At 71.1% G+C, this 83,674-nt stretch carries 83 protein-coding genes, 1 tRNA gene and 1 pseudogene; 17 read left to right on the forward strand and 68 right to left on the reverse strand.

Going from position 1 to position 83,674, the window contains the following annotated elements; all coding sequences use genetic code 11:
- The 3 genes and pseudogenes from IE247_RS07390 to IE247_RS07400 all read left to right on the forward strand — a co-directional run.
- Window positions 1-520, forward strand: a pseudogene (locus tag IE247_RS07390) (cupin); the annotation flags it as partial.
- Between the two features lie 104 nt (window positions 521-624).
- Entirely contained in the window at window positions 625-1,509 is an 885-nt protein-coding gene (locus tag IE247_RS07395; protein ID WP_190122136.1) for a radical SAM/SPASM domain-containing protein, read from the forward strand.
- Between the two features lie 2 nt (window positions 1,510-1,511).
- The gene (locus tag IE247_RS07400; protein ID WP_190122529.1) at window positions 1,512-2,657 is read left to right on the forward strand and encodes a methyltransferase domain-containing protein; all 1,146 of its coding nucleotides are present in this window, start codon (window positions 1,512-1,514) and stop codon (window positions 2,655-2,657) included.
- Between the two features lie 18 nt (window positions 2,658-2,675).
- Here IE247_RS07400 and IE247_RS07405 read toward each other — a convergent pair whose 3' ends face one another.
- From IE247_RS07405 to hutU, 4 genes are all read right to left on the reverse strand, one after another.
- Window positions 2,676-2,996, reverse strand: coding sequence for a hypothetical protein (locus tag IE247_RS07405; protein WP_229868820.1), 321 nt, complete (start codon window positions 2,994-2,996; stop codon window positions 2,676-2,678).
- 340 nt (window positions 2,997-3,336) lie between these two features.
- The gene (locus IE247_RS07410; RefSeq protein WP_190122137.1) at window positions 3,337-4,689 is read right to left on the reverse strand and encodes a formimidoylglutamate deiminase; all 1,353 of its coding nucleotides are present in this window, start codon (window positions 4,687-4,689) and stop codon (window positions 3,337-3,339) included.
- Window positions 4,680-5,870: an allantoate amidohydrolase gene (locus tag IE247_RS07415; RefSeq protein WP_190122531.1), complete on the reverse strand. Its 1,191-nt coding sequence runs from the start codon at window positions 5,868-5,870 to the stop codon at window positions 4,680-4,682. The genes IE247_RS07410 and IE247_RS07415 overlap by 10 nt, the downstream gene beginning before the upstream one ends.
- Before the next feature lie 35 nt (window positions 5,871-5,905).
- Window positions 5,906-7,564 (reverse strand): urocanate hydratase, encoded by a 1,659-nt coding sequence (gene hutU, locus IE247_RS07420; RefSeq protein ID WP_190122138.1) that lies wholly within the window; start codon window positions 7,562-7,564, stop codon window positions 5,906-5,908.
- Between the two features lie 122 nt (window positions 7,565-7,686).
- Here hutU and IE247_RS07425 point away from each other — a divergent pair, with 122 nt between their 5' ends.
- The 3 genes from IE247_RS07425 to IE247_RS07435 all read left to right on the forward strand — a co-directional run bounded on the left by IE247_RS07425 (window position 7,687) and on the right by IE247_RS07435 (window position 11,109).
- Window positions 7,687-8,997, forward strand: a complete 1,311-nt coding sequence (locus IE247_RS07425; protein WP_190122139.1) for a type III PLP-dependent enzyme domain-containing protein — start codon at window positions 7,687-7,689, stop codon at window positions 8,995-8,997.
- Between the two features lie 97 nt (window positions 8,998-9,094).
- A complete protein-coding gene (locus IE247_RS07430) occupies window positions 9,095-9,568 on the forward strand; it encodes an SRPBCC family protein (RefSeq protein WP_190122140.1) in 474 nt (157 codons plus the stop codon).
- 170 nt (window positions 9,569-9,738) lie between these two features.
- Complete coding sequence (locus IE247_RS07435; RefSeq protein WP_190122141.1) at window positions 9,739-11,109, forward strand: APC family permease; 1,371 nt, start codon at window positions 9,739-9,741, stop codon at window positions 11,107-11,109.
- A gap of 19 nt (window positions 11,110-11,128) precedes the next feature.
- Here IE247_RS07435 and IE247_RS07440 read toward each other — a convergent pair whose 3' ends face one another.
- The 3 genes from IE247_RS07440 to IE247_RS07450 form a co-directional block, all read right to left on the reverse strand.
- Window positions 11,129-11,689, reverse strand: coding sequence for a hypothetical protein (locus IE247_RS07440; protein WP_190122142.1), 561 nt, complete (start codon window positions 11,687-11,689; stop codon window positions 11,129-11,131).
- A gap of 84 nt (window positions 11,690-11,773) precedes the next feature.
- Entirely contained in the window at window positions 11,774-13,828 is a 2,055-nt protein-coding gene (locus IE247_RS07445; protein ID WP_190122143.1) for a sigma-70 family RNA polymerase sigma factor, read from the reverse strand.
- The gene (locus tag IE247_RS07450) at window positions 13,825-14,154 is read right to left on the reverse strand and encodes a YciI family protein (RefSeq protein ID WP_190122144.1); all 330 of its coding nucleotides are present in this window, start codon (window positions 14,152-14,154) and stop codon (window positions 13,825-13,827) included. The genes IE247_RS07445 and IE247_RS07450 overlap by 4 nt, the downstream gene beginning before the upstream one ends.
- 169 nt (window positions 14,155-14,323) lie before the next feature.
- Between IE247_RS07450 and IE247_RS07455 the strand changes: the two genes are divergently transcribed.
- A complete protein-coding gene (locus IE247_RS07455) occupies window positions 14,324-14,995 on the forward strand; it encodes a DUF998 domain-containing protein (RefSeq protein ID WP_190122145.1) in 672 nt (223 codons plus the stop codon).
- A gap of 53 nt (window positions 14,996-15,048) precedes the next feature.
- Here IE247_RS07455 and IE247_RS07460 read toward each other — a convergent pair whose 3' ends face one another.
- Window positions 15,049-15,885, reverse strand: coding sequence for a MurR/RpiR family transcriptional regulator (locus tag IE247_RS07460; RefSeq protein ID WP_190122146.1), 837 nt, complete (start codon window positions 15,883-15,885; stop codon window positions 15,049-15,051).
- A gap of 105 nt (window positions 15,886-15,990) precedes the next feature.
- Between IE247_RS07460 and IE247_RS07465 the strand changes: the two genes are divergently transcribed.
- Window positions 15,991-16,425, forward strand: a complete 435-nt coding sequence (locus IE247_RS07465) for a hypothetical protein (protein ID WP_190122147.1) — start codon at window positions 15,991-15,993, stop codon at window positions 16,423-16,425.
- Between the two features lie 324 nt (window positions 16,426-16,749).
- Here IE247_RS07465 and IE247_RS07470 read toward each other — a convergent pair whose 3' ends face one another.
- Complete coding sequence (locus IE247_RS07470) at window positions 16,750-18,138, reverse strand: cystathionine beta-synthase (protein ID WP_190122148.1); 1,389 nt, start codon at window positions 18,136-18,138, stop codon at window positions 16,750-16,752.
- 142 nt (window positions 18,139-18,280) lie between these two features.
- Between IE247_RS07470 and IE247_RS07475 the strand changes: the two genes are divergently transcribed.
- The 3 genes from IE247_RS07475 to IE247_RS07485 all read left to right on the forward strand — a co-directional run bounded on the left by IE247_RS07475 (window position 18,281) and on the right by IE247_RS07485 (window position 21,909).
- A complete protein-coding gene (locus tag IE247_RS07475) occupies window positions 18,281-19,294 on the forward strand; it encodes an SGNH/GDSL hydrolase family protein (RefSeq protein ID WP_190122532.1) in 1,014 nt (337 codons plus the stop codon).
- A 109-nt stretch (window positions 19,295-19,403) separates the two neighbouring features.
- On the forward strand, window positions 19,404-20,624 hold the full coding sequence (locus IE247_RS07480; protein WP_190122149.1) for an acetyl-CoA C-acetyltransferase: 1,221 nt from the start codon (window positions 19,404-19,406) through the stop codon (window positions 20,622-20,624).
- A gap of 421 nt (window positions 20,625-21,045) precedes the next feature.
- On the forward strand, window positions 21,046-21,909 hold the full coding sequence (locus IE247_RS07485) for a hypothetical protein (protein ID WP_190122150.1): 864 nt from the start codon (window positions 21,046-21,048) through the stop codon (window positions 21,907-21,909).
- Window positions 21,910-21,950: 41 nt separating this feature from the next.
- On the opposite strand, the gene IE247_RS07490 is transcribed toward IE247_RS07485, so the two are convergent.
- Complete coding sequence (locus tag IE247_RS07490) at window positions 21,951-22,277, reverse strand: hypothetical protein (protein WP_190122151.1); 327 nt, start codon at window positions 22,275-22,277, stop codon at window positions 21,951-21,953.
- A 99-nt stretch (window positions 22,278-22,376) separates the two neighbouring features.
- Between IE247_RS07490 and IE247_RS07495 the strand changes: the two genes are divergently transcribed.
- Window positions 22,377-22,607, forward strand: coding sequence for a DUF4287 domain-containing protein (locus IE247_RS07495; protein ID WP_190122152.1), 231 nt, complete (start codon window positions 22,377-22,379; stop codon window positions 22,605-22,607).
- A 97-nt stretch (window positions 22,608-22,704) separates the two neighbouring features.
- Here IE247_RS07495 and IE247_RS07500 read toward each other — a convergent pair whose 3' ends face one another.
- From IE247_RS07500 to IE247_RS07515, 4 genes are all read right to left on the reverse strand, one after another.
- Window positions 22,705-23,586 (reverse strand): Bax inhibitor-1/YccA family protein, encoded by an 882-nt coding sequence (locus tag IE247_RS07500; RefSeq protein WP_190122153.1) that lies wholly within the window; start codon window positions 23,584-23,586, stop codon window positions 22,705-22,707.
- Window positions 23,587-24,212: 626 nt separating this feature from the next.
- Window positions 24,213-24,398, reverse strand: coding sequence for a hypothetical protein (locus IE247_RS07505; protein WP_190122154.1), 186 nt, complete (start codon window positions 24,396-24,398; stop codon window positions 24,213-24,215).
- Window positions 24,399-24,470: 72 nt separating this feature from the next.
- The gene (locus IE247_RS07510) at window positions 24,471-24,908 is read right to left on the reverse strand and encodes an ATP-binding protein (protein WP_190122155.1); all 438 of its coding nucleotides are present in this window, start codon (window positions 24,906-24,908) and stop codon (window positions 24,471-24,473) included.
- 91 nt (window positions 24,909-24,999) lie between these two features.
- A complete protein-coding gene (locus tag IE247_RS07515) occupies window positions 25,000-25,482 on the reverse strand; it encodes a hypothetical protein (RefSeq protein WP_190122156.1) in 483 nt (160 codons plus the stop codon).
- A gap of 283 nt (window positions 25,483-25,765) precedes the next feature.
- Between IE247_RS07515 and IE247_RS07520 the strand changes: the two genes are divergently transcribed.
- Together IE247_RS07520 and IE247_RS07525 are read left to right on the forward strand one after the other, a co-directional pair.
- Window positions 25,766-27,073 (forward strand): NsdA family TPR-like regulatory protein, encoded by a 1,308-nt coding sequence (locus IE247_RS07520; protein WP_190122157.1) that lies wholly within the window; start codon window positions 25,766-25,768, stop codon window positions 27,071-27,073.
- Window positions 27,073-27,642: a GNAT family N-acetyltransferase gene (locus tag IE247_RS07525; RefSeq protein ID WP_190122158.1), complete on the forward strand. Its 570-nt coding sequence runs from the start codon at window positions 27,073-27,075 to the stop codon at window positions 27,640-27,642. Before IE247_RS07520 ends, IE247_RS07525 begins: the two co-directional genes overlap by 1 nt.
- Before the next feature lie 554 nt (window positions 27,643-28,196).
- Here the strand turns inward: IE247_RS07525 and IE247_RS07530 are convergent.
- The 31 genes from IE247_RS07530 to IE247_RS07675 all read right to left on the reverse strand — a co-directional run bounded on the left by IE247_RS07530 (window position 28,197) and on the right by IE247_RS07675 (window position 62,109).
- Entirely contained in the window at window positions 28,197-28,469 is a 273-nt protein-coding gene (locus IE247_RS07530; protein ID WP_190122159.1) for a hypothetical protein, read from the reverse strand.
- On the reverse strand, window positions 28,469-28,756 hold the full coding sequence (locus IE247_RS07535) for a hypothetical protein (RefSeq protein ID WP_190122160.1): 288 nt from the start codon (window positions 28,754-28,756) through the stop codon (window positions 28,469-28,471). Before IE247_RS07535 ends, IE247_RS07530 begins: the two co-directional genes overlap by 1 nt.
- A 14-nt stretch (window positions 28,757-28,770) precedes the next feature.
- Window positions 28,771-29,748 (reverse strand): hypothetical protein, encoded by a 978-nt coding sequence (locus IE247_RS07540; protein WP_190122161.1) that lies wholly within the window; start codon window positions 29,746-29,748, stop codon window positions 28,771-28,773.
- A gap of 242 nt (window positions 29,749-29,990) precedes the next feature.
- Complete coding sequence (locus IE247_RS07545) at window positions 29,991-30,710, reverse strand: glycine-rich domain-containing protein (RefSeq protein ID WP_190122162.1); 720 nt, start codon at window positions 30,708-30,710, stop codon at window positions 29,991-29,993.
- Between the two features lie 72 nt (window positions 30,711-30,782).
- Window positions 30,783-31,052, reverse strand: a complete 270-nt coding sequence (locus IE247_RS07550; protein WP_190122163.1) for a hypothetical protein — start codon at window positions 31,050-31,052, stop codon at window positions 30,783-30,785.
- 185 nt (window positions 31,053-31,237) lie between these two features.
- On the reverse strand, window positions 31,238-32,278 hold the full coding sequence (locus tag IE247_RS07555; RefSeq protein WP_229868827.1) for a hypothetical protein: 1,041 nt from the start codon (window positions 32,276-32,278) through the stop codon (window positions 31,238-31,240).
- Window positions 32,279-32,339: 61 nt separating this feature from the next.
- Window positions 32,340-33,770, reverse strand: a complete 1,431-nt coding sequence (locus tag IE247_RS07560) for a hypothetical protein (protein ID WP_190122165.1) — start codon at window positions 33,768-33,770, stop codon at window positions 32,340-32,342.
- Window positions 33,771-33,869: 99 nt separating this feature from the next.
- Window positions 33,870-38,123, reverse strand: a complete 4,254-nt coding sequence (locus tag IE247_RS07565; protein ID WP_190122166.1) for a phage tail protein — start codon at window positions 38,121-38,123, stop codon at window positions 33,870-33,872.
- Between the two features lie 57 nt (window positions 38,124-38,180).
- Complete coding sequence (locus IE247_RS07570; RefSeq protein ID WP_190122167.1) at window positions 38,181-38,396, reverse strand: hypothetical protein; 216 nt, start codon at window positions 38,394-38,396, stop codon at window positions 38,181-38,183.
- Between the two features lie 26 nt (window positions 38,397-38,422).
- Complete coding sequence (locus IE247_RS07575) at window positions 38,423-38,947, reverse strand: hypothetical protein (protein ID WP_190122168.1); 525 nt, start codon at window positions 38,945-38,947, stop codon at window positions 38,423-38,425.
- Window positions 38,948-39,170: 223 nt separating this feature from the next.
- Complete coding sequence (locus IE247_RS34730) at window positions 39,171-39,305, reverse strand: hypothetical protein (RefSeq protein WP_268247186.1); 135 nt, start codon at window positions 39,303-39,305, stop codon at window positions 39,171-39,173.
- A gap of 37 nt (window positions 39,306-39,342) precedes the next feature.
- Entirely contained in the window at window positions 39,343-39,795 is a 453-nt protein-coding gene (locus tag IE247_RS07580) for a hypothetical protein (RefSeq protein ID WP_190122169.1), read from the reverse strand.
- A 107-nt stretch (window positions 39,796-39,902) separates the two neighbouring features.
- Window positions 39,903-40,280, reverse strand: coding sequence for a hypothetical protein (locus IE247_RS07585; RefSeq protein ID WP_190122170.1), 378 nt, complete (start codon window positions 40,278-40,280; stop codon window positions 39,903-39,905).
- Between the two features lie 202 nt (window positions 40,281-40,482).
- A complete protein-coding gene (locus IE247_RS07590; protein ID WP_190122171.1) occupies window positions 40,483-41,076 on the reverse strand; it encodes a hypothetical protein in 594 nt (197 codons plus the stop codon).
- Entirely contained in the window at window positions 41,067-41,870 is an 804-nt protein-coding gene (locus IE247_RS07595; protein ID WP_190122172.1) for a hypothetical protein, read from the reverse strand. Before IE247_RS07595 ends, IE247_RS07590 begins: the two co-directional genes overlap by 10 nt.
- A gap of 2 nt (window positions 41,871-41,872) precedes the next feature.
- A complete protein-coding gene (locus IE247_RS07600) occupies window positions 41,873-42,571 on the reverse strand; it encodes a hypothetical protein (protein WP_190122173.1) in 699 nt (232 codons plus the stop codon).
- Between the two features lie 8 nt (window positions 42,572-42,579).
- The gene (locus tag IE247_RS07605; RefSeq protein ID WP_229868830.1) at window positions 42,580-43,281 is read right to left on the reverse strand and encodes a hypothetical protein; all 702 of its coding nucleotides are present in this window, start codon (window positions 43,279-43,281) and stop codon (window positions 42,580-42,582) included.
- A 69-nt stretch (window positions 43,282-43,350) separates the two neighbouring features.
- Window positions 43,351-45,351, reverse strand: a complete 2,001-nt coding sequence (locus tag IE247_RS07610) for a glycosyltransferase (protein ID WP_190122174.1) — start codon at window positions 45,349-45,351, stop codon at window positions 43,351-43,353.
- Window positions 45,339-45,860 carry a class I SAM-dependent methyltransferase gene (locus IE247_RS07615; protein WP_190122175.1) on the reverse strand — a complete coding sequence of 174 codons (522 nt, stop codon included), beginning with the start codon at window positions 45,858-45,860 and terminating at the stop codon, window positions 45,339-45,341. Before IE247_RS07615 ends, IE247_RS07610 begins: the two co-directional genes overlap by 13 nt.
- Window positions 45,860-46,396 (reverse strand): hypothetical protein, encoded by a 537-nt coding sequence (locus tag IE247_RS07620; RefSeq protein WP_190122176.1) that lies wholly within the window; start codon window positions 46,394-46,396, stop codon window positions 45,860-45,862. The genes IE247_RS07615 and IE247_RS07620 overlap by 1 nt, the downstream gene beginning before the upstream one ends.
- Window positions 46,397-46,408: 12 nt before the next feature.
- A complete protein-coding gene (locus IE247_RS07625) occupies window positions 46,409-47,953 on the reverse strand; it encodes a hypothetical protein (RefSeq protein ID WP_190122177.1) in 1,545 nt (514 codons plus the stop codon).
- Window positions 47,953-52,224, reverse strand: coding sequence for a hypothetical protein (locus IE247_RS07630; RefSeq protein WP_190122178.1), 4,272 nt, complete (start codon window positions 52,222-52,224; stop codon window positions 47,953-47,955). Before IE247_RS07630 ends, IE247_RS07625 begins: the two co-directional genes overlap by 1 nt.
- A 3-nt stretch (window positions 52,225-52,227) precedes the next feature.
- Window positions 52,228-52,635, reverse strand: coding sequence for a hypothetical protein (locus IE247_RS07635; protein ID WP_190122179.1), 408 nt, complete (start codon window positions 52,633-52,635; stop codon window positions 52,228-52,230).
- Window positions 52,636-52,646: 11 nt separating this feature from the next.
- Complete coding sequence (locus IE247_RS07640; protein ID WP_190122180.1) at window positions 52,647-53,480, reverse strand: cupin; 834 nt, start codon at window positions 53,478-53,480, stop codon at window positions 52,647-52,649.
- A gap of 79 nt (window positions 53,481-53,559) precedes the next feature.
- Window positions 53,560-55,206 carry a major capsid protein gene (locus IE247_RS07645; RefSeq protein ID WP_190122181.1) on the reverse strand — a complete coding sequence of 549 codons (1,647 nt, stop codon included), beginning with the start codon at window positions 55,204-55,206 and terminating at the stop codon, window positions 53,560-53,562.
- A gap of 306 nt (window positions 55,207-55,512) precedes the next feature.
- Complete coding sequence (locus IE247_RS07650) at window positions 55,513-59,232, reverse strand: phage minor head protein (RefSeq protein ID WP_190122182.1); 3,720 nt, start codon at window positions 59,230-59,232, stop codon at window positions 55,513-55,515.
- Between the two features lie 23 nt (window positions 59,233-59,255).
- Complete coding sequence (locus tag IE247_RS07655) at window positions 59,256-59,507, reverse strand: hypothetical protein (protein ID WP_190122183.1); 252 nt, start codon at window positions 59,505-59,507, stop codon at window positions 59,256-59,258.
- Window positions 59,476-59,718: a hypothetical protein gene (locus IE247_RS07660; protein ID WP_190122184.1), complete on the reverse strand. Its 243-nt coding sequence runs from the start codon at window positions 59,716-59,718 to the stop codon at window positions 59,476-59,478. The genes IE247_RS07655 and IE247_RS07660 overlap by 32 nt, the downstream gene beginning before the upstream one ends.
- On the reverse strand, window positions 59,715-61,421 hold the full coding sequence (locus tag IE247_RS07665) for a hypothetical protein (RefSeq protein WP_190122185.1): 1,707 nt from the start codon (window positions 61,419-61,421) through the stop codon (window positions 59,715-59,717). Before IE247_RS07665 ends, IE247_RS07660 begins: the two co-directional genes overlap by 4 nt.
- Window positions 61,421-61,744, reverse strand: a complete 324-nt coding sequence (locus IE247_RS07670) for a hypothetical protein (RefSeq protein WP_190122186.1) — start codon at window positions 61,742-61,744, stop codon at window positions 61,421-61,423. The genes IE247_RS07665 and IE247_RS07670 overlap by 1 nt, the downstream gene beginning before the upstream one ends.
- A 104-nt stretch (window positions 61,745-61,848) precedes the next feature.
- The gene (locus IE247_RS07675; protein WP_190122187.1) at window positions 61,849-62,109 is read right to left on the reverse strand and encodes a hypothetical protein; all 261 of its coding nucleotides are present in this window, start codon (window positions 62,107-62,109) and stop codon (window positions 61,849-61,851) included.
- 155 nt (window positions 62,110-62,264) lie between these two features.
- Here IE247_RS07675 and IE247_RS07680 point away from each other — a divergent pair, with 155 nt between their 5' ends.
- The gene (locus IE247_RS07680; RefSeq protein ID WP_190122188.1) at window positions 62,265-62,447 is read left to right on the forward strand and encodes a hypothetical protein; all 183 of its coding nucleotides are present in this window, start codon (window positions 62,265-62,267) and stop codon (window positions 62,445-62,447) included.
- Between the two features lie 153 nt (window positions 62,448-62,600).
- Here the strand turns inward: IE247_RS07680 and IE247_RS07685 are convergent, their stop codons facing one another.
- The 6 genes from IE247_RS07685 to IE247_RS07710 form a co-directional block, all read right to left on the reverse strand.
- On the reverse strand, window positions 62,601-62,849 hold the full coding sequence (locus tag IE247_RS07685) for a hypothetical protein (protein WP_190122189.1): 249 nt from the start codon (window positions 62,847-62,849) through the stop codon (window positions 62,601-62,603).
- 512 nt (window positions 62,850-63,361) lie between these two features.
- On the reverse strand, window positions 63,362-63,664 hold the full coding sequence (locus IE247_RS07690; protein WP_190122190.1) for a hypothetical protein: 303 nt from the start codon (window positions 63,662-63,664) through the stop codon (window positions 63,362-63,364).
- Between the two features lie 163 nt (window positions 63,665-63,827).
- Window positions 63,828-65,402 (reverse strand): hypothetical protein, encoded by a 1,575-nt coding sequence (locus IE247_RS07695; protein ID WP_190122191.1) that lies wholly within the window; start codon window positions 65,400-65,402, stop codon window positions 63,828-63,830.
- On the reverse strand, window positions 65,399-66,019 hold the full coding sequence (locus tag IE247_RS07700; protein WP_190122192.1) for a hypothetical protein: 621 nt from the start codon (window positions 66,017-66,019) through the stop codon (window positions 65,399-65,401). Before IE247_RS07700 ends, IE247_RS07695 begins: the two co-directional genes overlap by 4 nt.
- A 6-nt stretch (window positions 66,020-66,025) precedes the next feature.
- Complete coding sequence (locus IE247_RS07705; RefSeq protein ID WP_190122193.1) at window positions 66,026-66,922, reverse strand: hypothetical protein; 897 nt, start codon at window positions 66,920-66,922, stop codon at window positions 66,026-66,028.
- Entirely contained in the window at window positions 66,919-67,497 is a 579-nt protein-coding gene (locus tag IE247_RS07710) for an HNH endonuclease (RefSeq protein ID WP_229868935.1), read from the reverse strand. Before IE247_RS07710 ends, IE247_RS07705 begins: the two co-directional genes overlap by 4 nt.
- Window positions 67,498-67,563: 66 nt before the next feature.
- Here IE247_RS07710 and IE247_RS07715 point away from each other — a divergent pair, with 66 nt between their 5' ends.
- Window positions 67,564-67,752: a type II toxin-antitoxin system Phd/YefM family antitoxin gene (locus IE247_RS07715; protein ID WP_190122195.1), complete on the forward strand. Its 189-nt coding sequence runs from the start codon at window positions 67,564-67,566 to the stop codon at window positions 67,750-67,752.
- Window positions 67,753-67,757: 5 nt separating this feature from the next.
- Here the strand turns inward: IE247_RS07715 and IE247_RS07720 are convergent, their stop codons facing one another.
- The 17 genes from IE247_RS07720 to IE247_RS07805 form a co-directional block, all read right to left on the reverse strand.
- Window positions 67,758-69,173 (reverse strand): putative antirestriction adenine methyltransferase, encoded by a 1,416-nt coding sequence (locus tag IE247_RS07720; protein WP_190122196.1) that lies wholly within the window; start codon window positions 69,171-69,173, stop codon window positions 67,758-67,760.
- A gap of 128 nt (window positions 69,174-69,301) precedes the next feature.
- Window positions 69,302-69,375, reverse strand: a tRNA-Gly gene (locus tag IE247_RS07725).
- A gap of 47 nt (window positions 69,376-69,422) precedes the next feature.
- Complete coding sequence (locus tag IE247_RS07730) at window positions 69,423-70,361, reverse strand: phosphoadenosine phosphosulfate reductase domain-containing protein (RefSeq protein WP_190122197.1); 939 nt, start codon at window positions 70,359-70,361, stop codon at window positions 69,423-69,425.
- 177 nt (window positions 70,362-70,538) lie between these two features.
- Window positions 70,539-71,195 carry a hypothetical protein gene (locus IE247_RS07735; protein WP_190122198.1) on the reverse strand — a complete coding sequence of 219 codons (657 nt, stop codon included), beginning with the start codon at window positions 71,193-71,195 and terminating at the stop codon, window positions 70,539-70,541.
- A gap of 94 nt (window positions 71,196-71,289) precedes the next feature.
- Window positions 71,290-72,201 carry a hypothetical protein gene (locus IE247_RS07740; RefSeq protein WP_190122199.1) on the reverse strand — a complete coding sequence of 304 codons (912 nt, stop codon included), beginning with the start codon at window positions 72,199-72,201 and terminating at the stop codon, window positions 71,290-71,292.
- Between the two features lie 132 nt (window positions 72,202-72,333).
- Entirely contained in the window at window positions 72,334-72,585 is a 252-nt protein-coding gene (locus tag IE247_RS07745; protein WP_190122200.1) for a hypothetical protein, read from the reverse strand.
- A gap of 92 nt (window positions 72,586-72,677) precedes the next feature.
- Entirely contained in the window at window positions 72,678-74,435 is a 1,758-nt protein-coding gene (locus tag IE247_RS07750; protein ID WP_229868833.1) for a DNA cytosine methyltransferase, read from the reverse strand.
- A gap of 181 nt (window positions 74,436-74,616) precedes the next feature.
- Window positions 74,617-75,036: a hypothetical protein gene (locus tag IE247_RS07755; protein WP_190122201.1), complete on the reverse strand. Its 420-nt coding sequence runs from the start codon at window positions 75,034-75,036 to the stop codon at window positions 74,617-74,619.
- A gap of 94 nt (window positions 75,037-75,130) precedes the next feature.
- Window positions 75,131-75,592 (reverse strand): hypothetical protein, encoded by a 462-nt coding sequence (locus IE247_RS07760; RefSeq protein WP_190122202.1) that lies wholly within the window; start codon window positions 75,590-75,592, stop codon window positions 75,131-75,133.
- 82 nt (window positions 75,593-75,674) lie between these two features.
- On the reverse strand, window positions 75,675-76,610 hold the full coding sequence (locus IE247_RS07765) for a hypothetical protein (protein WP_190122203.1): 936 nt from the start codon (window positions 76,608-76,610) through the stop codon (window positions 75,675-75,677).
- An 85-nt stretch (window positions 76,611-76,695) separates the two neighbouring features.
- The gene (locus IE247_RS07770; RefSeq protein ID WP_190122204.1) at window positions 76,696-77,127 is read right to left on the reverse strand and encodes a hypothetical protein; all 432 of its coding nucleotides are present in this window, start codon (window positions 77,125-77,127) and stop codon (window positions 76,696-76,698) included.
- 70 nt (window positions 77,128-77,197) lie between these two features.
- Window positions 77,198-77,455: a hypothetical protein gene (locus IE247_RS07775; RefSeq protein WP_190122205.1), complete on the reverse strand. Its 258-nt coding sequence runs from the start codon at window positions 77,453-77,455 to the stop codon at window positions 77,198-77,200.
- Window positions 77,456-77,572: 117 nt separating this feature from the next.
- The gene (locus IE247_RS07780) at window positions 77,573-78,403 is read right to left on the reverse strand and encodes a methyltransferase (RefSeq protein WP_190122206.1); all 831 of its coding nucleotides are present in this window, start codon (window positions 78,401-78,403) and stop codon (window positions 77,573-77,575) included.
- Window positions 78,404-78,601: 198 nt separating this feature from the next.
- A complete protein-coding gene (locus IE247_RS34185) occupies window positions 78,602-81,559 on the reverse strand; it encodes a ParB/RepB/Spo0J family partition protein (protein ID WP_229868835.1) in 2,958 nt (985 codons plus the stop codon).
- A 67-nt stretch (window positions 81,560-81,626) separates the two neighbouring features.
- Window positions 81,627-81,935 carry a hypothetical protein gene (locus tag IE247_RS07795; RefSeq protein ID WP_190122207.1) on the reverse strand — a complete coding sequence of 103 codons (309 nt, stop codon included), beginning with the start codon at window positions 81,933-81,935 and terminating at the stop codon, window positions 81,627-81,629.
- Between the two features lie 106 nt (window positions 81,936-82,041).
- Complete coding sequence (locus IE247_RS07800) at window positions 82,042-82,362, reverse strand: hypothetical protein (protein ID WP_190122208.1); 321 nt, start codon at window positions 82,360-82,362, stop codon at window positions 82,042-82,044.
- A gap of 61 nt (window positions 82,363-82,423) precedes the next feature.
- Window positions 82,424-83,098, reverse strand: coding sequence for a hypothetical protein (locus IE247_RS07805; protein WP_190122209.1), 675 nt, complete (start codon window positions 83,096-83,098; stop codon window positions 82,424-82,426).
- 181 nt (window positions 83,099-83,279) lie between these two features.
- Between IE247_RS07805 and IE247_RS07810 the strand changes: the two genes are divergently transcribed.
- On the forward strand, window positions 83,280-83,567 hold the full coding sequence (locus IE247_RS07810; RefSeq protein WP_190122210.1) for a sigma-70 family RNA polymerase sigma factor: 288 nt from the start codon (window positions 83,280-83,282) through the stop codon (window positions 83,565-83,567).
- Window positions 83,568-83,674 lie beyond the last annotated feature (107 nt).

Raw genomic sequence — 83,674 nt, forward strand, 5'->3', positions numbered from 1 at the left:
CGCCATCACCCCCACCACCGGCACCGACCTCATCACCTGGATCACCGAAACCCTCCTCTCCGAAGAGCTGCTCCGCAAAGACCTCCCCCGCTTCGGACCCGCCGAAGAGAAACAGCGAACCGTCGACGGACTCCGCGAACTCCTCACCAGGGAGATGGCGGACGGGACTCTGATCGACCGCCACCTCCAGCACCAGGACGCCCACGCACCCGCACGCCCCCACCCCAGCCACCCCTACACGACCAGAATCCCGGCCACCGACCCCAACCTCCACGCACGACTCCTCACCACCCGCCACACCCTCACCACCAGCGAGGACGGCAAAGCCCAACTCACCGCCACCGGCCGAACCTGGACCTTCGCCCCCGCCGTACTCCCCCTCCTCCAACTCCTCACCGACCGCACCGAACACCGCATCAAAGACCTCGCCCACACCACCGGCCTCACCCGAAGCCAAGTGGCCAAGGTCATCGAAGAACTCATGACCGGGGGAATCGTCGCGGTCCGGGGGCGGGCGTGAGGGATACGAAGTCGCCCCCGTCCGGCTGTTCCCGTGAGCAGCCGGACGGGTTCGGCAACACCACTACTCGGCAGGCGATCCACCTCATGAGAAAGGGAAGTCCGATGACGTCAGTCGCTGAACCCCCGGTCACCCCGTTCGCCGGGATCACCACACTTGAGCTGGAGATCACCGGGAAGTGCCAGCTCTCGTGCTCGCACTGCCTGTCAATGTCCAGCCCGCAGGCCACACACGGCACCATGACCCCCGCCGACTGGCGGCAGGTGATCGCCGACGCCGCCGATCTCGGCATCCCCCGTATCCAGCTCATCGGGGGCGAGCCGACCGTTCACCCCCAGTGGCGCGGCTTCGCCGAACTCGCTCTCTCGCTCGGACTCGGGGTGCAGATTTACTCGAATCTGTTCAACGTCGCCTGGTCCTGGTGGGAGACGTTCGAGCGGGACGGGGTGACACTCGCGACCAGCTACTACAGCGACACCCCCGCCGAGCACGACAAAATCACCGGCAGGCCGGGAAGCTACCGTCGGACCCGCGCCAACATTGAGGAGGCGCTCCGGCGCGGGATCCCTTTGTACGTCGGCATTGTGGACGTCCTCGACGGTCAACGGGTCGCCGAAGCGCGCGCCGAGCTGAGCGCCATGGGGGTGCGGCAGATCAACACGGACCGGGTGCGTGCTGTGGGCCGGGCCAGGCTGCCCGGAACGAAACCGACGCTGGACGAGATGTGCGGCCGGTGCACCCGGGGGCGCGGTGCCGTTCTTCCGGACGGGAGTCTCACCGGCTGCGTGCTGTCCCGCGACTTCCCTGCCGGCAATGTGCGGACGACGCGGCTCCGTGATCTGTTCGGCGGCGAGGAGTGGGCGGACCTCTCGGCGAGGATTCCGGCACCCCGTGCCGCTTGCCCGCCGGACGACTCGGGGGATTGCGACCCCGCCAATACGGAAGCGTGCATGCCGAGCTTCCCTGACGATGACGACGAGGTGTCGTGAGCGTGGAGTGGGAACACCATGCGCAACGGCTCGCACGACAGGTGACCGACCCCGATTCCCGCTGGCTCGGGGCCGTGGCAGGAGTACCCCGCCATGAGCTGGTCCCCAGGTGGTGGGAGAGGGACGGCGACGGAGGGTGGCGGCTCAGGAACGGGGCCGACGACCCCGGCGGATGGATGGAGGCGGCCTACACGGACCGGTCGTTGATCACCCGGGTCGGGACGCTCCACGCCGACCACGCCGAAGCGGGAGACCGCCCGGAGGGGCTGCCCACATCGTCCGCCACCCTGCCGAGCCTGGTCGTTCGCATGCTCCGCCACGGGCGGCTCGGGGACGGGCTGGATCTGCTCGATCTCGGCACCGGAGCCGGGGGCCTCACCGCCTACGCGGCGCGCCGGCTCGGTGCTCGACATGTGACCAGCCTGGATGTGGACCCGTACTTGACCAGTGCGGCGGCCGACCGGCTCGCGCCCATGGGGCTCCGGCCACGGTTCCTCGCCCTGGACGCGACCGAGGAGATCCCGGGGACGTACGACCGGATCATCGCCACGGTCGGAATGCCGCCCGGTCCCGGGCTCCGTCCCATGCTCGGCGCACTTCGCGAGGGCGGACGCCTGGTCACCACGATCGCCCGGACCACCATGATTCTCACCGGGTGGAGACAGCCGGACGGAGCCGTGGTCGGGCGGATCGAACGCGACTGGGCCGGGTTCATGCTCACCCGCTCCGGGAACGACTACCCGCCCGCACTCGCCGGGCTGTTCGCCCTCGCCCGAGAGGCGGACGGGGAGCGGACCGGCACCGGCCGCTATCCCGTCGTGAACGTGGACGACGCGTGGGAAGTCAGGTCCATGCTGGAAGTGACGACCCCGGGCATCGAAACCGACTACGAGAACAGCGGACGGACGCGCACCGCCTACCTGGTCCACCCCGACGGGTCATGGGCCAGAGCCTCCGCCGAACGGACCCGTCCGCCCACCGTCCACCAGAGCGGGCCTCAGCGACTGTGGGACACCGTGGAACGTATCCGTACATGGCTGCTCTCCGAGGGCGGACTGCCCCTGTACGGCGCGGACGCCCGCGTCACCCCGGACGGAGTCATCCGCCTGACCCGTGGCCGCTGGGCGGACACCATGGGCGCACCATAGCTCCGGGGCCGGGGAGTCTCAGGGCGCGTCGGCAAGCGGGGGCGGCGCGGGGAGGACGGCCGGGGTCGCCATGTCGTTGTCCTCCAACTGCATCTCGTCCAGTTCGACACTGCGGACGAGCACCCCGGGCAGGTCCACGAATCGGCTCAGCGCGTCCGCGATGGCCTGAGTCAGTGTCTCGGCCTCGAAGGAGCAGCTGAACCGGGAATCGCCCGGCCCCTCCTGCAGGTGGATGCGCCCGTCGTGGAAGCTGGCCAGCTCCGTCAGGGCGTCGTCCTGCTCTTCGGTGAGAGCGTCCTGAAGGACCAGGCTGAAGTACCAGTTACGCACAGTTCGCATGCCTCCGAGTGAATCGATCGATGTCCCGAGCCTCTTCGCTCGGATTCTGGGGAGTGCAGGCCACCGGGTACCTGCGGTTGCAGGGACAGCAGATAACGCAGCCCCAGCGGTGCCCCTTGCCTGTATGGATCACCTTGAGCCCCGCCGCCTCCGCCCTCCTCAGCGCCGCTTCAACATCCTTCTTCTGATGCCGATCACCGATTCCCATGACCGTATGTACTACTCGTCACCCCGCGAGGAAGGTACGGAGAACGAAAGCAGACCGCCCGATCGAGCTACTGCACGGCACAGGGGTGACCAGCACAGTCGCCGGGCACGGCAGGGCCCAACCGCGAGGCCCCTACCCCCGCAGCGCGGCGATCGACGCCGCCAGTTCGCCCGGGACGTCGGGGATGAGGGTGTGGACGCCGGAGGTGACGATGCGGCGGCCGGCGACGACGACTTCGCGGATGTCGGGGGCGGAGGCGGCGAAGACGGCGGTTTCGGCGGCGAGGCGGGGGAGGGGGCCGGAGGTGCGGACGGAGGTGAGGGTGAGGGTGGTGAAGTCGGCGGGGGCGCCGGGTTCGAGGCGGCCGGTCTCGGGCCAGCCGAGGGCGGTGTGGCCGGTGGAGGTGGCGGTGCGGAGGAGGGAGGCGGCGGTCCAGTGGCCGCGGGTGCGAGAGCGGAGGCGTTCGTCGAGTTCGAGGGCGCGGGCCTCTTCGAGGAGGTCGATGACGGCGTGGCTGTCGCTGCCGAGGCAGAGCGGGGAGCCGGCGCGCTGGAGCGCGACCGCGGGGCCGATGCCGTCGGCGAGGTCGCGTTCGGTGGTGGGGCACATGCAGACGCCGGTGCCGGAGGAGCCCAGTGCCCGGATGTCGTCGTCGGTGAGGTGGGTGGCGTGGACGGCGGTGACGGTCGGCTTCCAGAATCCGGCGCGTGCGAGGAGTTGGGCGGGCGTGGTGCCGTACACGGCCCGGCAGGCCTCGTTCTCGGCGGGCTGTTCGGAGAGGTGGACATGGACCGGCAGTCCGTCGGTGCGCTCGGCGAACCGCTCGTACCCGTCGGCCTCGGCGAAGGCGCGTACGGAGTGGATCGCGGCCCCGATCCGGGCGTGCGGGCGGGGTGTGAGCCGGGAGAAGCGCTCGTACCAGCGGTCGGCGGTGCCGTCGCCGAAGCGGAGCTGGGGGCCTTCGAGGGGCTGGTGGCCGTCGCGGGTGAGGCCGCCGCGGAGGTAGGCGGTGTCGAGGAGGGTGATCCGGATGCCGGCGTCGGCGGCGGCGGCGATCAGGGCCTCGCCCATGGCGTTGGGGTCGTCGTAGGGCACTCCCCGGGGCCCGTGGTGCAGATAGTGGAACTCGCCCACGACCGTGATCCCGGCGAGGGCCATCTCCGCGTACACGGCGCGGGCGAGGCGGTGGTACGAGTCGGGGGTGAGCCGGGACGCGAACTGGTACATGAATTCGCGCCAGGTCCAGAAGGTCCCGGTGCCGACCTGGACGGTTCCGCGCAGGGCCCGGTGAAAGGCGTGCGAGTGGGCGTTGGCGAGGCCGGGGATGGTCAGGCCGCGCAGGATCTCCGCGCCGGGCGGGGGTGTGTCGGTCCCGGTGCGGACGGCCGTGATCAGGCCGTCGCGCACCTCCAGCAGCACCCCGGGCTCGACATGGGTCTCCAGCCAGGCGTGTTCGGCCCAGTACGAGGTCGTCGTCAGCGGCATGCGAGGCCCTCCAGTACGTCGGCGAGCGCGATCACCCCGGCGAGGCAGTCGTCCTCGGCCGCGGACTCGGCCGGGGAGTGCGAGACGCCGGTGGGGTTGCGTACGAACAGCATGGCGGTGGGGACGGCGGCGGAGAGGATTCCGGCGTCGTGTCCCGCGCCGGTGCCCAGGATCGGGATCCGGCCGCCGAGGAGCCGGTTCAGCTCGTCGCGCAGGGCGTGCTCGAACTCGACGACAGGGGTGAAGGACTCGCGTACGACGGTGAGGTCGACGCCGTCGCGGGCGGCGCGGTCCCGGGCGGCGCGCTCGACGGCGGCGACGACGGTGTCGAGGGTGGCCTGGTCGGCGGCGCGGGAGTCCAGCCAGCCGCGGACCAGGGAGGGGATCGCGTTGACCCCGTTGGGTTCGACGGAGACCTTGCCGAAGGTGGCGAGCGCGCCGAGGAGTTCGGCCTCGCGGCGGGCGGCGAGGACGGTCTCGGCGTAGGTGGGCATGGGGTCGCGGCGGTCGGCGAGCCGGGTGGTGCCCGCGTGGTTGGCCTCGCCCGCGAAGTCGAACCGCCAGCGGCCGTGGGGCCAGATCGCGGAGGCGAGGCCGACGGCGTCGCCGGAGAGGTCGAGGGCGCGGCCCTGTTCGACATGGAGTTCGACGAACGCGCCGATGCGGGCGAGGCGCTCGGGGTCGGGGCCGATGGCGTCGGGGTCCTGTCCGGCGGCCTCCATCGCCTGCGGGAGGAGGATCCCGTCGGCGTCGCGGAGCGCGTGCGCCTGTTCCCGGGTGAGGCGGCCCGCCGTGAGCCGGGAGCCGACGCAGGCGACGCCGAAGCGGGCTCCCTCCTCGTCGCCGAAGTTGGAGACCGCGAGGGGCCGGGTGGGGCTCGCGCCGCGCCGCCGGAGTTCGTCGAGCGCGGCGAAGGCGGAGACGACTCCGAGGGGTCCGTCGAACGCGCCCCCGTCGGGGACGGAGTCCAGATGGGATCCGGTGACGACGGCGTCGCCCTGGGCCGGGTCGCCGAGCCAGGCCCACTGGTTGCCGTTGCGGTCGGTCTCGTACGAGAGCCCCCGGGCCAGCGCCTGGTCCTTGAACCAGGCCCGGCAGTCGGCGTCCGGCCCCGACCAGGCGTAGCGGCGGTAGCCGCCGGTGGTGGCGTCGCGGCCGACGGGGGCGAGTTCTCGCCACATCTGGTGGAAGGAGGCCCCGGGGAGGCTCTTGGTGTTCACGCGCCCTCCCGCATCGGGATGCGGACGCCGCGCTCGGCGGCCACGGTCTCGGCGGACTCGTATCCGGCGTCGACGTGCCGGATGACGCCCATGCCGGGGTCGTTCGTCAGGACGCGGCGGATCTTCTCCCCGGCCAGTGGGGTGCCGTCGGCGACGGTGACCTGGCCGGCGTGGATGGAGCGGCCCATTCCGACGCCGCCGCCGTGGTGGATGGAGACCCAGGACGCGCCGGAGGCGACATTGACCATGGCGTTGAGGAGGGGCCAGTCGGCGATCGCGTCGGAGCCGTCGAGCATGGCCTCGGTCTCGCGGTACGGGGAGGCCACCGAGCCGCAGTCGAGGTGGTCGCGGCCGATGGCGAGGGGGGCGGCCAGCTCGCCGGAGGCGACCATGTCGTTGAAGCGCTCGCCCGCGCGGTCGCGTTCGCCGTGGCCGAGCCAGCAGATGCGGGCGGGCAGCCCCTGGAAGCGGACCCGCTCCCCGGCGAGGGTGATCCAGCGGCGCAGCGACTCGTTCCCGGGGAACAGCTCCAGCAGGGCGCGGTCGGTCTTGGCGATGTCGGAGGCCTCGCCGGAGAGCGCGGCCCAGCGGAAGGGGCCCTTCCCCTCGCAGAACAGGGGGCGGATGTACGCGGGGACGAAGCCGGGGAAGGCGAACGCCCGCTCGTACCCGGCGAGCCGGGCCTCGCCCCGGATGGAGTTCCCGTAGTCGAAGACCTCGGCCCCGGCGTCCTGGAAGCCGACCATGGCCTCCACATGGCGGGCCATCGACTCACGCGCCCGCAGGGTGAAATCGGCGGGCTTCTCGGCGGCGAAGGAGGCCATCTCGTCGAAGGCGATGCCCGCGGGGAGGTAGGAGAGCGGGTCGTGGGCGGAGGTCTGGTCGGTGACGATGTCGACGGGCGCACCCATCTCCAGAAGCCTGGGGAGCAGTTCGGCCGCGTTGCCGAGGACGCCGATCGAGAGCGGGCGGCGGGCGTCGCGGGCCTCGACGGCGAGGGTCAGGGCGTGGTCGGGGGAGTCGGCGCGGACGTCGAGATAGCCGTGCTCGATGCGCCGCTCGATCGCGCGGGGGTCGCAGTCGACGCAGATGGCGACGCCGTCGTTCATGGTGACGGCGAGGGGCTGCGCGCCGCCCATGCCGCCGAGGCCGGCGGTGAGGGTGATGGTGCCGGCCAGGGTGCCGCCGAACTTCTTGGCGGCGACGGCGGCGAAGGTCTCGTAGGTGCCCTGGAGGATCCCCTGGGTGCCGATGTAGATCCAGGAACCGGCGGTCATCTGCCCGTACATCGTCAGTCCGAGGGACTCCAGCCGCCGGAACTCCTCCCAGTTGGCCCAGTCGCCGACCAGGTTGGAGTTGGCGATGAGCACGCGCGGGGCCCACTCGTGGGTCTGCATCACGCCGACCGGGCGGCCGGACTGGACGAGCATCGTCTCGTCCTGCTTCAGGGTCCGCAGGGTGCGCACCATCGCGTCGAAGGAGCGCCAGTCGCGGGCCGCCTTGCCGGTGCCGCCGTAGACGACCAGCTGGTCGGGGTGTTCGGCGACCTCGGGGTCCAGATTGTTCTGGAGCATGCGCAGGGCGGCCTCCTGCTGCCATCCCAGGGCGCTCAGTTCGCTGCCGCGCGGGGACCGTACGGGGCGGGGTCCGGACATGGGGCGATGCCTCCTCGCGGCGGCGCGCCGCCGGTGTTGGGTCAGCTATTCACATCCTGATCTCATGAATACTCCTAGTCAACAGATGCGCCGGGCGCGCCCCGGATGGTTGGCTGAGGCATATGACTGTCGAACGTCGGAATCAAGCCGTACGAGCCGCTGTCGAACAGGGGCTTCTCGCCGGGGAACAGCCGGTCACCGCCCTTCTGGACGTGGCCGGAATCCGAGAGTCCGCCGCCGCGCTGCGGGCGGCCTTCGCCGCCGTCACCGACGCCCCCGTGCTGCACGCCTTCGCCGTGAAGGCGACCCCGCTGGTGCCCGTGCTCGCCCTGCTGAACACCGAGGGCATCGGCGTGGAGGTGGCGAGCCCCGGCGAACTGGCGCTGGCGCGCGCCGCTGGCGTACGCCCCGAGCACACCGTCCTCGACTCCCCCGCCAAGACCCCGGCCGAGCTGCGCGAGGCGCTCGCCCTCGGCATCGCCGTCAACGCCGACAACCCGCAGGAGCTGGCCCGTATCGACGCCCTGGCGGCGGCCGGGACCGCGTCCCCGATCGGGGTGCGGGTCAATCCGCAGATCGGCGCGGGGGCGATCGGCGCGCTGTCGACGGCGACCGCCACCTCCAAGTTCGGCTTCGCCCTGCGGGACGAGGGCGCGCGCGAGTCAGTCGTACGGATGTTCCTGGAGCGGCCCTGGCTGACCCGGCTGCACACCCACTCCGGCTCCCAGGGCATACCCCTGGCGCGGATGGCCGAGGGCGTCGCCGCGGTGTACGCGCTGGCCGAGGAGATCAACGCTGCGGCCGGGCGGCAGCAGATCGAGACCGTCGACATCGGCGGCGGGCTCCCGGTGAACTTCGCGTCCGAGGAGACCACCCCCACCTTCGAGGAGTACGCCCGGCTGCTGAAGCGGGAGGTCCCGGGGCTGCTGGACGGGCGGTACGGACTGGTCACCGAGTTCGGGCGGTCGCTGCTCGCCAAGCACGGCACGGTCCTGGCCCGGGTGGAGTACGCGAAGGTGTCCGGCTCCCGGCCGATCGCGGTCACCCACGCGGGCGTCCAGGTCGCCACCCGTACCGTCTACGACCCCGTCTCCTGGCCGCTGCGGATCGCCGCGTACGACGCGAAGGGGCGGCCGAAGACGGGGGCCGAGACGGTGCAGGACATCGCGGGGCCCGCCTGCTTCGCGGGCGATCTGCTGGCCGAGGGGCGGTCGCTGCCGCTGCTGGAACAGGGCGACGTGGTGGCGGCCCTGGACACCGGCGCGTACTACTTCACCGCCCACTACGGCTACAACAGCCTGCCGAGGCCGGCGGTGCACGGCTTCGCGGTGAGCGCGGACACGGTTGACTTCTCGCTGGTGAGAGCCGCGCAGAGCGCCGAGGAGATCGTGGCCGAGGCGGGCGGGGACCGGGCGGGCGCGCTGCTGGGGTGAGCGCCGGGGGCGCCGGGTCGGGCTCCGGGCGGGGCTCGGGAGGGGCTCGGTGCGGGCTCCGGGGGCGATTGTCCGACCCGGCTGCTTTCCTGGAGTCATGGCGAACAGAAGCGTGGTCGTCGAGCGGAGGATCGCGGCCCCGGCCGAGCGGGTCTGGAGCGCGCTGACGGATCTGGAGCGGGCCCCGGAGGTGCTGAGCGGCGTGGAGTCGGTCGAGCTGCTCTCGCCCGGGCCCTTCGGCGTCGGCACCCGCTGGCGCGAGACCCGGCGGATGCTGGGCACGTCGGCCACCGAGGAGATGTGGGTGACGGCGAGCGAGCCGCCGCTCGGCTATGTGGTCGAGGCCGAGTCGCGGGGCGCGCACTATGTCTCGGACTTCGCCCTGCGCCCGGCCGGTCCGGAGGCGACGGACGTCCGGATGACCTTCACGGCCCGGCCGCCGGGCGGCGCGGCCGGGCTGCTCGCGAAGGTCTTCGGCGCGCTGGGCGCGCGGGCGGTGGCGAAGGCGATCGCCCGGGATCTGGCGGATGTGGCGGCGGCCGTCGAGGGGCGGTCCCCGCCGGCCCGATGAGGCCGGGCGGGCCGGACTCCCGGGCTGGACTCCCGGGGCGGTCTCCCGGGCCGGATGTGTACAGAACGGCCGCATTACCCGCACATCCTGCCGGGCATCACCCCGGGCCGTCCGGGCAGTCTCCTCCTCCTGTACCGCGGTATGCGCCGCAGCCGACCAGGGAGAGCCTTTTGACCGCCACCACCACCGCCGACCGCACCTCGGACGAGCCCGAGGGGGACGGGCCGCTCAGCCGGGCCATCGGGCCCAAGCTGCTGATCCTCTTCGTCATCGGCGACATCCTGGGCACCGGCATCTACGCCACCACCGGCAAGGTCGCGGGCAAGGTGGGCGGCGCGCTGTGGCTGCCGTTCGTCATCGGGTTCCTGGTGGCGATCCTGACCGCCGCCTCCTATGTGGAGCTGGTCGGCAAGTACCCCAAGGCCGCCGGGGCCGCGCTCTACACCCAGAAGGCGTTCAAGGTCCCCTTTCTGACCTTCATCGTCGCGTTCATGGTGATGTGCTCGGGGCTGGCGTCCGCGAGCGCCGCCGCCCGCGCCTTCAGCGGGGACTACTTCCTGGAGTTCACCGACGCCGTCCCGTCGACCCTGATCGCGGTCCTCTTCATCGTCGTCCTCGCCGCGCTCAATCTGCGCGGGGTCTCGGAGTCGGTGAAGACCAATGTGGTGCTCACGATCGTCGAGCTGACCGGACTCGCGATCATTCTGTCGATCGGCGCGTGGGCGGTGCTCTCCGGCGGCGGCGACACCTCCCGGCTCACCCAGTTCGAGGCCGAGGGCACCGGATACGCGCTCTTCACCAGCGTGCTGGGCGCCACCGCGCTGGGGTTCTTCGCCTTCGTCGGCTTCGAGGACTCGGTGAACATGGCCGAGGAGACCAAGGATCCGGTGCGCACCTTCCCCCGGGCGATCTTCATCGGTGTCGCCGTCACCGGGACGATCTACGTGCTGGTCGCCCTGGTGTCGTCGCTGCTGGTCGACCACCGGACGCTGGAGAGTTCCAGCGGACCGCTCCTGGAGGTCGTCAAGGCGGGCGGCGTCGGCTTCCCGCCCCAGCTCTTCGCGCTGATCGCGCTGTTCGCGGTCACCAACTCCGCGCTGATCAACATCATGATGGCCTCCCGGCTCTGCTACGGCATGGCCAATGAGCGCATCCTGCCCAAAGCCATGGGCCGGGTGCTGCCCAAGCGGTGCACCCCGGTCGTCGGGATCGTCTTCGTCTCGGTGCTCGCCATCGGGCTGGTGCTGACCGGCGAGATCGAGGGACTCGGCGACACCACGGCGTTCCTGCTGCTCTGTGTGTTCGCGGTGGTCAACATCGCCGTGCTGGTGCTGCGCCGGGACCCGGTGGCGCACCGTCACTTCCGTACGCCCACCGCCCTGCCCGTCCTCGGCGCGATCACGGCGCTGGTGCTGGCCAGCCCGCTCGCCGAGCGGGACGCCGAGGTCTACATCCGGGCGGGGGTGCTGATCGCCATCGGCGTCGGGCTGTGGGCGGTCAACAGGGCGGTGATGAAGGCGCGCGGAGAGGACACCGCCTGACGCGCGGTGTCCACGAGGCTCAGCGGCGGCGGGCCCCGCCGGGTGCGGCGTCGCCCGCCGCGATGCCGGTGGTGACGAAGGTCTCGACCGCCGGGCCGGCCGGGCCCGCGGCGAGACGGTCGGCGCTCACCCAGAGGAGCTTCTCCGTGTCCCGCTCCCGGTGGCCGAGCAGGACCGCCTTGGCCCAGAGTCCGGCCCCGGCCCCGGCGAGCAGCATCCCGCCGGCGGCGGGCAGCGCGAAGGAGGAGGCCACGGCGGCCAGGAAGGCGATCAGGTAGTGCCATCGGCGGGCCCGCCGCCGGGTGTTCAGGGTGACCTTGCGGTCCTGGAGGAAGTCGCCGCGCCCGGCGCGGGCGGCCCCCTCGGCGAGCCGGGTGTAGCGGCCGCGCCGGGCGAGCGCCGTGACGACGGCCGTCACCAGCAGCAGCGCCGCGCCGGTCAGCACGCCGATCCGGCGGCCGGTGAGCCCGGGCAGCAGCGCCCCGACCCCGGCGGCCACCACTCCGAGCCACCACAGGGGTGCGGCCCCGGCTCGTACCACCACCGCCACCCGCGCCAGCGAACGCGCACCGCGAACCATGTGCGTACTCCCTCTCCGTACTCCGGCTCCACGACCGGACTCCGTGACCGGACTCCGTACCGGTCTGCCCTTTCGCGGGCGAGGTTAGCCGCGCTTTCTGAGTGCCGTCTGAGTCCGATGGGGCCCGGCGCCGAGCCGGCGGAGGGTCCAGCCCTCTCCGGCCGGGTCGAGTGGACCGGTGGTGTGTTTGAAGAGGTATTCGGCGCGCTCGTAGGAGAGACGGCCGCGGCCGGTGTCCGGGCAGAGGTCGCGGTCGCCCCGGCGGCGGGCCGGGCCGGGGCGGCGGTCGGTGAGGAAGAGCGGGCCCCGGGTGCGGTCCGCGATCAGCCGCGGCAGCAGAAGGGCCGTGGCCGCGCGCCAGTTCACCCATCCGGACGCCGTACGGGCCCGGCGGTCGGCGAGGTCCAGATCCCCGATGTCGAGGGCGAGGACCGTGGTGATCGGCGCGCCCGAGTCATGGAGCAGCCGCCACAGGGTGTGCTCCCGCAGCGGGAGTCCGGGCCGGGACCAGAGGCTTTCGAGCAGCTCGGAGGGGATCGGGCGGGCCCGGGACGGGGTCTCGGCGCGGCGCTCCAGGCCCGCCGCGAGATCGCCGAGGCGGGCCTCGGCGGCGAAGGAGCGGACGGCCGAGCGATGGCGGTTCCAGGTGGTGGCCGCCGCGCCGCCCCAGGCCAGGGCGAAGACACCGGCGATGTCGTCGGCGGTGATGCCGCAGACGGGACGCCCGTCGCCGAGCGCGGTACGGAGCCTGCGCAGCGTCTGCCCGTAGGAGCGGGCCGTGGCCGGGTCCATCGTGTCCTGGGCGAGGAAGGCGGTCGCCGCCTCGGCGAGGGTGGGGCCCTGTGGGGCGGCCGGCTCCAGGGCCGCCGCGCGGCCGAGCAGGAAGGCGCGTTCGGCGGTGTTGTGGGTGAGGGCGGCGGCGCGCTCGAATTCGGGGCGGGCCTCGGCGTACCGGCCCAGCTTCATGAGCAGGTCGCCCCGGGCGGCGGGGAGGAGGTGGTAGTCGCGCAGCGCCGGGTCGGTGGTGAGGGTGTCCATGAGCGCGAGACCGGCCTCGGGGTCCTGGGCCATGGAGAGGGCGACGGCGCGGTTGAGGCGTACGACGGCGGTGGGGAGCAGTGCCTCCAGCGTCTCGTACAGGGCGGCGATCCGCTGCCAGTCGGTGTCCTGGGCGGTGGCGGCGCTCGCGTGGGTGACGGCGATGGCGGCCTGGAGGAGGTACGGGCCCGGCGGGCGGCCCCGCTGGGTGTCGCGGGCGCGGAGCATCGCGGCGAAGCCCCGGCGGATCAGGAGCGGGTCCCAGCGGCCCCTGTTCTGTTCATGGAGCCGGACCGGTTCGCCGAAGGGGCCGGTGCGGGCCGCCGAGCGGGACTCCTGGATCTCCAGCAGGGCGACCAGGGCATGGGCTTCGGGCTCCTCGGGGGCGAGTGCTGCGAGGAGGCGGCCCAGGCGCAGGGCCTCCAGGGTGAGGCCGGGGCGCAGCAGGTCGTCGCCGGAGGTGGCCGAGTACCCCTCGTTGAAGATCAGGTAGATGACTTTGAGGACGGAGGAGAGGCGTTCGGTCAGTTCCGCGCCGTCCTCGGGGAGTTCGAAGGGGACGCGGGCCTCGGCGAGGGTGCGTTTGGCGTCGGCGATGCGGCGGGTGATCGCGGTCTCGGGGAGGAGGAAGGCGCGGGCGATCTCACCGGCGGTCAGACCGCCGACGAGCCGGAGGGTGAGGGCTGCCCGGGCCGCGGTGGGCAGCACCGGGTGGCAGGAGAGGAACATCAGCCGCAGGGCGTCGTCCTGTTCCGGTTCCAGCCGGTCGGGCTCCGGCTGCTCCGGGGGGTGCCGGTGCTGTTCCTGGGCGAGTTGGTGCTGTTTCTCGTCCAGGCGGCGGGCTCGGCGGATGTGGTCGACGGCGCGGCGTTTGGCGACGGCGGTCAGCCAGGCGCCCGGGTTCTCCGGGACGCCTGAGCCGGGCCACTGTTCGAGGGCGGTGACGAGTGCGTCCTGTGCCAGTTCTTCGGCGAGGCCGACGTCGTGGACCATCCGGGTGAGCGCGCCGATGATCGTGGCGGACTCCTGTTTCCAGACGGCGTCGACGGTGCGGTGCGGATCGCTCCGGCGGGGCCCGTTGGACGTACTCGCGGCGGTCACGGGCCGAAGACCTGCTGGATCACGCTCTCGCCGTCGCCGACGATCCGGCGGAAGCGGCGGGCCAGTTCGACGGCCTCCTCCTCCGAGCGGACCTCGACCAGGGCGAACCCGGCGACCGCTTCCTTGGCCTCGGTGAAGGGGCCGTCGGTGACGGTGATCTCGCCGCCGGAGGAGGTCAGGCGGACTCCGAAGGGGGCGAGTCCGCCGGTGGCGAGCAGTACGCCGGAGGCGGTGAGCTCCTCGACGAACGCGCCCATCTCGGCGAAGAGCTTCTCGTCGGGGGCGGCGGCGTTGTCGGTGGCCTTGGTCGTCATCAGGTAGCGCATGGGGTTCTCCGTCTGCTCGGTGGGTGATTGCCTGCTCTGCCCACACGTCGAACAGCCTATGTGACAGGGAATGGCGGCGTTCCCTGTCACATCTCCCGTTCGATGTGAGGGCGAGAAGCGCATTGCCGGACCGCAGAGATTCCGCCGAGCCGAAGAGGGACCGACCGACATGACCACCGCCGCACACGCCGCCACCGCCACCGCCCCTGCCGCTCGTGTCTCGACCCGCACACTGCTGGGGCTCTCCGCCGCCGCCGGGCCCCTGTGGGCCGTGGTCTCCCTCACCCAGGCCGCGGCCCGGGAGGGGTTCGACATCACCCGCCATCCGCTGAGCGCCCTGAGCAACGGCCCGCTCGGCTGGCTCCAGATCGGGAACTTCCTGCTGGCCGGGGTGTTGACCGTCCTCGGGTCGATCGGTCTCCGCCGGGTGCTGCGGGGCTCCCCCGGAGGGATCTGGGCGCCGCGGCTGGTCCTGCTCGCCGGCATCGGCCTGATGGCGGCCGGGGCCTTTGTGATGGACCCGGCGGACGGTTTCCCGGCCGGTGCGCCGGAGGGGATGCCGACCGCGATGACCTGGCCGAGCTATGCGCACATGGCCGCCGGGACGATCACCTTCGCCTCGCTGATCGCCGCCAACTACGTCCTCGGCCGGCACTTCTCCCGGGCCGGGGAGCGGGGACGGGCGATCGCCTCACGGGTCGCCGGGACCGCGCTGCTCCTCGGCAACGGGTGGGCGATGAGCGGAGGGGCGGCCGGGACGCTGACGCTGGCGATCGGCGCGATCACCGCGATGGTGTGGGTGTCGGCGGTGGCCGCGCGCTACCGGTCGCGGGAGGTCTGAACCGTACGTACCAACCCCTGGCGGCACAGAACACAGCGGCCCGGGACCTCTCGTCAGTCGGCGAAGAGGCCCCGGGCCGCCGCCGCCGCGTCGAACTCCTCCAGCCGGGCCTGGGCGTCCGGCAGTTCGTCGCACATGGCCTCCAGCAGCACCCGCCCCAGCAGCATCGGCGCGCACACCGTGTCGAAGGAGAGCCCGGTGCCGACGGCCGCCGGGATCAGCAGATCGCTCTCGCCCGCGACCGGGGCGAACGCCGAGTCCGCGACCGTCACGACGGTCAGCCCGGCGGTACGGGCGTACGCCAGCGCCTCCACGACCTCCTTGGGGTGCCGGGGCAGCGCGAAGCAGAGCAGCGCGCTCGCGCCCGCGCGCCGGGCGGCGTCGATCCGGTCGGCGAGCAGGGTGCCGCCCTCGTCCAGCAGACGTACGTCCGGGTGGACCTTGGCCGCGAAGTAGGCGAACCCCCGGGCCTGGGCGGCGGCCGCGCGCAGCCCGAGGACCGGCAGCGGGCGGGAGGCGGCGAGGAGGCGTCCGGCGCGTTCGACCGGGGCGGGGTCGGCGAGCAGCTCGGCGAGCCGCCGCAGATTCTCGATCTCGGCGCGCACCGCCTGCTGGTACTCGTTGGGGATGTGCTCGGCGGGCTCGGCGGCGGCGGGGGCGATCTCGCGGAGATGGCGGCGCAGGGCCGGGTAGCCGTCGAAGCCGAGCGCGACGGCGAAGCGGGTGACGGAGGGCTGGCTGACCCCGGCGACCTCGGCGAGTTCGACGCTGGAGAGGAAGGGGACGTCGGCCGCCCGGCGCACCATGCTGTGGGCGATCCGGCGCTGGGTGGGGGTCAGCCGATGCCCCTCGAACAACTGTTGCAGTCGTGCGGCAGGGCTGTCGCTCACGCCGTCCACCTCGTCCTTCTCCTCTCCCGGAGGGTGGGGCCAGCCGCCCCGGACCGGGGGGCTACCCCTACTGACGCCCGCGCCGGGCGGACGTAGCGTACCCGTATGGAAGCCCGTGACCAGGAGCTGAAGAAGGAATTGGACGCCACCCTCCACGCCCGGCGCGAACTGGGCGAAGAGTATGAGTCGGCTCTCGTGGAGTCCTTTCTGAGCAAGGTGGAGCAGCGTATCGACGGCGTGGTGGACCGGCGGACCCGCCGGCAGCTCGCCGAGCGGCAGATGGCGGTGGCCCGGGGGACGGGCTCATCCCGGCAGCCCGCCGACGCCGGCCCCGGCTTCGGCGAACGTTTCGGCTTCGGTGTGGTCTCGCTGATCCTGGCCGTGCCGCTCTCGGCGATCGGTGTGGTGAACGCCGGGCTGCCGGGGCTGATCGTGACCTGGGCGGGGATCGTGGGGGTGAACGCGGTGCACTCCTCGGGAGGGCTGTCCCGGCTGCTCCGCAAGGAGGAGCGGAGGGAATCCGACTCCTGGATGGACTGAGCCGCTCCAGCCACAGTGGTCGCTGCGGTCGCGGAGGGGTGACGCGGGGACCGCCGCACCCCCGGCCGATGGCCGAAGGGCGGGACGACGGCGGTCCCCGCGTGGGACGCGCTCCCGGGTCAGGACCGGTCGCCACGTCCGGGACGCCCATGGCACCGGGAGCCGCTCCGGAGATCCAGGACGCCGTTCAGGGCGTCGGGCGAGGGCCCCCGCCAGGGCCCCCAACCGACACCCATCACTCTGCCGACCTCGTGTTAAGCCCGTGCTGCGCCCGCATGACATGCGCGTACCGATCGCGCGAAGCCCGTCCGGAGCGGGCGGTGACTACTTGCCGCTGTTGGCGAGGAACGCCAGCAGGTCCTGGCGGCTCACCACACCCTTGGGCTTCCCCTCCACCAGCACGATCGCCGCGTCGGCGGTGCCGAGGACGTTCATCAGATCGCCGACCGGCTCGCCGGAGCCGACCTGCGGCAGCGGGGCGCACATGTGCTTCTCCAGCGGGTCGCCGAGCGAGGCGCGCTGGGTGTAGAGGGCGTCCAGCAGCTCCCGTTCGACGACCGAGCCGATGACCTCGGCGGCCATCACATCGGGGTGTCCCGCGCCCGGCTTGACGATCGGCATCTGGGAGACGCCGTACTCGCGCAGCACCGCGATCGCGTCGCCGACGGTCTCCTCCGGGTGCATGTGCACCAGGCTGGGGATCGCGCCGCCCTCCTTGTGGCTCAGGACGTCGCCGACGGAGGCGGACGGTCCGGAGTCGGAGAGGAAGCCGTAGTCCGCCATCCACTCGTCGTTGAAGATTTTCGAAAGGTATCCGCGCCCGCTGTCCGGGAGCAGGACGACGACGACATCGTCGGGCCCGAGCGGCTCGGCCGCCCGCAGCGCGGCGACCACGGCCATCCCGCAGGAGCCGCCGACGAGCAGGCCCTCCTCCTTGGCGAGCCGGCGGGTCATCTGGAAGGAGTCCTTGTCGGAGACGGCGATGATCTCGTCCGTCACCGTCCGGTCGTACGCCGTCGGCCAGAAGTCCTCGCCGACGCCCTCGACCAGATACGGGCGGCCGGAGCCCCCGCTGTAGACGGAGCCCTCGGGGTCCGCGCCGATCACCTTCACCGCGCCGTCGCTGACCTCCTTGAGGTAGCGCCCGGTCCCGGAGATGGTGCCGCCGGTGCCCACGCCCGCGACGAAATGGGTGATCTTTCCCTCGGTCTGGTCCCACAGCTCGGGACCGGTGGTCTCGTAGTGCGAGCGGGGGTTGTTCGGGTTGGAGTACTGGTCCGGCTTCCAGGCCCCGGGGATCTCACGGACCAGCCGGTCGGAGACGTTGTAGTACGAGTCGGGGTGCTCGGGGTCGACCGCCGTGGGGCAGACGACGACCTCGGCGCCATAGGCCCGCAGCACATTGATCTTGTCGGTGGAGACCTTGTCGGGGCAGACGAAGACGCACTTGTACCCCTTCTGCTGGGCCACGATCGCCAGGCCCACACCCGTATTGCCGCTGGTCGGCTCCACGATCGTGCCGCCGGGCAGAAGTGCTCCGCTCTCCTCGGCCGCCTCGATCATGCGCAGGGCGATGCGGTCCTTGACCGAGCCGCCGGGGTTGAAGTACTCGACCTTGGCCAGAACGGTGGCCTGGATACCGGCGGTGACGCTGTTGAGTTTCAGCAGCGGGGTGTTGCCGACCAGACTGATCATCGAGTGATGAATGCGCACAATGTCTCCGGGGTCTCCGTAGTGAATGCGGTCAGAGTATGCGGAGCCGGGCGGGATTGGGCGACCGTCGTAGCGGGGCAGTTAGCTGGGAGACCGGCTTGGTCGGCGAGGAGAGGAGGTCCGGACGGTGTCGAGGGCGAGAGTGGCGCGGCGCATCGCCGCCGGCGCGGCCTACGGCGGCGGAAGCATCGGCCTGCTCGGGGCGGCGACCGTGGGGGTCGTGATCGCGGAGGTCCAGTTGGCGAAGCGCTCGGTGGGCGGCGGCGTCGCGCCCCTGCCGCCGCGCGCGGACGGGCTGTACGGACTGGCGTTCGGACGGAGCGATCCGCTGCTGCTGGGGATGCTCGGCGACTCCACGGCGGCCGGGCAGGGGGTGCGGCGGGCCGGTCAGACGCCCGGGGCGCTGCTGGCCTCGGGGCTGGCTGCGGTGGCGGAGCGGCCGGTGGAGATGAGCAATGTGGCGCTGCCGGGGGCGCAGTCGGACGATCTGGCGCGGCAGGTGACACTGCTGCTCTCGGACGTCTCCCGGCGGCCGGACATCTGCGTGATCATGGTCGGTGCCAACGATGTCACCCATCGGATGCCGCCCACGCGATCGGTGCGCCATCTGGCCTCGGCGGTGCGCAGACTGCGTACGGCGGGGGCCGAGGTGGTGGTGGGCACCTGCCCCGATCTGGGCACGATCGAGCCGGTCTACCAGCCGCTGCGCTGGCTCGCCCGGCGGGTGTCGCGGCAGCTCGCGGCGGCGCAGACGATCGTGGCGGTGGAGCAGGGGGGCCGGACGGTCTCCCTGGGGGATCTGCTGGGGCCCGAGTTCGCGGCGAACCCGAGGGAGATGTTCGGGGCGGACAACTACCACCCCTCCGCCGAGGGGTACGCCACGGCGGCGATGGCGCTGCTGCCGACGGTGTGCGCGGCGCTGGGAGTGTGGCCGGAGTCGGACCGGCCGGAGGCGGCGCGGGACGAGGGGATGCTGCCGGTGGCGCAGGCCGCCGTGACGGCCGCGCGGGAGGCGGGCACCGAGGTGACGGGGGCGCGCGCGCCCTGGGCGCTGCTGAAGCACCGCCGCCGCCGTCGGCTGTCCGACTCCGCCGACGCCCCTCCCACCCCGCCGACCCCTCCAGCCCCTCCGACCACCGAGATCACGCCAAAGTGAGCGCTCGCTTAGAATTGAGGCCCGTGTCACACCGTACGGCTGGTGACCCCGCCCCTACCTACCGGTAGCTTCCCATCGAGTCCTCCGTCCTCACCCTCCTGGAGCCGTGATGCCCGAAGCCGTCATCGTTTCCGCCGCCCGCTCCCCCATCGGCAGGGCCTTCAAGGGCTCCCTCAAGGAGCTGCGCGCCGACGATCTGACCGCGTTCATCGTGCGGACCGCCCTCGACAAGCTCCCCGGACTCGACCCGCGGGACATCGACGACCTGATGCTCGGCTGCGGGCTCCCGGGCGGGGAGCAGGGCTTCAACCTCGGGCGGATCGTCGCCGTACAGCTGGGGATGGACCATCTCCCCGGCTGCACGATCACCCGTTACTGTTCCTCCTCGCTCCAGACCTCCCGGATGGCCATGCACGCCATCAAGGCCGGTGAGGGCGATGTCTTCATCTCGGCCGGGGTGGAGATGGTCTCCCGGTTCGCCAAGGGGTCCTCCGACAGCCTGCCCGACACCCAGAACCCGCTCTTCGCCGAGGCCCGGGCCCGTACCGAGAAGGCCGCCGAGGGCGGGTCGGACTCCTGGCGCGACCCGCGTGAGGAGGGGCTGCTGCCGGACGCGTACATCGCCATGGGGCAGACGGCGGAGAACCTCGCCCGGCTGAAGGGCGTGAGCCGCCGCGAGATGGACGAGTTCGGCGTACGGTCGCAGAACCTCGCCGAGCAGGCCATCGCCAACGGCTTCTGGGAGCGGGAGATCACCCCGGTCACCACGCCCGACGGCACCGTCGTCACGGCGGACGACGGACCGCGCGCGAGCGTGACCCTGGAGGGCGTGGAGGGGCTGAAGCCCGTCTTCCGGCCGGACGGCCTGGTGACGGCGGGGAACTGCTGCCCCCTCAACGACGGCGCGGCCGCCCTGGTGATCATGAGCGACACCAAGGCCCGTGAGCTGGGGCTGACCCCGCTCGCCCGGATCGTCTCCACCGGGGTCTCCGCCCTCTCCCCCGAGATCATGGGGTACGGGCCGGTCGAGGCCTCCCGCCAGGCCCTGACCCGTGCCGGGCTGACCATCGGCGACATCGACCTGGTGGAGATCAACGAGGCCTTCGCCGCCCAGGTCATCCCCTCCTACCGGGATCTCGGCGTCGACCTCGACAAGCTCAACGTCAACGGCGGCGCGATCGCGGTCGGCCACCCGTACGGCATGACCGGCGCCCGGATCACCGGCACCCTGATCAACAGCCTCCAGTTCCACGACAAGCAGTTCGGCCTGGAGACGATGTGCGTGGGGGGCGGGCAGGGGATGGCGATGGTGATCGAGCGGCTGAGCTGAGACGCGGCTGGGGTTGGGGGTGCCCTGAGGAACGAAGGGCGCACCCGGCCACAGCGGTGTCGAAACTCAGCGCGACCACCAGCACGAGCGGCTGAGCTGAGACGCGGCTGGGGTTGGGGGTGCCCTGAGGAACGAGGGGCGCACCCGGCCGCAGCGGTGTCGAAGCTCAGCGCGACCACCAGCACGAGCGGCTGAGCTGAGACGCGGCTGGGGCCTGAAAACCAACTCGTGACCGAAACTCCCCCAGGATGTGATCTCTCTCCTGGGGGAGCGTCATTTCCCCAGGTCAAACCCATGCCCCGGTAAACACCAGGCCAAAAGTCCTGTCCATTTCATGACGTAATGCACTGCCGGGAGGAGTCGGCTCCCCGCAAGCTGATGTAGGAAGTCGGAGGTGTCGAATGAAACCGGGAGTACGTCAGTGAGCGCCATGTCTCTTGCCCTGCTGCTGACCACCGCCGCGGCCACGGTGGTGGGAGCCGCCGCCCTGCACGCCGCGTACGGACTCCGCAAGCAGGTCACGGCCCTCCGCACCGAGCTGTCCGCGGCGACCGCGGCCGGGGTCCGCCCGGCCGTCGTCGCCGTGCCGCAGGCCCGTCCCACCCCCGCCGGGGAGATACGCGCGGCCGTCGCCGAGGCTCTCGCCGAGGAGCGGGAGCGCGAGCTGGCGGAGGCGCGCGCCTTCTGGGCCGCGCAGGAGACCCGTGACGCCGCCGACGCCTCCGCCCGGCCGGGCGGGGAGGCCCCGCTGCCGCTGTTGGGCGGCGGCGCCGGTGCTCCTGGTGACGAGCCGCCGTTCTATGTGCCGAGGCAGAGTGACTTCCTGGGGCTGGAGGCGATGGACCTGGACGCGATCGAGGCGCTGGACGAGCCGGCCGATCTCCCGGAGATGACCGAGTTCGCGGAGGAATCCGCCGAGCTGGCCGCTGCCCGCCGCCGGCATCCCTCGCACCCGGACTTCGTCCCCGTACAGACCTCGGTCGTCACCGACCACGAGCGCACGGTCCGCAGGCTGGAGGAGCTGGCCCTCGCCCACACCGAGCTGACCGATGTGCGGCCGGGCCCGCTGGGCACGCTCGACGTCTATGTCTTCGCGGACGGGACCACGCTCTGTCTGACCCCGGGCCACCGGGAGACCGCCGAGCGGCTCGCCGAGTCGCTGCGCTCCGGTGACGCCCCGGTGCTGCTGGGCGGTTCCAGCGTCTCCGGCGCGTACGCCCTGACCTTCGTCTGCGGCGACGAGGCCGTCTACATCCTCGCGGACCGGGTCATCGCCTCGTTCTGACGCCGCTCCGGGCGCACTCCGGCGCGTCGCGAGCGCGGCGGCTACAGCCCCGCGCGCTCCGCCGCCGTACGTACGAGAAGCGCGGCCTCGTCCACCTCTGTCTGCCGGGGGGCCGGGGCCGTTCTCAGTGCTTCGGCCAGATCCGCGGCCGCCACGGTCAGCTGGTCGGCGACGGCGAACACTCCCGCGTCGGGCATGGTCCTGGGCGGCCGGTCCGGGGTCTCGACCCGCTGGGCGCGCAGCGCCAATTCCCTGGCCAGCGCCAGCGCCTCGGCTGCCGCGCCCCGCTGGAGGCGGCTCTGCGGGGCGGCCCGCAGCCGGTCGGCGAAGCGTTCCACTGCCGCGGTGAGATCGGTCGTATCAAGCACACCGCGACCCTATGCGCACCCCGGGGAGTGTTGCCAACGGGCGAACGCTCGGGCACGGTGGCGTGAAGGAGCACACGCGCGAAGCGTCCGGAGGCGCCGATGTCCCCAGTCTTCTCCGAAGAGACCCACCGAAATCTGCTCTCCCGAATCCCCCAGTGCACCGGTCGTGAGATCTCCGACTGGCTCCGCGCCGTCGAGGACGGCCCGTCCCTTCTCCGCCTTGAGGAGAAGATCAGCTGGCTCCGGAGCGAGTACAGCCTGTCGTACGGCCACGCCAAGGCGATCGTCCACGAGTACGACCTGCGGCGGGCCGCGCGCAAACTGCTGTAGGTCCGCGCCCCCGGGACCCGGGAACGCCGAAGGGCCCGCGGGCGGTGCGCCCGCGGGCCCTTCGTCACTTCAGCCGGTCGACCCGGGTCGGGTCTTCCTAGTCGTTGCCGGTGATCAGCGAGACCAGTCGCAGCATCTCCAGGTAGATCCAGACGAGGGTCATGGTGAGGCCGAAGGCGGCCATCCAGGACTCCTCGCGCGGAGCGCCGTAGGCCAGCCCGTCCTCGACCTGCTTGAAGTCGAGGGCGAGGAAGCAGGCGCCCAGGATGACGCCGATGACGCCGAAGAGGATGCCGAGACCGCCGCTGCGGAAGCCGAGGCCGTCGCCGCCGCCGATGACGGCGAAGAGCAGATTGACCGCCATCAGCAGCACGAAGCCGAGGCCGGCCGCCATCACGAAGCCGTAGAAGCGGCGGTTGACGCGGATCCAGCGCATCTTGTAGGCGATGAGCACACCGGCGAAGACCGCCATGGTGCCCAGGACCGCCTGCGGGACCGCGCCCGCGCTGACGTAGGTGGTGACAGCGCTGGAGATGACCCCGAGGAAGACGCCCTCGAAGGCCGCGTACGCCAGGATCAGCGCCGGGACGGGCTTGCTCTTGAAGGCCTGGACCAGCGACAGGACGATGGCGATCAGCGCGGCGCCGATCGCGATGCCGTACGACTTGCCGATGTTCGCGCTGTCGACGGGCAGCAGGACCCACGAGAGCACAGCGGTGAGGACGACGGTGCCGAGCGTCATCGCGGTACGCGACACGACATCGTCGATCGTCATCGCATTGGCGCGCACAGGGGCCTCGGGGCCCGTGCCGAGCTGGGCCTCGGGCGCGTAAGGGTTGGTCGCGTACGGGTTCGCGGCGCCCTGGGCATAGGGGTTTCCTGCGACGGGTCCCCCGGCCTGCGGCTGCGCGTTGAAGCCCGCGGAACCGTTGTCGCGGCTGAACCCCCGTCGCGAGAAGACCGGGTTGCTGCTCCTCATCTCACTCCTCCATGGCCACCTTGCGCGGCCTTGCGTCAAGAGTAATGCGGGAGCAAAGCAAGCACCCTAGTGCCTGGGGAGGATCTTTCCGGATTGTGACCTGGGATCACGGTTTCGGGTGAAGCCCGTGTGAGGGACCCGACGCCCCGCACCACCCTCATGGGCGACGGGAGGGTCCGGGGGTCCGCCCCGGAGGGCCGCCGGCCCGGCCCCGGCGAGGAGAGTGCCGTGGTCACCGGTTCGTTCCCGCGGGTGACGCTGCGTATCGATGGTCGTGCCCGGAGCCGGACTCGAACCGGAGGGCCCGGTCGCATCACCGCAGGTCAACGCCCTGACCTGCGGCGCGGCCACCGAAACAGACCCATCCAGGCCCTTCCAGACCGGATCAGAGGCAACCAGCCGGTACCCCGTGCGCCAATTGGCGCACCGAATGGCGCGCACACGGTAAAGGGCCCGGCAGATAGCCTGCCGGGCCCCTTCCCGACCCTCACGCTGCGGAGCACGAGGCCGGGGGATCACCATTCAACCGTCTCTCCGGGATCATGGCCGGAAGACGCCACGCCACCCGAAAGGACGCCATCGATCCCGGTGGACGACCCGCCCCGGCAAGGAGCGGGAGCCCCGGCTCAGGCCCACTGATCGACCTGACGGTTGTACGCGTACACCAGCGCCTCAAGGCGCTCAAGGCACGCCTCGCACACGAAAAACGGGCCGGTCCCGTACATCTCGGTCTGGACCGGGCCCAGCCACGTCACCGGCACCTCGTCAGTCTCGCAGCGCCAGCACCAGCCGACCACCCACGTAATGATCACCGGGCCGGACCAAAGACGCCGATGCTGAGCGCGGTCAGAATCGACAGCACCGCGACCACGTACATGACCTGTTCAGTGCGACTGCTCACCATGACTCCTCGTCCTCGGGAGTTCCAGATCGGCCCACACCGTCTTTCCCCAGCCCAGCAGGTCCACGCCCCAGCGGCCGTCGGTCAGCTCTTCGACGATCGCCAGCCCTCTCCCGGACACATCCTGATCGCCGGCCTCGCGGGTCTGCGGAAGAACGCGCGAGAAGTCCGTCACGGCCAGCCTCACCCCGGTGCGGCTCTCCCGCGTCACGGTGATCTTCACGAGATCCCGCCGGGCATGCGCGACCGCGTTCGACACCAGCTCGGTGATGACGAGTCGCCCCGCGAACTCGGCCTCTCCCAGATCCCACCGGCAGAGCACCAAGGAGACAAGGGCACGCGCGTCTCGTGCGGACTCGGCCGCCCTCGGCAGGGTCGTGCTGTAGGAGGGCTTCCCGTGCATCTTCGACTTGATCGGCATGCGCCCGGTGCTCCTGATCGGCATGCGGGCACCCCTGCCCGCGCCCTCGGGCTCAGTCGGCCTCGCCTTGCTCCTGAGGCTGTGGCCGGGCTCAGGCATCACCATCACCGGCCGTGCGGATGGCGTCGCGGCCCAGTCTGATGAGGGCCGCCAGCCGGTCGGGCGAGCACAGCCGATCAGGGCCGTCCAACGGCACCACCCACCACGGATCCCTCTCCTGAGGTTCAATCACCCCCGGTGCCGGGACCAGGAGCAGCCCGCGGTGCGAATGCGCCACCGTCCCGGGCATCCCCCAATCCTGTCCGGCGGACACAGGGACCAGCGCCGTGTACGAGCCCTGCCGGGCGAAGTCGTCGTAGCTGTAGAACATCGGCCCGCCCAGAACCTCGGCGAGCGGCGGCGCGCACGCGGCCGGATCATCCAGACCCAGCGCCGCATGGATGAGGCCGGCCGGGATGATGACCGCGCCGAACAGGGCACCCGGCCGCAGCCAGGCAGACCCATGCTCCTCCCAGTCCTTGCTGGCCTTCGGGATCGACCGTGCCGCCGAGAGAAGCCAGCGCCCGGCGGCCATGTGCCACTCACGCCGGGCCTCCAGAGAGGCAGTCGGTAGTACGGGGGCGAGGGCAGCAGAGCCCTCTTCGTCGTCTCGTGCGTGTGCGTCCGGCATTGCACTCCCAGGCGGCTCGTCGCGATGGAAACCGTGCGTTGACCCCTTCACATATGAGCCAACTCCCGCTAAACCGGCCTCGCCGGACCTTCAGGCGGACTTTCAGGCGGACTTTTCACCGAAGCGGCCTTTTCGACCCTCCGGAGTCGCTACCGTCAGGTGGATTCAGATCACCGGAGGTGACGGGATGCCAGAGCTGACGCCCTTCGAGCAGGCCTGCCTCCTGCAAGGCTGGGACAGACCGGCGGACTTCTTGCGCGCCTTCCAGGCCACAGCCGATGTTCTGGGCGAGGCAGTCACGCTGACCGACCGCCAGGCCCGGCGATGGCGTCAACCCGACCCTCCCGCACCCCGGGCGCGCGCCTGGAGGGTTCTGCACGCCATGTTCGGGATCTGCCCGAGCCGCCTAGGGTTCCCTGGGCCTCCGCCAGGTGCCACCGTGGGGAACGTACCGCTCCCCACACAGAGAGGCAGCACCTCCGTGGACCGACGAGCCTTCCTGACCGATACCGTTGGCGCAGCAGCCGGCCTTGGTCTCCCTGCCCACGAGCGACCGCTCAGCCTGCTCGGAGACACAGGCGCTGTCGGGACCACCCACCTCATCGAACTGCGCTCCGGACTCCAAGCCCTCTTCCAGCTCGACGACGCATACGGGGGCGGCGACGTCCGCTCGCTGGCCGTCCGGCACCTGCGTCGAGTCCGCCGCGTCATCAACTCCGGGCACTACCCCGACACGATCGGACGTCAGCTCCAGCTCCTCTCGGGGGAGATCGCCGAGCACTGCGGATGGCTGTACTACGACGCGGAGGACCAGCCCAGCGCCCGCCGGTACTGGGGAGAGGCCCTGACCACGGCGACCATGATCCAGGACACCAATCTGGAGATCCTGGTCTTCTCCTCCATGGCCTTGCAGGCATGCCATGAAGGGCGCGTCCGTGACGGCCTGGATCTGGCCCGCGCGGCCCAGGAGCGCGCGGCCCGGCTCGGATCCCCCCTGCTCCAGTCCGTCATCGCCGTCCGGGAAGCGCGGGCGCTGTCGCTGCTCGCCGACGGCAAGGGGGCCAGTCGGCGACTGGCCGACGCCATGCGGTTCGTCGAGAAGGACGGCCGTGGCCGCCCTTCTCCCGAGTGGACCTCCTTCCACGGGCCGGCCGAGCTGGAGTACGCGCAGGGCCTCCTCAATACGGAGATGGGCCACCACGGGGCCGCGACGCACTTCCTCCGGGCAGCTCTCGCCCATCAGGAGGCCAACTACGGCCGAAACAGGGCCTTGTACAAGTTCACCTTCGCCCGCGCTCTGATCGACGCCGGCGAGGTCGACGAAGGAGCCGCTCACGCCGTGGCGAATCTGGAGAACCTGGAAGAGGTCGAGTCCGGGCGCGTCATGCGGCGACTGCACGAGGTAGCCGGGGCGCTCCATGCAGTCGACAGCCCCGCCGCGCAGGAAGCGGCCGAGCATCTGACCGAGTACGCAGACATGAAAGGAGCGGCGTAATGCCCGACCGGATGACGTACGAGCGATTCCACGACCAGGAGGCCTGGCCCCAGCTCGACGCGTTCCTTCCCGCGTACGAGGAGATCTACGCCGAGCCTCCGTACAACGAAGGCCCGAGCGACGTCGCCGGGTTCGTCGGCAGCTACACCGTCCACGCGGCGCAGCAGGGTATCCGTCTGGTCCTCGCTCGCGACGGCGACGACGTCGTGGGCTTCGCCTACGGCTATCCCCTGCCGTCCATCACCGGGTGGTGGAGGAATGTCGACAGGCCGCTGTCGGACGACTTCATGCGCGAGGACGGCATCCGTACATGGGCCATCCTGGAGCTGGCCGTCCGTGCGCCGTGGCGCAGACGAGGCATCGCGCGCGCTCTCCATACGTACCTTCTGAATGGCCTGGACGCAGAGCGGGTGACGCTCACGGTCCGGCCCGAGCCGGAGGCATCCCCGGCGCAGTCCGCATACGCCGCGTGGGGCTACCGGAGTGTCGGGGTGGCGCGCCCGTGGGAGGACGCGCCGCTCTACACCGCGATGGTCCTCGACCTGGCCGGTCGGCGCGCCGACGCCTGACCCGCACGCGAAGACGCCCCGCTCGGAATCCGGGCGGGGCGTCTTCGTCGGGCCACGTAGCGATGAGCAGCGTCAGCGTTGACTGTTGACGCGATTGACAATACGCGCCGAGCGGGCGCTCGCCAGACCGACACGCGAAGGAGGGCGTCCCGCCCCCGGAGCCTTGGGGAGCGGGACGCCCTCGTCTTAGTCCGCCCCGAGGGACGGCGATGGCGGGCAGTCAGATTCCGGCTGGTCCGGACACAGCCGCCGAAGCCGGCTGTTCATCTGGTCGACCGCATCGCGGAGGCTTCCCCCCTCGTTGGGGTGCAGCTCATGCTCCACTCTGCTCAGCCGGTCCTCGATCCCTCCGACTCGCTCCATCACTCCGGGCCGGGCCGGAACACCAGGGCGCTCAGGCTCCCCGCACCAGTCGTCCATGAACCGGTCGACCATCTGTCCGGTCCGAGTCATGGCACGGCCCCCCCGCCACAACATGCCACCGAGGCCGGCCAGGATGGTGGCCGCTCCACCCCAGACCAGAACGGCATCCAGCCACGGAATGCCCGTCGAGGTCACCGCCACTCCGGCCAGTGCCAGGTCCCGCCCAGACCGGCACCGCACCCGGCCTCGTCGAGCACGCAACCGCCGTCCGACAGCGGGTGGTAGAACTTGCCGGTCGGGTTCTCGATCGCGAGACCGACGCGGCCGGGGTCGTTCGAGTCGACCTCGGTGACCATCGCCCCCCGACAGGCCGAACGAAACGCCTGGCTGCCGTCGCTACGGAGCGGGGTGCCGTGGGAGACGTAGTGCACGATGCGGCCCACGCTGGGTGTCTGACTGGTCATCACGCATCCGCCAGGGTGTGTCCGGACAGCCGGCTCGCGGTCGCTGCCGGGATCCCGGCAGCGAGCAGCGCATCGTAGTCCTCGCTGCGCTGCCGCGCCTCACCGAGCCGCCGCACGGCCACCAGCTCGGCGTTCGCCGCCTCGATCTTCGCGAGAGCCTTGTCGAACACGCTCTTCGTGATCGCGACCGCTCCCGGCCGGGCGGCCACCTCCGTGGCTGCCCGCGTGGTGATCTGGCTCGACACGGACCCGTCCTCGTGCCGGTAGTAGAGAGTCGATTCACCCACCGGTACCTCCCTCCTCACAGGTTGAAGATGAACGCCCTGGTCGCGGTCTGGATCCTGGTGTAGGCCGCGCCGCCCGATCCCCGCCCCATCCGCACCTCAATGGGCGAAGCCAGCACACCGCCGGCGGGAACCGTTCGCAGGAAAACCTTGCAAACCTGCACGTGGACAGCATCCTGGGTGCTGGAGCCGGTGTTCTCCATGTAGATGATGTCGTCGGTGAACATCGACGCGGCTGCCCCGGCGCCTGCTGGCAGGGTGAAGTCGACGTCGAGTTCGCACTCGAAGACCACGAAGGCGTCGCGGCAGGGGTCGGGGTTCGTGATGTCGAAGGGGCGCGTCTCGATCAGCACGTCGGTGCCGGCCGGGACCGCGAGCGACGGGTAGGACTGCTCGATGACGCTCTGGTCGAACGTCGCCTGGCCGCGCGGTTCCCCGCGCAGGACCCCGGCGCTGTCGCAGTAAGTCTGCCCGGCATGGTCGTCCAGGTCGCAGGGGTAGGCCCAGGTGCCGACCTGCGCCCGGACCGGCGTAGCGACCGCTCCGTTTCCGGTGAGCCCACAGCCTGTGGTGACGGTGGCCGCCCCTGTCGGGACGAACAGCCCGCCGTCGCCGCCGATCGCGAGGTTGTTCCCGGCGTCGGTCGACGGGCGCGCGGAGATCACCCCGGTCGCCGGGTTGTAGTCGATGCCGTCGCCCTCGGAGAGGCACTGCCGCACTGTCGGGCAGTGCGTTGCCGCGTACAGCCCCCCGTCGCCGCCGAACTGGATGGTGTTGCCCGCGTCGGTGGACGGCCGGGCCGCGACGACGCCGGTCCCGGAGTTGTACGTCGCTCCCTGCCCGGCGGAGATGCAGGGCCGGACCACTGCGCAGTCGAGAGCGGTAGCGGAGATGACGAAGGGATTCGCTGGGGTGCCGGAGCCGCTGACGGTCACTCCCGAGCCGGCGTCGATGGAGCAGTTACAGGCCCCGCCTCCGCAGCCGCAGCGCGCCAAGATTCCTCCCGTGTCAGGGGGTTCCTCGGCCCGGCCCAGAACCAGCGGCGTCGGGCCGAGTCTACGCGCCACCCCGCACACCGGTCCGGACACCGGTCCGGACACCAGTCCGGACAGTGCCCGGGGACATGTCCGGACACGACGGAGGGATGTCCGGACACTCAGGCGGTCATCCCGCTGACCTGCGCGGACAGCTGTCCGGACACGATGCCGGACAGGTGTCCGGGAGGGGGTGTCGGGGCTCAGCCGTACAACTCCACGATCACCAGCCCAATCCCGCCGGTTCCCCCCGAGAAGCTACCGCCGTACGAGAGCGCGCCTCCGGCACCGCCGCCGACGCCGCGCGGCGCGGTACCCGCTCCCTCCGTGGCGCGGGGGAATCCGCCTGTCCCGAGGTGGGAGTCCCCGCCTTTCCCGGACAGGCCGTTGGTGGCGTTCAGCCGGATCGCTCCGTCGCTCGCGCCGCCGCCGAGGTTCAGGTCGCCGATGCCGGCCAGCGGCCCGCTGATGCCGGACGTGGCGTCGAGGACCGTGCCGGACGTCTGCGAGGCGGTCCCGCCGGAGCCGCCCGGCGCGGTGGCGAAGCCGCCGAAGGAGGAGTTGCCGCCAGCGCCGCCGGCGTCGTTCGGGTCTCCGGGATCGCCGCCCGCCCCCACGACGATCGTCTCCATCGCCCCGAGGGACGCGGCCTCGACCAGGGACTCCGAGTAGCCGCCGCCGGTGCCGCCGGGCCGGACGATGCACTCCCCCGCAGCGGCGTTCGCCCCGGCCGAGCCCCCGCCGGCACCCTGCACCCGGACCATCACCCGGGCCAGCCACGGGTAGTCCGCCTTCTGGAACTGGAAGGTCCCCGGGTTGTCGAAGATCAGGGTCTCCCGCAGGCCCTGGCGGCCGGGGATCAGGCAGAGCTGACCATCATCGTCGACCGTGAAGTAGTCCGTGCACACGCACACGCTGGCCATCAGGGCTCATCCCTCCAGAAGCACCCGCGCCCGGCCCACAACCAGCAGCGGACACAGGGTAACGGCACGGCCTCAGCCGGAGACCGGACGGGCCGTTACATGGACCCGCACCCCGGGCCCTGCCGGTTCCGCCACACCGGAGCCGGGCTGCGGCCGTACCCACCAGACCCGGAGCACCGCGTGAGTGGCCGCGACCTCCTCCAGCACAGCAACGACGGGCTGCTCGCCACCCGGATCCGGATCAACCGCCACGGCGGAGAGGACCGGCAGCCCGGTGAACGGGAGCATGAAGGTCCAGCGCGCCCGCCCGTCGACGTCGGTCTCCAGGACCGAGGCGTCCACTCTCTCCGCCGACCGGGCCGGACCTACGGGCCCCTGCGGGCCTGGCGGTCCTGCCGGTCCGCGCGGCCCCGTCCGCCCCTTCCCCCCGCGGTTCGTCGTGGACCGGGCCCGCCGGTCCAGGTCCCGCAGGATCCCGCCCAGCGGATTCCCCTGGAACCGGTACGCGGGGCCTCCTCGCGTCGCCATCAGGACCCCTCCGCCCCGGTCACCGCGACCTGGACCTGAATGCGCTCCGCGCCCGGGTCGTCGTCGGTACCGCCGTCCTCCTCGACCCGCACGCCCGTGATCTTCAACCGCTGGGTGACCGTCCGGCACGTCAGCGCGCTGGTGATGTCCAGACACCAGCCCGGCACCAACGTGGCCACGTCCACGGCGGCCTGGGGGCTAATGGTGACCTCCTGGGAGTCCACGAACACCGGCACCGGGAGACTCGCCCTCAGCTTCGCGCGGGCGGCCTGCTCGGCCGACGCGTCGTCCGTGATCGCCGTCTGTTCGAGGTACTGCTCCAGCAGCCCGTAGTAGGCGTGGCTGCCGCCGGCCGTCCCGAGGACGTCGCCCTCGTCGTCGCCCGCGACGATCCACCGGGTGGCGAGGGACGCACCGTCCTCCGCGACGACCAGGCCCTCGGGGAAGTCCGCATCCGACAGACGGCCGACGCTGGCCTGGTGGTCCTCGGGGAGCAGCAGGATGTTCGCGCCCACGACGGTGTAGTCGATGCCGGTCTCCGCCAGGTCGCGCAGATGGTCACCGCTCTGGCCGACCTCCTTGATGTAACTCCGGGAGCCATGGACCCGGGCCAGGCCGACGACCGTGACCGTGTGGCCCGGGTCGTCCGGGGCGAAGGCGTCGGTGATGAGCCACTCGGCGATCCTCGTCAGATCCACGTCGGTGAACGTCATCGAGTCGTGCGGGACTCGCCGGTCGAGCCACACGCTGATGTCCGACGCGAACACCTCGACCCGGCCGAGGCCCCATTCGACTCTGACGATCGGCCCCGTCCACACCAGCATCCCCTCGCGGTAGATCGCCAGGGTGTGCCGCCAGGCGCGCACCCGGCCGAGCTGCTCGCAGCAGTCGCCCTCCGGCTGCACCAGGATCCGCGCGGTGCTGGTGTCGTCGAGCAGCCGGGACCACTCGACCTCGACCAGGATGTCCGCCTGGGACACCGTGCCGCCATCGCGGTCGATGATCCTGGCGGTATGGCTGCCGCATCCAGCTACGGTCACGGAGGGAACTCCCCGCATGGGTAGGAGGCCCGGCCCACAACCAGCGGCGCACCCAGGGTAGCTAGAAGCCCCGGCCGCTGACGCTCATGCGGACGACGGCGTCCGCTGCCGGCGGGTTCTCCACGTCGGACTCCAGGCAGAGGATGTAGCTGGAGCAGGCCATCACAGGGAAGGTCAGCGGGCCTCCGTCCCGCCCGTAGACATCGCTGCTGGTCTCACACACCCCGGCGCACTCCACAGTCGCCCGGCCGGTCTGCCCGTCGATCGTCACCGCCCCGTCCGCCGGCACATGCGCGACGTGGTAGACCGCGAGGGGGCTACAACGGTCCGCGTCGGCGATCTCCTCGCAGGTCATCGTCCCGTGGGCCGGTGTCCGCTCGAACAGCCTGATGGTCAGATTCCGCAGCTCGTGCGAGCCCGCCCGGACCGTGATGACCGGAGTGTCCACCGACCAAGCCGGGCACTCCGACAGATCCAGCTCGCAGCACTGCCGCTCGACGGCCAGCGGGAGGCAGTAGCAGGTCTTCAGCTCCGCGACCGACGGCGGCGTGGGCGCCTGGCACAGCGGGTCCGAGCAGGCCGCAGTGGGGTCCTCGCAGACCGCGTGGCGGCAGGGCGCATCACACGGCACGGACTCGTCGCGCACCGGCCACGCCAGCGCGCACGCACCCGTACCGGCAGGCACCGACAGCGATCCCGAAGGGCAGGTCTCGACCAGGTCCAGGCAGTCCGTCGGCCCGCCCGGCCCTTCCGGGAAACACCAGGTCACACACGTGTCGCTGTCGTCGGCGGGCGGCGCGAGTTCGAAGATCGGCACCTGGTCCGTCCACAGCCAGGGCACCCCGGCGACGAGCGTGAACTCCACCGTGATCACGTCCGCCCCCGCGCTGCACTCCCCGGCCGAGCAGCCGCTCCCCGCCCGCCCGATGACCCTCGGCCCGTCGACCAGGGCGACCCGCCGCAGCGTGCGCCGGTGCCCGTCGTTGAAGCACTCCTGATCCAGCTCCTCGTCCGGGCAGCACGTGAAGACCGTCATGCAGTCGCCCTCGCAGGCGTTGCCCGCGCAGCCCTGCAACGCCTCCGACAGCCAGTGGCGGCCGTACTCCACCCCGCAGCAGGTGCGTCCCAGGAGTACGGCGGTCACGACGATCGTGAGGGGTCCGGCGCGCGCCGGTCCCAGGACACCCCCGCCGGCGATCGAATTCGTCACCGCCCGCCTCACGGGGTGATCGTCCAGGCCATCCATCGACAGCACGAGCAGTCCGGCGAAGTCCTCGCTGGCAGGGACGGCCGAGTCGTACCAGGGCGCTTCATCTGTCGCCGGGTCCACGTAGGGCAGATCACCCAGCATCTCGGCGGTGAGCGTCGGGCACACGCACGGGAAGAAGCTGTCCAGCGACGTCCCGACCGACTCCGACTCGGCATAGGCAGCCAGCCGGACGTGGTTGGCGATCTCGACACCGCCCAGGGAGAAATAGTCAAGGAGCGCCACGGGCTACCCATCTGCTCGGATGGTGACAGCCCGGCCCACAACCAGCGGCGCGCCCGACAGTGTACGGGCGGCCCGGCCCGCCCCTCCTGGAGGAGAGGGCTACAGGCCCCCGCCTCCCGCGAGGGCGAGGCGGGTGACGACCCGGTGGGCCGTGGCTCGCGCGGACCCGACCTCGGTGATGCTGATGTTGATCACCTGCCCGGCGGCGGCTGCCCGCCCGCCGCCGCCCTCCTGCGTCCGCTGCCGGGAGCGCTGCTCCCGGGTGAGCGGGACGACGTCCCCGGCCGGCACACTCAGCGGCAGAGGCCCCATGCGCGAGAACTCGCCGCCGACCGTGGAGACGACGCCCCGGGCAGCCGTCCGGGCAGCGTCCTGGAGCGCGCTGATGCTGGTGATCAGCCCGGCACGGAGCCCGGCACCCGTCAGCTCGCCGATGGCACGGAAGACGCCGGAGGGGGACTTGATGTCCAGGGCTGCCCTGATGGCGCGCTGCATCCCCGTGGCGATGTCGAGCATCAGCTTCTCGATCGCCTTGCGCTCCGCCTTGATGCCGGCGAGGAAGCCCTTGCCCGCCGACTTGCCCGCGTCGTACAGCGCGTCAGCGCCGGTCCGGCCCAGCTTCCCCGACGCCGACACCAGGTCGCTCTGGAGGCTGTTGATCCTCTTCAGCGTGGCCTTGTCCGTCTCGGACAGGGCCTGGGCGAGCTGGGCCCCTTGCTCCGGCCCGAGGCCGATGAGCTGTTGCAGCAGGTTCTTGTGCAGGCCGCGCTTGGCCAGGGCATCGATCTGCCGGGTGAAGTTCGTCACCTGGTTCAGCCCCGCCTTGAGGCCGCGGATGATCGTGTCGCTGTTCACCTCGGTCTGGCCCTGGGTGATGTTCTGCAAGGAGAACGTCGACAGGGCGGCGGCCGTCGTATCGGCCGCCAGCTTCTGGGCGTCTGCGATGCGCTTGGCGAGCGCCTCGCGCTGCTTGGCCAGGGACTGGAGCTTGGTGTTGGCTGCGCGGAGACCGGCGACGAGGCGGTCGTCGACGGTGGACGACCGGCCCTTGAATGCGGCCGTGATCGCCTTCACCATCCGCTCGATGGTGTCCTTGATCTGCGCGGCCGTGCCGGTGAGGCCCTTGATGAAGCCGAGTCCGGTGTCCTTGCCGATCTCTGCGAAGACCTTCGAAGGGGAGGAGATCCCCAGCGCGGACTTCGCTCCGGCGACCGCAGAACCTACGACGTCTTTGGCCACCGACACGAGCCGGTCCGCCGCCGCCTTGATCCCGCTGATCATGCCAAGGATCAGGTCCGTACCGGCACTTACCAGGGCAGACTTAGCACCGGACAGTGCTGAGCGGGCCTTTCCGGGCAGCTCTCGAAGGAAGGTGACAGCCCGTCCGATGAAGTTACTGATGGCCGAGAGCGCCGAGGTCGTCGTCGACCGAACCACGCCGACCACGGTCGACGTGAGACTGCTGATCGCGCTCCGGGCACGCCCCGGCAGGGCGGCGAAGAACGCCACCGCCCTCGTGATGAAACTGCTGATGGCTGAATTCGCCGTGGTGAACGCCGACGTCAACGCCGACAACAGCCGCACCCCGAGCGCTGTAGCGAACGCGCCAATACGTTCTGGCAGGGCTGCGAAGAACGCCACCGCGCCCGTGATGAAGCTGCCGATGGCTGACTTTGCCGTGGTGAACGCCGACGTCAAGACGTTGAACAGCGCCACGCCGAGGCCGGCCAGCGCGTCGGCGATTTTCGTCGGCAGCTCGAAGAAGAGGAAGATCAGCGCTCTGATCGCCGAGCCGACGACGAACCCTAGCCCGAACATGGCGTCGAGGAAGAGCTGATACAGCAGGCCCGGCAGCGCCACCAGGGCGGCACCGATCCGGCCCGGCAACGCGGTGAAGAACCCGACGACCGCCTCGAACCCGATCGACAGGGCGGCACCGATCTGACCGGGGAGCGCGGTGAAGAACCCGACGACCACCTGGAACCCGGTCGACAGGGCGGCACCGACCGTGGCGAACAGCGACGAGAAGAACGAGGAGATCGCCGCGCCCATGGACGAAAGAGCGCTGCTGATCTTGCCCGGCAGCTCGACCAGGAACGTGATCGTCGCGGTGATCCCGTTCACCAGGCCGACAAGGACGGCCACGATCCCCTCAACGATCGGGACGATGATGTTCAGAGTGCTCCACGTCGCGAACGCGGCCACGACCTGGAGGACAGGTGCGGCGAGGGAGAGAAAGCCGCTGAGCAGCGGGGCGAGGGCTGTGGCGAGCCCGGCGACGGCCGGAACGATTGGCATGAGCGCCTGGAAGAGCGCGAGGACCGCGTTCACCACCACCGGGAGAACCGGGAGGAGCGCCGCGGTCAGCTGCTGGATCAGCGGCGCGAACGCGGACACGATCTGCGCCAGAGCGCCGGACAGCGTCGTGAAGACCGGCGCGAGGCCGGTCAGGAGCTGGGCCAGGGCCTGGCCGATGCCCGTAGCCAGCGGGGCGATCGCGCTGACCAGCTGCACGAACGCAGCCGCGATCACCGGCAAGACCGGCATCAGCGCGCCGACGAGGGCAGTGATCACCGGAGCCAGCGCGGCTGACAGCGTTGTCAGGACAGGGGCGAGGGCGGTCGCCAGCGAAGCGACGAGCTGCCCGACGAGCGGCAGCAGCGGCGCCAGCGCGGTGATGACGCTGCCGATCGCCGTGCCGAGCGGAGCGAGCGCCGGGCCGATGACCGCGAAGGCCCCGGCGAGGCCCTGGGCGACGGCCTGCAAGCTGGGGGCGATCGCGGCGAGCGCCGGCCCGAGCGCATTGATCAGCCCGGTGATGGCCGGGCCAAGCGCGGCGAAAACGGGTGCCAACGCGGGGGCGATGGCCCCGATCTGCGTGACCAGCGCCGAAAAGATCGGACCCAACTGGGCGGCGACCGTCGCCAGCGTGGAGAAGATCGCCCCGATGGCCTCCTGCCCCTGGGCGGAGTTGACGAACTCGGCGAAGCTTCGGGTGATCTGCTGGAGGTTCGCCAGGAACCCGCCGCCGGAAGCGGTCGCGGCACTGAAAATGCCGGAGATGATCTGGCCGACATTGCCGAGGACGTCGCCGATCTGCGCGAGCGTGGTCAGCGCATTATCGACCAGCTCGACCGCGCGCCCGGACTCCGCGAGGCGGGTCAGGAACTCGCCGATCCGGGTCGTGACGCCGGCGATGCCCGACCCCAGCTCAGCGCCGAACGCCTTGCTGACCGCAGCCGCGACGTCCAGGAGCCCCTTGACCAGGGGGCCGATTCCGACGACGAGGCCGCCGACAGCATCCCTGGTGCCATCGACGATCGACCCCAGCGATCCGAGCGACCGCTGCGTCGAGAGGACCTTCAGGCCCTCGGAGGCCACCGCCCCGAAGGACGCGGCGAGGTTCTGGAGGTTGGCCTTGAGGGGGAGAAGGTTCTTCGCGGCCGTGGTGATCTGGCCGGAGAACTGGCTGAAGAACGCGTCCTGGACAGCTTGCTGGACGGCCTTCAGCGCCGGGGCGAGGGCCCGGACCTCCCGCGCCGCCGCCTGCGCGGCGGGGGAGAGCTTCTCCAGGCTCTTCTGGAACTCCTCGGCGGTCCCGAACGCGGCGCTGAACGCGTCACTGACCCCGACGAGCGCAAGGTCCAGCGTCGCCGCAGCGACCTTGACCCCGATGAACAGGGCCGGGAGCGCCGCGATGATCCCGGCCGCCGGGGCAAGGGCCGCCAGGAGGCCAACGACTCCTTGTGCCGCACCGGCAGCCGCAATGCCGATCGCCCCGAACCGGAGCAGCCCGCCGAGCGCGCCCGCCACCCGGCCGGCGATGCCGCCAAGGCCGGACAGGGCCCGGGAGAGAGAACTGGTGTCCCCGTCGACGCCGACGGTGATGTCGGGCGGGGAGTGCGCGCGGATCCGCGCGTCCAGGCCGTCCAGGTCGGGGACCACCCGGATCCGGATCTCCTCGTCCTGTAGAGCGGCTTGGAGCCGCTCGACGAAGAGGCCGACATCCGGGAGGACCGGGATGTTGATCCCGTCCAGGTGGCGCAGGCCGCCGAGGAGCGCGGCGTCGAACCGACGGAGGTCGGGGGTGACCTGGACCTGGGCGGTGAGGGACCGCAGGCCGCGAGCGAGCGCGGCGTCGAACCGGCTGAGGTCGGGGGTGACCTGGACGGTGAGGGCGGCGGTGCGTAGCCCGCGTTGGATGTCGCGGCGGATCTGCGCGCCGATAGTGCGCGTGCTGCGCTCCAGGGCCCGCGCGATCCGCTGGCCAAGGTCGCGGGCCTCGGCAACCGCGTCCGTATCGTCCAGGACGATCCGGATGCGGCCGACGCCATATTCTTCCTCGTCGGCCACCGGGGCACCTCACGCGAACGTGGTGGTACCCGGCCCAGAACCAGCAGCGCCCTCAGGTTAACTGCTGCGCATGCCCGTGACCCGTGCGTCCTCGGCGGCAAGCTGCTGCATGAGCGCCTGCGCCTGCGCGGTGGTCATCGCGCCCGGACGCGACCGCCGGCCGCCAGGGGCCAGCCAGCCCTTCGGCGGGGCATACAGCTTGGCCCGGTTCCGGGCCCGCTCCTTGTCGTCCTCGGCGGACTGATCGATCTGCGCCTCCGCTGCGGCGAGCATCGTCCGCAGCGTCCATGACCGGACATCTACACCTTGGAGCGCGAGCGCGCCCTCCCAGGAGTCCCAGCCCTCAACGATGCTGGCACAGAGCCGCCAGACGACGTAGGAGGGCGGTCCGATCCCCCCGAGCCGTACAGCTCCACGGTCCACTGCATCAGATCCACGAGGATCCGGTCCGGGAGCCGCATCGAACAGTCCACGACCCGCGCCCCCTCGATCTCCCGGGCTGCGTCCTCGGCCTCCTCCGGATCCCCGTACGCCGCAACCACATCGCCGTCGGCATGGACCTCCCAACGGGCGAACACGCGGGCCGACTCCGGCAGCATCAGCGCGGCGAGGAAGACGCGCAGCTTCTGGGTGATCTTCCGCAGCACCTTCGGATCCTCGCCGCTCAGATCGTCCCCATCAGCGCCGACCTGCTGCCTCGTCTCCGCCAGGCGTCCGTAGGCGTCGAGGAACTCATCCCCCATCACCTCGGGCTTGAAGAGCAGCTCCACGTCGCCGACCTCGGCGACGTGGGGCTTGGTGTTGAGGGCAAACGATCTCTTCACGGGGCAACTCCATGTCTCATGCCTCCGCCCGGCCCACAACCAGCGACGTACGGGGAAGAGTAGAGCACCCGCACGGCGACCAAAACGGCTTTGAAGCTGACAGATCGGGGCACAGCCATCCCATGAGAGTCTTCCGCAGGCGCGAGCAGCGCCCTCGTCCCGCCACGTCCTCGGCTCCGGCCGGTCCCGCCAATCAGCCGGTGCGCCGCGACGACAGCACCGCCTACATCGATTCGGGATCGACCGGCTGGTCCTCCGCCAACCCATCGCCCTCCAGCGGCGGCAGTTCGTCGAGCTGCGACACCTCCAGCTCCAGCAGCAGTTCGGGAGGATCGGACTGCGGCGGCTGATCGGGCACCGGACCGCCTGCCGGCGTCTGTGATCCAGCCGGGGTATCAGTTCCTGGCGAAGGCGACGAGGTCGTCCGCGACGATCGGCCGCCGCTCCCCGCGGGTGATCTTGTCGCGGAGATCTTCCAGATATCCCGATCCCTCTCCGCCGAGGACGTAGCCATAGGCAAGGAGTGCCGCTTCACGGGTCGCGTACGAGCCCGGCAACCACCCATACCCGGAGGCCGCCAAGAGCCTGGCATCCGAACCCCTCTGATCCACCAGAGGGTAGATCCGTGCCAGACCGACCTGCTCACAGCCTTCGGGCACCGGCCTGGTGAGCAACTCCTCGACCCTGGCCGGGCCCCAGTCGCTGTGCGCGAGCCGCTCGATCCGGTCGGGAGTGAGCGGGCCTTCCAACTCGGCGGTTCTCACGGCAGCAGCAATATCGGCCGAGCCTCCGAGGCCGATACCCCGGACGATGATCTCTGCGTCGCTGAGGAGAGTGCCGTTCGTCATGAGGTCTCCTGGAAGGGGGCTCGCGGTGACCTCATGGTATCGACGCCGGCTGCCGCCGTCCGCGATCACTGCACCCGCCCCGGAGGGGCATATTCGGCGTCCTCGGCTCAGCGTCCCAGGCGGAGCGCCCGCAGGAGGAAGTTGTTCGCGCGGGTGCCCGGGTGGCGCACCAGCGCCGCGAACACGACACGGCCGCCTACCTCGAAACGCAGGGCGCGCTTGCGGCGCGGGCGAATCAGATGCGGCCGGGTGCCGTCGAGGACGAACCGGGTCGCATAGTGGGTGCTCGTGATGACCCCCTGAAGACCATCGGGTCCATCCTCGACGGTCGAGGTGATCAGGGAGCCCATGCTGCCGGGGGCCTCCTGCTCGGCGAACCGTGCTGTCCGCTCCGTGCGGGCGGCGAGCCGCCGCGCGGGGATACCGCTCCTCAGCCGTAGCGCCCGCGCGATGGCCCCCTGGTCGATCGTCACAGAAACGGGCACGAGTCCTCCCTCCTGGACAGGACGCACGGATGGCACACCGCTGGGTCGTGGGCGCGCCGGATCGCGGCCTGGACCTCGGCCGCGAGGTCCCGCTTCTGCGGGCCGAAGGGCACCCCCCGGTACGCCAGCGAAGGTGAGGCGAGCCACCCCCGGTGGTGGGCCAGTGTCCGCAGCCACCCCGGCCCCGCCCGCCCCCGGCCCATCACGAAGTCCCCTCGTCCGGCCGGCAGATGCATCCGCCGAGCGCGACCGTGGCCCGCTGCTCCAGCCCGACGCAACCGCCGTCCGGACCGACCGTGCGCGAGGCTCCCAGGGAGAACCGCCGGCCCCGGCGCAGGGACGGCGCGGTCCCGGGCAGACAGCACAGCAGCGCGTTCGTCACGGTGACCATGTCGACGTGCAGCCGCCGGGCCGCGAGCGCGAGATCGTCGCAGGACGGCGGGCATCCCCGCTCGTCGAAGCCGGGGGTGCAGCGCAGCAGGGTGACCGCGATCTCCACGGCGGTGAACGGGGGCGGCACACAGCCGCGGACCCCGAATACCGTTCGGGCCTCGGCGGGAAAGCCGTCGAGGGTGGCGGCATAGGCCCGGATCACGGACACCGACAACTGCCCCGCCCCGTCCCCGGCGCACGGATCCTCGCAGGAGTCCCAGGCGACCGTGCCGGGGACGACGCACGCCCTGCACGGGCATCCCGGCTGACCCTCCACGGTCTCGGCCGCCGACGCGAGGGCCGCGCACACGCACGCCAGAACATCCTCGGTGAGATCGTGGATCTCCAGCGCGCTCAGGGCCATGTCTGCACCCGGGGCGGCCGGTAGTCGGGGCTGTAGACCCGGCTCGGGCTCGTCAGCCCGTCCGGGTTGACGGTGGTCAGCCACAGATCCACCAGCGGGAGGCCGGTAAGTCCCTCTGCGAGGAGGGCGGTCGGGTCCGGGAGCTCCATGTCCACTCCCTGCCGGCTGATCCGCGTCAGGGAGCGGTTGATCTTGCAGCCGCATCCTCCCGGCGCGCAGCCGCGCAGAAGGTGACAGGTCAGCTCGCTGACGGCCGCAACAGCCGCCTCGGTCAACGGGAGACCCCACCGGTAGGTGACCGCGAACGTCCCCTCCTCGCCCGCCGGAGCCGCCATGTCCTGGCACTCCGGCCAGCACTCGCCGTCGGTGCGGACGAGCCGGCCGGGGGCGTCGACACGGTACGCCTCCGGGACCAGGACCACGCCGTCAACGGTGACCGACTGGACGTCGTACACCGGGCCCGGGAGGTAGACCTCGCACAGCTCTGTGCACGAGCAGTCCGTACGGCAGCCGCACACGGAGGCGTTGCGCCACAGTCCGTCCGTTCCGATGTACGGGACCCACGGGCCGACTGTGCCCCAGGACACCCGCCAGGACGGCACGGTGTCGAAGCAGGTCTTCCGGCAGGGCCGTACGGTGACCGGGCATGGCCCCCAGCGGCGTCCGGACAGCGCCCACAGCAACTGGGAGGCCACCATCGTCCACCGGTCGACGTCGGCTTGCTCCAGCCCGTCAGGGATGTCGCAGCACAAATTCACCGGCCACGGGTCGCAGGGCCCTACCTGGATCGCCACCGTTACCGCCCTCCGCGCTCATACCGGCAGCGCTGCGGGAACGCCTCTCGGATGTGCCGGCCCACCGCCCCGTTGGTGAAGCTGTCCGGCATCGTGGACAGGAACCGGTCCCCCGCACCGTATCCGCGCGGGGCGCGGTGGAGGATCTTCACGTCAGCGATCTCCTCGCCGCCGAGCCCGGCGAGGTTCCCGTACAGGGTGCGCTTGTGGAGCACCGGGAGGTGGCCGCCGAGGTCCAGGGCGTCGAGCATTCCGTCCCGGTCGACCGGGAGGGGGACGTGCAGCTCGTACGACAGCGGCTCCGGGTGACCGAGGTCGGTCAGCAGCTCCCGGGTCTGTCGCATCCCCTCCAGATACTCCCCCGGCCGGGCCGCGTAGGCCGCTTCAACCGTACGGACGGGGCCGCGGTGGAGCACCGGCATCCCGCCCGGCAGCGGGTGCATGACGAAGAAGTCGTCATTGCACAGCAGGAAGGTCTGGGACACCTCCGGGTGGAGGCAGGCCGCCCGCACCGCCGCCGTGGTGTTCCGGTACTTGCTGCCGTCCTGCACGGTCGGGATATGGCCTGCGTCGGTGAGCCACGGCGGCCGGTGGCCAACCACCCACACCCGCCGGTGCGGGAGGTTGGCCGCCCAGGACCGCAGCGCGTACCGCAGCTGCTCGGCCCTGGGCACCGCCCGCACCGGCACCACAATGTCCATGTCATCCACTAGGACGCCAGGCACACGCCACCCGTGACCGGCACGTAGTCACAGATCGGCTCAGGCGGCTCGATGCTCGTGCGGAAGGTGCGCCGGTGGCAGGACTGGCCGACCGGGGTGAGCAGCGGGCCGGCCGTCCCGCCCGCGTTGATCGGCATCACGTCGTATGGGCCGACGCCCCAGCCGCCGCCCGTACGGGTAGCGCCGGACAGGGTGAGCGAGACCGCCTCCGACCCGGGCGCGAGGTCTCCCAGGTAGCCGTTGGTGACCCATGGCAGAAGGAAGTAGATCCACTGCCCGCCTGTGCCGTCGGCCTCACACAGGTCTTCCCCGATGACCTCCGCCCAGAGCTCCAGGGCGAATCCCGTGTGGCACTGGATGGTGCAGTCGTCATAACCGATGGGCTGCCCGTCGAACCCGAACACGACCGGGTTGCCCGTGGTGATCTCGATGAACTCCGGCGAGACGGCGTGGAACGTCAACTCCAGGTCATAGCCTCGGAATGACGGGCAGCCACGCTTGAAGGCACACAGCCGACCGTTGGCCGCCTTGTACTCGACGTCCTCGCCGTCCTCGACGTTGACGTTCATGGCCAGCTCGGCGAAGCAGTCGAAAACGAATCCATTGTCGACGCCACAGATCGGGCGCCCGCAGGAGTCCAGCCGTGTGACCCGGATCGTGTCCGCGTTCGCGATGAACTGACACGTCATGCCGCACCTCCCTCAATCAGGAGGCCCGGCCCACAACCAGCAGCGCTACCAGAAGCATAGCCGCGGAGGTCAGCGCAAGCCGGGGCGCTGGCCCGACATCAGGCCGGTGACCACATCCACCCACAGGGCCATCTCCCGGCCGGTCTGGGCATCCAAGTACGCGCTGCGGTCCCGCGCCCGCGCCGACGCCTCCGCGCGCTGCGACCCGGAGTAGAGACGGCGGACAGCATAGGCCCAGGCCGAGACGTCCTCCCGGTCGACGAACGTCCCCGCGTCACCCAGGGACTCACGGAGCCCCGGCGTCGGGTGCGCGATGACCGGGAGCCCACTCGCCAGCGCTTCGACCGCGGCCATGCCGTACGACTCGTAGACGGACGGGACCAGGAGGACCCGGGTCCGGGCCCACACGGCTCCGCGCATGTCCGTCGTCTGCGGGATCACCCGCATGTTCCCGTGCCTCGGGTGCGGGAGCTGTCGGCCGTGCGCCCCGGTGACGCCGAGGAACGGCAGCCGGGGAAGGAGCCGCGCCGTGGCCCGCCAGGTCTCGACGCCCTTGTCCCGGTTGAGGTTCACCAGGGTGACGCTCTGCCCGGTCCAGGCGGCCCGATGCTCCCCCGGGATCACCGGCGGGTGGACCACCACCCCGGGGACGTCCCCGAGCCACGGGTACCGCTCGGCCAGCTCCGGGATGATCCAGTGCGTGTTGTAGACGCACAGGTCCGGCCGGGCGTCCAGGGCCGGCTGCTCGTGGTCGTTGTGGAGGATCAGCACCGACCGGGCGCTGATCTCCCGGGCGAGGGTGACGGCGCGGTACCCGTAGTGGTGGTGGGACACGATGACCCGCGGGCGCATGGCCCGGAGCTGCGCCTCGGCGGCGTCCGCCGGGAGGCTGACGTACGGGACGCCACCGACGTGCCAGGAGGGCGCCGCCTTCGGCATGTCGGAGCACACCAGGAGGACGCTGCGCCCCGCCTCGTGCAGGGACCGCATCATCGTGTGGAGCATCGTCTCCGAGCCGGCCTGACGGTACGGCACCCCGTAGTGGATCCAGGCGACGACGTCCGGTGCGCGCGGCACCGCGACGGCTGGCGGCGCCGCTGCGGGCGCGGCCGGGCGCACCGGGGCCGGCCGGGACGCCAGGGACCGGCATGCATTCTCGAAGGCGGCGAGGCTCATCGCGGGGTCAAGGCCGGCCGTCCGGTCCAGGGCCCGCCGGGAGGCGGCTGTGTACGCCTGCGGCTCGCTGACCTCCTCGACGGCCCGCACCCAGCCCGCGGCGTCGTCCCGGTCGACGTACACCGCGGCGTCGCCCAGGGCCTCCCAGATGCCCGGCAGCGGCGCAGCGATCACCGGGATGCCGGACACCATCGCCTCGACCCCGACTCGCCCGTACGACTCCACCGCGGACGGCATCAGCAGGAGCCGGGTCCGGGCGTAGACGTCCCGTGGGTCGGTCCGGTCGACGAGCTTCACGTTCGCGGGCAGGAGGAGCGGGTCACGGCCGGGCGTGCGGACCATGAGGAACCGCTCCCCGGGCAGGGCCTCGGCGACCGCGGCGAGGACGTCGGCACCCTTCGGGCCCGTCGACCCGTTCAACGTGATCAGGTCACCGGGGGTCGTCCGGTACCGGGCCGGGGCGACCGGCGGCGGCAGGACCAGCGACGGCCCGCCGTACGGGTAGTGGGCGCGGCACGCCTGCGACGGGAACCAGGCCATGGCCGGCCCGCCGAGGTCCAGGTCCCGCGCCATCCCGTGGACCATCAGCAGGTGCGGCACGCCCCCGGTGGCCGCGACCAGCCGCACGGCCCGGCGGTCGGCATGGTGCGAGACGACCAGCTGCGGTCTCACCGCCTGGAGGGCCCGCTGCCAGTGCGTCACCGGCCACACCTTCACCCCGTCCACCAGCCGCGGTGTCCCGGCCGCCAGCCGGGTGGTGACGACCTCGGCCTGGTGCCCGGCCGCGACCAGGCCGGCCACGTACTCGGCCGAGGTGATCGCGGCCCCGGTCGGCAGGTCCGGGCGGCCGTAGACCGGCAGGAAGAGCAGGACGCGCAGGCTCACCGGCTCCACCAGAAGCAGGCGAGGACGTCCCCGACCAGCTCCGCGCAGAGCGTCCCGGACCGGCCAAGCTCGGCCCGCATCTGCTCGGCGCTCCAGTGGGCGACGTGCTCCTCGAAGGGGTTGCCGTACACCGCGCCCTGGTCGAGGTGCAGGACGGGCACCGACACGATCAGGTGCGCAGCCTGCACCCGGACCTCGTCCAGGAGCCCGACCGCGTCGGCGCGCGGCATGTGCTCCAGGACGTCACCGGCGACGACCAGGTCCACCCGGAAGAACGGATCGACCATCTCCCGGGCGTCGGCCACCACCACATCGTCGTAGAGGGCGTGGAGCCCGAACCGTTCGACGTAGGGCTCCCACGCCTCGACGGCGGTCCACCGGCCCTTCCACTCGCTGCGGGCGCGCACCGCCTGAGCGTAGGTCCCGCAGCCCGCGCCGATGTCGATGACCGTGTGCGGCCGGATCTGCCCGTACCAGGCGAGGGCCGCGTCCTTCCCCTCGGTGTCGCTGTAGGGCATCAAACGCCCTGCCCGGCCTCGGTGGCCAGGCAGTGCACCGTCACCCCGGCCGCCGGGATAGGCACCTGGAGCAGGCTGATCCCGAGGACCGTCGCGGACGGGGACCGGCGGACGTTGAACGTCGCCGAGCCGACGGCCACGGCGGTGAGGCGGCACTCCGTGACGTCCGTGATCGCGGTCTCCACGGCCTGGGTGATCACCGGCACCGTGGGGAACGCTGGCGTGAACGTGAAGGTGACGTTCCCGCTCGCGTCCGTGACGCCCTTCCCGGCGAACACCCGGCGCGCCGTGCCGAGCGGGAGGACGATCCAGCGGGCGCCGTCGGACTGGACGCGCTTCGACTGGCCCCGGCCGACGCTGATCGAGGCGACGTTGGCCCCGCCCTCGGTGAAGCCGACGCCTCCGGACCACACGGCTGTGACGGTGCCGGTGTTCGTCAGGTCGTGCGTCCGGCCCGGGACGGTGGCCGGGGCCGGCAGGGACTCGGCCGCCGTGTCCGTCTCGATGATCAGTGCGTCGGTATCGTGCAGTGCCACGCCGTCCCACCCCTAGATCGTGTCGTCGAAGCCCTTGTTGCACAGGCGGTTCGTGTTGGAGGCGGTCAGGCCCTTGTTGAACGCGCCCTCGATCACGAGGCTCGTGTGGGAGAACGACCCGAGGGCGACGGTGCAGCCGGCGGAGAACCGGCAGTTGATGACGGCGCCGGTGCCGGTGCCGGTGACCGTCGCCCCGGAGTTGATCTCGGTCCGCTGGAGGATCGTCGCCCCGGCCGGGTCGGTCAGGCTGACCGTGTGACCGGAGGAGAGGTTGCACCGGTCCATGATCAGCTGGTTCATGCCGGGGTCCACCGTGCCGGCCAGGACCAGCGCGACGGCTCCGCCCTCGGTGCGGGTGTTCTGGATCGTGTCCGTGCCCGTGCCCGCGCTGGCCGAGCGGTTCTGGCTGATCTGGCCGACGCCGATGGTGCTGGCGACGATCGCCAGAGTCCGGGCGGTGCCGATGCTGTTGGCGATGTTCGCGCCGACCAGGGAGTTCGAGATCGAGATCCCGCCCGGCCCGTTCTGCGTGATCGCCGTGTTGGTGGCGTAGAGGTGCGATCCGCTGATGCCCACGCTGCCGCCGGTCGCCGTACTCGGCTGGTTGATGACGCACCCGATGATCGAGTTGGTGATCGACAGGGTCGCGAGGGTCGCCGGGCCGCCCTGCTGGACACGGCCACCTTGGAAGATCGCCCCCGTGAACGTCACCGCCGCCCCGCTGGAGAACCCGAGGCCGGAGAAGCCGGAGTTGTTGGCGGACTGGATGATCGAGCGGATGATCGTCCGGGCGCCCGGCCCGGAGTTGGCCAGGCTGGTGCCGACCGCGGCACCGTGGAACCGGTTCCCGTCGAAGACGATCGCGCCCGAGGTCGTCGCCTGGATGTCGATGAAGAACCCGTCAACGATCTCGTTGTCCGTGATCGTGCGGGTGCCCGTGCCACCAGCGTTGTCCCGGTACCCGGCCCCGTCCCGCACCGTGTTCCCGGTGAAGGACCGCGCCCCGGAGCCGCCCGCAAGGGTCACCGTCGGCCCGGCGGACGCCGCAGCCGCCGCCTGGATGACGTTCCCGGAGAACTCCGTCCAGGCGCCCGACAGATCGACGGCCGCGCGGTCGATCAGGTTGTTGTTCACGGTGCCGGTCATCGCCGGCCAGCCGGTGAGGGCGGAGTCCGTGATCCGGTTGTTGGTGAAGTTCGCTGCTCCCCAGGGGAAGGCGCCGACGCTCACCCCGTCGCCGGCGTCCCTCACGACGTTGCCCAGGTTGTCCCGCAGCTCCTGCATCGTGCCGACGGCGCCCTGGTCGATGTCGTACTGGCCCACCCACGCGACCTGGTCGCTCGGGGTGGTGACCTTCGCCTCCATGCTGAGCCGGTTCCCGGCGACCGCGTGGAGCTCGACGAGGTTCGGGCCGGGCAGGGTCGTGCCCTGCGTCCAGTCGGAGACGACGTACGTGCACTCCTCCCGGAGGAGGCCGGCGTCCCGGAGCGCCACCACGGCGGCATGGGTCATCGGCTGGTCGGGGCACGGGTTGGAGAACCCTCCGGAGGTGGCCATCAGACTGCCACCGTCCAGTGCACCAGAACCCGGCTCCCGACGTCAGCCGTGACCGACTGGGGCGGCGACAACGTCCCCTCCTCGTTGTTCTCCCAGGACACCGTCAGGCCCGTCGGCAGGGCGCTCACCGCCGTGCCGTTCTGGTCCGTGACCGTCGCCGTCCCGGCCAGCACGGTGTACGTCAGCGCGGTGACCGTGCCGCCCGCGTCGGCCGGCGTCCAGGAGGTGCCCGCGGTGACGTCCTTGTGCTGCGCCGTCACCGCCACGGCGGCGCACGGGCCGGGCGTCCACGCGGCGGGGGTGATGACGTTCCCGCCCGCGGTGGTGAACACCTCGGCGGTCACGGTCCCGTCCGCGTCCACCGTCTCCCGGCGGATCGCCGGGGCGCCGTCCGCACACACCAGCTCCGCCGTGGTGGTCGGGCAGCACGGGCAGTCGAAGACGCTGATCGTGGCCTCGTTGAGGACCGTGCCGGTGCGCAGGTCGGTGAGGCTGTACGTGCCGTCGCAGTTGTGGACCCGGGCCGCCCGCGCGGAGTCGCCGCCGGGCAGGATCTCCGTGAAGGTGATGTTCGACTGGACGCTCAGGCCCGCGCCGGTGGGGGCGTAGTCCCAGGCGATCGTCTGGACGGGGCCGATGAACGTCAGGTCGATGATCCCGTCAGCGGCCGGCCCGCCGTCGACTCCGGTGTTCCCGAGGACCGCCGTGCCGTTCCCGGTGAGGGTGTCGAACGCCGGGGAGATGTTCCGCAGCCGCTCCCCGGAGGCCGCCCCGAAGAACTCCAGGCGGACGACCACGTTCGAGCGCAGCGCCCCGAGGTTGATGGACGTGTGCTGCGTGGCCGGCGAGGTCGCCGTGTTGCGGACGCCGTTGGCCGTGAGCGCCGCCCCGGTGTCGGGGGTGACGGTCTCGGTGACCGTGATCCCCACGCCGGCGAAGTTCGGGTTCGTCCACACCCGGGAGCCGGGCGGGGTGGTGCTGGTCGAGCCGGCCCAGTTGTCCGACAGGCGCGCGCCGGGGAGCGGCGGGGAGTAGCAGACCTCCCCGAGGACGGTCGGGCAGTCGTCGCAGCGCTTCACCGTGCCGACCGGCACATAGGGGGCGCCGGCGAGGGTGAGGTTCACGACGGCCGTGACCGCGCCCGCCGCGGTCTGGATCAGCTTCCGGACGAACGGCCCGGCGTTGTCGCAGAGGATGAACTCGCCGACGACGGCCGGGTCCTTGGGCTGGCAGACGCCGACCGTCCCCGTCGGGGCGTACGGCGTCGTCCCGTCGAGGGCGGTGTCAGCGGTCGAGAGGACGGCCCCGGTCTCGTCGGTCAGGACGTGCCGCAGGAACGGCGTCATGGCCCCGCCGGCGGCGGTGTCGCACAGGACGACGACCGCCCGGTCCACGTCCGGTGTCGGGCAGACGCCGACGGTGCCGACCGTGGTGTAGACCGCTCCGGTCAGGTCGGTGTCGTAGACCTCGGCGACGGCGCCCTGCTCGGTGTAGCGGGTGTGCCGCAGGAACGGGCCGTTGTCGTCGCAGAGGATCGTCTCCTCCGCGTCGGTGCGTCCGCAGTCCCGGGCCTCGCCCTGGACGAGGTACGGGGCACCGCCGAGGTCGGTGTCCGTCGTGCCGGTCGGGTTGCCGTTGCAGTCGTACGTGGTGCAGCGGCGGAACGGCGTCACGGACGCGGCGCACGGGATGACGTCCTGGAACTCCAGGGTAATCGTGAACTGGTCCGCGTCCCACGCCTTGACGGTCTGCTGCGCCCCGGGCGCCGTGTCGGTCTGCGCGGACTCCAGGCCGAGGTAGGCGCTGATGTTCCCGGCGACCAGGTCGGCGACGGGGACGGTGGCCGTCAGGGTCAGCGTCGCCAGGTAGCCCGGCGGCGTGTTGCTCGGCGGCCCGGCGAACGCGACCGAGGCCGCCCCGTTGTAGAGCGTCATCCCGCCGGTGCCGCCGAACCCGGCATTGGGGCCGAGCTGGTGGAGGCGGAACGAGATGTCGACCTGGACGGTCCCGGCCGGGTCGACGCACGGCGGCACCGGCGCGGTGATCAGGCCCTCGATCGCCTGCGCGGTCTGGGTGCCGGGCGGCTGGGGGCTGCCCACGGGGAAGTGCGTCGTGCCGCCGGACCAGAAAGCGGCACCGCCTCCCGGCACCTGCGGGATGCCGGGGACGTTGTGCGTCGGGGCCCGGTCGGTCGTCGTGGGCTGGCCGGCGATGGGCGGCGTCGGCGGGTTCGCCGAGCCCTCCACCACGTCACACAGCAGCTCGCACTCGGTGTCACCGCACTTGCACAGGCCGACGGTGCCGACCGGACTGTACGGCAGGCCGGCGAGGTCGCTGTCCCGGACCACGGTCAGGACGCCGTTCACGTCCGTGAGGAACGTCCGTAGGAACGGCCCGTTGTCGTCGCACAAGGTGATGGTCTCGGCGTCGGTACCCGGGTCAACGAGGGTGCGGGTGTCGCTGCCTGACGGCTCGGTGCACTGGCTGACGTCGCCGGTGACGACGTAGGGCGTGACGCCGTCGAGCTCGGTGTCTGTGGTGGCCGTCACGGTGCCCGTGCAGTCGCGGGTGAGGGTGCGCAAGAACTCGGTCCGGGAGCACGTGCCGTCGAGGTTGACGGTCGCGCCGTGGAAGTTCGCTTCGAAGGAGTTGGAGTGCAGCCCCTGCAAGGCGTAGTTGGACCAGGTGACGACCCACACGACGAGGACGAGGTTCGGGAACGCGGAGGCGGGGACGTTGCTCGCCGTCAACGACTTGAGGACGGCCGGGCCGCCCACGGGGAACTCGCTCGCCTGGAAGTACGTCCCCGCGAGCTTCGCGCCGGTCGCCTTGTTGAGGAGTGCGATCTCGGCGATGTCGTAGTCCGGGCCGGCGCTGCCCGGGTTGTCCAGCGAGGTGTTCCGCAGGTCCACCGTGAACGTGACGTCACCGGTCGCGTAGCCGCAGTCCGTGGTGAAGTCGAGGTCGGCACCGATGCTGGAGCGGAACACCGGCGTGTTGGGGCTGGCCGCCCCGGACCCCGCCGGGAACGTCAGGGCCGCCGCCGAGTCCCAGAACGCCTGCTCCTGGGCCGCCGTGGTCGGGCTCTGCGCCCACCCGCCGTTGGCCTTGAACGCGCTGAAGAACGACGTCGTGGGGATGACGGTCTGGTTCTCGGTGAGGTTGAACGTGGCCGGCGTCGAGCCGGGCAGGACCGCGGTGTCGCACAGCACCAGGTGCTCGGTGTCCCCGCAGGGCACCGGGAGGCACGGCCCGGGGGTGTAGCCGGTCGGCGTCGCCACGGGGGCGCCGCCGGTGCCGTAGAACACCTCCGTCGTGGCGTTGCCCGCGCTGTCGAAGACGCGGACGCGGTCCAGGGTGACGCCCTGGTCGCAGACCTTGTCGACCTCGACGTCCGGGCCGGCCGGCGTGCTCGCCGAGGATCCGGAGGAGCCGCAGGTGTCGCAGGACTGGGGGGTGCCGGTGAGGACGTGCGGCGTCGTCGCGTCCATGGTGAAGTCGGCGGTTGACTCGACGGTCCCGGAGCAGGTGGACACGATGCGGCGCAGGAACGGGGCGCAGGTGTCGGTGACGGCCGCGAAGGTGGTGTTCACGCCGAGCTGTGCGTGGCCGGTGACGGTGTTCCGCAGGTCCATCTCGATGGTGTTCGCGCCAGCCGCCAGCGTGACGCGCTGTGTGCCGTTGGACGGTGTCAGCGGGGAGCCGTTGACGCGGACCCCGGACCAGACGTCATCTACGGCGGTGGCGTTGAACGCAAGGTCGTAGGGGCCGGCCGTCGGGGCGTTGAACGTCTTTGTCCAGGTGTAGACGCCGGCGAAGTTCCCGACGTGGCCGGGCTGGATGTTGAACGAGAACGTCCCGGACCCGTCTGCCTCGACGATCGGCGGCGAGGGGGGTACTCCGTTGGCCGGAGCCGGGTCGGCGGAGGCGGTGAGCAGCCAGCCCTGATCCGTGTTCTGTGTGGTGTCCCAGATCGCCTGTGCCGGGCCGACGTCCTCGACCACGTCGCAGAGGACCAGCCACTCCGATGCCTTGCAGTCCGCCGGGCACGGCTGGAGGGTGCCCTGCACGACGTAGAGGGCGCCGGTGGCCGGGTTGACCAGGCGGGTGCCGGTGCGCACCCCGGTCTCGGCGTCGTAGACCGCCTCGACCAGGGCGACCGCGATCAGGTCGCCGTTCGCGTCGATGTCGCAGAGCAAGGAGCCTTCGACATCGAATCCCGGATCGCCGGCGCTGGGGTCGGGGCCGCAGGGCAGGGGCTGGACGGGCATCGGTCAGCTCTCTTCGGGGTGGACATGGCGGCGGTGCGCGGCCACGGCCCGTGGGCTTTTGAAGGTCCGGCCGCAGCAGTCCAGACCGTCATCGGGGGGCGGGTCGAGCGGGACCGAGTCGGGCGGATAGGCACTGGCGGGGACGTCGGGCAGTGGTTCGCCCGGCACGGCTTTCAGAGCTTCCGCGAGCTCCGGGAAGTCCTCGAAGTCTTCGAGGGTCGGGGTGATGTAGGGGTGGCCGTCGACTTGGGCACCGGTGAGGATGGCCTCCGGGGCGATGGCGAAGAGGTGCGCCGGTACGGCGAAGGTCGTCGGGTCGACGGTACGGATCTTCGGTGTCTGCCTCACGGCCCAGCGGGCGAATGCCTGCCGCTGCTCGGGGGCGGGCTGGACGCGGATGATGTCGGTCACCATGGGTCTCCTCAGTCGGTGCACAGCTTCACCCGCACGGCGGCGGCCCGGCAGCAGGCGATCTCCACGACGAACGTCCGCTCCGCGAGGACGCGCCGGTCATTCGTCCGGATGTTGACGCTCTGCCGGTCCTCGTCGGGCACCGGCACCACTTGCTCACGGCGGATCCGGATCGGGCTGGTGGCGTACAGCCACGCCTCCCCCGGGTCGGCGGGGGTGCAATCCGGCGGGCCGAGGTTGACCGCGTAGCCGGCTCCGAGGATCACGCAGTTCCCGAGCAAGGTGCGGGGGGTGCCGTCGATCAGGCGGACGGCGTTGCAGCAGCCGAGGAGCGCGGCGGCACCGGCGGGGACGTGGAGGACGCCGGTGCCGCCGTACTCGGTGCCCAGCCAGCCCTCCAGAGCGCCAATGCCCTGGACGACCGAGATCGCGCCGGCGGCCGGGGTCTGGTCCTCGGCGATCGTGCACAGGACTTCGCGCAGGAGCCACTCCTCCAGGGCGCGCTGCTCCCCCATCCGCAGAGTCTCGGCGGCGTGGGCGCGCGCCTCGGCGAAGGACAGGCCCATGGTGGAGCACTCGGCCCCCGCGTAGATGGTGACGGGCGCGGCGGTACAGAACCCGGGCCGGAAGAAGTCCTTCGGCGGGACGACACCGGGGGACTCGTCGTCATCGGGGCACCATGTGGTGTCATGCGCCTCCGCGCAGGACAGGGGACGCCACTCGGTGCCCAGCAGCTCGTGCGGATCCGTGGCGTCGATGATCGTCGTGCAGCCGGACAGGATGCCGTGCGGCAACGGCTCGCCCGGCACGGCCTCGACGTACCGGCGCAGACCGGCTGAGGGCATGACGCCTCCTGGGCATGGGGGTTGGGGCGCGGCGGGGCCAGGGGTGGGTCACCGGCCGCGCCGCGCGGTCAGGGGGCGGTCAGGCAGCGGGGCAGGTCAGCAGGGTCTGCGCGCCGGTCTCACCGGACGGGCAGACGGGGACGGTGACGACGCGGGTGTCGATCGACCGGTCCACCAGGGCCACGCACTCCTCGCTGAAGAGCGCGGTGTAGTCGTTGGTCACAAACTTGGTGGAGTCGTGGACGACGCCGAGGTTGACCTCTTCGCCGCGGCCGATCTGGAGCTGGCCGGCCGGGTACATGAGGAACTGCACCGAGGTGGGCCAGTCGACAGCCGGGGTGGGGCCACCGATCTCTGCCGGGACTGCGGGCGGGAGGGCGCGGGCCCACTGGATCCGGGTGTTGATGGCGGTGTACGGCTCCTGGACCATGGCCGCAGTGACCTCGTCGGGCTTGATGCCGTTGCGGCGCGCGAGGTCCGTGAAGAACAGATTCCTCGTCCACCAAGGGAAGACGACCTCAATCGCGGTTCCCTCACAGAGGCTGTGGCGCTCGATCAGGTCGGCGGTCTGGAGCGCGACGGCTCCGTACACGGCCGCCATGGCACCCCAGGTGGCGGCGATGGTGACCGGGGTGGCAGTGGCGACCGCAGCGGCGAACAGCTCCTGGCGGAGCCGGATCTCGTGTGCGGTGATCGCGTTGCGGGTGTACCAGTCGACCAGCTCCGGGAAATGCCTTTGCGTCAGGATGCCTGCTTCGAGGCAGACGCCGACCGCCTCACAGCGGACCTCAGTGGGCTCCGGGCACGGGATCTTGAAGCAGGGCTTGGTTGAGCCCGCGATGTCGTCGGCCTCGGTGTGCACCCAGGTCATGGCGGCGACATCGAGGCTCAGCGGCTTGAAGTACCGCAGCCCGCCGCGCGCGAGCTGGATTTCCGGGGCGTCCCACAGCATGTCCGGGCACGCGGTGTCGATCAGGTCGTACACAGTCTCGGACGGGGCGCACCAGCCGCCGGAGGCCACGAGGTCCTTCTGCGGAAGGCGTCGCTGGTCGGCCGCGCGCATCGCGACCGTGGTGCCCTCCGGTGCGGAGGAGGAGTCGGTGACGATCAGCTCCGGCGGGTACGGATGCCGGTAGCTGATCACCTGGCCGACGCCGCCGCCGGCCGTCTTGAGGGCGTTGGCGCGGGCGATGATGCCGGAGGTGACCGCGCCGAAGTCGATCCGCTGGCCGGGGGTGAAACCCGGGACATCGACGGCGGCGGTGATCTCCGTGGTCGGCGCGGGCGGCGGCGGCAGGACGCTGGGCTGCCGGCGGCGGATGCCGGACAGGTCCAGGGCCGGGCGCTGCACCACCGCCGCAGCAGTCGCCGCAGCGGGCATCGGCTCCGGAGCGGGAGCCTGCGCGGGAACGGTGGGAGGCTCTTCGTCGGCCGCCGCCGTGGTCTCTTCCGGCGCGGGGTCAGGCTCGGGGTCTGCGCCTCGGATCTGGGCGGCGAGGGCGTCGATCTCAGCGGCGGCGGCCTCCGCAGCCTGGTGGCGGGCGGCCTGCTCGGTACGGATGTCATCGACGCAAGTCGCCAGGGCCCGCAGGGACTCCAGGTCCCCGGGGGTGACCGTGGTGGACTGGGAGGTCGCGTCGAACGCGCTGACTGCGCCGGCGAGCGCGTCGTTGAGGCTGTCGTCGCTGAGGGCCTTGATGTCTTCTGGGATCTCGAATGCGGCCATGGCCGGGCACTCTCCAGTGATGGATTGAGTGCCCGGCCCACAACCAGCGGCTCGCAGGGTCGCGCTCCAAGGAGTGATTCCCCGCGTTCAGCATAGCCCGACAAGATGCCGTATATCCGGCTCGTGTCAAGCGTCACGACTTGGAGTGATTGATCTCTTTTGTTCCCGATTCGCGGACCGTGCTTCCGGGGTACCGCTTCGACACCGCATTCGCTGTGCCCTCCGATGAGGAGGTGAACAGCACCTTCCCGGTCCCTTCGGCGACCACCTCGAACCGGTTCCGCTTCTTGCCGCAGGAGCAGGGCATCACACACCACCTCTCGTCGGGGTACCGCTGGCCGCGAGGGCAAGCCGGGCCGGGCCGATCGACCATGCAGTCAGGCGCTCCAGCTCGGCGCGCGCCTCGGCCTCGTGCTGGTCCTGGCGGCGGCTCAGCGCGGCCAGGAGGGTATCGAGGGACTGATCGCTCATCACCTCGCCCATGCCGGACAGTGTCCGGACACCGGTGTCCGGGCTGTCCGGACGATGTCCGGGCAGGTCAGCACCAAAGCGCGGTACCGGAGCGGACAATGTGTCCGGGGTGTCCAGGGCCACGGCGGCTGACGCCGCGAGCGCGAGGTTGGAGCGCTCGGTCACCGTGCTGGCGAGCAGTGGAGAGGAGTGCGCCGGCACCGGGACGGAGAGCACCGCGCGCAGCTCGTACCGGCCGCCTCTCTTCCTCATGTGGTAGCTCGGCTGGCAGTCCTGGAATACCCTGCGGTCCCACTCGGAGAGCCAGGGGGCGGCAGCACCGGAGAACCACATGCCGCCCGAGTTGATCCCGACGGTGACGATTCCGGCAACCGTGCGGGTGTCGTCGAACTGGCAGGCACTCGTTTCACATTCCGCGCCGTCGCGGTGATGGCCCACATTCATGGTGAACGCGCCTGTCCTGACGGTGCGGCCGTCATCCAGCTCGAACCGGGTCCGCAGGAAGTGAGAGAGGTCGATCCGGCCCAAAGATTCGAGGGTGACCTTGCCCGGCATTCCGGCGTGCGGTTCGCCCTTGCGCGCCACCCATCCGTAGATCCGGCCTGCCGCGTAATGCACGCCTCCGGACCCGGGCGGCAGCTCGGCCGCGGTGGGCTCGCGGAACCATGCCGCGGGCATCGGCGGCAGGTCGCGCATCGCGGTCCAGGCCGACGCCGTCATCTCATCGTCCGCATCCTCGTCGTCCCACGGGGGCCGGATCGAGGGGTCGTCGTACGCCTCCGCGAGCCGTTCGTACAGCTCTTCCACTCGGTCGTGGATCTCCTCGCGGTCCTCCGGCGGCAGGTCGACGCCGCCCATCGCACCGTCGAGGACGCCCGCGATCGCGTACACCGCGTGGGCGACGATGTGCAGCTCGCCGTCGAAGACGTCGGCGAACCCGAGCTTGTACGCGGCGAGGGTCGCCGGGTCGGCCTCCGGATCCCTGTAGAGGAAGGCCGCACCGAGCTTGGCCGCGTCCACCACGTCATCGTCGCCGGTGGCCCAGGCGAGGACCTTGCTCTTCGCCGCGTCGCCGTCCCACGGAGTGTCAGGGTCGTCGTGGACGGGGAGGTCGAGGTCGCCGGACATCGCAGCGGCGAGGACGCCCTCGGGGAGCGTCGACCCGGCTCCGACGTAGAGGCCGGGGGCGAGGCGGATGATCCGGCCGGCGCGGGCGGCGCGGGTGAGGTGCCCGCGCACGGTCTCCATGCGCATGCCGAGCGCACGGGCGATCTCGCGGGCACCGACCGCGACCGGGGCGGACTGGACGTAGCGGACGACGTGCATGTGGGCGTCGCTCGGCCCGGCGGCGGAAGCGGTCTGCTCTTCACCGGGATCGTCGAGGACGATGCGGGCCTTGTCGTAGGCGGGCATCGCCACGAGGGTGGCACCGCGCAGGCGAGCCCGGGTGACCCTCAGCAGCAGGTCGCCGGAGTTCTCGCGGTGAACGACGGTGCCCCGGCTCGTGTCGTCGGGGTCGCCGGCGGCGGCAGTGAGCGCGCCGGTCCCGGCGAACGCGGCGTGCACAGCAGCGGCCGGGAGGCTGCCGTCCGGGCCGGTAATGAGCTGGACGGTCGTCGCCGCGCGGGAGAGCGCCACGCCGGACGCGGTCCAGTCCCCGGCCGTCGTAGCGGTGAGCGCCCACGCGCCGTCGTTCAGGCGCATGAGCGACGCGGAGGAGAGCGAGGCGACGGCCTGGACGTCGTCGAGTTCGCCGTCGTCGGGGTCGGCTCTGTTGACGAACTCCACCGAGACGTCGTCCAGGTCCACGCTGACGCCGAGCGGCGCGCCCTCCTCCAGCAGCATCAGCGCGTCCGCCCCGGCCGGCCTGTTGGTGTAGAGGACGCCGGTGCCGGGGATGCGGTCGCCGTCCCGGCCGACGGTCTGAATCGCCCCGGCGAGTTCAGCGCCCTGGTGGCCGCTCAGCATCTCGTCGGCGTACTGAAGCGGCCACGGCCCGCTGTCCCAGTAGAGCGCGCCCGGGGCGAAGACCCTGCCGTCGCCGGTCTCCGTGTTCTCGAACGCGAGGGCGGCGTCGCCGGGGGTGGACCAGGCGCGTGCCGTCATCTCGGGGGCCCGGACCGGATGGTCGTCCTCTACTGGAGGGAGGCCGAGCGGGATGTCGGTGTAGTCGCCCGCGAACCCGACTCTCAGCCGGTCGAACCGGATCGGTCCCAGGCGGTCGTTGAGAGCCGTGAGGAGGGTCTCGTCGCGGGAGTAGGCGGCGCAGACGTGCGGCTGCCACGGCGTGTGCTGGGCAGGAAGAGCCGGCTGATCGTGCATGTCCTCCAGGGCATGGACAGCCGTCCAGTGGGCGCTGCTGAGGGTGGGGGCGTCCGGCGGCCGGTCGGGGTCATCGCCTACGGACCACACCCAGCACGGCTCGTCGCGGTCGGCGTTCCACTGGTTCGCGCCGAACGCCCGGCCGTAGATCGGATCATCCCCGAGACCGTGACCTTCGCCCTGATCGAGGAGGCAGTCGATCAGGCCGGAGCGCTGCTCTGCGCTCCAGTCGGCTGCCTCGCCGAGGTAGAAGAGCGTGAGGTGCAGCTCGTCGGCGGGGGTCGCACCGGGGGCGGCGAGGGCCAGGCGCTCGATGTCCTCCGGGCAGGGGACGAGCGCGATCATCGCGCCCGTGTGACCGTCGCCGGCGGCGGTCACGGTGTCGGCTGTCTCCACACTGCTCTCCTCTGATTCGAAGACGTGTCCCCGGACAGGATCCTTCGGTTCGTAGGCAGATGCTCGGTTTTCAGGTGCAACTGTAAGGCGGCAGCGGCAGTTGATGACTAGCTCTGGCGGCGCGGTCGGATCGCCGGGGGCCTGCATCGGCACGCCGCCGACAACGAACGGGTCGGCCAGGAGCTGAAGCTGCCCGTCGACCTGGTCATGGGCGCTCCGGACCCGGTCGTCGTGCCGGGTCACCCACTGCTTCACCAGCGGCCGGTCGGGACCGGACAGGGCCTGCGCGGCGGCCAGAGTCGCTGTGTTCCATGCCCGGGTGGATTCCGTCATCCCGATCCGCTCCTCGCGGCCGGGGCCAAGCTGCGCTCCCTCCCGGCTGAACGCGTCCCGCAGCCGCGCGCGGAGCTGGTCGACATCCTCACCGGCGTCGACACCGGCCGCGAGTTCCCGGCGCGCGGCCTCCGCGAGACGGTCCCCGACCGCGCGCAGCAAGTGCTCCGTGGTCTCCACGTATCGGCCGATCCCGTCCGGGAGAGGCCGGCCGTCGTCGTAGCGGCCGGGGAGGTTGTCCCAGCCCTCCGGGAGTTCGGTGTCGAGGTCTTCGGCGGTGACCTCGGCCGCGGTCTCCGCGACGCCGAGGAAGCGGCGGACGAGGCCAGAGATCCGGGCACCCCACATGCGGCCGATCCGCCCGACGGAGAACCTCGCCGCCACCAGCTCGGTCGCGTCCCTGACCGCGTCGGCGAACTCGTCCGCCGTGGCAGTGAGGGCCTCCGCGACCGCTGCGGCGACGGTTTCCTCGGCCTGGGTGATCTGGCTGTCACGATCCGGCACGGCGCACCTCCTTTCGCAGGACGTCAGCCACGGGCGGTCGCCTCCTCGCGGACCGCGAGCAGCGTGGCCTCAGCCCGCTGGAACCCGGCGCGGTCGACGTCGTCGGTGAACTCGAAGGGCTCGCCCGGCGCAGCTTGCAGGAGCTGCCAGCCGTGGACGTGTCCGTGCTCGTCGAGGTCCAGGGCGAGGGCGAGGCCGCGGGGGTGGAAGACGCTGCGGTTGATCAGCCACAGCAGGCCGGATTCAGGCAGCTCGGTCAGCGGGCGCGAGGACACGGGGGATTCTCCTTGCCGGGAGTGGGCTGTCGGGGTCGTTGCAGATCTCGCACCACGTCCACGTTCCGGCGGCCGTCACGCCGTCCGGGGTGAGGAGCAGCAGGCCGGCTGTGCAGCGGGTCTGCGCCTTGCAGGACGGGCACCAGTCGGTGCGGACGGCTCCCGGGTGGAGCACGACGTCGACGGGATAGCGGGTGCCGGGCCGGCTCATGCCGCCTCACCGAGGCAGGAGCTGAGGATGGTGGGCATCAGGCCGTAGTCGTGGGGGATGCCCGCGACGATCAGGCTGCGGGTGTAGGAGTCGAGCGCTGCTGTCAGGCAGGCCGGGTCAAGGCCGTACCGGTTGGCAATCTCCGGCGTGCGGGACCAGGCACCGTCGAGGAGCCGCCACTGGTCCACTCCCTCCGCAGCTACGGGCAGGAGGGTATGAACGCTGGCCGCCTCGACGTCGCGGAAACTGGCGCGCTCGGAGCGGGGGCAGGCCGGGGTGCGGCGGAGCGTCTGGCCGGCCACGGTGAGGGCGCTCCAGATCATGCCGTCGGCGGCGGCGAGGAGCCCGTCTCGAACTGCGGCCGAGGCGGGGAGCGTGGCGGGTTCCGTCTCGGACTCGTCGACGGGGAGATCCGGGGCTGGGGTGTCGGGGGTCATGTCCTGGGGCTCCTCGGTTTCGTGGGGGTCAGGGGCATCCGATTCGTCAAACCCGGTTTCCCGGCGCAGGGCCGCCGCCGAGATGGCGTGCCGGTCGTAGACCTGGAGGGCGGTCTCGCTGCGGTTGGTGCGCACCCGCAGCGGGGCGGTGTCGTACCAGACGAGCCAGCGGTGCCAGTCCGGGTCGCCTTCGGCTTCGAGGATCGGGCGCAGCCACTGCTGCGTCAGCGCGTACGACACGGTGCCGAGCTTGGGCTCGATGCCGAGACGGATCGCCTCCGCCGTGAGCCCCCACAGTCCCCAGTGGTTCACGTCGCCGAGGCCGAGGAGGATTTCGGCGGGGATCTCCAGGCCGGTCGCGAACCTGCGGATGGCCTCTTCGCGGAGCTTCAGGGCGAGTTCGTCGAAGTCGGACTCGAAGCGGATCAGTTTGAAGTCGCCGATCGTGTCGGCCGGGACTTCGAGGATGATCGGCACCGTGGCTGCGGCGCTCTCAGGGTCACGGATCGCCGTCTCGGCGATCGCCATGAACACCTCGATCAGATCGTCCTCGCCTCCGTTCTGGGTTCCGGTTACGGGGAACCGGGTGCCCTTGGGGACGAGGAGCACGCCACGGCCCGTGATGCGGGACCTGGCGATGGCCTTCACGGCCGCGTTCAGCAGGAGGAGTTCCTCCAGCAGCTCCAGCGACGAGCGCACCGGCGAGTCGGCTTCGATCGACCGCTCCGGGTCGGGCTCCCACACACGGATCGCCACCGGCCCGTCGGGGTCCATGGCGTCCGGGTCGCCCTCGGGGACCGGAATGTCCTCGCCGTCGATCTCCGCGACCAGCTTCCCGGACTGCTGCCGCACCTCCTGCACGGACAGGACGCGCCAGTCGTGCCCGTCCTCCGGCGCGTACGGGGACAGGACTTCGCTGTTGGGGCGGACGACGATCCAGCCCTCTCCGGGGATCGTCAGGTGCTTCCCGAATGCGCCGAGGAGCTTCGACTGGCCGTCGGGGCCTCCGGCGATCTGGGCGACGATCTCAGCCGCGCGGTGGTTGTCGGGGGCGGGTTCGATCGTGCCGTCGTCGGCTCGCCGACCGGCGTAGAGCCGGGCGCCGGCCATCGCGTTCCCGATCCACGAGGCCGCGAACCGCACCTCGGGGACGGCGTGGTACATGTCGTAGGCGCGGAGCTGCCACGACTGGTCCCCCACGCCGCGACCCCGGATCTTCCGGGAGGTGTAGCGGGATGCTGAGGCGCTGAGGTCCTGGGCGGTCATCAGCCACCGTGCCGCGAGTCGTCCCAGCGGCTGAGGAGGACGGCCGCCCCGGCTGTGGCGAACCACTCGACGCCGTGGAGCACGAGCGGGACGCCGTGCCACTGGCCGGTGCCCAGCAGCCACACGGCCAGGAACGCCCCGGACACCCACCAGCCGACGCAGTAGACGCACGACATCAGCGTCACCACAGCAGTACGGGCGCGGCCCCCTTGCCAGGCGATGATGCGGTCCCGGGCCCCGTCCAGGAGTGAGTCATGGACGATGAGCTGGGTGCCGCGATACCCGGCGAAGGCGAGAAGGGCGAGTTCTGCGGGGCTAATCATCGTTCGTCCCCTGATGTGGAGATCATCCGGCTGAGGTCAGCGGTGCATGATAGGCCATCCGCGCAGCTCGGTCCGGCGATGTTCCCGCAGGTCAAACCCTGTTTTCAGATCACGAAGAGGAGCGATTCCTCCTCGGCGGTGTCCTCGCTGGCCGGGTCGGGCCCGCCGGTCGGGATCTCCATCTGCCCGTACGGCAGGTCGACGATCTCCAGCGACCCGCCGCAGGACACCAGCAGCGCGCCGGGCTCGCGCCGCTCGATGATCGGGTCATGCCGCCACGGGCGGCCCTTGGACAGACGGCCGGCGACCGGCCCGGCGGCGATCGGCCGCCCGCACTTCCTACACAGGACACGCGGCAGTTTCATCCGACCAGTGTGGCCGGGCCGGCCGTGCGCCTGCCAACGGTTCAGGCAAGCCCGGTCTACGCCATCCGTTGCCATTTGGGCGACGGCGACTTCTTTACCGGCTGACGGGGCTTTTTCCGGCCCTGCTGCCGGCGGCCTCCCAGTACCCTCCGCGCATGGGCAAAAACGCTGAGGACTTCATCTCTGAACTGAGCGCTTCACTGCGCGAGTCGGGAACGATGACGACGACAGATCGCGTCACCGCCGCGGGGGATCTGGAGATCACCTTCCACTCGACGGACCCGCGCGCATGCGGCGGCGGGACGATGCTCATCCCGAAGGCTTACCTCAACGAGTAGCGTCGCGGCCACGGTCGGCCGCGACGCGTCAACTACCCAGCGAGGCGAGTCCGCTCCGGCACTCTCCCGGCGATGGGTCATGAACCCCTGGCCGGGCCCGTCGAAACGGGTAGGCCCGGAGCGCACCCCGGGCCCTTTTCTCCCGGCGGCAGGTCAGCTGCCGACGACCTTGTGCAACTTCCCCACGGCAGCCCCGAAGATCAGGAGGCCAGCGAACACGGCTCCGGCGAGGCTCCCCGTTTCCACGTAGGTCAGGGTGCCGATGAGGCCCCCGCCGGCCGCCGCCGCTGTACCGATGGTCACGGTGCGCTGGGACAGCAGCGGTCCTGGGGGCTCTTCGTGCGAGCCCCCGCCGGACGGTGAGGCGGAAGAGGGGGTAGTGTCATTCTTGGAACCGGTCACGACGAAACTCCTTTGGCTGGATAGTTCGAAATTGATCGCATTCCTGGTGAGCCCCCTGCCGCACCACACCTTCGAAAGTTCGGTACGGCAGCGGGGCTCGCGGCATTTCACTGAGCAAGGACAACCCTACGCCTCCGTCGAGGGCCTCCGAAGCGCGGTAAAACCGCAGGTCAGTTGCAACTGCACGCCAGAAACCCCGGGGTGGCGCACCAACGGGAGGCCGGAGCAAAAGGGGCAAATCGACCCACGGGTATCAGTGAGCAGCAGCGATATCCATTGCAACTTTCCGCCATAAATTGACGGACGATCCCCCCTCGCCAGCACCTCTGCTGCATTCACGAGTCCCGAGACCCCACAGTCTTTTCACCAATTCGTTACGGTGAGCCCACGGGGTCAGCAATGATCATGGTTCGGGCATGCCACGGCTCCTTCAGGCACACCTTGGCGATCCCCGGATCGGCGCTCATCCGTCACCCCTCCCCGGACCGGGCGCGGCCGACTGCTGCCCGGGGCTAGAACTTCAGGGCCGCGTAGGCGGCTCCCGTCACCTTGATGTCCCGCATGGCGCGGTCTCGCTCAACCATCCGGGCGTTCGCCTCGTCGGTGCCGAGGCAGTCGGAGGCGACCCGGCCGGCGACCCGCTGCCGAACCTCCGGTGACAGGCCCTCAGCGGTCAGCGCCGAGTCGACGTGCGTGAGCATCAGCAGCAGCCGGTTCACGGTCGCGGCGCACTCGGGGTCGGTGAGCGCCGCGCGGTTCGTCTCCGGATTGTCGGCCAGGTGCTGCCGGATCGCCGTCTCGGTAATCGTGTTCATGCACGGCAGCATGCCAGGGACCAGGGGTATCCTTCCGGGCGCCGGGGTCGGTGGTCTTGCTCGACGCCAGTGCCCTAGGGGAGCGCCGAGAGTGATCCACACTCGGCGGCCACCGCCCCGGCCCGAGGACGGCAATCCCGCCCTGCGGCAGTGCCCCACCTGATCACTTTCCGATCCGGCGTGCGTACGCGCTGGCCGCCTGCACCGGGGTCGTCGGCCTCGGGGCGGTCGGCAACGGGGCATGGACAATGGCTCCCTTGTTCGCCTCCGGGATCAGGCCGTAGACGAGGACGCACGAGGCGTCGATCCGGCCCGGCGAGTCCGGATCGGTGGGCTGCCAGGTCGCCCATTCGTTCTCCAGGTCGGTGAACGCGCCCCGGAGCCGTACCCGGTCCTGAACCATCTGCTGCGCCACCGGCTCCGCGCGCAACAACTTGCCTTGCTTGGCGCGCACGGGGTCGATCAGCGGCATCAGGACCGTCTCCGGGATCATGCCCTCGCGCTGCAACATCTCCCACGACGTGCGGATCGCCAGCTCGCACATGTCCCGGCCGAAGTTCCACTCCACAAAGATCACGCTGGCGTTGGTCTCGTGGGCCAGCATGCACGCGACCGAGGACCACTCGGCCGACGACATCGGCCCGGACAGGTCGTGCGTGACCCACACGCGGGAGTCGTCGCCGAGGAAACCGCCGATGATGCCTGCGGTGTCCCGGCCGCCGCCGGAGGGGTCGATCGACACGGCGATCTTCTGCGGCTCGACCGTGGTGCCGGGGTCGCGGATCATCCGCAGCAGATCCCGGGACACGAGCGCGCCCTCTGCGGGCTGCGGGTCGCCCTGAGCCATGGCGTGCCAGTCGCGCACCGTGGACGTCTTCTTGACGTCGTCCCACCAGGCGATGAGCTTCCTGCGCTGCCGGGTGGGGATCTTCGGGTGCGGCAGCGGCTCCCCGTCCTCGCGGCCGAGCGGGTCCGGGCCGAACTTCGACGGGTTGGCGATCGCGGGCAAGTGGATGACCTTCCACCGGCCGCCGTCCTCCAGGCGGCCTTCCTCCTCCAGCCGGCGGCCGGAGAAGTCGTCCGGGTGCCAGCGGGTCTGGACCACCGCCACGGCGTTCCGGTCCGGCTGAAGGCGTTTCAGCGCGGCCGAGGACCACCAGTCGTGGACGTGCTCCCGCGCCCGTGGTGACTCTGCGTCGGCCCGGTCCTTGTGCGGGTCATCCACCACCAGGAGGTTCACGTCGAAGCCGGTGAGACCGGACCCGATGCTGACGGAGCGGACGCCGCCGCCCTTCGTGGTGTCGTAGTCCTGCGCGGCGGCCGACCCGGCGAGGAGCGCCAGGTCGTACTCGTGGCCGTGCTCGGCGATGTACCGCCGGATCGCCTTGCCCCGGCGCATCGCCAGGTCATCCGAGTACGAGGTGACGGCAACGCGGTCCTCTCCGTGGTGGCACAGCCACCAGAACGGAAACCACTCCGCCACGGTGGTGCTCTTGCCGACCTGGGACGGGGTGAAGACCATCAGCCGGTCGTAGTCGCCGTTCCTCAGACCGACCAGGGCGTCACTGATCACCTTCAGGTGCGGGCGCATCCGGTACGTCGGGTCAAGGGCGCGGGCGAGGGTGGCCGGGTCGCGGAGGATCTCCAGGCTCATCGCCTTCTGGGCAGCCTGGAGCCGCTGGTACACCTCCGCGTCTTCCAGGTGCTCCAGCTCGTCGGTTACCGGCCGCGCCCTCACTCGTCGTCGCTGTCGTCTTCGCCGTCGACGCTGTCGTCGTCGCCGCCCTCGACCGCGTCCAGCCGGCGGCTCACCGACGCCGCGAGCTGGGCGAGGCGGACGTGCCGCTGCTCCGCAGGCATCTGCGCGAACTCGGCGAGCTGCACCGCGAGCGGGTTCCCGCCCACGCCGGTGACCGCGATCGTCGCCCCGGGGTCGCCGAACAGCGTCCGCCGGTGCCGCATGGCGACGTCGAGCAGACGGATGAAGTCCCCGACCGACATCGACCCGGCGTCGAGCGTGCCGAGACGCTGCGCCAGCTTGCCGACCGCCGCACCCAAGATCCTCGCGTCGGCCTCGGCCGCCTTCCGCCGCTCCTCGACCCACCCGGCCTCGTACAGCCGGTCCAGATGCCGGTCCCACGCCTCCACGCGGTCCCGCCACCGGTACCTCGCCGCCGCCTTCCGGACCGTCACCGCGTGGAGCTGTAGCCCTTCCGCAGCCTTCTGTAGCGTCCGGGTCCGCCCGAGGTCGCGGTACGTGACGAACTGGCCGTGCTTGCGGGGCGTCTCGTCGGGTTGCTGCTCCCAGGGGTCGAGGGTCGTACTGAGCGTGATCGGAGGGGCGTTGGTACTCATGAGGGCCTAGGCGGGGGTGTCGAGGTACTGGCGTGCCCACAGTTCGAGCGCCTTGTGCCTGTGCTCGGCGGGGACGTCGCCACGGGCTACAGCCTGCTGGAGGGCCTTCTCCACGATCGCGGCGGACTTAGTGGGCATCGCGTCGGTGTGGAACAGGGTGAGGAGCGGGGCCATGCCGTGGTGCTTGGGCTCTCCTGTGTCACGGTCGAACCAGGCATCGACCAGCTCGGCAGCGTGGTCCTTGAAGCTCTCCAGGATGAGGCCGAAGGCCGTGGCCACGTTGGTGACGTCGGCGCTCTTGGAGGCGAGGTCAAGGGCGGCCATAGTCTGGTCGTACTGGCGGAGGGCGGCGACCCAGACGGCGTCGGAGGACGCGGCGAGGCCGAGGGCTTCGCGGATGACGGCCTGGGCGTCCTTGAGGTCGTCGGGGAGGAACACGATCGCCAGGGTCTGGAAGGAGAGGTTCGCTTCGCCGAGGGAGGGGCTGTCGAGGTCGGCGAGGAGTTCCAGCGTGGCGTCGTCGAGGCCGGCGTACTGGCGGAGGTCGAGGTCGTCGATCCGCTCGTACAGCGACTTCAGGATCGCCAGGTCATCCTCTCCCGCGATGCTGTTGTGCGAGAGCTGGATGGCGAGGCGCTGCGACTCGGTGAGCGCGTCGGAGGTCTCCAGCCAGGTGATCTCGTCGATCCCGGCCTCGATCGACGCCTTGGTGCGGTGGTTCCCCGACAAGACGATCCGGTCACCGGTCTCGACGTCGTGCCAGACGAACGGCGTGCTCGTGAGGGCTTCGTCGCGGCGGACGTTGGCGACGAGCTGCTGGTACTGCTCGTGCCGCATGAATCGGGCGTTCAAGTCGAGGAGCCTCAGCGAGCGGGGGTCTCCGGTGCGGATCTCGGTCTTCATGAGGGTGTCCCCTTCAGCTCTGGGCGGTAGTCGATGTGCTTGTCGCTCTTGGTCAGGTTGCAGGGGCCGCACAGCGGCTGGATGTTGTCGATGGCGTTGCTGGCTCCGGGCCAGGACAGCGGGACGACGTGATCCGGCTGGAGCCGGACGCCGGTGGTCAGGCAGGCGAGGCAGCGGTGGCCGTAGAGGTCGAGGAGGGCCGCCCACTCCTCGGGCGTCCAGTCCGGGGAGAACCGGCCGCGCGCACGCTGTCGGGCGTTCGCGGCGGCCATCTTCTCCGGGTTCCTGCGCCGCCACTCGCGGTTGAACGCGGTCTCGCGCTTCCGGTACGCCGGGTCCTGGCGAGCGACTGCCTTCTGTTCGCGGGCTCGCCGGCGGGCCGACTGCTGATTCGCCTCGACCTGCCGGTAGGCGAGCATCTGCGCCGCCTCCTTCTCGCGGTTCGCCTCGTAGCGGGCGCGACGCTCGGTCTTCCGGCACGTCTTGCACTCGGGGCGCCGCCTGGTGACGGTCGTCTTGCAGGCGTGGAACTCAGTCTCGGGCTTCTCGGCCTTGCACTTCGTGCACGTAAGCATGATCACGGTACAAACCGTACTGTCCGTACTGTCAGTACCGTTCGCACCGTGTGTACTCTTCGCCGCATGGAGCGAATCGGAGTCATGGACCTGCGCAAGCAGCTCGGGCAGCGGGTCGACGCGGCCCACTTCGCCGGCGAGGCGACGGTGGTGGAGAGGCACGGGACGCCGCGCGCAGTGCTGGTGTCGTACGAGTGGTGGGTCCAGCACGGGGGCGAGGAGACCGAGCCGACCGAGCCGACCGAGGCGGGCTGACTGGCTCACCGCTTCTTCACGTCCTTGGCGTAGCGCTTCTTCCACTCGACCAGGACCTCGGCGAGCGGCTTGCCGGAGAAGGGGGCTCCGTACTGGAGCTGGTACTGCTGGGCGTAGTACGAGTCGTTCGGGTCGATGCCCTTCGCCCAGTCCTCTTTCAGCACGTCTTTCTGATCACGCTTGAGGAGGCGGAGCACGCCGCGGTACTTCATCGACACCGGGCGCTTCGTGAACGCCGTGGTAGCGAGGGACTGGTACCGGCGGTGGCCGTGCCGCCAGGTGAGCAACTGCGCCTCGCGGCTGATCGCGGCCATGACGATCAGCTTCGACAGCTTCGCGTACCGGCTGGTCGAGACCGGGAAGTCGGACAGCATGTAGACGGTGGGCTGCTGGGGCAGGTGGGCGCCCCAGTTCCCCAGCGTCGGGGCCCACGAGTAGGCGAAGACGCCGACGAGCTTCTTGTCGACCAGGACGGCGACGCCGAGCGATTCGCTGCCGGGCCGGATGTTGGCGTTCATGTACGCCGAGCGGAGGGCGGCGAACTGCCCGCCGGACAGCACGGCGAGGCTGATGCTGTCGCCGAGTTCTTCGTCTGCGAGGTGCGGGCCGGGCCACGCCTCGGTCTTCTGCCTCGGCTCGACCAGGCGCATCGGGCCGCTGTTGGCGTAGACGTAGATCGGGATGCCGCGGTTCGTCGTGCGGGTCCGGCCGCGCAGGAACGGCGCCATCTCCGGCACCTCTTCGTTGGTGCCGAGGAGCCAGTGGTCCCGGTCGGTGATCCTCCCGATCAGGTACTCCAGCTCCGGGTCTTCCATGATCGTGAACGGTGGCGGCTCCCACTCGAACATCTCCTCCAGCTTGGCGAAGTCGCGGACGAACGCGGCCCCGGCGCCGTGGAACGGCGGGTACGACACGACGCCGGCCCCGGGCGGGATCTTGTCGACCCACGTCAGGGCGTCCTCGGCGCTGTAGGAGGCGAGCTTGAGGACGTCGGCCGCCGCGGTGACCTTGGCGACGGTCTTGGCGTGGAGGTCCGGCCACTGCTGCTCGTACGCCCGGCGGACCTTCGCCCAGTACGCGTGGGTCTCCTTCTTGCCCATGAGCGGGGCGAGGCGGGTGCACAGCAGCATCGTGGCGAGCTGGTCGGCCGGGGTCTCGTGGTGCTCCAGCACCCACGGGAACTCGCCGGCGGCCTGCTCGGTGAGGACGAGCGGCATCGGGTCGCCGGCGAGGTACCGGCCGATGGCGGTCGAGTACATCAGCACGTCGCAGGAGTGGAGCTGCTTCCCGAGCGAGGCGATCGTCTTCTCCACGGTGAAGTTCCCGCAGCAGACGTTGTAGACGTCGGTGACGTCGGTCCACAGCGAGACGTGTTCTCGGACGATGCGGCACATGTCGGAGGGGATCGAGCCGTGGAACATCGGCGCTCCGGGGGTTCGGCGTGTCGGGCGGGCCGGGATGGTAGCCGACTCGGGATCACGTCGTCGCAGGCCAGAGCGGGGGCGGGAACGGTCGAAGCCCCCCGGGTGCCATCCGGGGGGCTTTGATGTGGAGCGCCGACCAGGATTTGCACCTGGACCTCCCGACCGGAAGTCGGGCGTGCTGCTGTTGCACTACCAGCGCCGGGACCAGCCACGAGGGCCGGTCGCGCGTGGCGATCCTACACGCGGTCAGCCTTCCCAGCAGGCGACCGCCGCGACCGCGGGGGTGGCTTCGGCCTCGGCGATGATCTCGGCCATGGAGACGTCGAGGCGGAACCGGTGCCCGATCTTCGCTTCCACCGCGGCGTAGCGGGCTGCCTTCTTCGGCTGGAGCTGGGCGGCGCGGACGAGCGCCGACCGCGAGGCGAGGACACAGAATACGCAGGACAGGCGGGGCATCCCGGCCTGGTAGGCGTCGTGGACGCGGAGCCCGGATTCCCGCACGGTGCGCCAGACGTCGTCGGTCGACCAGGAGTGCACCGGCAGCCAGGTGTCGACGTGCCGGAGGCTGTTCGACGCGCCGTGGCCGGTGCGGGCGTGCTTCGGCACCGGCAGCTTCTTCGCCTTGTACGGCTCGGCGATCGCGCGTCGCCGGCGGCACTCCCGGCAGGGGCACGTCCACGCGCCGTCGTGGGTGAAGGCGATCAGCTTGCGGCGGGCCGGGGACTCGTCGGCTCGCAGTCCCATGACGTTGAGGATGCGGACCTGGCCGGTGTGCCCGGCCGCCTCCAGCTCGCGGACCAGGGCGGTGAACAGCCGCCGCACGGGGCCACGCTTGAAATCGGATGTGCACCAACGGTTCTCGGCGTCGGGGAACATGCCGCGCTCCTCGATCCGCTCGATCAGGCCCGAGCCTGTGCGGGCGACGACCTCGAAGCGGAGGCCGTACGCAGCGGCGTGCTCGGCGGCCAGGTCGCGGGTGCCTTCCCACTCGGCGTCGCCGAGGTCGGCGTGGACGACGACGATCCGGTCCGTGACGCCGGCGGCCTCCGCGTGCGCCAGCAGCTCGACGAGCATGGCGATGCTGTCCTTGCCTCCGGAGAGGTTCGCCACGATCCGGTGATATGAGGCGAGGTCGGGCACCTCGGGGCCGAAGCCCGGGAGGTCGAGGGCGAGCTGACCGGCCATTTCGGGGCCTTCCTGGTCGGGTGGGGGGCGGGGATGTCCGCCCGGGTGGCGTCTTGGGTGGGGTTGTGGCCGCCTCGTTTCCGCCCGGTGGGGGGTGGTGAGGCTCGGCCGGTTCAGGACTTAGGACCCCTTGTGGGGCCGTGACCGGTGGTCGCGGCCCCACAAGGTGGGCGGGGTTCAGTCGTTGAGGCCGCTGCACGGCCAGCACATGCTGAGCGCGTGCCTCGCGTACACCTCGGCGTCGATCTGGTTCTCGAACCGGTAGGCGTCCTCGGGGTCGTGGCCGCACCGGTCGTGGAACACGCCGACCTGCGTGGTCCGCAGGGTGACCGAGTCGTCCGCGCGGATGTCGTAGGGCTCGCCGCCGTCGACGTCGTTCACGGCGTACCGGGCCGGTCCGGTCTCGCTCGGCTGGATCTGGCGGAGGATGCCGATCGCCTGCGGGGAGAGGACCAGGGTCACCGCGCCGGTGACCTCGACCGCGAACGGGGGGACGGGCTCCAGACCGAGGACCTTCACGCGCTTCTCGGCGATGTCCGCCGCGCGCTCGCGGCGCTTGCGGGCGATCTCTAGCAGGGCCAAGCCGACCGCGGCCCGCCGGGTGGGGCCAGTGCCCCAGACGCGCCGGTTGCCGTTGACGTCCCGCACTTCCCACTCGCCGTACGAGCGGTACGTGGCCATCTCCCAGTCGGTGACGTTGGTGTGGGCCGGGGTGTCCGCCGGGAAGCTCCCGGGGACGGTGAACAGGTGGCCAACCCGGCCGAAGGGCAGGTGCGCGGCGAAACGGTCCGGGCCATACGGGCGGAACTGGACGAAGGGGAGTTCGTGGGTCATGGTGGGGTCCTTCCTTCGCGTTTCGGGTGGTGGAGGAGGTGCGCCGGGCGGGTTGCTATGCGGGTGTCCGCCCGGCGCGGCCGTGCTCGGGGTGCTACGGGCGCGGCAGGGTGATCTCGCTGGTGTCGTCGTGGCCGGGGATGCGCTCCATACCGGCCGGGTCGAGGAGCAGGTTCGCCAGGCGCTCGACCTCGCTGATCGCGGGGTCCGGCAGGCCGATCGGGCTCGCGGGGGCGTACCAGATCGTCCGCCGGTTCTCGTCGAGGACAGCCCGCAGGGTGCCGTCCGCCGCGTCCAGCGTCAGGAACGCCGCGTCGGGCAGGTGCGGGCGGACCTTGGCGGCGATGCTGTCGAGGGTCTGGGGGGCGAGGGGCAGCGGCGTCTCGTGGTGGTCGGCGTGGACGGCGGTGAACACCGCGTTCACGACCGCGTTGGTGTCGGCCGCCAGGTCGGTGTCCTCCGAGACGTACAGGTCGGTTCGGACGCTGCTGTCGCTGCCGGTCGAGTAGAACTCGGCCTTCCAGCCTTTGTGCTCGTCGGCCAGGCCGCCGATCCGGGTGGTGATCCGGTCGGTGATCCAGATCTCCGCGCCGCAGGGCAGGTCGACGATCGCCCAGGTGTCGGCCACTTCGCCGTCGACATCGGTGTCGATCCCGGCGGCCTTCAGTGCGCGCCGCAGGGCCTCGCCGGCGGTGGCGGGCGTGGGCTCCTCCGGGCCCAGGTTCTCCGTCTGGCTGTCGGCCGTCAGGTCGTAGTCGTCCAGGCCGGACTGGTCGCGCATCGCGGCCAGCAGCCGGTTCACGGCCGCGCGGGGCGTGGCCGCCCATTCGGTGTGGACCGAGCCGAAGGCGTCCATGGCGTCGACGCCCAGCTCTTCGAGGACCGCCGCCCGACGGCCGGGGTTGGTCGGGGCGGGGGCGATGTCCCACAGGGTGTAGCCGGTGCCCTGGTCCTGGCCGACGATGATGAACTCGACGCTCTCGGTGGTGGTGGTCTGGATGCTCACGCGTTCCTCCTGTGATCTGAAAGGGGGGGTACGGTGGGCCTCACGCCTGGTCGGGCTGTGAGGCCCCTCGGTTGGGCGTTTGCGGCCAGCGGGATTCCCAGTGCTTACGCGCCCCCGCTGGCCGCGCCCGCGTCAGTTGCGGGTGGTCACGATGGACTGCGGGGTGCGCCCGGGGACCTGCGCCCAGACGGTCTCGGCGTTCTTGATGACGCTGGCGGCCGGGATGCTCTCGGTCCAGCGCAGGATGGTCTTCCGGTTGCCGCGCTCGGTGATCTCGGAGCTGACGACCTCGGCGAGGTGGAAGGTGCCGATGGTGGCGACCTCGGTGCCGACGGCCAGGGCGGTGAGGACCGGGGTGGTGGTGGCGGGCATGGTGGCCTCCATGGGGAGCGACTGTAGTGGTTAGTCACTATGTCTAACGCTGGTCTCCCCAGGGGGCACCGGGGAGACCCGAGGAAATCGCAGGAAATCGCAGGTCAGGCGGCCATGGTCAGGGAGAGCGGACCTCGCCCCTCCGCGAACCGGGGCAGTTCCTCGCCCGTGATCGCCTCGTACAGCGCGCAGTACAGGTTCTCGGCGACCCCGGGGGTGACCGCATTGCCGAGCTGGCGCACCTGGTGCCGCTTCGATCCCATGACCTTGTAGCCCGCCCGGAAAGCCATCGCCCTCTTGATCTCGTGCGGCTGGAGCATCCGGAACAGGACCTCGTCGATGCTGAACTCGCGGGCGCCCGCGACCAGGGCGTACCGGTCGCGGGTCGGGAGGGCACCGATCGGATGGCTGACCGGCCGGGCCTGGCCGTTGCCGTAGTACGGGACGAGCAGGTGATCCGGGGCGGTCACCAGGCCGTGATGGTTCCCGCCGGCCGACACGGTGTGGAGCGGGGAGCTGATGTGCCGCGCCTTCTCCTTGTCGCCGCCGCCCCGCATCGGGATCACGAAGGGCGGCAGGTATGCGAGGGCAGTCTCCAGGCGGGCCGTCTGGGTGCGCAGCGGGTCGTCCACGCTCATCGGCTTCTTGCCGTCGCGGCCTTCACAGGGGACGAGGATGGGCGGGATCACGATGCCGTCGGTCTCGACCGTCGTGCGGGTCGACATCGGCCGGTCGAGGGTGACGGCCTTGTCCCTCCACGTCCCGCCGGTCGGGACGAGGAGCGGCCCGGCCTGGGTGAACTGCGGGGTGTCGTCGAGTCCGCCGAACAGCGAGCCCTGGTCGTCGTCCGCCGCCTCCGCTCCCCAGCCCCAGTACTGGGCGAACCCTGCGCGGGTCCGGGCGATCGTGGCCGGGGCCAGGCCCTCGGGGCAGTCGTCGGTCTTCGGGCGGTCGCCGATCGGCGTTCCGGGGAGCGACCAGTCGATCGCGGCAGCTGCGGGGAGCACCATGGGCTCGACGATCGCGCGGCAGCTCTTGCGGGGGCACCGGTAGTCGTAGCTCTGGCGGTACCGGCCCATGTCCTTGCCGGGCTTGCGGAAGACCTGGATGGCCTCGACCTTCTCGTCGCAGTTGAAGCAGAACGCTTCGGGGCGCAGGATCCACTTGTCCCACTGGGGCGTGCGGCCGAGGCTCCTGTGCCAGTAGGCGACGTACAGCCGGTCGCGGCTCTGCGGGATGTGGTCGAGGCTGCGCGGGTCGACGTGCATGCTGTTGATCGCGCAGACCTTGGTCTCGTAGCCCATCTTGTCGAACTCGGCCATCCACCGGTCCCAGTCGTCCCAGTCGCGGCAGTCGATGACATTCTCGACGACGCCCGCCTTGACCAGGCCGCCCCTGGCGATCACGCCGCGCAGGTACATGGGGACTTCTTCCATCAGGGCGCGCGAGCGCTCCTCGGCCGCCCGCCGCTCCTTGTCGGTCTTGAACTCGGGCTCGTCGAAGTCGATCTGACCCTGGAGCGTCTTGTCGAAGTCGCGCTTCACGCCCCGGGCCGCCGACCACTTCGGGCACTCCGGGGAGGCCCAGAAGATGTCGCAGACCGGCCACTTCTCGACCGGGGCCCGGCGAATGTCGCCCTTCCAGACCTCGCACAGCGGGTTGTTCCAGGCGTGCGTGGCGAGGGCCACGTCCCAGTGGTTCGCGGCCCGGGTGACCCTCACGTTGGGGACCGCGTCCGCGCCCTGCGTGTCGCCGCCCGCGCCGCAGAACCAGCTCATGACGGTCAGCTCGGAGCCGTCGTGCTTGTACGTGGACGCGGAGCCGGCCGCCCAGGCGATGGTGGTGGAGTCGATGTAGGGCAAGGGGGGGCTCCTCGTGAGGCTGTCAGTTGCGGCCGGGTGGGCGGGATTCCCGCCCTCGCCCATCCGGCCGGGGGGCACGTGTTTGGGTGGTTGGTTGATCTACAACCATCATACCCAAGTGTGCTTAGGGTAATCGTGTTGTGATTCCTTTTTCACCAAAGGAACCGCAAAGAACCGCAGGTCAGTACCGCTGCCTCGGGAACCGGAGCAGCGGCTGCCGCTTCATCTGCGGCGGGATCACCGGGTTCAGGCGCTCGTCGAGCAGATACCAGCACCAGTCGAACCCGCCGATCGCGTACCGGCCGGCGGCGTTGGGCTGGCAGACCTCGACGGCCTCCTGACGCTTCTCGCCGCCCAGGAACATCCAGCAGATGTTCAGCACGACCGCGCAGCCCGCGCCGTCGAGCTGGCCGGCGAGGACGTGCACGGTGTCCACCGAGCCGTGTCCGTGCTCGGCGGCCTCGGCCTGGGTGTCGTCCGCGATGCGCTGGACGGTGTCGAGGTCGAACCAGGGCCGCACGTACCCGTCCTGGGTGTCGGCGGGGTCGATCCAGGCCGGGTAGCGGTCGCGGTCGTTCGCGCAGACCATGACTTCGATCATCGGTTCCTCCGTGAGGTCTTCTCGGTCGGGCAGGGGGCGGCCCCGGGGCGGGCGGGATTCCCGCCCTCGCCCGTCCCGGGGCCGTGAGGGGTGGTCAGTCGATGGGGAGGGCCGCCGCCTTGGCGAGGTCGAGGCGGTAGGCGGGGCAGCCGTCGCGGTCGAGCGCTTCGGTGCACAGCGGGTGCCAGACATCCCGGTTGCTGTCGTCGAGGTACGACGTCCACTCGTTCATCCCAGACACCGACCAGCTGGCCTCGCGCTCGCCGATGGCCTCGGCGAAGGTGTGCTGTTCGCCGGCGGCCGTCCAGTACCAGCCCGTGGCTTGCAGCGAGCCGTCGGCCGTCTCCGTCAGCTCGACGCCCGCCGCGTCGAACGCGGCTTCGTGGTCGTGGCCGGTGAGGATGTCCCGTACGGCCGCCGCGGCGACCACGGCCATCACCCGGCCGAGGCGGTAAGCCGCCTGGTGGCTGGCGTTCAGCGCGGTCTGGGCGGCGACGGACAGGGTGCCGCTGTCGGGGAGCGGGTAGGCGGGCCGGGTGGGGGGCTGGGTGGTCATGTGACGTCCTCGTTTCTTCCGGTCGGGGTGGAGGGGGGCGGCCGGGACGGGCGCTGGTGCGCCTCGTCCCGGCCGCCGGGGGTCAGGAGGGGAAGACGATCCGGTACACGGTGCTGAAGGCCTCGTCCTCGACCCGGTGCCATCCGGCCTCGGTCAGCTCGCCGGGGCCGCTCGCGGTGTCCACGGCCTGGCGCAGGATCTCGTCGGCCGCGCCGAGCGTCTCGGTGTCGAGCGGGCCGGTGTCGTCGGCCGTGTCGATCTCGGCCTCGCCGGCGAACACGGAGCAGATGTAGGGCTGGCCGGTGCCGGTCTCAATGAGCACCGATGTCGCTTCGGGGGCCAGGCGGTGAAGGGTCTCGGCAACTCGGCTGGCCGCGATCCGCATCGGGGCCGAGACCGGGGGCTGGTCGTCGCGCGAGCGGTCGCAGTCCTCGCAGGCCGGCTCGTGCCAGTCCGAGGCCGAGCCGCACACGCACCACCAGGACGCGAAGTGCCACGCCCGTTCCCAGCCGCCGATGCTGTACCGGCCGTCGCGGAGCGGAACGACGTTGGCGGCCGTGTCACTCTCATCGGCGTACATCCAGCAGATCTGGATGACGACCTGGCGGCGGGCTCCCCGGCCGCCGGGCGTCCGCTTGCGGGACGCCTTGCGGGTCCTGGCGTTGGCCCGGGTGATCTCGGTCGCCCCGGACTCGCCGCGGTTCAGTGCGCGCCAGTTGATCCGGACCGCGACCGCCAGGGGCGCGGTGTCGCCCTCGTCGTTGATCTCGTAGGTCAGGCCGCTGTCGATGATGTGGACGGTCTCCGCGCTGTCCGCGCGGCCGTCGATGACGTGGATGGTGTCGACGCTGTCGTACCCGTACTTGTCGGCCATCCGGAGGGTCTGCGCGGAGAGCTGCCGGGTGGCGTCGAGGGTGAAGGCGGGGGACAGCCAGCCGTTCCACCGGTTGTCGGGGGCGAGCTGGCAGTCGAGCGGGCCGAACATGTCGTCGATCACGCGGGTGTCGATGATGCCCATCAGGGCTCCTTCGGTTGTGAGGCCGGTTCGGTTGGCGACCCGGACGGGCGGGGATTCCCGCCTCCGCCCGTCCGGGACGGGGTTGCTAGAAGTCGAAGAGGGTGGGGTTGGGCCGCGCCGGCTGGGCTCCCAGCTCGGGGACCAGGTCGCCGGTGTGCTCGGTCCACCAGGCGGCGAGCATCGTTCGGTGGCACCACTGGCCGGGCTTGTTGAGCCGGTCGAAGCACAGGAGGACGGCCGGGGCGTCGAGGTCGAAGGCGCCCGCGATGGCGGTCAGCTCGTCGCGGATCGCGTCGACTCCGGCGGCCGTGAGCTGGCGCCGGTACTGGAACTCGTACGCGTCCGCCGCGAGGTTCGCACGGACGAGGTTCCAGGACGGGGTGACCAGCCGGGCGTGCCCGCCGAGCTGGTACGAGAGCGAGAAGCGCGGGTGGCCGGCCGTCGTGCGGACTGGGGTGCCCATGTGCGGGGCGAACTCCTGGAACGTGCACGTGGCGAGTCGCAGAGCGTCGCTCATGCTGCTGTGTCCCTTCTGGGTGGGGTGGTCCGGCCGGGCCCTGGTGGCCCGGCCGGAGGGGGTGCGGAGGCTAGCCCCGGCAGACGCAGGTCTCCTGGTTCCCGGGCTCGGTGCCGTAGGTCTGGCTGGCCTGGCGCAGGATCGCGGTGAGGGCCTGGCAGAGGTCCGAGTTGTCGTCGTGCCTGGCCTGGGCCGTGAGCTGGGCCCTCATCCACGGGATCAGGTAGCCCATGTCCCGCCCGGAGACCTCCATGGGCTCGTCGGAGACGAACTCCGGCGGGAACGGGTTGTAGACGTAGTCGTCCTCGGGGGTGGGCTGGGTGGTCATGTGGATCTCCCTTGGGTGCCGAGTGGTGTAGTGGGTAGTCACTATTACCAACGCGTGAGGGGCCGCTGTGGTTCCGGGGAAACCCCCAGGTTTTCGGAGAAAGTGCAGGTCAGCGACCTAGGCCGCGAACTCGAAGAGGTCGAGCTGCTTCGGCTGCCGGTTCAGCCAGTCGTGCGTCCGGAGCGGCCCGCCCGCGTACCCGGGCAGGTACAGCAGGCACGTCCGGACGTTCGTCCCGGAGACCGCGAACGAGTCGGCGGGCAGCGGCTCGATCTCCCCGCCGACCTCTTCGACCATCGCCCGGAACTCGCTGGTCTTCCGGTCCGACCGCCACATCAGCCCCTCGCTCATGACCGAGACCAAGATCCCGTCGTCCTTCATGAACCCGATCGCATGCTGGATGTGGTCGAGGCCGTTCGAGAAGGGCGGGTTCATCACGATCCGGTCGAAGCCCTCCGCGTACTCCATCGGGTCCTGGGCGAGGAAGTCGCCGGCGAACACCCGGCGGCAGTCGCCCTGCTCGCGCAGGATGTCCGCGCGCCGCTCGTCGACCTCGTAGGCGTCGACCAGGCCGCCGCGCTTGGCGACCTCCTGCGTGAGCGCCCCGGCGCCCGCCGAGGGCTCCAGCACGCTCATCCCGGCGTAGATCCCGGCCAGGTCGCACACCTGCATGACCAGCGCGTGCGGGGTCGGGAACCAGCCCTGCTCGTACCGGGACGGGTACTCGCCGGCCGCGATGCACTGGGCGAAGTGCTCCTCGATCCGGTGCGGGAAGACGTGCGCGCGGACCGCCTTGCGGCCGTCCCACCGGCCGCCCATCTCCTTGAGCACGACGTTCAGCGCCTCGTAGACCGGCCGGTCCAGCTCGAACGGGATCTTCACCTGGTCGCCTCGGATCTCGGTGCGCGGGTCGGCGAGGGCCGAGAGGACGTTCGTCGGGAATCGCATGGTGGCTCCTTCATCTGGTCGGGTGGTGGAGGGGGGAGGCGGGGGGCTGGGGGCCTAAAACCCGTGAGAGCCGCTGTGACCGCCTCGTTGGGCCTGGGGGTAGGTGGGGAAAAAGGCCGTTTTCGCCCCCTTCCGCGCACCGTTCGGGTATGGGTGCGCCCCGCCCCTTCTCGGGGCGGGGCGCGGTGGGGCGGGTGGTCAGGCGGCCGAGGACGAGGCGGCGGCCTCCGGGTTGATCTCGATCGCGTTCGCGCGGACCGAGGCGATCGCCTGGGCCTCGCGGAGCTTCTTCGTGGCGCGCAGGGTCAGCTCACGCAGGTGCTCGATCCGGAGCTGGTGGCCGGGGACGCCTCCGGGTGTTCCGGCGAGCAGCAGGGCCAGCTCCTCGGGGTCGGCGGAGGCGAGTTCGGACAGGATCTCGCCGGCCACGCTCAGCTTGTCGATCTTGCCGACGAGCTTGGTCCGGTCGGTGGTGATCCGCTCGCGCTCCTCGGCGGGGACGTCGAGGGTGGGCAGGGACTCCTGCCCGTCCTTCGGCTTCGCGGCCTCGTCGGCCAGGACGAAGAACGAGCCCTGCCCTTCCACCCGCTTCTCCTCCGTGCGCGCCGCCTGGGCGAACGCCTCGGCGTCCCGGGTGCTCTTGAACTCGCCCCGGGCGTACCGGGTGAGGAACCGCATCTGGTTGTCGCAGTTCAGCAGGGAGACGTACCAGGCGAGGCCGACCGGGAGGTGTCCCTTGCCCAGGGCCTCGCGGGCGGGCTCGCACAGGCGCAGGAGGTCGATCCGCCAGCCGACGTAGGCCGGGCTCTTGCCGACCATCTTGGAGACCTCGTCGATGCTGTACTCGGCGTCGGTCAGCCTCTTGAAGCTCTCGGCCTCTTCGATCGGGGTCATGTCCGCGCGGCCGACGTTCTCGGCGACCTGGCGGGCCAGGGTCTCGCGGTCGCCCTCGACCAGGCCGTGGGTGACCACCGCGTCCAGCTCGGTGATCCCGGCGGCCTGGGCGGCCCTCCACCTGCGCTCGCCGAGGACGAGCACGTACCGCTTGGTGCCCGGGACGTACCGGAGGCTGACCGGCTGGAGCTGGCCCAGCTCCCGCATCGAACCGGTCAGTTCCTCCAGCTTGACCGGGTCGAAGGTCTTGCGCGGCTGGCTCGGGTCGCGGTCGATCCGGTCGACCGGGACGCGCTTCTGGACGGTCTTGATCTCGACCGGCTTGGCGGCCGGGGCCACCGGGGCCGCCGTCTTCTTCTCGGCCTTGGCCGGGGCGTCGGCCTTGGCGGTCTTGCGGGCGCGGGTGGTGGTGGCGGGCATGGGGGGGGCCTCCTTGGTGGTGGGGTGTAGTGGGTAGTCACTATTACCAACGCTGGGAGGGTCCGTGTGGTTCCGGGTAGATTCCGAGTTTTCGCAGGTCAGAGCCGTTTTTTCGCTCCCCTCCGGGGTCTCTCCGTCCGCCCCCGGGGTGTCCTCCGCCGGGGCCTCGGGCTCCGCCTGGTCCTCCTCGGCGTGAGCGGCGGCCAGGGCCTCGGCCATCTCGGCCGCGCTCCGGCGGCCGGTCACCAGCGCCCACTGGACCAGGTACGGCTCGCCGGGCACGGACACGCTCCTCGGGTTGGCCCGGGTCACCTCGAACCAGCCGTTCTCGGTCTGGACGAAGTCGCCCTTCTTGAAGTCGGCCCTCCCCCAGATCTTCGGCGTCTCGGGCTCCGGCTCCGGCTCGGCCGCCCGCAGCTCCTCGGGTTCCGGAGCAGGCTCGGGCTCAGCCGGCGCGGGCTCCGGCTCGACCGGGGCAAGCTCCACCGGCTTGATGGTCCGCACGTAGCCGCTCCGGTCCCGGGACAGCGCCCAGTCGTCCGGGCCGCACTCGTACCCGTGCTCCGCCAGGACCCGGGCGACCTCACCCCGGAGGTTGCGCCCGTAGATCGTCCGGTTGAACTTCTCGCCGTCCGGTGGCGTGAGCTTCACCGGCTGGAAGTCCTTGTGCGGGCGGCTCCCGCCGTTCCACCACGTCATCGTCGCCTCGGCCCCGCCGATCGGGCACTCGACGAACACCTTCTTCGGCACCTTCGGGTCGCTCGTGGACTTCTTCTTCGGCTTCGGGTTCGCCGCCTCGGCCTCGCGCAGGGCGCTCGCTGGCTGCTGCTCGGACGCCTCGGCCGCCGACTTGGTACCGGGGACCTTCCCGTCGGCCATGAAGGCGCGCATCGCGTCCCCCGGGCAGCGGGCCGACACCTTCGTGTAGTCGACCGTGTGCGTCCAGACCCGGCCGCGATCCGTGGCGTCCTCGCAGGTCATGACCTGCTTGGGTGCCAGCCGCAGGTTCCACGCGATCGACAGGGTCTTCGGGTTGACCCGCTCGATCTCGTACCAGGAGCCGAGGGTGCGCACGAAGTCACCGGCCACGAAGTCCGCAGGGCCCCAGATCTTCACGCCCTCGGCCTCGGCCTTGGCGACCACCCGCTCCCAGTACTCGATCTCCTCGGTCAGGTCGAGGATCAGCCGCTCGTGCCGTCCGCCCTCCCGGCCGGCCTCCTTCTCCTGGTCCCGGTAGCGCTCCTGCGCGCGCAGGTCGGCGCGCAGCTTCTCCAGCCGCCGCAGCGTGCGCTGCGGGTTGTTCCGGAACTCCGCGTAGCCCTCGGACGCCGCCGCCCGGTTCGCCCAGTACGAGGCCCGGTCGCGCTCCTCGAACGACTTCCTCATGTTCGCGTCGATCCGGGCGGCGTCCCGGCGGGCCTTCCCCTCCGAGTGGTGGCCTACGAGGATCGGCTGACCGAACTCGAACCTCCGGCTGATGTTGTCGGCGGTCGCCCGCCGGGCGTCGGCCGAGGCGACCGCCCGGCCCGCGCGGTCGCCGAACCGCTCGGCGCGGTCCTCGGCGCGCTCCTCGCGGTCGGCCTCGGCCTCCGCGAAGGTCCGCCGCTCGCCCTCGTTGATCTCGACGGTCACCTCGTGGCCGGCGGCCTCCAGGGCGGCCTTGGCCCCGTTGATCCGCCAGTGCTGCGCCTCCTTGTCCCGGGAGTTGCGGATGTAGATGCCGACGTGCCGGGACCACCGGAAGCCGTGGTCCTTGACGATCTCGTAGACGCCGTCTCCCTTGGCGGAGCCGTCGAGCACGGTGCCCTCGGCTCGGGTGTGGCTGATCGTGATGCTCGCCATTTGGCGGGCCTCCGTTCTGGAATGGGGGCGGCCCGGCGGTTGCCGGGCCGTCAGTGGTCGGGGTGGGTCAGTTCGCGCCGCCCATGTCCCAGCCCATGCCGGCCCGGTCGCGGGCCTCCTCGCGGCGCCGGTTGGCCAGGCGCGCGTCCCGGGCCTCCGGGGCCTCCTGCCAGATCTCGATGTCCTCGAAGGGGCCGGTGTGGCGGAAGCTGCGCGCGATGGCCGCCGCCGCCTCCTGCGGGCTCAGGTGCTCCTCGCCGTTGTTGAGGTAGGTCGTGTTCACCTCGCGGCCGTCGCGGCCGTCACGGGCGTTCGCGGCCTTGATGGCGTACGAGTAGCGGATCATCCAGCGCTGGGCGGTGAGGTCTACGGACATGGCGGGCTCCTGTGAGGTTGGGATGTAGTGGTTAGTCACTATGTCCAACGCGTGTACGACCCTTGTGGTTTCGGGTGGAACCCGAGGAATCGCAAGAAATCGCAGGTCAGGACGTTGCAGGGCTCTCCACCTTCTCGCGGTCGAGCCGGGTGCGGGCCTCCCGCCGGGCGTCCGCCCAGGCGTAGATCAGGGCCTTCCCGACCTCACCGGCGGACTCGCCCGGGGTCTTGCCCTCCTCGATGGCTGCCAGGTAGCGGCGGCCGATGAACGAGATCGCCTTGTCGGTGGTGAAGGCTTCCGTCAGGCGGTCGAGGTCGAGGTGCGGGAACGACCCGTACAGGGACAGGGCCGCGAGACCGGCGATCCTGCCGACCGCGTCGCCGAGGTCGTGGACCTGTCGGGCGGTGGGGAGCTGGGTGGCGTTCATGGTGGTGCCCTTTCTGGAGGAAGGGGCGCGGCCCGGTGGCCGGGCACGGTTCGGGTGGCGGTCAGCCGCCGAGGATGGCCGTACCGACCGCGGTGAGGCCGACGGTCCGGCCCGCACTCATCGACGTCCCGCCCGTGTACTTGGCCCAGCCCTGCTCGATCACCCACTCGACCATGTCCTTGCGGGGTCGCTCGGCCTTCTCGGACATGACCTTCACGCCCTTGCCGATGGCGAACTCCTGGAGCCGGATGTTGTCGCCCTCGATGGCGGCCAGCGTGCGCTTCTGGGCCGGGGTCGCCTTCGGGATCTCGACCGGCGCGGGCTCGGGCGCCGGGGCGGGCTCCGGGGCGGGCTCCTCGGCCGGAGCCTGGTCGTCGTCGATGCCCATGCCGCTGGTGGCGCTCAGGAAGCGCCGCAGACCCTCGTGCCCGTGGAGGCGGGCCGCGTTGGTGACCAGGCTCGCGCTCAGGGCGATCCCGTACGAGACGAGGTCTTCGGTCGCCTTCGCACGCTGCCGGTCAAGGCCCTCGCGGACGCCGTGGCGCTCGATGCGGACGAGCAGGTCGGCCCAGGGCTTGACCTCGCTGTCGGCCACCATGACGGCTTCCATCAGGGAGGTTAGGTCGGTGCCCTTGATCGCGCAGGCTTCGGTCAGCCGGGTGCGGGCACCCTCGGCGGCCTCGAAGGTGTTGCCCGCGTGGTTGGTCAGGATCTTGAGGGCCTGGGTGGCGTCCATTTCGGGATCCCTTGAGTGGTGGGTTGTAGTGGTTAGTCACTATATCCAACGCATGTACGCCCCCGGGGGTTCCGGGTGATTCCAGGAAAATCGGGGAAAGTTTGCAGGTCAGAGCCTTGCCGGGCCACCTCCGGGGCGGCCCGGAGCCGCGCCCGTAGTGTCTAGCCACTATCCTTCAGGCATGGCACGCACCCAGCTTCCCGAACCGTTCGCCGCCCTCGCCGCCCTCGCCGGCGAGCCGACCATCGAGCAGGCCCAGCTCCTCGGCCGCGCACTCAAGGACGTCCCGGCGCTCCAGCGCTGGCTACGCGAGCAGCGCCAGGTCACCGTTCGCGCGCTCCTCGACGGCCAGCACACCAGGGAGGACCTGGCGCCGCACCTGGAGGTCACTCCGCAGCGGGTCGCGGACATCGCCTCCGGCCACCTGAACTCGGCCGCCCTCGCCCGCAAGGCCCGCCAGACCGGCTGACGACCGACGAGCGCCCGCGCCCCCCCGGCCCCGGGCGGCGGGGGCCCCCCCCGCCTTCCGGCAGGGGCGGCGCCCCCCCCCCCCGCCGCGGGGCCCCCGGCCCCCCC

The sequence above is a fragment of the Streptomyces inusitatus genome, assembly GCF_014651115.1.
GTDB classification, from domain to species: Bacteria; Actinomycetota; Actinomycetes; order Streptomycetales; family Streptomycetaceae; genus Streptomyces; species Streptomyces amakusaensis.

Bases quoted from the DNA above. Each gene is read 5' to 3' on its own strand.
- IE247_RS07395 (WP_190122136.1), top strand. From the start codon at position 625: ATGACGTCAGTCGCTGAACCCCCGGTCACCCCGTTCGCCGGGATCACC.
- IE247_RS07405 (WP_229868820.1), bottom strand. From the start codon at position 2,996: ATGCGAACTGTGCGTAACTGGTACTTCAGCCTGGTCCTTCAGGACGCT.
- IE247_RS07410 (WP_190122137.1), bottom strand. From the start codon at position 4,689: ATGCCGCTGACGACGACCTCGTACTGGGCCGAACACGCCTGGCTGGAG.
- IE247_RS07415 (WP_190122531.1), bottom strand. From the start codon at position 5,870: ATGTGGCGAGAACTCGCCCCCGTCGGCCGCGACGCCACCACCGGCGGC.
- hutU (WP_190122138.1), bottom strand. From the start codon at position 7,564: ATGTCCGGACCCCGCCCCGTACGGTCCCCGCGCGGCAGCGAACTGAGC.
- IE247_RS07425 (WP_190122139.1), top strand. From the start codon at position 7,687: ATGACTGTCGAACGTCGGAATCAAGCCGTACGAGCCGCTGTCGAACAG.
- IE247_RS07430 (WP_190122140.1), top strand. From the start codon at position 9,095: ATGGCGAACAGAAGCGTGGTCGTCGAGCGGAGGATCGCGGCCCCGGCC.
- IE247_RS07440 (WP_190122142.1), bottom strand. From the start codon at position 11,689: ATGGTTCGCGGTGCGCGTTCGCTGGCGCGGGTGGCGGTGGTGGTACGA.
- IE247_RS07450 (WP_190122144.1), bottom strand. From the start codon at position 14,154: ATGCGCTACCTGATGACGACCAAGGCCACCGACAACGCCGCCGCCCCC.
- IE247_RS07455 (WP_190122145.1), top strand. From the start codon at position 14,324: ATGACCACCGCCGCACACGCCGCCACCGCCACCGCCCCTGCCGCTCGT.
- IE247_RS07465 (WP_190122147.1), top strand. From the start codon at position 15,991: ATGGAAGCCCGTGACCAGGAGCTGAAGAAGGAATTGGACGCCACCCTC.
- IE247_RS07480 (WP_190122149.1), top strand. From the start codon at position 19,404: ATGCCCGAAGCCGTCATCGTTTCCGCCGCCCGCTCCCCCATCGGCAGG.
- IE247_RS07495 (WP_190122152.1), top strand. From the start codon at position 22,377: ATGTCCCCAGTCTTCTCCGAAGAGACCCACCGAAATCTGCTCTCCCGA.
- IE247_RS07500 (WP_190122153.1), bottom strand. From the start codon at position 23,586: ATGAGGAGCAGCAACCCGGTCTTCTCGCGACGGGGGTTCAGCCGCGAC.
- IE247_RS07510 (WP_190122155.1), bottom strand. From the start codon at position 24,908: ATGCCGATCAAGTCGAAGATGCACGGGAAGCCCTCCTACAGCACGACC.
- IE247_RS07515 (WP_190122156.1), bottom strand. From the start codon at position 25,482: ATGGCCGCCGGGCGCTGGCTTCTCTCGGCGGCACGGTCGATCCCGAAG.
- IE247_RS07520 (WP_190122157.1), top strand. From the start codon at position 25,766: ATGCCAGAGCTGACGCCCTTCGAGCAGGCCTGCCTCCTGCAAGGCTGG.
- IE247_RS07525 (WP_190122158.1), top strand. From the start codon at position 27,073: ATGCCCGACCGGATGACGTACGAGCGATTCCACGACCAGGAGGCCTGG.
- IE247_RS07530 (WP_190122159.1), bottom strand. From the start codon at position 28,469: ATGACCAGTCAGACACCCAGCGTGGGCCGCATCGTGCACTACGTCTCC.
- IE247_RS07545 (WP_190122162.1), bottom strand. From the start codon at position 30,710: ATGGCCAGCGTGTGCGTGTGCACGGACTACTTCACGGTCGACGATGAT.
- IE247_RS07570 (WP_190122167.1), bottom strand. From the start codon at position 38,396: ATGCTCGCCGCAGCGGAGGCGCAGATCGATCAGTCCGCCGAGGACGAC.
- IE247_RS07580 (WP_190122169.1), bottom strand. From the start codon at position 39,795: ATGACGAACGGCACTCTCCTCAGCGACGCAGAGATCATCGTCCGGGGT.
- IE247_RS07590 (WP_190122171.1), bottom strand. From the start codon at position 41,076: ATGGCCCTGAGCGCGCTGGAGATCCACGATCTCACCGAGGATGTTCTG.
- IE247_RS07600 (WP_190122173.1), bottom strand. From the start codon at position 42,571: ATGGACATTGTGGTGCCGGTGCGGGCGGTGCCCAGGGCCGAGCAGCTG.
- IE247_RS07605 (WP_229868830.1), bottom strand. From the start codon at position 43,281: ATGACGTGTCAGTTCATCGCGAACGCGGACACGATCCGGGTCACACGG.
- IE247_RS07615 (WP_190122175.1), bottom strand. From the start codon at position 45,860: ATGCCCTACAGCGACACCGAGGGGAAGGACGCGGCCCTCGCCTGGTAC.
- IE247_RS07625 (WP_190122177.1), bottom strand. From the start codon at position 47,953: ATGGCCACCTCCGGAGGGTTCTCCAACCCGTGCCCCGACCAGCCGATG.
- IE247_RS07630 (WP_190122178.1), bottom strand. From the start codon at position 52,224: ATGCCCGTCCAGCCCCTGCCCTGCGGCCCCGACCCCAGCGCCGGCGAT.
- IE247_RS07640 (WP_190122180.1), bottom strand. From the start codon at position 53,480: ATGCCCTCAGCCGGTCTGCGCCGGTACGTCGAGGCCGTGCCGGGCGAG.
- IE247_RS07645 (WP_190122181.1), bottom strand. From the start codon at position 55,206: ATGGCCGCATTCGAGATCCCAGAAGACATCAAGGCCCTCAGCGACGAC.
- IE247_RS07660 (WP_190122184.1), bottom strand. From the start codon at position 59,718: ATGAGCCGGCCCGGCACCCGCTATCCCGTCGACGTCGTGCTCCACCCG.
- IE247_RS07665 (WP_190122185.1), bottom strand. From the start codon at position 61,421: ATGACCGCCCAGGACCTCAGCGCCTCAGCATCCCGCTACACCTCCCGG.
- IE247_RS07670 (WP_190122186.1), bottom strand. From the start codon at position 61,744: ATGATTAGCCCCGCAGAACTCGCCCTTCTCGCCTTCGCCGGGTATCGC.
- IE247_RS07675 (WP_190122187.1), bottom strand. From the start codon at position 62,109: ATGAAACTGCCGCGTGTCCTGTGTAGGAAGTGCGGGCGGCCGATCGCC.
- IE247_RS07680 (WP_190122188.1), top strand. From the start codon at position 62,265: ATGGGCAAAAACGCTGAGGACTTCATCTCTGAACTGAGCGCTTCACTG.
- IE247_RS07690 (WP_190122190.1), bottom strand. From the start codon at position 63,664: ATGAACACGATTACCGAGACGGCGATCCGGCAGCACCTGGCCGACAAT.
- IE247_RS07700 (WP_190122192.1), bottom strand. From the start codon at position 66,019: ATGAGTACCAACGCCCCTCCGATCACGCTCAGTACGACCCTCGACCCC.
- IE247_RS07705 (WP_190122193.1), bottom strand. From the start codon at position 66,922: ATGAAGACCGAGATCCGCACCGGAGACCCCCGCTCGCTGAGGCTCCTC.
- IE247_RS07710 (WP_229868935.1), bottom strand. From the start codon at position 67,497: ATGCTTACGTGCACGAAGTGCAAGGCCGAGAAGCCCGAGACTGAGTTC.
- IE247_RS07715 (WP_190122195.1), top strand. From the start codon at position 67,564: ATGGAGCGAATCGGAGTCATGGACCTGCGCAAGCAGCTCGGGCAGCGG.
- IE247_RS07720 (WP_190122196.1), bottom strand. From the start codon at position 69,173: ATGTTCCACGGCTCGATCCCCTCCGACATGTGCCGCATCGTCCGAGAA.
- IE247_RS07730 (WP_190122197.1), bottom strand. From the start codon at position 70,361: ATGGCCGGTCAGCTCGCCCTCGACCTCCCGGGCTTCGGCCCCGAGGTG.
- IE247_RS07735 (WP_190122198.1), bottom strand. From the start codon at position 71,195: ATGACCCACGAACTCCCCTTCGTCCAGTTCCGCCCGTATGGCCCGGAC.
- IE247_RS07745 (WP_190122200.1), bottom strand. From the start codon at position 72,585: ATGGAGGCCACCATGCCCGCCACCACCACCCCGGTCCTCACCGCCCTG.
- IE247_RS07755 (WP_190122201.1), bottom strand. From the start codon at position 75,036: ATGATCGAAGTCATGGTCTGCGCGAACGACCGCGACCGCTACCCGGCC.
- IE247_RS07760 (WP_190122202.1), bottom strand. From the start codon at position 75,592: ATGACCACCCAGCCCCCCACCCGGCCCGCCTACCCGCTCCCCGACAGC.
- IE247_RS07765 (WP_190122203.1), bottom strand. From the start codon at position 76,610: ATGGGCATCATCGACACCCGCGTGATCGACGACATGTTCGGCCCGCTC.
- IE247_RS07770 (WP_190122204.1), bottom strand. From the start codon at position 77,127: ATGAGCGACGCTCTGCGACTCGCCACGTGCACGTTCCAGGAGTTCGCC.
- IE247_RS07775 (WP_190122205.1), bottom strand. From the start codon at position 77,455: ATGACCACCCAGCCCACCCCCGAGGACGACTACGTCTACAACCCGTTC.
- IE247_RS07780 (WP_190122206.1), bottom strand. From the start codon at position 78,403: ATGCGATTCCCGACGAACGTCCTCTCGGCCCTCGCCGACCCGCGCACC.
- IE247_RS34185 (WP_229868835.1), bottom strand. From the start codon at position 81,559: ATGGCGAGCATCACGATCAGCCACACCCGAGCCGAGGGCACCGTGCTC.
- IE247_RS07795 (WP_190122207.1), bottom strand. From the start codon at position 81,935: ATGTCCGTAGACCTCACCGCCCAGCGCTGGATGATCCGCTACTCGTAC.
- IE247_RS07800 (WP_190122208.1), bottom strand. From the start codon at position 82,362: ATGAACGCCACCCAGCTCCCCACCGCCCGACAGGTCCACGACCTCGGC.
- IE247_RS07805 (WP_190122209.1), bottom strand. From the start codon at position 83,098: ATGGACGCCACCCAGGCCCTCAAGATCCTGACCAACCACGCGGGCAAC.
- IE247_RS07810 (WP_190122210.1), top strand. From the start codon at position 83,280: ATGGCACGCACCCAGCTTCCCGAACCGTTCGCCGCCCTCGCCGCCCTC.